We start from the raw sequence: 93231 nt of genomic DNA, 5'->3' as shown, positions 1-93231 counted from the left end.
TAAATTGGCTAATTGGATTCTCTTTGATAAACCGGAGACCAGCTTTTAAAAAAATTGTCCGGCACAAAGAAGAAATCTCAGGTCTGAAATTTGCTTAATAAATCCTTAAGTTTAATTTGTTAGACTATGTAGTGTCAGGATATTATTAGGGGTGCTCATGACAAGTACAAAATTAATTTTAGCGGGCCTGGAAGGTAAAGCAAATTCTGTGAATGGTACAGAAAAGGCTAATGCAGAGCCGCAATTTACAACTCAGGAAAACAGTGGTTTTTCCGATGAGATGATGGCTAATTTACTTGTAGAATGCAATACCAGACTAGATCGCAAAGATTTCACTCCTAATTCCTAATTATATTATACCCCCAACGTAGCCTTGATGCTGTCATCAAATGAGTGTTGTGCTTTACAGCATAACACTCAATCGGCAATAGGAATAAACATTATTACACTGAGCTGGATCAACGCGATATTTGTGAGCTCACTTCCCCGAAAAATATATTGTTTACTTTTTGAACATTTAGGGTTATAATAATTCATTTTTATTGTGGAGCAACGCTATGACTATCAAAGCTCGCCTGGCAAAAAGTTCAGAAAACCAGCAACTAGCTATTATTAATTCACAATTTGAGGAAATTTACAGTGATGATAAATATCTTGAATCTAAATTTCCTGAATTACTGACTAATTATGCAAACACTGTCTTTATTTTGAAAAGAGCCAGTTCTCCTGAAGTTGAACAACAAATTCTGAATTTTGTTGCACCAAAACTGAGGAATTGGCTAAATCCAGATAATTATGAACACTTTAGTCAATATTTATCAGAAAGGTCGCGTGGCAAGCTTGCTGAAATTATAGCGAAATCTATTATAGAGCAAATAAATAAGAAGCCCAGTTTTGGCGCCTATATTGCACCTTATCAAAAATGGATAAAAGCAGGGGCAGTTCAACGGTTATTATTAGATCACATGGTTGATTACTTTAAAAAATTTGTAGGCCAACCTGCGCTAATACCTGGCATATTTGCCATAACTGCACCAAGTGTATTGAGAGCTGCCATTTTGAAGTTTGGCCCGCTTATTAAAAAAAGAGCGTTATTTGACAGCTGCTTGAAAAAACTTCCTTCATTTGACTCTAAAGAATTTTTTTTATTTATAGTTCCAATAACATTATTTATAACGTCACTTTCTGAATTACAAGAGGTTGCCGACCAGTTCAAATCAGACAGACTTCGTACATTAATTTTTGTCCGATTTAATCACCAGAAACTTAATTGCACAGAGCAAGAGTTTGCATCATTAACAAAACCAAAATTTGAGATAGCCAGGTTTGGTGAGGCTGCTGCCCAGTTTAATCCAGCAGCGGTAACGCGACGATTAAAGGAGATTCATGAGGGTAGTTCGATTCTTCAAGACTTCCCCTTGCTAACTCGGTTTCAATCTAATCTGTTCTTCATGAGACTACTCCCACTCCCTGAAAAAATACAATTGATGGTAGGGAGCTTAATTAGTGATATGCAAAATGAAGAGTTAAGTCAGGAAGATAAAATTACCCGGCTTCTAAAGGCAAAAAGTAGCTTGGGAAATAAACCACCCACTACTAATTCAGTGTTATTTATCACTTGGTCAATTATAAACTACAGTCTGAGAGACATTAATCCGGTGCCGACCCCGGAGGACGAACCGGTTATAGCAAGTAGCGGAATGTAGCCTTAGTACACTCTATTTACACTACGCTGCATCAAGCAAACTTTGTTATTCTGGCCAGAGGTATGCCTGAATCTCGCCTTTAGGTGAGTTTTGGGTATATACTACTAGAGCATCGAATGAATGGAGGATGCCATGTCAGATAATTTTTCAGCTACATCCCATTGGCGGGATTCTGCCAGAAGCGCACGCTTTTTTATCGTAGATGCACGTGCGGCTTTCCCTATTTTTCTTTTTCTGATGCACATTCGATACTGGACGGCAATGCTGGTTGTGGTATCTGCTGTGTTTTTTGGCGTTATTGAGCATTATGGCTTTACGGTACCTGTATTTCTGCGCTGGTTGCGTAGTTTCTTTGCCGGGCGAGTTAAGTCATCTCAACCATGGTGGCGGTAAATGGATATTAATATTAGTAAATGTCTGGCAATGATCTCTGCGTCAATGAATGCCAAATTTTATTTAAATGATCGCTTTGTCAGCTATGAGGAAGTGTTTTCTGAAACAGGTCTGTTACCTGCCATAGCAAGAAGGGCGGATCAGTTATGTTCTTTGTGTCTGGGCTATGGCCTGGGGGCAACATTTGATGAGGCAGAAGGTTCGCTGTTAGGAACACGCGTGATTTTTGATGAGGTAACGCCTAATTCCCTACGCTTGTTGTGTATGACCGATGTGTTAAATGAATTGATTCAGGGCGGACCCAGTAAGGATTATACGCCGCTTGATGAGTTAATGTACGATTAAGCAAATTGTAGCCTGAGGAAACGTGATAAACCCCCGGGCTCCGGTTCTGCTATCTGCCTCCCAAATAAAAATGATAATCATTCTCATTTGTGCTATACTGAACATAAGCCAGTTCAGGAGAGCGCAGTATGATTATTAAAACCCTGAGTTTTGCCTGTGTTCATTTCAGCGTAGCGTTTACCATTGCCTGGCTGATGACCGGTAGTGTAATGATAGGCGGCGCAATTGCTTTAATTGAACCGTTCTGTAATACGGTTGCTTATCATTTTCATGAGATATTGTGGGGCAGAGCCGGCAAATCATAGAAGATATTTGTCTTTCAGCCGAATATAATGCTGGGCTGAATACTCAAGATTTTCAATTTCCCTTGCCGTTAACGCCCTGATTTGGCGGGCAGGGTTGCCAAGGTAGAGATAACCGCTTTGCAACCGTTTTCCAGGGGTAACAACACTGCCGGCAGCAACCATAACATGGTGTTCGACATGAACGCCATCCAGAATAAGAGCCCCCATACCAATCAGGCAATAATCATCAATCTGGCAAGCGTGTAATACCGCCTGATGCCCGATCGTGACGCCTTTGCCGATAATTAGCGGTATGCCGCCCGGTGTGAAGGGACCGTCATGCGTAACATGCAATACTGCTGCATCCTGAATATTGGTGCCTTGATCGATAGAAATGGTATTAACATCGCCACGGATAACCGCCATGGGCCAGACCGAGACATCATCAGCCAGAGATACTTCGCCAATAACACTTGCCTGCGGATCAACATAAACCCGTTCGCCAAGCGTTGGATAAATCGAATTAAATCCCCGGAGAGCCATAATTGCATGAAACCGAAATAAAAGAAATTAGTAACAAGCTTACTGAAACTGCATGGGTATTGCAATGTTTGCAAAACACCCTCTCTCGTACCGGGAAGGCATTGTTGAATAAATAGAGAGTAGCCTTGATGCAGCGAAGCGTAATCAAGGTTTTTTTTACCGCAATGATCTGCTCTGGTTTGATTAAGCCTATAAATTCAGCAGAAAATTACTGACCGTACTTTCTACCCGCTTATCAATTAACACATCGACATGATCGGCATCAGGAATTAACGCCAGCGAGGCATGCTGATATCGACGGCAAAATGTGATTGATTCGTTAGGATGAATGGAAACATCATTTGTACCATGAACGCAAAGTACGGGTACTTGGCCGTGGTTTACAAAATGGCGGAAATTCAAATGGGTGATATTGGTATTGGAGCGCTGCCGGATTGCATTGCGTAACAGCGAGTAGCTGCGGCCGCTTAGTTTAAACCAGCGGGCAAAACTGCTAACCGGGGTGCGCATGTTGGTTGGCGACGCAATCAGTACCGCACCGCCAGGCATATGGTCAAGCTGCCATTCCGGAAGCTGAAAAGACAGGTTTAACAGATTAAATAACATCGAGCCGCCAAAAGAATGCCCGATAACGCCATGAAAAGGGCCGAGATTATTGAGGATATCCCTTAAAATCAACACGGCATCAATCCAGGTGAGCTGCAGCCCTCTGGATTCGCCATGAGCAGGAAAATCGAGGGCATACACATCATACCCCTGCTGATGCAACGAGCGGATAAAGCGCACCATATAGGCAGCCCTGGACATCCAGCCATGAGTTATCAGGACTTTTTTAGCCTCCGGGTTATCCTGGGCAAAATGGTGAATAACATAATGGCGCGGATCGTTAAACTCAAGTTTCTCCGTCCGCTTCTCAATCATATATTCACAGGCCCGCTGGGCAAAATCCCGGTATTCATGCTCTAAAGGTATCGGTAACGGCGTAATAAATAATTGATAGCACAATTGGGCATGAACAAAATTTTTGACTTCAGTCAAGGTATTCGTAATCATAACGTCTCCTGGACTTTGTTCTTTTTATTTAAGGATAGATCATCCTTTAAACTTATGTAAACTTTTTTGATTATATAACATCCAATTAAGCCCACATTGATTTTGTCAGGTGAGAGTACTAGACTCAAAAATCTAAAAATCAGAAAGGATGTCCTATGCATACTGCAAATTATACTTATCGCCATGACAATCAGGAGCTGCACGGGTTTTTGGCCTATGAGCCTGGCCATGGCAAACCAAAGCCGGCTGTTCTGGTTGCACATGATTGGAGCGGACGCAACGATTTTGCCTGTCAGAAAGCTGAAATGCTTGCCAGACTGGGATATGTCGGGTTTGCAATTGATATGTACGGCAATGGCCGTACTGGTAATACCACCGAAGAGAAAATGGCGTTAATGAATCCATTGGGTTCTGATCGGGCGTTATTACGGGCACGTATTCTTGCCGCTTTTGACGCCGTTACCGCTATGCCGGAAGTGGATAAAAACCGGATTGCGGCTATCGGTTTCTGTTTTGGCGGTTTATGTGTGCTTGATTTGGCACGCAGCGGCGCTGATGTCAAAGGTGTGGTCAGTTTCCATGGTTTGCTGGCCAAACCTGATAATCTGCCTTCAAGGACGATTAAGTCCAAAGTGCTGGTGTTGCATGGGTATGATGATCCTATGGTCAAGCCGGAGCAAGTTAATCAATTCTGCCAGGAAATGACGGAGGCGAATGTCGATTGGCAGGTTCACCAGTATGGCCATACGCAGCATGCGTTTACCAATCCTCAGGCGCACGATAGTCAATTGGGAACGATCTATAATGCAACGGCAGAGCATCGTTCGATGCAGGCTATGCGGAATTTTCTGGAAGAGATTTTTGCAGGAGTATAGATCGGTTTGTTGGGTCAAACGACCGGTTTTGATGTAGGTTGGGTCGTTTGATCCAACAACAAATCTGGCAAATTTCCCGTTAATTGAGATTTGCCGCATTTTATGTAATCTTGGAACGTTATCAATTTAAGGAGACAATTATGTCGAAATACAATGATATTACCAAAGGAATCAGTACTCAATTGGCTAAATTGCGAAAAGACATGCCAGAAGTAATGGCTGGATTTTCCGCATTATCTCAGGCAGCCACTAAAGATGGCGCATTGGATAAGAAAACTAAAGAATTAATCGCTATGGCTCTGGCTGTTGCCAATCATTGCCCCGGTTGCATAGGTTTTCACGCTCAGGCATTGGTTAAATATGGTGCGACTCACGCCGAATTTATAGAAACATTGGGCATGGCAGTCTATATGGGCGGCGGACCTTCTTTAATGTATGCCGCAGAAGCGCTGGAAGCGTTTGAAGAGTTCAGTAAATAAGGTGTTATTATGCCGCGGCTTGTCCGCGGTATCCAGTAGATGGTCAAATCAAGTCATTGTATTCCTCCTGTATTTTTGTTAAAATATTAATCAGTTATTATGATTTTTGTCAAAGCCGGATAATTCGATAGGAAAAAACAATGACCGCGTCGCTGCAATACCTCTTTATCTCTGCATGGAATGAAAAAAACAGAAAAGCAATAACCAATGATCCAAAATTCAGAGTAATCAATCTTGATGAACAGGATGAGTCTATTCTTGCAGAGGCAGATCACCAGAATGTGGAAGAGTTGCATATAACAGGGAATAATATCAGCGCCACCGCATTGGCATCTATTAGCAAAATTAAATCCCTTAAGACGTTATCTCTATCTTCAAAGTCGACAAAAACTTTTAACCTCAAAACGCTTGGCGAGCTACTTGATTTTCAACAACTGAAAGAATTACAGATTACATTTATACCAGTTGAAAGGTCTTTTCTTGAGCTATTGGCAACCGCGGTTAATCTGAAGAAGTTAAGATTGTGTAATTGTTCTTTAAATAACCAAAATATGTTTTCAATTGCCAGAATTAAGCATTTGGAAGAATTGGATATTTCTTTAAATTTAAATATAGATATTAATGGTTTGCTCTTACTGAAACTCATGCCCAGATTAAAGTCGCTTGATGTTACTCATATTGCGTTGAAGGATAACGCGCAGTTTTTATTTGGCACATTGCCCCTGGAAAAACTTAAAATTGATTTTTGCGGCGTAGGGGATGAAACTCTGGCTGCAATTTGTCGCCGTGGTAGTGTGCAACATCTTTCTGCTCAAGGAAATCAGTTTACAGATTTGGGATATCGGGCAATAAAAACAACCCGTGCATTAGTTCATTTTGATGATTCTTATAGCGAAAAGGCAATATCAAAAAAGTTAATTGATAATGTACATAACACGCTAAAACAAAATAGAAATGCGGTTACAGATTTAAAAGAAGTAGCTGCTGTTATGATAGCAGTGGTTCTATGTAGCGGTAATCAACAACAAAACGCAAATTTCGGCAGATTACCGTTTGAGCTGTTATTCCATATCTTTCAGCATGCCATTTTAGTAGACAGGACAAAACGAAGTGATATCCAGATACACAACATGTTGAATCTGGTACTTTCTAATATTAAGGCCAGGAATGAGGGCAAAAAGGAGTTTTGGCAAGTACGGGATCAGAGCGGCAGACAAATATTCAAACGTGGGCCTTCATCGCATCTGCCGTTAATGTTTAAAGATACGGTTGTAAAAAGATTGCTAGAGGTCAAGCCAATGCAGGTTGAGGAAGAGCAGGATAAGGATAATACTCCGACTCAACAATGCTCTGTTATGTAAATATCGCCAGGGTGAAGGTCGAAATGACCGTAACCCGGGTTTTACTGTTTCCTTATTTTCAAATGATTTAAACCCGAAGGCATTTTATGGCATGGATATTTTTTAGTAACGCCAAGCCATGCAATCTGTGAAACCGTCATTTTATTTTTATCGCTTTGCTGGCTTGAAATCTGATTATAGGTTTCCTGAATGATGTTATTTAAGGTTACGCCATTTAACTGCATGCCGCCAGGCAGGCAAAACAACGGATGGCCTTGGGCCTTGGCGGTTTCATTGGCTTGTAATAACGTTTCAGCGATAGTTTCATCGGTGACGCCGAGTACATTGCGTGCGGAACGCGCCCAGGCTTGTGATTGCGCATCGGCCTTCATTTCCATTTTGGGAATATTATTTGCAATATTCATGTAGTTATTAATAGTATCGGCCTGGGCTGAAAACGCAGCAAAAGCAAGTAAAAACGGGTACAAACGCATAATGCACTTCCCTAATTGATCAATCGAATTTTTTGAATTTACTTATTCTTTAAATCCGGATCAAGGATTTTTTTCACCTTGGGTTTTGGCGGCGGTAATTTGAAAAACAGATCGAGATATTTATCCAGGTCTGTTTTATCCAAAGGCGTTTGAATATAAGCAATGTATTTATCGGGGCGAACTATCATCAATGTCGGGTGTTCAATCGCAAAGGCTTTATGAGTATCCCAATTACTATCCATCCAGCGCTTCACATTCGATTCCGGACTTAATACTTTATCAGGCATGACCAAATGAACGGTAATCATGCCCTGATAATTTTTTGCGACCGAATTTACAATATCAAGAATAATAACCCGATCAAATGATTCTCTGCCTATGAATAGAAACAGGTTATGCTGCATGTTATTAGTAATTTTGTAAGCTGAGCTGGCAACCTGATGCTCGGAATCCAGCGAGTAAAGGGTAAAATCTGGCAAGTATTCACCGGGTTTAAACAGGGTTTTACCGCCGTAATGACCAACAATAGCACTCTTGCTGTACGAAATATTCAACTCGGCCAGATCGCTGGTCAGGGTTTTTTTTACATAATCAAGGTTGGTTAAAAATTTAACGGCATGATTGCGCATTTTAATAAGGAAATCATTCTTTATCAAAATCATTTTGGTCATTAAATCTGTTTTGTGTAAAACTTTTTTCCCAACCGGGTAACGCTCATCATGATAAGTATCCAAAAGCTCATCGATGGCCTGATTACGCTGAACCAGGGCTAATTTCCAGACCAGGTTATAAATATCCTGAATACCGGTATTCAACCCCTGGCCGCCCATTGGGCTATGGATATGCGCGGCATCCCCGGCAAAAAACAATCGGTCATAGCGGTATTGCTGCATTTGCCGGTGGTGGATTGAAAAACCGGTTACCCAGACCGGATTCGAGAGTTCGGCCTTGTCTGCCGAGCGTAAATTAAATTCTTTTACAATGTCTTCAAATTGCGGCTGTTCCGTGCTCTTTCCGGGCGCAGTCATTACCAGACGATAACGTTTATTGCCCATTGGAAAGCATGCCATTGGACCATATTGGCTAATGTTGATTACCATACTGTCCTCAGGCTCTGCCCAATCAATGTGCAAATCAGCCAGCCACCAGAATTGATCATAAGCAGAACCTGCAAAATCGCCATTCACCAAATGCCTTAAGGTACTGTGAGCGCCATCACAGGCGATAATCCAGCTTGCCTCGACCTGGAGATTGTCTTGCTCCGGATTTTTAAGGGTGGCAATAATTGACTTTTCTTTTTGTTCCAGAGCAGTTAATTCAGTTTGCCATTCGACATTAATGCCTTTGCCGGCCAGATTGTCATGGAGGATTTTTTCCGTTTGATCCTGGGGTAAATCAATCAGGTAATGGCGTTTTGAGGCGACTTTGCTAAAATCGACACTGGCAATTAACGCACCATTAGATTTGAACAGAGCCTGAACAACTTTATGGCCGCGCTTCAGAAATTCATCAAGCAGTCCACAATCTTCCAGGACATCGAGAGTACGAATATGAAGGCCAAGCGCTTTTGATTTATCGCTTAACGCCTCTTTTTTATCAATAATTCGGCATTTCAGGCCGTAGCGGGTTAACTCATTCGCACAAAAAAGCCCTACTGGCCCTGCTCCTACAACTAACACATCAAGCATTTCAGCAGACATGATGTAACCATCCTGATTATTTTTTAATTAATTAAATAATAGCAATTTTTAGAGGTTTTTGTACAAAGAGAAAATTTGTCATCCCCGCGCAGGCGGGGATCTATCCATCAAACAAGATAAGAAGCCAGTGTGAGGGATGGATTCCCGCCTGCGCGGGAATGACGCCATTCAGTTAATGACATGGCCATTTGGTCTGGCTTACGATGGAAAATACCTCGTTATCGCCCACCACCAGATGATCAAGCAATTGCACGTCAACCAGATCCAGCGCGTTGCGTAAGCGATCAGTCACTTGTATATCCTGGACACTGGCATCTGATAAGCCAGAGGGGTGATTATGTGCTATAATAATCGCCGCAGCATTAAGCGCCAGTACGCGTTCGATGATGGGGCGGGTGTGGACGCTTGCTGAATTAATGGTGCCCTGAAACAGTTCTTCATAGCAAATGACCCGATATTGGCTGTCCAGAAACAGGGCGGCAAAGGTTTCATTTTTTTTATCGCGCAGCTGTCGTTTGATAAACGTATAGGTGTCGCGTGAGCTGGTCAGGCGGGTTTCTTTCTGCAGGGAAATAAAATCGCTGCGTTTACAGATTTCCCGGGCAGCCTGTAATTGCAGGTAGCGCACAACGCCAAGTCCCTGAATTTGGCAAAAAGCGGCTGTGTCGGCAGTTAACACGCCGCGCAGATCGCCCAAATGCCTTAATAGTTCATAAGCTAGCTGTAAGCAGGATTTTTTTCCGCTGCCTGAGCTGATAAAAATAGCCAGGAGTTCGGTATCAGACAGGTTCTTTACGCCTAGCGTCAATAATTTTTCGCGCAGGCGCAACGGCTGTGCTGGTTGGAAATTCGTCATAGTTATTCCTTTATGGCGAGGTTTGTGTTTTGATCGCGGTATTCTTATCAAAATTGGTTAGCCATGCAAGATTTTGTTAATAAAAAAATTGTTCTTGGGATCTGCGGCGGTATTGCTGCTTACAAGTCTGCCTATCTGGTACGTGAGTTGACTCGATTAGGCGCTGAAGTCAGAGTGGTCATGACGAAATCGGCTCAGGAATTTATTACGCCCTTAACTTTGCAGGCATTGAGCGGAAACGATGTGCGTTGCGAATCGTTTGATCGGCAGGCAGAGCGGGCAATGGGGCATATTGAACTTGCCCGTTGGGCTGATTATCTGGTGATTGCGCCGGCTACGGCAAACATGATGGCAAAAATGGCCCACGGTCTGGCTGATGATTTATTATCTACCTTATATCTGGTCAGTGAAACACCAGTGATTGTCTGTCCGGCAATGAATCGAAGCATGTGGCAACATCCTGCAACGCAAGCCAATAGCGAAACGCTCAGGCAAAATGGCGTTTTAATCGTTGGGCCCGAACAGGGTTCCCAAGCCTGTGGCGAAGAGGGCTTTGGCCGTTTGAGCGAAGCGGCAGCTATCCTTAATGCGTTGCGCCTGTTTGATATTCAGAACAGCTTGCAGGGGCAGCAGGTATTGATCACCGCAGGCCCCACTCGCGAGGCCATTGATCCGGTGCGCTATATTACTAACCACAGTTCAGGCAAAATGGGTTATGCCTTAGCGGAGGCTGCCCGGGTCGCTGGCGCCCAAGTCACTTTAATCAGCGGCGCTTCTGCCCTGCCGATTCCTGAAGGCATAACTTTCTGCCGCGTCAGCTCTAGCCGGGAAATGTATCAACAAGTGATGTCTCGCCTGCAGCAGGATATGATCGTCATCGGCTGCGCTGCGGTTGCAGATTATACGCCGGTTGCAGCGTCAACCAGTAAAATCAAAAAAGAAGGTACGGAAACAGTTGAACTCCAGTTAACAGTAAATCCTGATATTATTGCCGCAGTGGCTGAATCAGGAAAAGCGAAATATGTCGTGGGTTTTGCTGCCGAAACCGAAAACGTGGTGAATTACGCTGAAAAAAAATTGCATGCCAAAAAACTTGATATGGTAATAGCCAACCAGGTTGGCAGCGGCATGGGATTCGATATGGACTATAATAAAGTTATTATCTTAACCAAAGAAGGACAAACCGTTCTGCCAATGAACAATAAAGTACGTCTGGCAGGTCAAATTATTGCAATTATTGGTGCAACTATTCAAAATTGCGCAACCTGGTCACGATGAGATTGGCATGAAACAAAAAATTCAACTTAAAATTTTAAATTCACGTATTGGGAAAGATATTGCTTTGCCGGCTTATGCAACGGATGGATCAGCAGGGCTTGACTTGCGGGTCTGCATTGATGAGCCGTTGCAGATTGCACCGGGCGAAACAGTATTGCTGCCTACCGGTTTAGCGATTTATATTGCGGATCCTAATCTGGCGGCAGTGATATTGCCGCGTTCCGGCCTTGGACATAAGCACGGTATTGTATTGGGTAATCTGGTGGGATTGATTGATTCTGATTATCAGGGCGAATTGAAAATTTCCTGCTGGAACCGTAATGTTGAGCATTTTACAATTAACCCCGGCGAACGGATTGCGCAACTGGTATTTATTCCGGTGGTTCAGGCGGCGTTTGAGCTTGTTGACTCATTTAGTGAGACTGAACGCGGCGAAGGTGGTTTTGGCAGTTCAGGGAGAGAATAATGTCTTTTCAAATCGTAGCGGTCAAGAAAGAAATATTCCGCGCATATGATATTCGCGGTATTGTTGGCGAACAGATTGATGAAAACTGTTTTTACACAATTGGAAAGGCTATCAGTTACCAATTAAGCCAGTTAAACCGGAAGCAGATATTTCTTGCCCGTGATGGCCGTCTGTCAAGCAAGTCGTTGACGGCGGCGCTCAGACAAGGGCTTCTTGATAGTGGAATTGACGTAACCGATATTGGCGAAGCGGCCACGCCGGTTATGTATTACGCTACGTTTGAACATGGCATAGACAGCGGTCTGATGGTGACCGGCAGCCATAATCCTGGTAATTATAACGGCATTAAAATGATTCTGGCGGGCAAGACGCTGGTTCAAAGCGATATTGATAAGCTATATCACATTATTCAGGCTGGAACCTTCCAGCAAGGCCAAGGACAAATGAACCGGCTTGATATCCTGAATGATTATATGAACCGGCTAGTGCGTGATATCAAACTTGAACGGCCGCTGAAAGTGGTTATCGACTGCGGAAACGGTATCGCAGGACCGGTTGCGCCTGAAATATTTCGTCGCCTGGGTTGTCAGGTTATTCCGTTATTTTGCGAAGTCGATGGCCGTTTCCCCAATCACCATCCTGATCCGACCGTTGAGTCAAATCTGATTGATCTGAAAGCGGCGGTTGCAGAACATCAGGCTGATATTGGCCTGGGGTTTGACGGCGATGCGGATCGTCTGGGAGTTGTAACCAACACCGGTAAAGTGATCTGGCCTGACCGGTTAATGATGTTTTACGCCCTGGATATACTTAAACGTAATCCCGGAGCCACAATTGTTTATGATGTAAAATGTTCTTCACATCTGGCTGCTGTGATTAAAAATGCGGGTGGTCAGGCCTCCATGTGTCCGACAGGCCACTCCATTGTCAAAGCAGTCATGAAAGATTTAAATGCCGTACTAGCAGGCGAAATGAGCGGCCATCTGTTCTTTAAAGACGGCTGGTATGGTTTTGATGATGCCATGTACAGTGCTTGCCGTTTGCTGGAATTAATCAGCAAAAGCCATCAAACTGTTGAGCAACAGTTTGATGCGATTCCTGACAGCGTTAATACGCCCGAAATCAAAATCACTATTGACGAAACCCGGAAATTTCATTTTATGCAGCTTTTTAGCGAACTGGCGCAATTTGACGAGGCGAGCATCATCCGCATTGATGGTTTACGGGTTGAATTTGAACAAGGGTGGGGGCTGGTTCGGGCCTCAAATACGACACCATGCCTGGTAGCCCGCTTTGAGGCGAGCGATCAGGAGAATCTTGCCGACATTCAAAACCGGTTTAAAAACCAATTGTTGAAAGTCGACAATACACTGGATATCCCGTTTTAGGCATAACCCATGCTGAGAGGCTTGTCATCTGCCATCTCGGCAGCTGGCGACAAGCGTAGTGCAGTTCTAACGGATTTCTGGATGTTTTCATCTTGTTGATTACCAAGAGATTGTTGTATTGTGTTGATAACATTTTTGAGATCGTCAGATAGATCTTTTGACAGCATATAACGGGCTTTGCGCAGGAGAGTGTCTGCCAGAAGGCGCATGCGTCTCAAATCGCCATGGTTCACGCAATCATTAAGAAATCCAAGTGCCCGATTAATGTTGCCGATAGCATAATTTGATGGGGCACGGTTATTTTCCGTATCCTGTTTTACTAAAATTTTGGCATACAGGCAGCGAGCGGCATCACAGTCGGTAACATGCTGCAAGGTGTGATGCAGATCATGCGCTTTGAGACGGGCCTGATAGCTTGTTTCGCAACTTACTATGGCTGAAGACCAATGCTTTTGTCTGTAATGTCTGGCGGCGTCATCATAGCTGTTTTGGCCCAGCGCCCTAAACCGGCTGGCCAGCGTTTCCAGCCGTTGATTATCAAATTGATGCGCTTGCCGGTGTCTGTGATAAATCTCATAGGCTTCATTATAAGACTGAGCATTGTTTTTGGTGCAAAGCATGTTAAATACAGACACAGGGCTGCTATCCGCAATACGCTTATCAAGTTCATAAGCTAAAGAGGGATTGGACTCCAGATAATATTGAGCCATCAGCAGACTGGCACATGGGGTATTACGGGCAGCTTGCAAAAGCTCATTCGCCGGAAATTTTTCCAGGTATTGTCTGGCGATGCTAATATCATTGTTTGAAACCCGGTAAATCAGCTCCAATGCAGCAGAATATTTCTTGTGTGCCAAGTGATAGTCTAAAAAGAAGAGTTCATAGCGTATTGGGCATTCAGGATCGAACTGAAGCGCAAGGCCAAGATATTGTTTAATTAATTCTTGCTGCGAAAAATAGCTTGATAAAGGAATATTTTTTGCTTTTTCAACATAATAATCTGCCATGCTGCGTGCAAAAAAACTGTTCGGTAATACTTTTATTGAAAAAAGGGTTGGCAGACTGTGCTCTGAACGTTGTCGAATATCTTGCACAACAGCTAATGACTGGGGATCAAGTAAAATCGCTTCTTTCCAGCAATTATAAACAACTAATCGGCTGCCGAAATTGTAATCGAGGTTAATAGGAGGAATGCCAAGCTTCTTATAGTGCATTCTGGCGTAATTGATCAGATTTTGCTGCAATTGCCCTGAGAGAAAATTGTCCCGAGGGTTACGTAACAAGTCGAGATAGCTCGTGGGTAAATGATTACTTTCTACTCGCGGGTAGTCTTGCAGGTAACCAAAATAGGCATACTTACGCAAGGTTAGCTGAGTTAATACATTGTGGCAGCGATTGGTAAATCCCAATAATCCTCTGACATATTCATACGCAAAGCGAATAATCCCTACTGCTTTAATCGAATACCCGTTGGTGTATGCAAATTTGCCAAAACTATTTAATTCCCGCCATACTGCCAGATACTGTTCCTTTGTATGCTGGAATAAAATCATGTCCGGGTAAAAACCACTAAACTTTCGATGTTGCAGAGGAATGCGGTTGATTATATCCTGATTTACAAAATGCATAACTTAATTATCCTTAATCTTTTTTACAGCAAGTAACCTGACTGCGAGAGCATGACCATCCTGTTGCCGCGCAATCACTTGCTCATCAAATTCAATAGCCAGATTGTTCTGTTTACACAGGTTATTTAAATAATCCGGATGGTGGCTGAATCGAGCGCTTTCCTGTAATTTCCAAGGGTAATTATCGCTTATTTCTGTACTGAAAATAAAGTATTTTCCATTATTTAAATGCTGTTTTATTTCAGCAAACAATTGCTCAAGGTTTCCAATATAAGGCAGTACATCAGCAGCAATAATCAGATCATAAGTTTGATGGTACTGATTGAAAAAATCAAAAATATCAGCTTCAATCAGCTCATCGTAAATTTGTTTGGAGCGAGCCTGATCAAGCATTTTTTTTGCAATATCAACCCCAATAAGCTGATTTGAAATATCACGTAATACCTGACCAGTTAACCCGGTACCACAACCTAAATCGAGCGTTAAGCCGCTCTGTCCAGGGTTTAGTTCATCTAAAACTTTTACAAGATGATTGGGGAGTTTGTATTGCAGTTGATCGCGCATATGTTGATCATAATGCAGGGCATAATTGTTAAAGAGATTAGCCGCATATTCCGGACTGGTTTCTACGCCTTCAGTGTTATGGCTAATTGCATTCAGCATGTGGCGGCTTGATTGATCAGCCGGGTTAACCGCCACGGCCTGTTCCAGCAATTTTTTTGCTTTCACCCGATCTTGCAGGCGCAGATAAACCGCAGCCAGATTATTTAAAGCGGAAAAGTGGCCGGGATCGACTGTTAGCAGATGCTCAAAGAGGCTGATTGCTTCGTTCAAGTGGCCAAGCGCCATTTGGGCAACGCCGCTATTATACAGATATTCAATATTATCGGGATCATTCTGTAGCAGGACATCATAATGCATTAGGGCGTTTTCAAAGCGATCATGGTGTATGAAGGTCGCTGCCAGATTATTCCTGGCTTCGATGCTGTCATTATTGATAGCCAACGCTTTACTGAAATAGTCAATAGCCAGCTGATTTTGTTCTTTTTTGAGCGCTATGACGCCAAGGTTAATCAAGGCTTCAACATGGTTATTGTCTTGCGTAATTATTTGCTGGAATGCCTGTTCGGCCTGTTCAGGCTGATTATCGGCAAGTTCAAGCAGACCAAGGTAAAACAGGGCATCAATCTGACCTGGCTGCAGTTCAAGCACATTTTTAAACTGAATTTTTGCGGGTTCAAGCTGATTATTTTTAAGCAGTAACAGACCGAGGTTGTGATGAGCGGCAGTAAAATCAGGCGCAGCATGAACCGCTTCCCGATAATGATGAAGAGCCTGCTGATATAATCCCTGGCGAGCATAAAGCGCGGCCAGATTATTATGGGCCTGGGCGTATGTCGGTTCAAGTGCAAGCGCTTTCAGGTACTGCTCGATTGCCAGTTCTGGCTGATTATTGTTTTTATATGCATTAGCCAGATTATTATATAAAGCCGGATCCTCAGGCGTAAGCCTGATTGCCTGTTGAAAATAATTAATGGCCTCAGACAGGTTGCCAAGCTGGGCATGAATTAGAGCAAGTAAATGATAGGCGGGAGAGCAGTGCTCATTTTGAGCAATAACTGCCTCACAAAGCGTGATTGCCTGGGTAAAATCGCCTTGTTGCTGCAGCGCATAGGCTTGGGTTAATAATTCATTTTCTGCCATACTGATTTCTTACCATTGTAATATGCGGTATTCCTTCCAATTGATATAATTCACCCTGAATAATAAAGCCAAAATTTTCATAAAATTTCTGTAAATAATGCTGGGCGGAAATGGTAATTGGCTGGGGAGGATAATGGGTTTCTATATATTCCAGCACAGTCTGTACTATCAGCCTGCCCAATCCTTTTTTTCGATGTTGCGGTGCGGTAAGCACCCGACCAAAATTAAGGCCTTTTTTTTCATCAATAAGGATACGGGCATAGGCAGCCAGTTGCTCATCAGCATAGATTAAAACATGGATGGCGTTTTTATCGTGATAATCAGGATCCTGGTAGACACATTCTTGCCCCAAAACGAAAACTTCGCTTCGTAAGGCGAGAATATCATATAAGGTATCACAATCGAGTTCGCTAAAGGCCTTAATAACGGTTTTCATAACTGCACCAATTGTTGTTGCAATTGCTTCAATGCGTTAGCACGATGGCTTATGGCATTCTTGGTTTTAGCTGGTAATTGAGCAGCTGTACATCCCTGAGCCGGGATATAAAAGACTGGATCATAGCCAAAGCCATATTCGCCGGCAAGTTCGGTACTGATAATGCCATCCAATTGCCCGCAGGCAATTAGAGGTACGGGATCTTCTGCGTGCCTGACCAGGGCAATCGCGCAATAAAAATAAGCTGAGCGCTGATTGCCGGGAAAAGGTTCAAGCCGGGTCAGCAAATGTTTGATGTTATCGTTATCGCTTGCTCCCGAGCCCGCATAACGTGCTGAGTAGATGCCGGGTTCGCCGCCTAAAGCTGCAACAACTAATCCTGAGTCATCAGCAAGCGCGGGTTTTCCGCTTAGCCGGCTGGCATGCCGTGCCTTGATTAAGGCATTTTCGATAAAGCTTAAACCGGTTTCTTCTGCGCTTTCTATGTCCAGACTGCTTTGACTGATACAGGTTAGCGGCGACAGAATAGCTTTCAGCTCAGCAATTTTGCCGGCATTGCTGGTTGCTAATATGATTTCATTCATGCGGATATCCTGTTGTTTTTACCACATTACCACGAACTGAAGCCATATTAAAATAATTTTTTACTCTATTTGGTTTTTATATGAGGTATGTGATGAAAAAATGTAATAGAGCAATATAAGTTGCTTTAAATTTATTTGTATAAAAATTAATCTATGTGGTATAATTGTTGTTAATTAAATTAATTTTTAATCTTTGTGAGGTTAAAATGCCAGGTACTATACCTACAGTAGTTCCATATGCTCCTAAAAAAATAAAACGCGATACCGAGTTTACCTTTACTATTGCCTGTAAACCAAACAGTAATCCTCTCCAGAATCATACCTTTGTTTTTGTCGGATTTAAAAATGATGAGGGTAATTATGAATTATTAGGTAGTTGGGGGAAGCTGACTAATCACGAAAAATATAATTTTAACGATTTTCTCCTCTCGGAAACAGACGCATATATACGTAATGAACCTACATTCTATAAAAACGATAAAGAAACTCCTTTCGAAATGGATGTTGAATACATTTCTTATGGGATGACATATGAGCAATTAATAGGGTTCTATCAATATTTGAAACAATTAGAAAGCTCTTCTTCAAACCCTGAGTTGACAAACTCAAAGAAGGAGAAGGTAAAAATACATTATCAGGCCTTTATCCCTAATCCCATTACCCCGCAAACGGGCGATACGATAGAGTTTGTCTGGGATTATACTATGCGTTTGAAAGAAGGAGAAACGGCAGCTATTTCTGAAGAAGATGCCGCGAGCCATTTCAGAGTCGGAAGAATAAATACTTGTCGCGACGAAGCCTGCGTCTTGGCAAAGCAGGCGCTGCAGACTGATGATTTAGGTGTTGGTGTACCTAAAAACTTCATGAAGCAATTGCCGCTTAAAGCAAAAATATCCGGGGGGATGATCTTAAATAATCCGCATCCTTTTCTAGCGCTGCCGCTTCCTCCGAAATCATTTCCCGATATGGATAAGAGCTCTATGAAAATTGTAGAACAGCTCTATAAGAGAATGAACCGTATGATTCTTATTGCGCAGGAAAACCCCATAACCTATGAAAAATTTAATAAATATAAAGAACTGTATAATCAAATCACCCGGGATCAAAAAGCCGATTTGATAGTGATTAAAGAGATTATGAGCAGTTTTTTATCGAGTAATAAAGCATTAATCTCAACCCACCGCGGATTTCATTTCTGGGGACAGAAAACAGCCAGCGAAAAAATGTTTGATAATATATTAAAGACTGATCCCAAACCTTCTCTAAAATAATATCAAACCTTGAATCAGGCCTATATTCAAATAACGTGGCTGTAAAGCCTATATCCGTCAGGCCAAGCTCTACTGCCTACTGTTATTCCCGCGAAGGCGGGAATCCATTTCTCAAGTTGGCTCCTTACCTTGTTTGATGGATGGATCCCCGCCTTCGCGGGGACGGAAAATGAGCGATTTGATTATTTTGCATTCATTCAGACTTTCCCAAATGATTTAGTCAACAAAGCCGCCTTCTTGCGGATGAGGCTTAAAAATTATCTACCATTACCTAACAAAGGCGTTCTTTCAGAAGGTGATCCTTCATTTTGTTTCTTAAAAAGACCACCGATTTTAGAAGGGTAACTTTCTTGTTCAGCAGGAGGAGGGGGCAGTTCATTTTGTTTCTTAAAAAAAACACCGATTTTAGAAAGATAACTTTCTTGTTCAGCAGGAGGAGGAGGCAGTTCATTTTGTTTCTTAAAAAAACCAACGATTTTAGAAAGATAACCTTCTTGTTCAGCTGGAGGAGGGAGCAATTCATTGGGGTTGTAGTTCTGAATAGCTTTGTTTGTTTTTGGGAGATATTCCTCAATCGCACTAACAAGAACATTGCCGGAGAAATGAATAAGATATTCGTCCTCCTTCTTTTCAACCTGTATTTGTATCTGGTTTTTAAACTCAGCCGCCATTTGGATTTCGCGCGAAAAAATCCCATAAATTGGCTCAGGCATGGGTAATACAGGAGGAATAATCTCTTCTTGCTCAGCTTGTTCAATGAGTTTTCGGCTATAGCTTAATGTTTGTTCAAAAGTATTTTCAATCAATGACATGCCAATACCTGGTGGAAATACTATGATGTGCCAGCGAGAATTATCTACGGCAAGGGAATGTTTTTGAGATGGACTTGCAAACTCATAAGTTTGTGTGTCGAGTGAAATATCCTCATACTTAACAAGTAAATCCAAAAAAATTTTGCTGTAATTTTCTATTGTATGGCGTATTTCGTCCAGTGACTGATTTGGCTGTAACTCAACCCGGTTTAGTTCTGGAATTCGAAGTGAGTTTAACAGCTTCTGTAGCTTCGTTACTTGCATAGCAGGGGGGAGACTTTCAATTTCTTGTTGCTTCGCCATTATTCGTTCGTATACGGCGCGATAATTTTCATACTTACATTGAAGCTCTTCTCTTTCAACGCTGAATTTTTTTTGTCCTACTTCACTTATACAAATATGAATTTTGTATCCCTTGAATATTTGCGAGTTAAAATAAGCAATTAAATTGTTAAATTGTTTTTTAAAATTATTAACTTGAATCCGATTATTAAAAAATGCGCCTTGCGCTAAAGTAAATACACCATTGCCGCTTAAGCTCTGAATTGTAAGTAATTTTAATGTTACTGCTTCTTGACCTTCTATATCGACTTGTTCTAAATGGTTATTATCGCCACGTTTTAATTGAAGCGGCGTCTTAAAATATTGTTTGTTATCTCCATAAGCGCTTAAACGCATTGAAAAAGGATGATCAAATCTTAATTGTAAATAAAAAAGATTTTCTTTTTCAAAAGTTTGATAAGCAATAGGAAAGGGTTCGGCAGCACAATACTTGGATTCAGTAGAAAAGGCTTGTACTTGTTTAAGCAGAGGACCTGCATTTATTTCTTCATCATCATTGTGTAATAAATTCGCCTTCGTCATTTCTTGCTCAGAAAATGCTTTTTTATTGGTTGAATCAGCATCAAAAGAATAAATGACAGTATTTTCTTTCAACCATTTCGCCGATACAGTAGCTATATAATAAGGCACAATTTGCACTCCCAGTATTAAAAATATCTTATTGTAACATTTTTAATCATAAGATGGTAATTTTTTTATCAAATAGGAGGCGATTAAATGGTCAGATTTTTAGGCTTGAAGCGACCAGCCTGCAAGCTCGCATTTTCGGTTTTCTTGGGTATAATCGGTATACACTATCATCATTTATTCCAATTATTATGTCCATTACCCTTGATAACATTAAAAAATTTTTAGCTGAACGAGCTCCCCTGGAACGGAGTGAAGCGATACCGCTTAATCATACTGAACTGGTCTGGCAAATCACTGCCGATGAGTACAATGAAGAGCTGGCGCTCTTAAAAGACCTGGTTGAGCAGACGCCTGATATTGAAGAGTTCCTGGCGCAATTTAAACAACAATGCCAGCAACGTGCAGGACAAATAGCTAATTCTCATTTGAGTTTTATTGATTATCCGGAGAGTCCAGCCAATCAGCTGTACTGGAATCTGGCCAGATCAGCCGGGCTTGGTGAAACGCTGGGGCAATTGTTAGTCCTGATGTTGCCGGCTGAAACTAAAATTCTGGACGTAAAATTGGCAGAACAAGACGGTGAGGATACGCTGGATTCGCAGGAAATAATGCTTGCTGATGCCGTAGAGCAGGGTGCCTTGGCTGAAGAACCTGAGCTTGAGAGTTTGCATCATTTTATTCCCGATGGCACACTGCTTTTTGATGCTCGTACCGTTGCTGAATTCAATTTTACGCAGCATCAGTTATTACGGCCAAATTTAGCCGGTTATGGTGAACAACTGAGCGCTAAGTTCTATTGTCATAATGAATTTCTGGAAATACTATACGGGCATTTGCAAGCAGCCAATCGGGGTTTGGAGCTGAAGGCGCTTTTGCAGTGGTTTTTAGAGAATGCAGGGGATCTGAAGAATTTCCATTTTTATCTCGATGATTTACCGGAAGAAGTCAGAGAAGAAATGTTTGCTTTAAGCGAGGAGGATGAATCCGCGCGTACCTTTTATGACGCGCTATTACTACTCGAGGAGGGGAATGCTGAAGAAGCGCAGCAAATTATGGAAGCGGTAGCCAGGAATCCGGCCAACCAGGAATTTCTATGTTCGATACCGGAAATGGTTGATCATGAGGGCATCAGGCAGCTTTATAGCGGGATAAAATTGTCAACCCGTGGCACTCACGATGTTTATAACAAATTTGATGACAGCCGCTTTGAAAAATGCCTGGCGCATGTTGTAATTAATGATGTTCCAGGCCTAATTGAGTTACTGAGAAACGCAGCTCCGAGTTTTTATGAAACACTGCTTAAATTTATTACCATTGATGCTGATGATAATTTTTTCCACGAGTTGATTAATGCGATTGGCGATGAGTTGCCTCCCCAGCATCAACAATGCCTGATTGATGCCTTGACACTACATCAGGAAAAATTCCCTGCGTTTGAGCAGTTGATACTTGAGGCAAGCGAGATCGAATCAGCTGTTGATCCGGAAAAGGAAGCGCTCAGCGAGATTATTGATACGTTGATTTGCTCTATAGAATATGGAAAAGGTTCACGCTGGACCAGCGGTAAAGGTTCGGACAAAGTGGAAAAGCTGAGCAGTTTAAAAAATAACATTGCGGCCAAGGAAACAGATGCTATTATTGCGGAGCTTGCCACTATTTGCCAGATGCGCCGAAACCCGCTCCACTTCTGGGCTGCGCCAGACAGCGCTTTTGAATTGGAACTGTTACTTACGGCAAAGGGACTTGTACGCAGCGACAACACAGTAACCGCCTCTGTGTAGGTTGGGTCGTTTGACCCAACAGGAATTTACCCGGGAGCTCAAAGGCAGATTATGATTCAAATAGGATAATTTTGGGTCAAACGACCCAACCTACGGTCTTATTGATGGCTTGCGCTTGCACTGTTAGTTGGCGGTTTGAACTTTCCAACTTCAGCGTTAAAGTTAGTCAGTATGCAATGAAGCGTTTCATCATAGCCTTTTTGTCCCATCTGTGCACGGGGTGAAAACCGCTTTATGCCTTCTTGAATTTTGTATTGGATATCCGCAGTACTCATTTCTGGTTTGTTCACAGCCTTCTGAAGTTCTTTAATAAATTCACTGCGTTTAGCCTGCTCCGTTTTATAACCCAGACAACCTAATACGCAGGCCAGCTGTAAGCTCAATAAATCTCGCAGCCAAAAAGTGCCGGCTCGCTTACCAATATAATCATCAAGTTGTGTGCAATATTTTCTAGCTATACCCTCAAATGTCGATTCAGGAGCAGAGTTTGAAAAGAATAAAGGAGCATTAGCTGATGTACTTTTTTGAGCTTCTTTATAAGTCTGGAGAAAGCAGGTGTTACGTGAGGTATCAATTGGTTTTTCTGTAATTTCCGGCATGGCAGAGTCTAATACACCGCCCTTGACATAGCGATAACCTTTTTTATTCAGGAGGTTTTCATTTTTCAGGATAGATTCAACCTCTTCCTGAGAGTTAAATACGCTGTTTATTTTACCGGGAAATACGTAAATAACCCCATCTTTTTCAAAAGTAACCGCGCTGCGGAATTCTCTGTCTGTAACGATCTTGGCCAGAACATTGGTTTTATGGCCAACATATTTAAAACGCCCTTTCTGAAGTTCAGGCTGATTGGTCGTTTCGTTGGTAACGTATTTATCGGTCGTAAACTCACTCCAGAAGCTGGCCATATGTTGTTCCATAGGCCCTTTAAGTTCTCTCTCAACATATTGGTCGGTTATGGTGTCAGCCATGTGCTTGCGTGCTTGTTCAGGCGTGTCGAATGAGCCTCGGATGGTATGTTTTGCATGATAAAGAATATATTTATAATTTTTTTGCCCGTTTTCATTACTTGTGTCATCCACATAGGGCATTAAGCAGGGATACCAGCCATCCATAAGAGTGAAAGAAAAAGGTTTTTCTGCTTTTTGAGTATCTTCATATAATAAAACGGTACATACCTGATATCGGATATTCATATCAAAAGGTAAATCTTTTGGTAAGAGTGACTGATAGCTGGTCGCGTTAATTACATTATCGAATGACTGACTTGTTTCGCCATTATTAACAATCGTTTTATCGCCTTGCCGTTTAATTTCTTTGGCCTGGTAATTATAAACAATTTTAACGCCTGCCTCTTCCAGGCGCTTTTTCATATTTTCCCGTAAGCCTGCTCCCACTTGAATACTGGGCTCATGAACACTATGGGTTGAGTCTTTCTGGATATTATGATACTTCTTGGGGTCAAGATGAACGGGTTTGCATTCTGGCGCTTCTTTGCAAACTTTTTTAAATTCTTCAACCCCTACTTTGGGAGGTTTTTTATCGTAATCCAGCGTGCCTAATCCATAGATGGAAGACTCGTGGGGAACAACCAAATCGGGATAAGTTTTCTCAAACTCTTTCTGCCCATGCAAACAGCTTTTTCGTGTCTCCTCTGATCTTGGATAGTGAGGCCCAACATGCAATCTTACGCCGAAATTCCCCGATAATTCTGAGAAAATATCAGAATTTTTCTCAAAAATGGTCACTTCGTAGCCTTGTTTAGCCAGGGATAAGGCAAGATGGCAACCATACCAGCCGCCGCCAATAATGGCGATTTTCTTATTACTAGCAGCTTGGGCTTCATTTGTTTTCCAAACCATGTTGTGCTCCTTGGAGATCATCAGCCGAACTTGTATGGATAGTCAGCTAATTAACAACGGGTATATTGAATTCTAGTGTTTGAGCCTATAAGAATCAACATAGCCTGTTATTGAACTATTAAATACTTTAATTTTGCATTATATGAACACAATTGTCAATATTAAATCAATTGTTGCGTGGAATTATAAGTGATTGTTTCTAGAAAAAGATTTTTTTATGGCGGTTGGGTCAGTCCGACCCAACAAGATTTAATTACGATACAATACCAATATAGATTTCAACCTGGCCTGCACTGGTATAGGCTTCAAAATCACTGATAAAACTACGTTGGTAGTGCAGATTGGATGCAAAAAATTCCCAGATTTGCTTCCAGGCAGTAACTACGGCTTCTGGCATTGCGCCTGTGCCTTTAAAAACCAGGTAATTACCGTGAGCTATGGTAATCCGGCTAAAACCAGCTTGCTCACTGCTTTCCGATACACCGACAGTCAACGTATAAAAACCGTTTACATCTGATTCATAATCAGAATATACCCCATAGACACATGGGGCATTAGCTATGATGCTGGTGTTGAATTTTTGCCACAGTGACGGAATTTTTGCGGTTTCAGGATTAAATTCATCGCTGTTTTTCGTTCTGACGCTAAAACCTGCAACTGTAAACTGGCTAATATGACACACTATGGGTTCTATCGCTGACATCTTAATGCTCCTGATTTCCCTGGGCTACTACACGCAGCCGGTTATTATCCGGATCAAGCGCCACAAAGGTATAGCCATAAGGTAAAACTACAGGCTCCTGCGCAAAACATATGTTTTTACGCTTCCAATCTGAAAACAACGAATCAACTTCGCTGTCAGTGGTTACAGTAAATGCCAGTTCATAGCCGCCAAAGCCATTAATCTCAGGTTGTAGTGTATTTTTATCCTTTAAGCCGATTAACATTCCATTTGATAATTTGAATGTGATGAAAGCGGGGGAAAGAACTTCTGGACTGATGCCCAGTAAATCCTGATAAAATTGGCTGCTGATAGAAATATTGCTTACATAAACAATCACTGCACATGGTTCAAACATCATTGAATCTCCCTGGTTAGTAAATATTAGGCAACACTATCCTAAGGAGCAGGTGTGACAGTTTTTGTCAGTAGTCACTGTTCAGGGATGTTATGTAATTCACGCCATTGCTTTAAAAGCGCCTGACGCCGCTTATCAAATCGTGTTTCTGTCAGTGTAAGGTTAATAATCCGGTCCGTACGAAAATGCCTGAAATCCTGCCTTAATTCACACCAGGCCGCAATCATCCGGGTATCCTCAAAAAAACCAAGCGCTAACGGCCAGAGGAGGCGTTGTGATTGTTCTTCCTTGGCATCGATATAGTTAACCAAGATCTTGTATTCCTTGCGAATGGCATGACGGATGAGCGCCTCATGTTCTATAGTCCTCTGCGCAATTTTTGTTGGGCCTACCAGTAAACCGGAGGATTCAAGCTGATGTTTGAGATCCGCGGGAAGTACTGCCGATATCTTGGCTAATGCGCTGGCTGCTGCGAGCCTGAGCTTATTATCTGTTCTTTTTGCCACCCAGCGTGAGCCGAGCACCAACGCTTCAATTTCTTCTTCAGAAAACATTAAAGGCGGCAGCATAAATCCTGGCCGCAATACATATCCAAGACCTGGTTCACCTTCAATATCGGCACCTTGCGATTGCAGCGTAGCAATATCACGGTAAACCGTGCGCAGGCTGACGTGTAATTTTTCCGCTAGTGATTTACCACTAACAGGATAACGGTGCTGGCGTAATAATTGAATTAGATCCAAAAGGCGTTGCGTACGTGACAAAAGTATTTCCGGTAAGCTCAATGCTGCTATATTTTGGCAGTATCAAAATAAAATTTCCAGCAATGGCGAAGAAATCCAGCGCAAGCTGCATAATATTTTCTTAATTTATTTCAACTATAATAAAAAGAATTCAACTTAATCAGAGTCATATCATGGTAAAAGAATTTAATCCGCAACTCAATAATGAGGTTTTTCGGGGGCTTGGTTCTATCCAGATAACAGTCGATGAAACTATGCCTTTCTTTGAATTCAGGTTTAGTTTTTCTGCCACGGCCTCTCCTGAGGAGCGGGATAATATAAAAAAATTCCTGCAGGGGGCTGCCGATCAAGAGAATATAGCCAAATCAAAAGATTACGTGGTGGTTCACGTTGCCAGTATTGAAGAATTTAGCCGTGTTTTTAGTTTATTAAATGAGCGTAAAGTCTTCAATAAAGATGATAATAAAGACGAGGAACTGTCTTTATTAGCTCAGTTTGTTCTGGCTGCCGAGCTGGACAAACGTCCGGTTAACTTCGCTAACATAATGCAATGCCTCAATCAAGGGGCATCGATAAATACTCAAGGTGCAGAAAGTGGCTGGACAGTAGCACATGCGTTAGCGGCATACGGTTCCCTTGAAGATTTCAGACGTGTCCAAAGAGTCCGTAATCTCGACAAGATTGATTGGACGCTTAAGACAACAAAGAGCAGCGCTCTTGCATTTTCTCGTGCTAGAAGCGCTGATAAAGTTATTAAATTAATAGAAATGGGAGCGTTGGATAAAAAAAATTCAAAACATAATAAACTAATTGAAAAATTGATAACGGGAAAACTTATTTCTGTTGATATACACACTGAAACCGGATGGAATCTCGCCCATTATGCAGCAAAATCTGGCGACGATGAGCTGATGGATATCTTAATTTCAAATAAAATTGATATCAATAAAAAAACAAATAACAGCGGTAGAACTCCCATTGGCTCTGCTACCACCAAAACTGTCATAAAGAAGTTACTTGAAGCAGGGTCCGATTTATGGCAGGACACCAATGAACTGGATAAAAAAGGAACCCCGAAAAAAGTTTATCAGAGCATTCTTGAAAGAAAAATCGTTACTGCAGCTGAACTGCTTGAGATGATTAAGGGTACTCCTGCTGAAAATCCGGAAGTAAAGGCAGCGTTGGAAAAACTGGTGCCCGCTCCTGCCGCCCAGGCGGGTGTTAAGCCTGCTGCGGTAAATGCGCCTCCTGCAGCAGAGAGCAGACCTGTAGAACTTGCTAGTGATGGAAACAGATTACCTGCCAAAGATTTGAATTCTAAGAAACTACTTCAACCGCAAGAACGCCTGCAAGCTGAATTAGATAAAAAGTCAAAAGCTAATCCCGATGTCATTCTGGATCTGCTAAACAAGGATAATGTGGATATAGCCACAGTTGGTACAACAGGATGGACAGTTGCCCATGTGGCCGCATACCACGATAATAAAAAGCTGTTTGACAAAATTCCAGCGAATTCATCAATCCTTAACGCCAAAACGAAAAACAGCGAAATGACGCCGATTTGTTTAACCGGCGATACCGAATTGGTTCGAAAATTTATTGAGCGGGGTGCTGATTTAACTGCCGATGTTAAAGGGCCTGACGGTAAAAATTTAAAAGTATACCAATATATTACTGCAACAAAACCTAAATGCACACCTGAAACTGCCTTTGATGCGCTCTGGGCGGCAAAAAAACTGGATAGAACAGCGCTTGAGTTTCTGATAACGCGCGGCGTTGATCTTTTGCAACCTCAGGACAAACCGCGTTATCAGATTGCTATCGATAGTAAACTGATTACAGCAAGTGAACTAATAAAATTATTGCTGCAAAATCAAAATCCTCGTTATAACGATACCAGATATAAAACCATAAAAGCCATATACGATACGAACCCTACGCTCGCTCCTCAAGATCAGAAAGGAGAGGTGCTGCTCGCAGTTGCCAGAAACGACATGAAATTTTTAGAAAGGCTTCAAAGACGGGCCAAAGCAAACAACAGTACCATTTTAGACGCTAGAAACAACAAAAACCAGGGACCGCTATTTTCTGCTAAAAACCTGCCTGTTATTCAATATTTATTGGAAATCGGTGCAGATCTTAAACAAACAGATAATGAAGGTCGAAAAGCGCTAGACTCGCTTCTGACTTCTACACCGTATGATACTGTTGAAAAACTTCGTGATCTGTTATTTGAGGTTGATAGCAAAAGAACAACTTCGAGCCAGGAGGCGGACGCGGCGCTTCGTCAGCAACTGTCTGATTTGGCGGAAACTAAAAGTCAAAATGGCCAAAAAACAGAAATTTTGACGCAATGGCTGGGTGAAGCAAATAATGCCCGGAAAGCAATAAAATTGATAGAGGCTGGAGCAGATTACACTGCAGGATCTTCCAGAGAACCTCTTTATTCTAAACTTCAAAACCTACATCACGTGCCAGATATGAGGGATAGAAAAGAAATAAGATCATTCATTAAACAAAGAGAGATGGATAAAACATTTAACAGCCAACAACCAGAACAATTCGATATTCAAGTGTATAAAGACCTGGCTGACAATTCTACGCAGCAGGTTTTAGCTGCGTTATTTTGCCATGTACAGCAACAGGTTAATCATCTCCAAACCAGCAAGATTAAAGACGGAAAAGCGGACAAAATGAATTTATACCGGCAACTGCTGGTTGATTTGCATGGCGCATTAAAAACATTAAAAGCATCCGTTGAAGAGCCAAGGCTGGCGGCTAATTTTATTAATCGCACAGCAACGATATCACACCACCGTCGCCGGAGAACACGGGATCGCTTTTTTGGCCTGGGGCTTATTGAAGCTCAATCCTGGACTGAGTATAAGGCAATGGTTGATATTTTACGGCCTAAGATCCATAACGACCATTTGGATAAAGTGTTGAAAGATAGTAAAGAAGCCATTTCCTCTTGTATTATTAACAAAGATGGCAGAACTATTCAGGTCCAGGGTTACGAAGATTATCGTAAAGAGAATTTGCCGCCAAAGCCGTAAAACACTATACTTTGTCAAGTGGCCTGGGTGCATCCGCACTCAGACCGCCATTCTCTGCTAAGGGTTAATCCTGATATCTTCTAAGTGCTTCAATGTGCCATGGCCTGATTTGGGGCTAAACATACCACGCTGAACTCTAAAAAATTTACCTAAATTTGAAGATTTATCTAAACAATCAGCTCTCACTTGTTTCTTTATCTCTACTGGTAAGGTTTTTATGTGTTTTACAACCTCTTCTTTAAATACCGCAAGTGCCTTGAATTGTGAGGGAGCAATAAATTGTTGTGTTTGCAATAAGGATATTATGAGCTGAGCGTCAGCTTTGTTTTCAAGGATAGTTTGTATTTTGTTTCCCTGCATTATTTCAGTCGGGGGGAGCGTTTTAAGAAAACTAAACGGGTCGTTAATGTTATCAGGATTATACGTCTCCAGATTAGCGTCAGTAGCATTATGATAACTCCATTTACCAGGATGGCGAATGGAGCTATAGACTCCAATTTGCCTATCAGTTGGAAAAATGCCTCCTGGCCGGATTTTTGCCCGTAGTAAATTATCTTCTATTTCTTCCAAGGTATTTTGGCATTCCTTCTCAACCCCTGGCAACATATAGAGAGTAAATTGCATCCCCTCATAAAATCTTAAACTATTTGTTACCTTTTGTTTTCCCAAATCTATTAAACGCTCATAGATATTTTTAGTATGCGCAAATAAACTTTCTCTATTTAAGGTGTATTGGTAAAAAAAGCTCATTAATTTGATAAGATAATTTTGTACAAAAGAAATTAATCGCCATTTGCTAGATGTGGATGTTCCTAATTGTTGATATCGCCGTTGAAAAGTGTTTTTTAAAAGTCTTATATCTTGAGAGTCGGCGTTCTGTAAAAATTGGTTATACTCTTCAACCAGCCTGTTTAGCCTTTCCTGCCTGCCATTTTTAAATTTTTCTATTGCATTAAGATTAGCTACTTTAAAATGGATATCTTCTTTATAAAGGAAGGGGAGAATTATTTCCCAGGCTTTGTCCATATCTTCTGGATGAATGCTAAGACGCGCCTTCCAATTTCTGCTGATTTTTCTTTGTGAGCTTCTTTGTAATCGCAAGGAACTAAAATGTATAAAATACGATATGTCAGCAGAAGGCCTGGTTATGAAATATTTTTTATGAAATTCATTTTCAGGAGGCAATGTGTACTCGGGAGCGATTAGGTCAGTGTATTTCATTAGAGGCTACATCAAAAAATAACTTGAGCAATTCTAACAGGTTGATCAAAATAATTACAATATATTTAAATACGTAATCTCCTCGTATAGCATTTGAGTAGTTTATGCAGCGAAGCGAAATCAAGGCTTCAATCGCGCGTTCAGGCACTGATGCCTTGCAAGTTCAGAGCGGGTAATCCCTTTCCTTTAAAGGCTTTTTGCAAACACGCATGAAGTCATCCTGACGCTCCCAGATGCCATCCCTGGCATCTGAGGGTTTGCAAAAAGCCTTTAAAGGAAAGGGATTACTGGAGAATTTGTCATCCCTGCGGAGAATGTTTTAGTAGTTTGCTCAGGCTGGTTAGGGAAAAAACCGCCTGAAAACCGTCTCTTTGACTCTGCCAGTGCAATGGTCGGTGCCGTTGCGGACGTTACTGCTGTCGCCGGTGTAAAAAATTGTCCATGACGGGAATGTTTACAATTATAAGTCGCCGGTTCAACGATGCTGCCATCCAATTTCAAAATAGCAGGAGGAATTTTTCGGTTTAGCCAAAATGAAATGCCATAATGCCAATTTAACAGTGAGCCTGCGGCGACAGCTCCATCTGTTTTAAAGAAAATAAATGGAACATTATTAAATGTACTTACCCCATTATTATAACTGACATTGGCAACCGTTAACTGACGGTGCCAATCTGCCTGTGAAATGAGTGGATTAACGGGATGGAAGTCCTTTAAACAGGGTTCGTCAGGTCGCCAGAATAATGGGTTTTGTATTGGCATACCATGCGACATAAAAGCCAGATAATTTCTGTAGTTTTGAGCGCTTAGCGCATAGGTCAGATTAAATGCTAATCCATAATCATCTTGCAATGCTTCAATCTGTTTAAGCAGGGGTTTAATCCTTGCGTTGTCTCTGCATAAAAGGGATTGAACTTCAAAAGAGGGTTGTAACTCGGCATCAAACAAATGGAGTTGTTCAGCTGTAAAACCAGCCTCACTGACGGTTTCAGTGATACGGTTAAGGCAGAATAATTTACTTCCTTGCCGGACAAGAACATAAGGCGAAGAAAAAGACATGTTCTGCAAGCTTTCCAGCGGGCTTGTTTCTGAGAGCTTGACTATATCAAGCAACCTTGTATGAAATAATCCGGCATAAAAGCTGACTCTTGTGTCGGGAGCAAGATCTTCCAGTGCGATTACACCATATCCGACAACATCATTAACTTTGATAATGGCTAATTTTTGTCGGTTTGTTTGCACTTCATTAATCCAAGCCAGCAATTGTTGTTGATCAATTTCTGGAAGTGGAGGAGTTTGGGGAAATTTCTCATCTTCAGGAACCCAAACAGTTTCTGCCCAATGAAATGATTGTCCTGTGCGTTTTTGCAGCTCATCAAGTGATATTTTTTCAACCATCAAACCACCGCTGGGCTGCCGAAAGGCAAAATTCACGGTTTCTGGGGGCGGAATCTCAATAATGGGTTTTAATTTGAGTTTTAAGCCTGCTTCAAACAACATCATATCACCTATGATTTAAATATAACCATTTTGCGGACAAGAATAACATAAATTATTTTTGTTGAGTATTATTTGTTCTTTTGGGGTTGGATTTAGACTTGATGATGGCTGGACGACTTTCAAAATTGTCCGGTACAAAGCGCTCGCAAAAGGGCATTAGTAAAATTAATAAAACCTTAATATTAAATGAGTATACTGATCTGATATTTAGAGCCATATGGGGTAAGGCATGCCTGGCAGCCGGAAATCACAATGGAATGAAATTATAGGTCCTGTCACTTATAAAGTTCAGGAATGGGAAAATGTTTTTGATAAAGTAGATCCTGATAAATGTACTTGGGAGTCTATTTTTGTTATGTCCAAATTCGGTTATCAATCTGATGTTTTTTTTGCTCAACTTGACGGGGTATTGCACGAAAGAAGCAGGAAATTTCGATCAAATGCACCAAAACCCTATCTTATTTTATTTCAACCCAAAGATTATCAAGCGTATGAACGTCAATTAACTAAAAGATGGTTTGAAAGCTGTTTATCGGTTCAGGCAGGTGATTTTCCTGATGCATTTTTTAATGAGGTAAAACGTGGTAATGTGTACTTTCATGTTATGAAAGTAGGCGAACAGCCATCAAAATCTATTTTAACCATGAGTACTTATAGGGCAAATAAGATAGATCCAGGCCTTGCAAGATTTAGGGCAAATCAAGCGCAAAGTTTTAATATAAACTCTACAAACCCTCATGAAATTAAAGAAAATTCAGATAAATATTGGCTAGGTAAAGCTGCTTTTTTCTCCTGCACACCCTCTATGACGCTTGGCAGTATCTCTTTGCCTGATAACCCGGTTATGAGAGTTCCATGTTATGCCGCTATTGCAGCATTATTTTTACTAACCTTACCTTTTTGCGCTTTGCTTACTTTAATTACTATACCTGTTGCCCTGTTTCATGATTTCTTTGTTTTCGCTAATAACGCTATTTGTACTGGACAAGAAAGAGCGGCAACAGCTTAATCAGTCCCCTATGCGGATTTTATGATAATTAGTAGTGTTGGGGCGAAACGTCCCAACATTTTATTGGCGTATCAGACGGTGATTTTTCTGGTCAATATTTGCATTTTTTGTTGCGCGGCACGGGTTAATATCCAAACCGCCGCGTCTGGTATAACGACCGGTGACAGTTAAAAATTCTGGCTTACAATGATTCATAATATCGACAAAAATGCGCTCAATACATTGCTCATGAAATTCATTGTGATTGCGATAGGATACCAGATACTTCAACAAACCTTCGCGGTTAATTTTTTTTCCTTTATACGCGATTTGCACACTTCCCCAATCGGGCTGATTAGTAACCAGGCAATTTGATTTTAACAGATCAGAATATAATACTTCCTCTACTATTTCATCTTCAATGCTCAAAAAAGCAGGCTCAACCAGATAAACTGAACATTCGATATCAAGATGATCAATGCATTCGCCGCTGACTGCCTGTGCTGCCGCAAAGTTCCTGGTTTGTTCCAGGGGATAAATTTTAATAAAAACCGGTGCTTCAACCCGCTCTGACAAGTCTTTTTTTACAATATTTTCCAACTCTTCAACGGATTTTATTCGGGTATTATTAAAGGAATTAAAATAAAGTTTTAATGATTTGGATTCGATTAATTTGGGCGAATTACAATCGTAATAAATTTCTCCAATTCCCACCATCGGCTTTCCTTTTTCATTCAGCCATGAAACTTCATAATGATTCCAACAGTCATAACCAATGAAAGGCAGATGATCCGGATCAACTCCGATTTCCTGACGTTTGCCCATTCTGGAAAGAGGATAAAGCCTATCAGGATTATAAGTAGAATCATAATCCGATTTTTTACCTAACTCGGATTCATTTGCTGATTGGTGTTTTTTTAATACAAAATCACTCATGGTATTTAACTCCCCTATTCCATAATAACGATTGTACACGATCTCACAATGAAAACCTTAATAGAATAAACTAAGAAAATTAAAGTCAAGACTTACATTTAATTATTTATCTGATAAAATTCAGTTCCGAGAAGTTCTTTTCTAAATCCACTGCCTGTGGATAAGTTTTTTATCCAATCCATTTTATTTGTTGCCTGTTATGGGAAATTACCCTTAAATCCAAGCCAGCAAAGGCGATTTACAAGGTTCAGTTGGTTATTACCACCTCGAATTATCCACATTTTCTGTGGATAACACTGTGTATAGCCTTTAGATATCTCAGGATTAGGGCGGGTTTTGATTGGATGGCTGATCACTGTTCAAGGTGCTTCTGGAATTAGTAGTTTATTAAACCATCGATTTAGCGCTGGCAGGATGGATACAAGTTAAGGTAAAATAGATCTATTTTAGGGCATATATTTCGCTAGTTGGTTTAATTATGATAATAGTCAAAACACCGGAACAAATTGAAAAAATGCGAATAGCAGGGCGTTTGACTGCGCAGGTCTTGGAAGCGGTAACTGAATTTATTAAACCGGGTTTAACAACCATGGAAGTTAATGATTTTTGCGAGCGTTATATTGTCGATACGTTAAACGCAATTCCAGGCAGCAAAGGTCAATATAATTATCCTTATGCCGTGAATACTTCGCTTAACCATGTTATTTGTCATGGCATGCCTTCAGCAACTCAGGTATTAAAAAAAGGCGACATTATTAATGTTGATGTCACGGTTATTAAAGATGGCTATTACGGCGACAGCAGTAAAATGTTTTGCATAGGCGAAACACCGGCTCATGCCCAGCGTCTGGTTAAAGTAACGCAAGAATGCTTGTATAAAGGGATTTTGGCAGTTAAACCCAAAGCAACCTTAGGAGATATTGGCCACGCTATCCAGCAGCATGCCGAAAAAAATCATTATTCAGTAGTACGTGAATACTGCGGCCACGGTATTGGGCAAAAAATGCATGAAGACCCTCAGGTTATGCATTATGGCAAACCAGGTACGGGCGCCGTTTTGGAAGAGGGCATGACCTTTACTATTGAACCTATGATCAATCAGGGCAAAGCTACTGTTAAACACATTGAAAAGGATGGCTGGCCTATCGCGCTGACTAAAGATCGCATGCTTTCCGCACAATGGGAACACACCTTATTAGTCACCAAAACCGGAGTCGAAATTTTAACATTAAGGGAAGAGGAAAAAGGATTGCTGGAATCTCTTAAAGATTGATGCACGTTGGGTCGTCCAGACCCAACCAGGCTATTAAGTCAATAAGTAAGTTTCTTCACGGCGCAAGGTTAAAATTTCGAACCCGGTTTCAGTGACTAATACGGTATGCTCCCATTGCGCGGATAAACTATGGTCTTTGGTAATAACCGTCCATTGATCCCGTAAAAGCCTGGTATGCTGTTTCCCAAGGTTAATAATTGGCTCAATGGTAAAAGTCATTCCTGCTTCAAGAGTCATGCCTGTGTTTGGAATACCATAATGCAGGATTTGGGGTTCCTCATGAAAATCTCTACCAATACCATGACCACAATAATCACGTACTACCGAAAAGCTATGTCTTTCTGCATGCTTTTGGATAGCATAGCCCAGATCGCCTAAGCGAATGCCCGGTTTAACTAATAAAATTGCTTTGTAAAGACATTCCTGAGTTACCCGCACCAATTCCTCAGCTTGTGAAGAAGGTGTGCCAATAAAAAACATTTTGCTGGTATCGCCATGATAGCCATCTTTTAGCACCGTGACATCTATATTGATGATATCGCCATCTTTTAATGCCTCATCGTCAGGGATGCCATGACAGGCAACATGATTTACTGATGTGCAAATTGATTTCGGAAAGCCATTGTAATTAAGCGGTGCCGGTATTGCATGTTGTTGGTTAATAATGAAATTATGGCAAAGGGTATTTAATTCATCCGTTGTTATTCCGGCCCGGACATATGGCTCAATCATTTCCAAAACCTGCGCTGCAAGTTGGCCGGCAATACGCATTTTTCCAATTTCTTCCGCTGACTTAATAGTAACTGCCATACTTCATACCTCGCAATGCCGCAGATCCGTGAATAAGATAGCAAGCTACAATGCAGTTTTAATTATCACTAACTTCAATCCCGTTCATCTCGCACCATTCAAGGGCAAATTTTTTATATTGATCGTCTCGATATTTGTACCAACCATCAGCAATTCCAAGAAAATTAACCGTATCTTTAAACCTTCTGAATGCACCTTTGCCGCTTAACGCGATGAAAAGTTTATCCTGATTGTGTTTGTCTGTTATTGAATTAGCAAAATTCTCCATTATTCGATATTCATTAACCTCTTCTTGTAAGGGCAGTGCAATAAAATTTGAGTCATCCTCCAGGTAGGCTTTTGCTATCGCGATATTTTCTTCCATCCATCCCGGGTAATCATCATTGCCATCTTCCGCATAAGATAATTCCTCATCAGATATGACACAAACTTCATTTGTTCGCTTATCAATAAAGGAACTGCTTTCATCAAATTGAAACTCAAGCGCATTAATAATATCGGATAGTTTTACTTTATTCATATCTTATAACCACCTAGAATTGAACGTTTGCCAGATAAATACTTAGTATATACATTTAAAGTATTTTTTCATATGGTTAGGCAGGCGCCAGAAGATAAGAGCTTTGTTGAATAAATCATTTGGGAAAGTTTGATTGTATGTAAAATAATCAAGCCGGCCATTTGTCATCCCCGCGAAGGCGGGGATCCATCCATCAAACAAAGTTAGGAGCTAACTTGAGACATGGATTCCCGCCTTCGCGGGAATGACAGTACTATTTATACAACAAAGCCGAAGATAAGTGGAAGGAGTGAACATGACTGCTTTAGCACACAATGAATATTTGGAAGAGACAATCCAGCATTGGAAACATATTTCTCCCATTATTCATGATCCTCAAAATGATGATAAATAATATTATGGCAATTAATTGTTATCTGATAAGCTTTGGAAATCTGTATTGAACAGAGAAATATTAATGTCATCGCCAAATTATTGGGTATATATTTTACTTTGCGAAAATAATACCTATTACACCGGCTATACCAACAATTTGGAAAAACGCTATCGCTCACATGTTGATGGTACAGGTAAGTGCAAATATACGCGTAGTTTTAAACCGATAAAAATTGCACAAGCCTGGGAAATCCCGGAAGGTAAGATAACTGCTCTGAAAGTAGAGCGTTATATTAAAGGATTATCTCGATGTGAAAAAGAAAAAATAATAGCCGATCCGTTTCTTCTTCGTAGCATCGATGTAGCGCAAGGGTAATTATGGAATTAACTTGAGCATTATGTTATAATATTGCTTTATTGGTGTATAATTTGGGAGTTACTATGCTAAGCATTGATTTTAAATTACCTGAGACTGAGAATCATAACGGCAATAGTTTAAAAAGCGGCCGTGCACAATTTTCCTGTAGCATTAGGTTAATAGACAAGGAAAGAGATCAAGCTTTACAAGAATTTTTAATTGAACAATTCCAATGCGAAGTTCGTAACCCCGCAGCAGAATTTAATGATTCAGATGATTTAAGCGATGAAGAAAAAGCGCTGCTAACTACTACACCTGATACGTTATGGTTTGATGAGGAAAAATCAGCCAGGTTACTTAAAGCGATCATGCAAGCACCCGTCATTGAGCCTGGCAAGGAGGCATTGATGGGTTCTCAAAAAATAGTTTTAAATGGCCATCAGCTTAATTTATTATTAATGCACAGCACTATTCAGTTTGGTGAGCCGAGCACAACAGATTATAACGCATCCCATAAAGAGAGCATTATCCCTTCTGTTAAAAATATTTATCAAATTATCCCTGCCTTTATTGAGATTCTGGCTGTTGGCGATAATTTAACCAATAGAAGAGAGCTTAATGATTTTGTAAACGAATTAGTTGAACTAACGGACGAACGCAGAAGGTTGATTACATTAGTTACCAGTTTAATTAATAACATTGAAGCAGGTAATAAAGGCCGTAAAACCTCTGGTTCAGGCTCAGAAAAAGTTAAATCATTACACAATCTTCTTGATACGCTTAAAGATCAGAGTAACCAGATCAATAAAGATGATTACTTAAATCAGATTGAGAAAATCTGCAAACAAAAACGTCATCAGCTTCATTGGTGGGCGGCCCCGCATAGTGTGATTGAATATAATAATTTGGTTGAAGCCTTGCATCTTAAGGATTCCATCATCACTACAAATTCATATTCATCATAATGAACTCCGGCCTTGATTAAGCTTGTGCTGTATCAAGGCTACGATTACCTTATCCCATCTCTCGCATCAATAAATTTACTAATTCGCCCGCTGCTATATTTCTACATAGTGTCGATGACTGCCCTGCCCACAAGGACATGAATTCAATATTATCAATTTCTTTTGCTTTTTTCCGCATTGAGCCTGTTAAGGAATTTTGTACTGGATAATCAAGAATCAGGGCATTCATTTCCTGCATGCGTTCAGTAAATTGGTTTCTCACTTAATTTTGTAGGTTCCATTTTATGCAATTGAAGGTTGGATTAATTGAACATAGCAGTTGTGCCATCAAAATGAAACTTTGATCACAATGCGTAATCAAGGTTTATCAAAGGAATGTTGGGCTGCACGTCGTTTAGCCCAACCTATGCTTAATTAAATCAGTGTAAGTTGCGCTGTAAAGTCCAACACTCTGTTGCGCCTGATAGCTTAATAGGTATATTGCCTGGGCGCTCTCCCGGCTGACTCAATAAGTTTTATTTTCTTATTCTTAGAACTATTATCAATTTGTTCAAGCTGAACATTGAATCGCCAGCAATCACCGAAATCAAATAAAAACTCTAATGAATCACCTATAAAAATATCTATATCACCAATTTTTACTTCGTTGGGGGAGGCTGTTATCCAAAAATATTTATCGCCACTCTCGATAGTTTGTAAAGAGCCAAATTTATCCGTATAGGTAAATTGATACAGATGGTCTTCGTCAAATTTAAATACATGTAATATAAAACTGGCTAAAACATCCAATGTTTCTATACCTGGGATGCTGATCCTGCGCCATACATCTTTAGAAAGAGATACCTTAAAAAAGTGCATACCTTCTTCTGTTACCTTTTTTGGCGGTCTAAAAAGGGACTGCCATTGAGGAGCCATAGAACTTAGTTCTTGATAAAACTGCTTTGCAGATTTATCATCGTTTGATTCCCTATGTATACAAAAATCTGATTCATCTTCCAATCTCTTAAATTTATTCAACAGATTCGCCCAGGATTTCCCATAATTATTTACAGTGATGTTAGAAATCAGCCATGATTCGGTGTGTTGTTCATTATCAGTAATATCAATGAAACCAAACATTTCCATTAGAGCAATACTGTATGGTGGGGTAGCGTAAAATTCCCATTTTTGCTGGTTAGTGTTTTTAATCTTCCACTCTTGCTCCAAGCGTATCTTTAAAAAATAGCAAACAGTATCCAATATACTTGGAAAACTGGATTTTTTCCCTTTAGAGATTAGACGTTCGTCACAATAAAACAGCCAGGCTTGCATTAAATTAAGGTATTGTTCTATTTCGGTCAGGTTATTCCATACCGCTATCACCTCATTGTTAGCCGTCAAAAATCGGCTGTTTTTAATTTGTTCTATATGGATAAGGCCAAGATTTCTTGTTAATAAGTAAAGCGCATTAATATGAGGGTAAGATAGTTGCTGCTCCCGCTTCAGTGTTAACTTTAATGGATGACTCATATTTGAGTTGATTATAGGCAAACAATGATTTGGTAATAACCCTTTTTTACCAGTGGTCTTAAATCTATTTTCCTGCATAAAATGTAAAAAATAATTTAGATCCTTTAAGATAGTACCTGGTAAATTACCTGAATTGAAAAAATTTTTAAGACTCATACTGTTAGTATTTAAATTTATTGGCGTCCATTATAACAAAAAAATCATAATAATGTAATGAATCGGAGTTACGAGGCTTCTCTAGGCCGTTCGTCAATCAAATCCATTACCGGGGTTTTATATAAACAATTTCAACAATATAAATCGAGCAAAAATCGACAATATTAGTTGATATCGAGATTTTTTTATTATTTATTTCTGCCGTTAACTCTTGTTCATTAAGAAAAGTTAAATAATATAAAGAAGATTTATCGCCTTTAATAAAGCATAATGTTTGATTGAATTGATTTAAATCCTGTGTATTTGCTTCTCGAGTTAATAATATTGTGTTGGCAGGAATAAAGGGCGCATACTCATCGGTCGTAATATTAATGGGCAGTAATTGAGTTATTTTCTGCCTGATTACTTCCAAATCACTTGTTGTCTGGCCAATAAGTTCTTTTCTTGAGTTATCAATAGTTATATTACACGGATTATTTTGAGCCAAAAAAAGATTAACATCGCATATTATGCCCTCAAGATTTAATTTATGGATCAGCCTTTCAGCTATTTTAGGCCCAATTTTCATTCGTTCACTTTCAATGGATTTTAATGTTCCTGAGCGAACAATACCATCCTCACAAAAAGTCTGTTGATTTTGCTTAAGAAGTTTCTGTCTTATGTATTTTACTCGCTGAGCAGGGGACAGACCACTTAATACATTTGAGATTTCATTAGTATTCATATGCGATAAATTGACTTGTAGTAGGATTATATTGCCAAAATGTTATAGAGTAATTATCCTGCATAATTGCCATGTCGCCATTTTCATTAAGCGTTAAAAAGCAAAGCGGATTACTATTCTCTAATAGCGTTTTTCTATTTTGAATATACAGGCTAGATTCCAGATTACCTGTTTTGCCAAAAATATCAATGGGATCAATAGGGTATTTCATCTTTAGGCTATCAATATGTTTTGACAAATACAGGTAAAGATTATGAATGGCATCGGTATCCTTCTTGTCCACAAACAAATCGATATTGTGATTATTATGTAATTTTATTGCGGTATGATCCGGAACATTGCTTGTGAGCATACAAATAAAAGATGTTGGAAAATACTCCCTGATCGTTGCGCTCAGATCTATACCTGTTACATCCTCACCGCGAAGCTCCTGATCCAGAACCAGGATGCCCGGTAATACGGATAAATCCTTTAATGTTTTAATAATTTCGGTTTTATTAATGGGATTGGCATAAAAAGAGCCTAATATTTCAGTAGGTGTTTCTGGCAAATAACAGTTTTCCTCAATATAGGAAATGAAGTCATAGCTCTTTGAAAACGCCTCAACTTTGACCTCTGCCTGAAATTTTTCATTTAAATAATAATGAACGACATCTAACAATGAACGATCATCGTCTAATAAAACAATTTTAGGTTTTGTATAGGCTAACACATCTATCTCTTAGAAAAGCAGGTTTGTAGAAATTAAAGTCAATTCTACACTAAATTAAAATAAATAACAAAAAAATGGATATATAAGTGTAAATACACTATTGACTTTAAATAAAGTGTAATTATAATTCGCTCCATAAAGTTGTTACGGAGTAGTTTTTGAAGTAACAATTTTATTTAGGATTAAATAAAATGGATTACAAGTTCAACATTAGGAAAAGAAAATATTTTGACAGGGAAATAAATATTTTCTCGCAGGGAAAAAAGCAGTTAGCTTCGCAAATAAGGGAAAAATGTTTATAAGTTTGGAAGCTTATAATACAAGTTCAAACTCGCATTTTTTAAAATTAATAAGAAGGAGTGTAAAGGTAAGTTCAACAAAAAAGCCTCTAAGGAATTGACGGTGGTTCTATAATGGGAGCCACCTCATTATAAAAATTATCTTGAATAAATTTATTTAAAACCTCACAGAAATAGAGGTTTTCTTCAATATGAGGATAGTGTGAGGATTTATAAAATGTAATAATTTTTGAATTTAATTCCTCACTAGACTGATGACCATTCATAATAAAATCATGAAAACCATTTATCCATAATTTAGGAATGCCAAGCTTATCAATTTCTACTGGAAAATTTGATATATTGGAATAAAGTTCTTTTCTTACATTCATAAATACATTGTTATTAATGGGTAAATTTATTTTTTTCTGAACATCTTTAACTATGTTGTAGTATTTCAAATTTGACCAATAAAAAAAGTCTCTTTCGCTATTTTTTTGAAATAATGGTGCAAGATCTTCTGTAATTTCCCATAGCTTATCCAAATCAAATTCTTCCAGTTTATCATAAATTCTTTCATATGCGTTCGGATGATTTTTCTTTAAGTATGTCAGGTCAAGCATTAAATTATTTAATCTGGGCGTAAGTATTGTTCTACTGGTTGAGAGAAAAACCCCGGGAATTTGCGGCGAAAATTTTTTATAACTATCGTACAACAGCTTGGCGCCATAACTATGGCCCACTAATATACCTATTTGCAGATTACACGTATATGTTATAAATGATATTATTTCTTCCAGATCTGTTACATTATCCTGATGCAGTACAAGATCGGAGGTTTTTTTCGACCTTCCACAATTTCGCTGATCATACAGAATAATATTGTAATTAAAGGTTTCGAAAAGCTTATGATGCTCTATTAAATATTCTAATATCCCACAATGAAATCCTGGTCCACCGTGAATAAAAAGGATGCCAGGCCTAGCTAAATCCTTAATGAATGCAACGAGATAAAAGTCTGGATGCTTTAATACTTGTTTATTATAATTACTCATTAATGAGAATCCAACAGAACCTCAAGCCGCACTCTACCGAAGATTATTAATTATAGTTCGGAACGTTAAATTAATTCGGGGCGTGCACTCTCTTTTTGTTGGCGGCAAACGGTGAAGCCAGTGGCTCTGAGTTGAATCCTTCATCACTAATAAGCTGCCATGCTGAAGTATTGTTGAAACAATTTCTTTTGTATTTTTATGTTTAAATGAAAACTTACGCTCGGCACCAAAACTAAGTGAGCCTATCGCCCCATTTTTCTTCAAATCTTTTTCAGCATCACTATGCCATGCCATCCCTTCGTTGCCATCATGATAGAGATTAAGAAGGCATGAGTTATAAGTTTCTCCGCATTCCTTTTCCACCACACTTTTTAGTTCTTTGAGAATAGGGATCCAGGGTTCGGCTGTTTTAGTTATTTTTGAATAGGTATAGGAAAAAGGGTGCTCGGCATACCATGCAACTTTACGTTTCGTAATTATTTTTTTTCCATAAATAATTGCTTCATCATTTTTCCATTGAATGTCTTGCATTAAGGCATTGTAAAAATCATCAGCCATGAGTCGGGACATAATAGCTCCATAATAATGCACTGTGCCGTCATAAGGGAGTATATTATGCAGGGTCTTTTCTGCGCGTTTATGGTTGGTTTGCTTTAGCGTTGTCATTTGCTTTAACTCCTGGCTCGACCTTACTGTTGCTAATAATTTTGCCACTTAAATAATCAAAACTTTTGTTCCAGGATTAGCTTTTACCCAATTAGCTACATACTCAATATAATTATTTTTGCCAACAGCAATGCACCCACGTGTAGAATAGGGTAAGTTGTTTAACCAGCCAAACAAACCCGATGATTGCGTTGGTCCATGGATTCCGACATCTCTCCCTGTATACCCGGCAGCTAATTGTTTCGTAGTCGGATAGAGAATTGGTATAAAGACATCAAATTGACTGGATTTTCTCGGATAAGCTAGCCCATATAAACCAATTGGGGTTTTATTATCACCAGCTCTTTTTTTACCGACGCCATTATATCCCAGAGCTATTTTAAAAGTTTTAATAACAGTGCCGGATTTACAAATATTTAAAATTCGTTGGGTAGTGTCTACATTAATACCGCTTGGTAAAGAGCAGGCCGCTCCATTAGCAAATAAACTAACCGGAAAAAAAATAAAAATTAATAATTGAATTGTCTTTATTTTCATATATATAGCAAAATATTGATAAAATTGGCTTACAATTATTCCATAATATTGTATTTATTTATAGAGCTAGCTTATACACCAACAAGATTTACCAAGCGTGTTTTAGCATAGTCAGGGGGTAAGTTTAAGTAAGCCAATAAATTTATGCTATAGTTAATATAAGTGTAATTATAGTATTAAATATGCTTATACCCTCACAAAATAGCTCTCTTATGACGCACGGTTCTGCGGATGCTTCTCATTTAAGCGAGCCCACTAATGTTTTATTAGAGGTTGTTCAAAACTTATCATCAGCTTCAGATCTTGAAACGATAATGTTTATTGTTCGGAAAGCGGCTCGACGGTTAACAAACGCGGATGGCGCTACTTTTGTGTTAAGGGATAAAGAGAATTGTTATTACGCTGATGAGGATGCTATTGGTCCCTTATGGAAGGGAAAACGTTTTCCAATGGCGATGTGTATCAGCGGCTGGGTCATGCTCCATGGCGAATCGGTTGTCATTGAAGACATTTATTCCGATTCCAGAGTTCCTGCTGATGCTTACCGGCCTACTTTTGTAAAAAGTTTAGCTATGGTTCCAATTAGAAAAAACTCTCCAATAGGCGCTATCGGCACTTATTGGGCGGAAAATTATCATCCTACTGAACAGCAACTTAAATTTCTCTAGGCTTTAGCCGATAGTACTTCGTTAGCAATTAAGAATCTTGATTTATATTCAGAAATCGATCAAGGCCAGCAGAAAACGTCCGCACAAATTGAAATTACTAAAAAATTAACCGAGGCAAATCAAACGCTGGAATCTGCTTTACAAGCCCTAAATGCCCGTAATCATGAAATGCTGCTATTAAAAGAGCTAAGTTCTTCATTACAAACCTGTTTGTATATTGAAGAAGCGTATCAATTGATTCGTCAGTATACTGAGCAATTATTGCCTGGTGTCGGGGGTGTGCTCTACCTCATGCATCCATCCCGAAACTATTTAGAGGCAATGAGTACCTGGGGAGCTCTTCAATCTATTGAGAAAATAATCAAACCTGATGAGTGCTTTGCGTTAAGACGAGGAACTGTTTATAAAGTTTTTGGTTCTAATAGAGGTTTAATTTGTCACCATAAGTCCAAAGAGAACTGTCGGCCTTATATTTGCATGCCTCTGTATGCTCAAAGCGATATTCTTGGATTGCTCTATTTAGAGTTAGAAAACGACAATCCTGAACTATTAGAGTCGAAAAACGATCTCCTTTATGAAATGATTTCTGAGCAAATTGCACTTGGTCTATCCAATATCAGACTTCGAGAAGCCCTAAGCATACAATCATTTCGCGACGCGCTTACCGGATTATATAATCGCCGTTATTTAGGAGAGACATTAGAAAGGGAGTTAAGCCGCTGTGCACGCAATTCAGCTTCTTTGGCGCTATTAATGATTGATATCGATCATTTTAAATCATTTAACGATCGATTCGGTCATGAAGCAGGTGATATGGTTCTCCAGGCATTTGCTAATACCTTGAAAAATTTTATACGTAAAGCTGATATTGCCTGTCGTTATGGCGGAGAAGAATTTATCGTGATATTGCCTGAAATCGAGTTAGACGCGATAGAACGGCGTACTAATGAGCTTCATAAAGCAGTTAGTGAAATTCATGTTCGTTATGGAGGAAATGCATTGCCGACAATTACTATTTCAATTGGAGTGGTAATTTATCCTCAACATGGGAAAACTATAAATGAACTTATAAATGGCAGTGATTTAGCGCTTTACGAGGCTAAAAATACCGGCCGAAATAAAACAGTTGTTTATACCCCGCCTAACGATTAAAAGCGTAGATGCAGATCAATTAATAAAGCAACCATGAGACACCATTTTAAATGGCTGGTTAATCCATTCCCTGGCTATGATTCAGTTAACTGTTGATTGGCTAATTGCAATGTCCTTGGCTGTAACTGATATGCCTTGTCCTTTTCATGGCAAGTTAAAATAAGCCCGCATTGCTTTGCTTTATCTTTAAGACTGTTGAGCAGAACCAATTGCGAATGTTGATCCAGGCCATTCAGCGGCTCATCTAAAATGATAAAATCAGGGGTTCCCATTAGCGCTGTCGCTAAAATAAATTTCTTTTTAGTACCAAGCGACATCGCTGAAATTTTAGTATTCAAGTGTTGGTTTAATTGAAAATTGGTAATAATGGTTTCGATTTCATGGTTATTGCTTACCCGGGCTTTACCAATCCAGTTAATAAACTCAAGGCCCGTTAAAAAAGGATAGATCTCAAGGTCATCGGGAACATAATGGATATTCCTGGCCATTATATTCTGCGCGTTTACTGCCAAGCTATCATTAAGCATTACAGTGCCTGAATCAGGACATTCCAAGCCCGCTAAAAGACGCAAAAGTGTGGATTTGCCTGCCCCATTACTGCCAATGATATGATAAATATCTTTCGTAAATTGATAAGTAACCATGTGCAAAATTTGATTATGTCCGTAATTTTTGCAGACATTGGTTAAGCCTATATTACTGTTCAAAAATACCTCCTAATATCCAATATTGAGCGATTCCCCATGCCACGCAATTGATTAACGAAGCCAATAAACAAAAGCGAAGAGAATATTTATATAAACTTCTATTGATAGCGAGTGGGATGAAGCTAGTGAGAAAAACCATAAAAATGACCATAAACAGATTGGTTTGGTCTAGAGCTAAATAGATTAGAAACGGTAACGCAGAAATCATCAAAAGAGCAAAAGTCAGGATGATTTCTTTGGTATGCTTAAACTGATTTTGGTAGGGGAATAGGGTATGAAATAACTGATACTGATTTTCCGCTTGTTGAAAAACTGAGAACAATGTGGATAGGGTATAGGTATTTAACCCTGAAAGAGTGATAAAAAATCCTGACTTATCCCGGCTAAAATGCTCTACTGCGGTTAAGTAGATTAAAAAAGGGCTAATCAGTCCCGAGGTCAGTATTCTGGTAAGGAATATTCTTTTATGCTGCTTATACACTGCATATTGGATGATAAAATTACGTTTTAATGAATTACTCGATTGCTTTTTATATTGCTTTTTAGCCAATTGCACTGTTTTGGTAATTTTATCTGCAGGTTCCGTTTTCCAAAAAAGCATGACGCTAAACAAACTTGAAAGAACTGCGCCTGCAAAATGGATTAAAGTCATTGCTGATGAGGAAATAAACGCAATAGCCATTAAATTGAGAAGCAGCAGTAGCATGTTTTTTCTATTGCCGTATAAATTGTTTAGTAATAAGACTAAGTAATTAGCGATAAACGAGGCATATAAACAGGAAAGGGAAAGCCCCATCCAAGCATTGGTTGATGCAGTGTAGATAAAACCCGCTCCTAAAGCAATCGGAAGCCAAATTAAATTAATGGACAGCGCTAATACGATAAAATCGATTTTTTTATGGACGTCAATTGCGATATCAAAACTTGTTAAATAATCTCTTAATGGACCACCTTTAATAAAATTGGCTTGAGCATTGGTTAGCATCATTGAAACAACCAGGATGCTTCCTATATAGAACAATTTTAAGGGTATCGATGTTGTCGAATCTACAATGGCAAAAAAAGGCACGCCAATTTTAGGAAGATTCTCAATTCCTGGTACTAATAAACAAATAATAAAAGCCAATAATAATTTGTGTCTGGTTAAATAATCAGATGTTTTATTAACATAATTTTTTATTCGGTATTTACAGAATAAGTGGTTGAACTTATTAGATAATGCGTTTTCTAACATATTGCCTCTGGAACATCACTCGATAATGCCTTAACGATTATACAGAATTAATGAGTGCCTGCTAAGTCATGGTAACGGTTACATTTATACTATGGTATTAATCCAATTAAACGCATAGGTGCTTCAGTCCCTTGTTTGATTTTCAGTGGGAAGGCCATGATGAAACTGCCAGTGGACGGTAATTGCTCGCTATTTACAATGTTCTCCACGATGTATCGTCCCGAACCTAATAAGATGCGATGCACAGGATAACCATCATCTGGCCTGTCTGGCGATAAGGTATCTATGCCTAACCCTACAATGTTGCGTGATACCAGCATGGTGGCTGCTTCTGCGGAGACAGAGGGAAAATTAAGGTTGTTACGATATTGAGTCGGATCACTCCAAAAGCGTGACCAGCCTGTTTGGATGATGACAAATGAATCAGACTGAATGAGGCCATGCGTTTTTTCAAAATCAGCGATATCCTGGGGTGTCACGCTGTAGAGTTCATGCGCCTTTGGCGTTACATCAATAACCACGCATGAAGCAGCCAATTGCTCCAGTGGAATTTGATCTATAGATATCCCCTCAGGACAGCAATGCGAGGGGGCATCCATATGCGTACCCATTCCTGCTGGCAGGGTAATATGTTGCACGCGAAATGAGGCTGCGCTGGTACAATCTGCATAATCCAATACTATTGATGACGAAAAACCACAGTTTTCTTCCCAGGAAGCGCTGGTTTCATCTAATGTATGGGTTAATTCAATAAGGTGATAGGGAAATTTCATTTTATTATAATTCCTTATCAAGTCTCTTTCATTGCATTGAAATGATTATATAACCTTGCAAGTATTTCACTATGTAGCCAACCCCCAGCTTTTTTTAATTCCCAAAGCGCTGCTTCTGGAAACTTAAAGAAAATTTCTATTCTTTTTATGGTGTTTGCATCATGACTTGTACCCGCCTCTATACGTGCCAGTGTGGCGATGTTAATATCCAGGATCTTGGCCCTCTCAAAAATGCCAACTCCTATTAGCACTTTTAGTGAATTAATTATTTGGTTCGTTATCTAAAGCTGCATTATTAGGCTCTAATATCCACTCGTGATTTTCATCAGGAACAAACAATGTGGTTGTTGTGTACCAATATGAGGTTTGCACTAGCCACCCATGTGGTACTGGCATGCGGCACATTAACGCATCTTTAAAAGATGCGTTTATTTTTTCCCAAGGGGCAGAGCAAGTATTTGCGTAGTTAATAGCAGGCAGCAGGGCTAAAGCGAGAATAAATTTTTTCATAGTAAATCCCTATGCTCATAAGAAGCGTCAATTAAAAAGCACATAGTGCAAATTGTATAGCAATTGTCACTATACCTTTTTATTAGACAATTTCATAGGGATTCTATCAAGTAACGATTTAAATAATTTTCCTTTTTCTGAGCGGTGATGCAATTGAAACAAATCCAGCTCCGGTCCTATTGGAATAGCTGTATCTGAGGATGTAACAATAAACGCAAGATTTCTTCCATGTCCCATACTTTGCAATAAATATGCTTAAGTATAGTTTTAATATCATTTGATATTAATTAAATCTTAATATCAATTGATATTAAAATAATCATGATATCATTTGATATTAAAATGGTGTGATATTTAATAATGCTTTGCCTTGGAAAATTATTTGTGTTCGTATTCAACAAAGGGGGCCTGGCTCTCTATGAAATTCGCCATCTTTTATATGCCTGTTTTATGTTGACATGGCTTTTTATATGAGCATAATAGCGCTTATAAAATCATTACTGCATTATTTTGAAATGCACGTGGATAGCTGTTTAGTAGTGTTAGAAAAATAATAATAGTGTTGAGGATATTAATGGATTGTGCGGATCTTGCATCTGTAAAGAATAATAATGGAATCCAATCTGCAAGGGGTTGTTAAATAGTAATCATTCAATTTGCAGAGCATTTCCCTTGAAAGCGAGAGCAATTATCTTATGAATATACCGACCTATGTCTTTATATTGTTTGCCGTTCTTGTCTATATGGGAATCAAGCGCTGTTTTACCCGTGTAATCAAAGTACAACGGTTATTTATTTCACCAATATTTTTTTCCTTTTTTTCTATCAGGGGAATATCTGAACTATTTGACCTAACGATATTTAGCCTTTCATTATTGTTTGCAGGCTGTTTGATTGGTCTTTTTTTGGGGTTTAAGCAAGTAGGGAATAGAAATATAAGAGTTGATCGTAAGCAGAAACTTATTGAAGTGCCAGGCGATCTATCGATGCTTTTTTTAATATTTTCTGCGTTTAGTAGTGAATTTTTTATTCACTATCTGGTTGAATCGGAGTCTATGCTAGCTACCACGAGTACTTTCAAAATAATTTCTTTAATTATATCAGGTTTATTTACAGGTCTCTCAGCGGGAAGGGCATTTAATTATTTCTGGAGGTATCGTACTTCCCCGGATATGCCACTGGCCAGATAGTTTTTTGCATTATGATTATGTTCCACTGAGTAAGTATTTTTTACGGCATGGATCGCCATTTCATAGTCTGGATCTGAATATCTGGGTGGCTACTAAGAGATTTCTCCGCTATAAATACTGCCAAGTATTGAACGCCTCTGCATTGTTCCAGACATTGAAGTCGCCAATTTGTTGGAAGCCAAACCGTTTGTAAATGTTTAGACCATCAGGCGAGGCTTGCAAAACAGAAATTTGTTGGCCACAAAATTTAGCTTCCTCCAAGGCTCTGTAGAACAATGCAGTTCCATAGCCCTTTTGACGTTCTTCCGGACGTGTGGATATATCAAAAATACCCGCGCAGTCTGTTAAAAATAATCCTGCTGTACTAACGGCTTTACCATTAATATAACCAACAAACAGCTTTAGATCAGGGCGTTTTTGCGCAGGAACCAGATGAAGTTGTTGATAGTATCTTTTGATTTGAACTTCCTCAGGGTAGGGCACAAATATAGATGACAATACTTCACCAAAAGCATTAAAGTCTGCCTCGGTATCACATAGCTTGATTTCCAATTGATCAGGGTAGGTATATTCCGGTAAATATAATAAATTTGCAACCATGCCAACATCATACTCATCATGACAAAAACCAGCAGCCTGTAGACTTTCATCAGTGTATTCTGTTTGGCTGCCAGGTCCAACCCACCAGGCCATGGGGAGATTTTTTTCTCGATAATAATCAAAAACCCTTTTTGCTGTAAGACCGTCGATATATCCACCAAAAGCTGTATTAAATGTATCAGAAGGTAATGCAGAATTGACTATCAATGTGCTGCCTATTTCTGTGATATCCATTTTGGGGTGTCTGGCAGGAATATATGCAAGTTTTTCACGCATATTGTTTTCCATACGGATTTTGATAAGTTCATTATTGTTCAAATCGTTTGCAGTTAACATTAGCGTCTCCTGATGGGTGATTAATGGGCTGGGATCATCCATTAGCCATGCCTGTTAGATAAAATGGTTTCCGGGAAAGAGATGATATATGCTTTTAGATGAATTTAATTAAGGAATTTAATCATGCAGCCTAATCCCAATGAATTATATCCAATACAAGGAGTTGAGCGCACTGTATTTTTAAAAAATATCATTAAAAACCCAAACATTATTGTTGGGGATTATACTTATTATGATGATCCGGTTGATGTCCATAACTTTGAAAAAAATGTGCTCTACCATTTCGATTTTATTGGCGATAAACTCATCATTGGTAAGTTTTGCCAAATAGCTTCCAATGTCAAATTTGTAATGAATGGTGGAAGTCATCATTTAGGTGGGTTTTCTTCTTTTCCATTCATTATTTTCCAATCTTTTTGGCCTGAAGTACCTTTTATAGAGAATCGTAAGAAGGACACGGTGATTGGTAATGATGTCTGGATTGGGTATGATGCTACCATTATGCCAGGGGTGCACATTGGCGATGGTGCTGTCATTGGCACTCGCGCTGTAGTTACTAAAGACGTAGCACCCTATGGAATTGTAGGAGGTAATCCAGCACAAATCATTAGCAAACGTTTTGATGAAGAAACGATTGATTTTTTGCTGAAGCTGCAATGGTGGAATTGGCCAATTGAAAAAATTAAAACATACGTTTTAGCCATTATGAATGGGAATAAAAAGGCCTTAGAGCGTTTAATATTGTGACTTCACTTGATGCAATAGTTGGGTTGGATCATAAATTCATATGGTGCTTTCTTCCTGCTTTTCATAGCGGCGCTGCGCCAATTCAAGGCTATGCGCCGGTATTGGCTGTGCTGTGGCAAAAAAACCTAATTGGCTGGCAACTTGGCTATGAGGGTAAGGCGCTGGTACCGCGGCCAGCAGCTCGCGCTCTGCTTTTACCATCCTTGCCAATTCAAGGAGATGCTGCCACTGTTGTTCAAGTCTGCGCACAATCTCGGGATTCTTTTCTTCTTTACGCATTTCGCGAAGCAAGATTGTCATCAATGCTATTTCAGCGTGCTGCTGATGATTAAAAAAGAATTGATTACATTCTTCCTTATAGGCGCAATGACTGCGCCGCTTCATTTCTAAAGGATTGTCCTCACAAATAAAATCATAAACGGTAATTTCCTGATGCTCGCTATCGCGCCTGAAAGCGCGCGCAATAAATTGATCGATATCATCCTGGTTCCATTCTGGATAAGGAATAACGTGATTGGCACCACGCAACTGTACTCCTTCTTTACCTGCACTGGAAACTAAAATCGTCTCAGATTTAGCCGACTCATTAAACTGCCTGGCCATCGCTTGCCGTTGTTGCGGAGTAAGGCTGCCGTTAAACGTTAATGGGGTTTGATTCAATTTTTGCTTAAAAACATAGCTAATAATTTGCGCAAATGGTCTTGACTCCACACGAACCATCAATTTAGCGGGAACGCCATTAAGACTCGGTTGGGAAAAAATGGTTTGTGCAGTCTCCACTAATTGTTTAAGCCAGCCCGACTGGGCAATAAAATCATCAAGGTTGCCAGTGTGCTTGACCGCGATGTATTCACTAATCAGAGCGTCTTTATCGCTATCTTTCGCATAAAGTCTAGGGCCATACTCGCTGTCAAGCAGCATTGGGTGAAGAAATATTTTTTCCAAAACAGACAGATTAACGTTTATTTCATCAAGATCGGTTTGACTCTCATCTGCAAGCAGTTTGCGTTTACCTGTAACTGGTACTGATGTTTGGTCAGGGGAATAATTACGACAAAAAGAATTAATTTTATCCTGGTTATTGTTAATAAATGTGGTTTGCCATGCACTTAAGCAATACGGCACGTTGATCACTTTTTTGACAGGAATCACGTTGCGTGTACCATGTGTCAAGTCAGCGGAGGTCCGCCTGACTCGTTGATTATGGTAAACCGTAAACAGTTCATGTAATTCATTAAAAAATGCTTGTAATTTATTTTTAAGCTCGTGACAGGCCGCTTCCGTATTACTGACCAAATATTTTTTAATCGCGCTTTTGATTCCTCTATCGTAAGTCCGTTCGTAAAGAGCGCGAAACAGATGAGTAGGTAAGTGGTTTAACGGCGAGATTAAATGATATACCGTAGCCATCTCAAGCAAATCATTTTTAGAAGGGGTAGCGGTAATTCCGATAATGATATTATTTTTATCGCGGCAGCGCAGTTGGCGGCTTAGCGGTAACAAGGTTTTAGTGACTTTAGTCTCACTATGAAACGCTTTGGCGCATTCATCCATCGCCAACATTGCCAACATGAAGGAATTAAAGCGTGCGCTGAAATAATCAGCGACTTTTGCTAACGGAATGATTGTTTCCAAAGATGGGTTAGCTTTATAAATCGCTTGCAAAGCATTCAGCAGATTAGTGAGCTTATTACTTAACAGCGCTCGATTAGGGGCTAGTTGTTTCCTGGCAATTAGCGATTCATTTATAAGATTCCAGGCAATGATTAAAGCAACCTGAGCAACCGGCCGCTGTTGGCTCGCAGCCAATCTGGTTAATTCATCAGGATTTGGCAAGCGCCGCCAGTAAGTCTGATTAAAGGTTTTGCCATCAATACCGACAATTGTGCGGTTATAAATGAGCTTATTGCGGCCATAATAATTAAATTCTTTCCTGGCACAAAGCTCAGCCCAGTCAGTTAAGCTGGTCTCGCCAGGCAAGGTTTCGCCAAAAATAGGCTCAGGATAAGCGGGCAGATAGCCGGTCAGCAATTTCAGTTCGTTATCTTCACTTGACTCAAGCCTGGCAGCTAAGGTTTCATAAGAAATTAATACAATTTTTTTACCGGCTAAATTATTGTAGGCATTAGGATCTTTATAGCTGGCAATTGCACCGGCAGTAAATCCGCTTCTGATGAGTTTTGTGTACCAATCCTGGATTACCCCTTTAGTTGTCACAACTAATAATTTCATGTATTCAGGAATTTCTTTGGCACGTAAATGCAGTACTGCTATTGTTTGTTCTGTTTTACCCAAGCCCATTTGATCTGCTAATAAGCCGCCATGCTGTTGATATAATTGGCTAATCCCTTCAACCTGGTAAGGATCCAGTTTAAAAAATGGATTGGCATTACCAGGCTCCGCATATAAGGCTCTGCTAATCGCTTGCTCCATGTCATAAAGGGTTTTATTAAAATACAGAGGTAAACTTTTAATAGTTAGCTGGGCTTTAGGCTTTAAAGTAGTGGGTAAACTGGCTTTATTGGAGCCTAACCGTTCAGCCAAACGAATGCCGAAACCTGCAAATTGCTTTTGTAAGTAACTATTAAAATTGACAATAAAGCTCGGTTTTTCCTGCTCTGAGTCATCCTCTGACCCGATAATCACCGGCGCTGTTTGTTTTGGCTGTTTACCTTTTCGGGTTGGGCGATGAATTGATAACGAGCGCATTTCGAGGCCAAGAATCGGCGGTGCTTTATCGCTGCTGCTTTTCGGTTGAGAAAACTCAACTGCCATATCATCCTCAGTCTCTGCCTCCTTACCCTTATTACTTGCTGAATTTAGTTTTGCGCTGATTGAATGCGGTACTACTGGAATAATCAGCAATTGATGATTACTCTGGTTATATAAATCAATTTCCTCAAGTAGCGTGTTTATCTGCTCTTTGGTTTTCTCAAGCCTGGAAACTTCAATTGACATACCCAGCTGCGATTGCACCTCAAAATCCAATTCTTGAAACAGAGCTTGTGCATCAGAATGCAATTGTGAGTCTTTTTTCAAAGCAGTAACTGGAAAGAAAGCCTCAAAACCCTCTAGCCCAAGGCGAACTAATGACAAGCGCAGACTATATAAAATTTGCCCCGAACTCGGTGGCGTAATTAAAATTGCCAGATGGCTTCCAGTTTCTGTGTGCTTATTGCGAGTCTGGCTTAAATAATCGACTTGAGTAAAAATTAAGGCATTGGCTGTTTCTTGATCAATCTTAATGCGTCTATCAATAATCTTACTGCTTACTTCCAGATAATTAGTAATGAGCTGTTGTTCAAGCTCCTGTGACAACCAGCGGCAACTCTCATTATCGCCTAAGGTGAAATAAAAATCATTGCCTGGCAATTTGACAATCCTCAACTGGCGAAACCAGGTTATCAATTGAGTTTGCAATGCTTGCCCCTCATCCGGGTATTGCTGCAGAAAATTGCGAATGCATTCGTTAATCTCTACTAAATCATCGCTCAGCAGAGGTAAAATATAATAACCATGATAGCCTTGAACGTAATTCATTAATGGTACATATTCTGTTTGGCGATCTTTTTTCACCACATGGTTCAAGCGTTCGATAATGATTTGGTTTAAAGAAAGCAATAACTTCTCCACCAAATTCAGATCCCCGTTGTCTTGATCCTCATCCAGATTACTTTCTTCAATAGTGTCTTCAGGCAGCACTTCAGGTTCAATCTCACAAAGAACTGGCTGATAGTGACTTTCAAGTAGACCCGTATCCCCAAGCATTGAATGTACCAGTTCATCTAGCGAATCATTAGAGGCATCCTGGCCTGCCTGAGTTTGAGCTTCCTGATTAAACAGCTGGGCATACTCCTCTTGTGCTTCAGGGGATGCAAAGTTTATTGTCTCTGGCGCAGCGAGATTATGCCCGGCCTCGGGTGGTAACTGACTGGGCGTTTGAATCTGAGCATTTTGCATTGCTAACGCATTAATCATATTTTCATTTAACTGCTGCCCGACGATTTGCATTCCGGAAATTGAAGCGTTTGTTGCTTCTGTGCCGAACAAATTGCATACATCACATGATGTGCTTAAGGGATTGTCATGTAGAGCGTTGCTAATCAAAAAGTTCGGTTTTCTAATCCAATAGTTAAAATATTCACGAATCTGATTTTTATCATCTTCAGATACTTTCCAACGGGGGATTTTGCGAAGATCTATCTTTTGAATTTGAGAGTTCACATGTGTGGCCAGAGCTTTCGCTATTTTCAAAATACCCGTAAATGTGAAATTGTTACCGCTTAAATTGATTTCGTGCAACCAGTAACCATTCTTTTCAAGTGCTCGTATAAAGCCAACATCCATAACCAAATGGTTGTTAGATAAGTTAAGATAAGTTAGCTTAAACGTGCTTTCATTGCGGATCACTTTGCTAAAATATTTCAGAAACAAGAACGTATCATGATTGCAAATTACCGACTCTAAGTTTAATGATTTCAGCGCCGGATTTTGCAGTGCAACCATTAACTCTTGTAAGCCTGCTTCAGTTTGCGGATTGCTGCCCTTGCCGATAAGTTCTATTTGATATTTTTCTTTATAAAATAAATTATTATTGCTTAGATTAAGTTCAGCAAGCGTATGCTTGTTTGTTATTTGCTTAGCAATAAATTTTGTGCCGCCACTTCGAATCAAGTTATGAGACAGATTAAGACTTCTGATGCTGTTATTACTGCTCATTTGGCTTAATATAGTTTGAATATCCGCAGAATCAATTCCGTTATTGGATAAATCAAAATCAGTCAAATAAGGATACAAAGACGAGTTAAATAAAGTTGCAATCCACTGACATTGCCTTGTACGCGCAGTATTAGAATTGCAATCAAGCCCTTTTTTAATAATTATTTTTGTAATGCTTTGGCCTTTTTCTTTTAGTTTAAGCTTAACATTTTGCATCTCTGAAGCAGTAAGATACTCAGATTCAATTGCAAACCTGGTTGAGTCTTCTATAAGATAAGGCACTAATTTCATTGGTTAAACCGCTTTTGATCAACCTTATCTCATATTGTATTTATTTGTAACAGGTGAGTCAAATTTGATATTTAACAAGAATAACGGATTGGCAAGTAAACAGTCCTCACTAATTTAGTAGTTGAAGCCATTTTTTGAGTGAATATGAACAATATAATTGCTACTAAACCTGATTTTTCATTCTAACGGGCGGACCTGGTTCTGGAAAAACATCGATTTTAACTGCTGTGCTGCAGATATCAGTTAATCAAAAAAAATTTAATCGCTTGCACCGTTGCTCTAGCAATTCGAGATATTTTGCCTGCATCGGTTGAGATAAAAAACTGAAACCAATCAGCTCTTGCCATTTTGGTATTACCTGATGGAACTCATGTACGATCTCAGTGATGACGTTCTGATTTAATCCTAATTTTTCAATGGCAAAGTATTTAAGAAAATCACTCTTTGTTAAATTATTTTTTTTTCCTTTTAGCGGTAAAGCCAGTTCTTCTTTGGTGTTTTTTTGAGCGATGGTTGAGTTAAGTAGATCGTAGGCTGGAGATATGGAAATTTTTCTATCCTTAGTAATCAGAGAGAAATTTTTTAGATGCATGTCTTCATTGCCGACCAGAAAGTTAAACAACGTCAACTTAAATAACTTCACGAATTCAATTTTTGGGAATGTACAAAACTGCTCTATGACGGCAATTACTTTTTCCATAGAACTTTTATATTTTGTATGTCGATCTTCACCTGATAGCTGTGCAAAATCCTCTAAAGCTAACTTTTTATTATGACCTATTCGATCAAAGCGTTTAATGAAGTAGGTTAAACTGTTGTCTTTAGAATAAACTAAACCATGAACGGGAACTTCGAGGCCAATGGTCTTTGCAAGGGTCATAGTAATGGCTTCATTTTCAGGTAATTCTGGATAAATATCACTTTGTGGTTTTAAAATATACTGACCATATTGATCAACAATTTCAAAACATCCCTCTTTAATCTTTAGTTTGGCGCTTAGTTTCTTTTGGACGCCTTGAACAGACATCTTTCCTACTCGAGCAATTGCTTCCTGTCTCTGCTCATCAGCACTTAAATCTAATGGACTAAGATTTTTTAATTGAGGAGAAAGCAAATGCAATCCGCGTTGCGAATAGTTTTCCTGAACACTTATCTTTTCATAAGTAATAGGACAGTGCTTCATTTTAATTCCTCAATCGTCACTGCGCCTACGACATCTTGGCCAACTATTATCAATTGACCGAAATAATCATTTTTATCGATTTTATATTTACGTAATAATGCTTCAAGCATAATACCTTCAGGTAGTAATCCTTCAAAAAAAGGGGGAAATAAGTCAAAATAATAGATCTTATTTGTTAACGGCATGGTGAGAGAAACAGGTGCCCCCTGATAATCATTAAGGTAAGTAAATTGATATTTTTCACCTTCTAATTCTTCTAATATTCCAGCTCTAATGCCGTTCACTGATACGTATGCTTTTCTCATGTATTCTTATCCGTTGTTGGAGGAAAAGGCGTTTCAAATTTTATTTGGATATTTAAAACATCGAACACTTTTAGCAATGTATTTAGCCGCACCGATTCTTTTCCTTTTTCAATATCATAGATAACCGTCTTACCAACACCCGCTATCCGAGCTAATTCCTGTTGCGATAAACCGCTCTGTTTGCGGAAGTAATGGACTAAATTGGCAATTTCGTGTTTGGACATGGAACACCATGAATTATTCATATATTACTGTTATAGCAGTAAAAGCTGTAAAAATAAATTTATTATTGTATTGCCTTGCATTAATTCACCATAAATTACTGTTATAACGGTAAATTTGATTGATTTTATGATTTTTTCATATTTATTTATTATAAATTCCTAAAAATTACTGTTATCGCGGTAAATTAGGAGTTATTTGATGAGCCAATATGATATGCTAAAAATGGGCGAAACTCCTTTTTCAAGTAAAGAATTTTGATTGTCAACCTGAGAATCATTTTACTTAACCGCGAAGCGCTCTCAAGACGGTGTTCTTTGTGTTCGAGACTTTTAATCTATTTGCTTATTCATCTATTTGTCTACTATATCCCGAGTCTGCGTAGAGCGGAGCGGGGATATAGTAAGGAGCATGGCACCAGAGATGCAACTCATGAAAAAACAGGCGGCATTAAGTCAGCTATTAGAGCGCATTGGCAGGCAAATGATTGGTTGGCGGAATGCCTGCCAATAAAGCCAGAATCATGATGGCTACAGCGGCCATGGGTGAGCATGGTTTATGGGGCATCTGAGAGGCAGTTAGAAATAACAAATCTCAATATATGACAACAAAATACTGTTCATATCCATAAATTATTTTGTTATAATAATGATCATATTGATTATTAAAAATTGTTAATATGTTTAACTCTTTTCATTTAGAAGGTGTGGAAGCTTTCAACAAACATGAATATCAGACAGCAAAAACTTTATTTCTACAAGCTATTGATAAAAATCCTGAAGACTCTGAAAGTTACTTGTTTTTAGGGAAATCTTATTTTTTCTGCGATGAAAAAAGTGAAGCTATTGCTCACTTAAAAAAATATATTGAGTTGAATTAACATAACTCAGAAGAAGTTGCAAATGTATCTTACGCATTTGATTTACTTGGGCAATGTTATGAAGCTGTTAATAAAGACAGTGCAGCTATCACATGCTATACCAGCGCGACTGAAATTAATCCCTTGGCTGCATCGGCGTGGCATAATCTTGGATTGCTCTATATAAAATCAGCTCAACATTACTTAGAACAAGATCTTGCAAATAGCTTTAAACTGTTCCAAGGAGCGCAAACTTTTCTAAAAAATGCCTTAGTAATATGTAGCGATAATCCTATGTTTTTAAACAGCGTAGCTAGCTGGTATGAAAAATATATAGAAGCGCTTGAAAAAGTAACAGAAGAGGAAGAAGCTGTTCAAAAAAATATAGATAATAATTTTAAGTTGGCTATTCAATATTATCAAAAAGCATTAACAACATGTCAGGAAGATGATATTGCACTAAAAAATATTATTACATCAAATCTTACTGAATGCTTGGCACAATATGGGCACCATTTGTATAGAGCAGAAAATTTTGTAAGAGCCTTAGAGCTTTATACACAAGCTATTGAATTTGATCCGGATTATCTAGTCGCTATTAATCAAATAGGTATGTGCTTTTTCAAGCAGAACCTTTTTCCAGAAGCACGGAAGTATTTTTTAGATATTCTTGGAAAAACTGTAGACTCTCAAGAGTTAGCTGATGCCTGGCTAAATATTGCTTGCACTTATAGGTTGGAAAAATCATGGGTCAATGCCGAAAATGCTCTTAATAAGGCCAAGAAATTTGCTCCGGAAGATTCCTCAATCCATGATGAAGAACAAAAATTAATGGACTTAAGATCACAAGCTAGTTTGATAGAAGCCCCTCAAATTATGTTTAGTAATCCAAACACAGTTTCTAAGCTTCAATTATGTACAAAAACGGAAGAGCAGCAGCTTCAATTAAATTAAAATTTTTCCTTATATAGCTTTTGTATTAAATACGGGATATTTGTTAATAAGATTGAAAATTATGCCGGATCCAGTCCCTGATTCGCAATTCACAGCATACATCGCCCTTAAGCATGTATGCTTCAATCAGCAGCTTATCCCGATTGTAGGTTTCAAAACTATTGTCATCTATCTGTTTTAGCCAGGAGATGGCTTCTTCACTTCGAAATGCGCCATTTAAGCGTTTGGCTATTTTGCAGATTGCCTTGTCATTAACCCCTTCCAGTTTTACCAGTTCAATATAGCGATCCACGTTTTGTCGCTTATCAGCAATTTTTTTATGTAAGCCGATAACTCGAAGATTATGCATATAGGCGTTAAAATTTCAACTGGGGGTGATCGCGATTAAACTCAGGCGTGGTATCGGGGGATTTTATCTCAGGTAAGGCCGATTCCAACGCCATGGAAGGATAGGTCAATATTTATCAAGCCAGGGGACCAGGCTCATCACTACTGCCATTATATGTTGATGATATTATATGAACGCAATTGAATCATGAGCCACTTTAATGTATTAGATATAGAATATTTTTCAGAGGAAATAATGAACCAACATTACATATTAACTGGACCACCTGGTAGCGGTAAAACATCAATATTAACCGAATTATCAAAACGGGGCTTTCCCATTGTTGACGAACCTGCCAGGCGAGTTTTAGAACAGCAACGGCATATTGATGGTGAAGGAGTTTATGATAGGAATCCCTTTTTGTTTAAAGAGTTGATGTTATCAAGGATGCTTTATGATTATGAGAGTGCGCTTAAGTATGACTTGGTATTTTTTGATAGAGGTCTTCCTGATCTACTTGCTTATAGTAAATGTTTTAATTTAGAGATTGGTTCTGAGCTGAAGGCTTGCCACACATATCGATATAATTCAACAGTATTTTTTGCTCCTGCCTGGGAACAAATTTATACCAATGATGCAGAACGAAGACTTACTTTCGATGCAGCGCAGGTATTTGAAAATGATTTGAGACAGGCATATGCAGAATTGGGATACCAATTAATCGATATTCCTTTGGTAGGTATATGTGAGAGAGTGGATTTTCTCCTGAATCTTATTCAAAGTATTTGATGCGAATATCCAACCCTTGTCATGCTTGGTTTCTATAACGAATATTTGTCAGTTTAAGTAGTTTTTGGGAACTCTCTGTAGTAAATGGGGTTTTGATAATAATCATATAACCTATGGTATAGTTCGAGCTTAACTATAAATGAAATATGCTGGGTTTGGGTTGAGGTAAAATGAAAGAGCCTTTGTTGATAATTTTGGGTGGATTACCTGGTACTGGGAAAACAACCCTTGCAAAGGAACTGGCTAAACAGTTGCATGCAGTTTATCTGCGCGTTGATACGATAGAGCAAACGATAAAGCATTTCAACAACGGTCTTGTTGGACCTGAAGGCTATCTGATCAGTTATGCAGTTGCGAAAGAAAATTTACAATTAGGACTCAATGTCGTTGCGGACTCAGTAAACTCTATTGAAGTCACACGAAATGATTGGCGTGAGGTAGCTAATTCCATAGGCATTAAATTTCTGGAAATTGAGATTATTTGCTCGGATTTATTAGAACATCAAAAAAGAGTTGAAACAAGAGCACCGGATATTCATGGACATCTCTTGCCTACTTGGGATGAGGTTAAAACGCGCAATTATGAAAAATGGGATCCTATTTCATTATGTGTTGATACAGCGCAAAGTTCTATTGATGAAGCCGTGAAAAAGATAATGGTGCATATTAAACAGCTAACCTAAGTAAATCTTGGTAATACTGAGCCTCAAATGCCCTGGCTCTTAGCTAACCACAGACAATATTATCAGTATTATCATGGGATGTAGTGCAATTTGAGGTAATGCTAGTAAATTGGCTGATCCACTTAATAAAAAACGACCGGGCTGTCTACAGAAGCTTCTGGCAGGTCGGCAATATTGCATCATTGAAATCATTGAGTAAAATAATACAAATTTAATGAAATTATTTGAATTTATACTTAAACTAATAAGATAACTATCATCAATTGATTACTTATGAAAAAAGTATTTTGGGACAATCCTTACCAGCAACAATTAATTACGCATGTTTCTTCGGTAAATAATAATCGGGTTTTATTTGATGAAACCATTGCGTTCTCTTTTTCTGGCGGTCAAGAAAGTGATAAAGCGTATGTTAATGAGTTGCCCATTTTGACTTCTGAAATAGAGGGCAATCTTATTTATTATACGCTTCCCGACGGTCATAACTTAACACCACAGATGCAAGTAACGATGACAATTGATTGGCCCAGGCGCTACCGACTCATGCGTTTACATTTTGCAGCTGAACTCATTCTTGAGTTAGTGGTTCGTAAACTTAATGTTGAAAAAATTGGTGCGCACATTGCCGAGACAAAAGCACGAATTGATTTTGCTTATGATAAAAATATTGCACCTTTTTTGCAAGAATTAACTGCAGAATATAATGAAATAATTAAGCAAGATAAACCCATTTTTACCGGTTTTACTGATGTTGAAAATCAACGCCGCTTTTGGGAAATTGAGAATTTCTCCAAAGTATCCTGTGGAGGTACGCATGTTCGTTCAACAGCAGAAGTAGGGTTTGTTACTTTAAAGCGCGTTAATATTGGTAAATCGAAAGAGCGAATTGAAATAAATTTGCTCGATAGTAATTTAAATCTAGCTTTATAAATGTTTAAAATAGGCGTGTTGAGACGCTCATTGTATTCAAGTGGGAGAGTGACAAAAAAATGGATATTAAAAAGCTTCAGCAGTATGCGAGACAATTTGGACTTAATCTTGAGCTTTATATTTGACGGTGACAACATGAATGAACGAGTATTAAAAGTACGCTTAAAATATGTTGACAGAGACCATTGATATTGCTTTATTGACCAGCCAATCTGCTAAAAACAAATAATGCAAAAACAAAGAGTACAAGAATTAAAGTTGTGACTTTGTGTATTTGATTTACACGCTCAATCATTAAATATTTTCCTCACTCTAGTCTCAATCAAGAAATGAAAATGGTATTGCCCAGAGATTATCTCCAAATGACAAGCATTTATCGCCACTATATAGAACTATCCCGCTTATCCAATTTTTATCAGTTAAACTAGCCAGTTTTCTCAAACCACGGAAATCTTGATTAAGAATAGTTTGACTTGCTTTAACTTCAATACCAATAATCTTGCGTGTATGATTTTCAAGAATAAAATCCACTTCCACTTGGTCTTTGTCACGATAGTAATAAATATTCCATGGCTCATTAGCTAGAGTGCACATTTTCAGTAACTCGCTATATACCCAAGTTTCTAGTAAAGCTCCAAAAGAAGATTTATCTTTTTCAATGCTTTCCATGGTAACTCTGTTCAAGCATGCCAAAAGACCACTATCAATAAAATGAATTTTGGGTGTTTTAACTATTCTGCTTAAGGTATTGCCATGCCAAGGTCTTAATTGATGTACTAAAAATAGTGTTTCCAGTAACCCGACATACTTCTGCGCTGTTTTGGTATCTAAATTTAATTGCCCGCCAATTTGAGTAAAATTGGTTAATTTTCCTGATTGTTGAGCCAATACCTCTAGTAAACGAGGCATTTCCACTAATTTTTCTATTGATGAGATATCTTTTACGTCTCGTTCTACTATTGCTTTGATATAAGATTTAGCCCAAGCATTTCGCCTTTCAAACGCTGGCCTCGTTAACATTTCTGGATATCCGCCAGTCAAAGCCTGTGAAATAATGCCTGATTGTTCTGAGTGTGTTATGTGACTTGGCCAGGATTGGTCTAAGGCATATTTTATAAAGTGATTTTCTCTACGTTGGATTTCAGCCAGAGAAAGTGGAAATAAGGTTAATATTTCCATTCGACCAGCCAAGCTATCTCCAATTTGAGGTAATGCTAGTAAATTGGCTGAGCCAGTTAATAAAAAGCGACCTGGTTGTCTATTTTCGTCAATTGAACGTTTTATCGCACGTAGTAATTCTGGAGCGCGTTGAATTTCATCTATGATTGCTGTATCGATTCGATTAACAAAGCCTACAGGATCTTGTTTTACTGCATTAAGAATATTGTCATCATCCAATGTGTAGTAGGGTAAGGAGGGCGAGTATTCTTTGACTAAAGTGGTCTTCCCTGATTGCCGAGGCCCGTTAATTAAAACAACGGGTGTATCCTTCATGGCAATTTCCATTCGACTTTTAAGTTGTCTTGGAAAATTATTTTTTTTTGTATTCAAGAAGGTGTCCTAAGTTTCGTCTAATATGGATTATGAGTTCGTCCATTATGGATTATACGTCCGTCTAATATGGAATATAGCTTCGTCCAAAATGGAATGCAAATGAATTTTTTTCGATTTATTCACTACGAAATGCCGATCGAACCCCGCTAAAAAAAATCGCCGCCATATCCATGTCGCTTTCCGCGCATTACTTGAGCACATGAATGACTTACCCTCTTCAGGCGAACTGTCCGACAAAGCAAAAAAAGTGTTTGCTGAAGAAGCGGAAAATCTTTTGCTTTTGTATGGTTTGTTAGATACGCCCTTAAATCTAGATGAGCAATCGGTTAGTTAAAAATTATCAATACGCTTAAAGGGATTTTGATTGCATTTATTTCAATCGCATGAATAGCTTGAGCTTAATACGCAACCTATTTCAGGTTGCGTATTGATATGCCAAGTACCAATAAGAGATTTTTAAATAGAATAAATGAAAGTTTTCTAGTCGGTAGAGGTTAAAGGCATTACCTCTTTGTCAAAAAAATAATAATTAACGGTCGGTGTTTCTGACATAATATTTTCAACAATGTAGTATTGTATGAAAGTAGCGCCCTGTCCAGATTCTGACAGCGGATCAGAGATACATAAATAGGATTGATTATCAAAATTAATTAATGACCAATAAGCGATAGGTGATATTGATGAACCTGGTTTAATCGATGGATTAATCGAGTAATTTTGAGCCGTGCTTAATTTAATTCGTTGCTTGTTAATAATGAGATGGGCTTCATTATTACAAACAATTGAACCATAGGTAAGGTTATTTTCTGACCTTTGATAATGATCATCACAATCAGGTTCATCAGCAGCCCCGCCGGGATTTATTAATTTCGTCATCGTAACAGACGAGTTTACGGCCTTTTCATTTTTACAGGTGCCAATCACTTCAACTGGTGGCGTTGCTATAGCAAAAATAGGACTTATTCCTAATACAAAAATGGATAAGGCTTTTAATGACATTGTTTAACTCCTTGCGCTTTCATAAATTCGTTAGTGTATTTAGCAGGCAGGATTTGCATTGTGGTAGGAATAGTTTTCCACCTGTAACCATCTGGTTCTAATAGCTCACAAGCCTCCTGGTAATTCGCACCCACTACAACCTTGGATGCATTAATAATATAAGCTAAATCATTTTTGTAATTAGCGATTTGAATAGAGGGAATAGTCTCACTATTTACCGAATAACCTATAAATGAAAAAAATAATAAAATGGGAAATTGATTACATCTTAACATAAAATTTCCTTAAGGCTGGCTTGCAGAAAGAACTTGAAAAATACAGCTTCAAATCCAATCAAGCAGATTGTAAATTATTTCATCACCAATTAGAAGGCGATGTTTTTTTTCTATAGTCGCTTTATTTAGCCATCAACAATATTGACCACACTAAAACAAAAGTGCAGTCGCCACAAACAAATGGCATATGTGAACGCTTCCATAAAACAATTTTGCAAGAGTTTTATCAGGTCACCTTTCTCAAGAAGCTTTATGATAATATCGATGAATTGCAAAAAGATCTGGACGAATGGCTCCATTATTATAATAATGAGCGCACTCATCAGGGCAAAATGTGCTGCGGACGAACACCAATGCAAACATTAACTGATGGCAAACAAATCTGGATGGAAAAATTTATAAACTAAATTTGACCTGACAGACACTTCTAAAAAACCGGCAACTGTCAGATCAAGTTTGAACTACTACACTTTATGCGCTTAAGTTCAATGATATCCAAGTATGATGGATTCCATTTCTAATCTGACTGATACAAATATTCGTTACTTATTTACAGATAACGAATATTTGTATCACCATGCTGTTATAGATATTCTATTTTGTAGTATTATTAGAGGACGCAGCTAGCAATAAATTTAGCAAAAGGAAGGATATTCTGATGCACACTTGCCTGTTCCAATGCTTCCATATATTCACTTCTTCTCTCCACAGGAATAATAGTCCATGGATAATGGCCACTTGCTAACATAACATTCATCAGAAAACGCCCAATTCTGCCATTACCATCTGAATAAGGGTGGATATAAACAAAAAAGAAATGACCGAGAACAACTCTAACAGCAGGCTCCTTTTCCTGAATTATTAACTGAAAAAATTCTTCCATTAGCTCACTAACAATTTGCCAACGTGGAGGAATATGTTTTGATTGACGTATAAATACAGGGTTTCGTCTATATCCTGCCAGATCAGTTGGTTTTAAAAGACCTACAGCAACGCCAGGTTGAAATAATTCTCTATACCAATCTCCATGTTCTTTTTGTATTATTTTTCCAGGGTTGCCTCCATTCAATATTTCCATAAGGCTCTTTTTTACTGCTTGGAATGCTTGCCAGTATCCACGGGCAGCTAATGCACTACGGTGATTTCGATCTTGTTCTGTAGCATCAGGATTCCATTGTCCAGAACGAACTTTTTCAATTAAGTCAGGACTTACTTGATAACCTTCAATGGATAGAGAATGGTAAGCGTCTGAGATATAATTTTCGTCTACTTGCTCTATATATTTTTTAATATCAATTGTCGTAGGATGGGGGTTAGGGAAATTTTCTCGAACTATATCGCGCATATCATGCCACATAACTTCTAAACGACTTCGGTAGGCTGGCTTGTAAGTAGCGGAAAAATCTATCGGTGTATTTGTTAAAAATGGATCTTCTTCCCGTATTTGATAACCGGCACTCTCCATGGTTTTTTTGATCTCTTCCGCCACGTGAGATTTGCCGATATTTTGAAGTGCTCCACAAATCCTTCCTGCTATCCAAGAATGTCCTTCTTCTAATAAATAATGCAGAAGATCAGATGCACTATTACACATTGAAAGAACAGAGCGTGCCTCAGTAGGATATTGAGAAAAAAATTTAGGTGAACAAGAGATCAATGCTGGCACTATTGCATAAACTCGCATGCCCTGCTTAATTTCTATATCCTGAATAGCTGGCATTTTGTATTGTACTGAAAATAAAGAAGTATTATGAGGCAACGCCATATTACGGTTTGTTCCCTTGGGACTGCGTATCATGAGTTGTTTAGGCACAGTCCAATTTTCTGAATGAAGAAGTAAAGACTGTTCTGGGGAAAGGCACCATTCGTCACCAAATCGTTCATTTAAATATGAAGCACAAAAACTCCAGAACGAAGCATACCAAGCCGTACTTTCGCCTTTTTGTTCATCAGGTTTTATAGGTACATACCAACCCTTTACAACTTCTTCTAAAAATGCATTGTCTACAAGTCGTTCCCTATGGGTACGACTGATATCTTTTGATTGAATAGCGTATTTACCTTGTTTTTGTAGATTGTGTAAAACTTCTAGTGACTGTGCTAGCTTTTCTGAAGGTTTCATAATATTTCAATTTATACGTCCATGTGGAAATTATAGTATATTATGTTGTGGAAATCATAGTATTTGATGTTTTTGGAATTATAGTTTATTCGGTTTTGGAAATTATAGCTTATGGAGTAATGAATTTTTAAAAATATTAAACATGCGGTTACATTTATTATCAACTTTGACGAAACGGGCAAACAGCTTGTTAAAGAGGTTAGATTATGAATACAAGCGTGCTGGTGTAACCAGTATTTTCATGTTTTTTGATCGGCATTGTGGAAAAATGTGCTGCGGTAGAACTCCAATGCAAACATTAACTGATGGCAAACAAATCTGGATGGAAAAATTGATAAACTAAATTTGACCTGACAGACACTTCTAAAAAACCGGCAACTGTCAGATCAAGTTTGAACTACTACATATTAAACTAATTCATTTTAATCCTATACCCAATTTAAAGGAATTACTATGATGAAATGCATTTTTATTGGTAGATATAGAATGCAATAAGTCCCACATGCCCCACCTTAATTGCAAAGGATGGGGACGGCTAAAACCTAGTAGTGACGTGCCTGCCCCAAATGTCCCTTTTGTCCCGATTGTCCTGTGTAATTTTATATCTGCAAATTATTATATTATTTCCTATTAATAAAGTACTGAGGATCACCCTGATTTCGATTTAAGTGGAATTTACCGCCTTTTTTGAGGTGCTGAATTATATCACTTACTAAACTTTCAAGCTTAGACGTGTCCCAATAGGGATTACTGAATGAAATTACATCTTCAAGTACCTCCCATTCTCCATCAATTGTTGCATTGTTCTGTTTTAAGGTGATGGAAAAATCAAAAAGTAGATTATTCTTATCATGTTGCCCGAAACCTGAAGTAGCTAGAAAATTATTAGTATTTAGTGGTATTGAGTTCCGACTCTTAACTCTATCTTCTATCCAATTTTTTAATTCACTTTCCATATGAAACTACCCTGTATTTTTTAACAGCATTTTTTGCACCTACAATAGAAGTATGATTTCTATTTATCTAATTGATTTTCGTAAAATTATTTGGGCTTTAGTTGCAGATATTTCTCCATAAGTTCATTGCAGTGTGATTCTGATATTTTGGGAATTTGATCTTGGATTGAGTGTTGAGAATTGTACTTATCTACTTTGGAGATTTTATTCCCATTTTGACCTTCTTTATACTGATTATCACCGACCACAAAATAATCTGTGACTTTAAAATTTAAAGACTTTGTTTGACCATCACCTCTTATTTTACCCCCAAGGTTTTCAATTCTTTCTCCAAATTCCTTTTTGGTTTTACAGGATCTAAAATTGCCTAAGAGATGAAAAGTTTTTTCAGAGAACTCTAATGCATCGAGTGTATGATAAGGCTTTTGTGCAGGTAAATGGAATCCCATAATTCATCCTTGAAAGTCTTTACTTAATTATAGTCTATGCTTTAATCTTTGTGTTTTATTTATGCTCAATGAATTTGATGCATTAATTGAGGTAATTCAATCCCATATGAATAAGCTATAATATTAAAAACTTGGATATAATTAACTACTTAATTATAAGGTAGGGATGCCTAATATGAGTAAATCAAGGCCATTTTCCATTTTTTTATTGAAACAAAATTTTGATTATACAAATTGTTTAAAAGAGGAAAATAATTTAGAAGAACAAGATTGTGATTTTTTACCACCAGATGCTAAATTTTATCTTCTTGACAGCAAACCAACCCCTCCTTGGTGGCGGCAATATTTTGGAATTAACAAGGAACTTACACAGGTTTTAAAAGGGGCTATTGTATTCATACCTGTAGAAATGAGATGGTTTGCAATAACTTTCGGTCATGTATCACACAATTTAAAAGAAGAAAGTTATGAATATGATTTTGGGATCAGAATAACATTAAACTCTGTTGATTCATTAAAACTTAAAAGTTTAGATATGGTTGAACCAGCAAGTTCTAAGCGACAACGCATTCAGTTACCCTCAAACTCTGATCTTACATATTTTGATTTTGATCGGGATAATACAATACTGAAAAGCCTTACTGGTAATGTTAAGGATCAATTTAAACATTTATTTAAACATTCTACAGGATCTCACAATATCAGAATCAGCTCGGACCGGGGACCGCAAAGTTTACAATTTCTATGTAAAGAGCTTTTAACGTTATATCAAGATGACTCATATATTGAAGAGTTTCCCCAGATTAATAATATCGCTCCTATTAAAGATCCCACTATAATACATACATTAAATGAAAATCTTGTAGCTGAGATTAAAACTAAAAACCATGCCATTATTTTAGCATTTCCAGAGCTTATCGATTATAAAGAGGGTTTTTATACTACATTTTCTGGAGAGGGTGCCGGTCAAATTCATGATGATTTAGAAATAAATTTATACTATGAATATTTAAAAAGCAGAAATTTCGATTTTAATAATATGGACATTGATACCTTAAAAAAGCACCATTTATGTTTAACGAATGGGGAAGGAGTTGCTCGTGGTGTTCGTCTAAGTGTTTATAAATCTTTGCTTTTTGATATTAAGCTTGCAAATCAAACTTATCATTTGTGTGAGGGTAATTGGTATCTAGTTGATAGAAATTTTGTGACGGAACTTAATACATACTTAGATAAATTTTGTAAAGATACATTGTTACCTCCTTTCAATCATGAAGATGAGGGACATTACAATAAGGAATGTGCTCATCGGTTATCTTCTTCCTTTTTATGTTTAGACAAAGGCAACATTTCTCCCAGAGGGCAATCACAAATTGAGCCATGTGATATTCTTGAAATTAATGGAGAAATTATAATTTTGCATCATGTAAAAAGAAGTACTTCTTCTTCATCTCTTAGCCATTTATTTAACCAAGGATTAAACTCTATTCGATTAATACGAAGTGATGATGACGCGTATGATAATTTGAAGAAAAAAATTTTGGGTTCAAATTTGGAATCTAAAAATAATCTAAATTTATCCAGCGAACAAAAATTCAAAGTAAGCTTCCAAATTATCACCTCTAAAGAGCAGAATGGTTTAAGTCATAATTTACCCTTATTTTCACGAATAAGCCTTAAAAGAACAATCAAGGAATTGAGCTGTATGGGGATAGATGCAGAATTTTGTTTTGTAAAAGATGAAAAGCCAACTATGAGTGTGAAAAAACCAAGAAAGAAGAGAAGAACCAATCAAGAGGGTTGAGTATTCTTTCTGTCTACATTGCGTCTACATGACTTTTCGAGCTTTCTGAAAACTACCGTAACTACTTGATTTTATTGGTGGGCCCACTAGGACTTGAACCTAGGACCAACGGATTATGAGCCCCTCAATGTCCGAATAAGCAATTGATTTTATTATGATTTATATCGCAGGAATCCACTACAAATGTCCTACGGTGTAGAACAATGTCGTACTTAAATACGCAAAATCCCCACTATAGATTTTTAAGAAAATAATTTTAATATTGAAACCCGATTGGAGATTTTGGGTCTCAATATTAAAATTATGGTATGAAACCAACTAACAAACATACAGTAAAAAATCTGTTTGCTCCTAAGAGTCTTTTATTTGGCTGATAATAGTTTTATGAATTCTTGTGTATTTATAAAAATACCAGGAGGTATCTGTTTCCAAAAAAAATTATTGATAAATAATGCGTTAGCAATGACTAGCAAAATATGGATTAAGCCTAGAGTTCTACCGAATTGCTTTCCAATTCTATATAAGGGGAGAGCAAGTAACTTTATTTGAAGCATAAATATCAATATTATTGTTATTAGAAACATACGATTTATCGTTGTGCCTAATGCCTCGTGCGTAAATATACTACTATTAATCTCAATTAAAAAAGGGACTGTTATAAGAATATAAGAGAGAGATAAAACTCTAAAGACTCGCCAAAATATTTGAGCTTCATAAAAAGTATTAGTTTTTACTTTATAAAAATAACCAATAGATTTAGTTAGTCCCCAATGAGAAAGCATCATTACTGCAGCTATAAAAAATGTATTGGCTATTAATAAAAGCATGATGGGAATAATATTAAAAATTTTAAAAGGATCATATTTGAAATAAGAGGGAAATAGACTTATGCAAACAAAGGTTAAAATATTAATAAAACCTAGACTGTAGATAAAATCCAGGAAATCAGACTCATAAGCTGTTATGGGGTAATTGGTTAGCGCCGGTTCTTTGAAAACATCTAGGTGTCTTTTTATAAAAGCAAAATGTTCTAGTCGATCAATGGCTACTTTGAATGGTTTTGTAAAATCCATGATAATCTCCTATAAAATCTTTATCTAAAACTAAGATGTACTAAACATAGCTAGTAATAAAATTGCTGAAGCCTTTGCATTGGCTTTAAATGATAAACATATGCAACATTTCAATCGTGCAATTATATTGGATAATCATTAAAGATAATGTAATTAATTACGCTAATCTCATATGTAATGGTGGCTATTTTGAGAGTGTTCAATTTAAATTAAACCAGCTAGAGAAACGAAACTATTAACTAGCTGGTTTATTACATTAACTTTTTGCAGTAGCCCCGCATGAGCAGCTGCATGAACAGCCAAAAGAGCTTGAGCATGCACCTGGTGATACCATTTGCGTTTGTTGGTTTAACGCAAAAATTTGGCTAGGAATCTGGCTTACATTTTTAAATTCTGACGAAAGGTTGGTTGATAATTTAATCATAATGACTCCTTTATTATTGTAAAAAACGGTATGTCCTTCATTTTTTGCACTGTGAAGCGCTAATTTGTTTCAGGGTTTGGATTAAGCTGTTTAATCTCAGCCCCAATGACTTCGCCTTGAATTGCGCTCGTGTTATCGATATAGATAATCGCAGAGCCGCCTTCACAAGTAATATTTCCTTTAACAACGGTTTGATTCATTAAAAATACACTTTGTTGAATTTTGGCCTTTAAAATGGCTTTAATATTAATTGAGTTAAGCGTGCAATGATTAAATTCAGCTTTTGCCGAGCGTATGGATAATTGCTCACGACATTCGGTATTATTTATGCTTATACCACCACTTAACTCGGCCGTTTCAAGGCGGATGTCGTGCAAGTTTATAGTGCCGTTAGCGACTAACAAGGATTCAAAGCATGATTGTGAAGCCTGTAAAGAGCCATTAACTTGGACTCTATTTTTAAATACCGAGCCTGCTTCAATAACCGCTTCTCCATTTACTGTTATGGGAGTAGCGATTTCTTTATTGCTGACTTTAAATTGGCCATTAATGACATCACAATTGTTCTCGGCACCGCAATCGTTATAAAAATCATTATTAGCAAAATATGAAATCAATTTTTTAAGCATGCTGACTTCCTTGGACGGTTAAAGGAGTGAATGGTTTCTGGTGATGTTGTTGAATCCGTCGTAATAGTAATAAGCAACCCACTGCAATGCCGCAGAACATGCCTGCCCTTAATCCCCAGGCCCCTAGCTGTTCAGTAAATCCCAGAATAAGGGAAATCGGAAGTCCAATTACCCAGCAAGAGATTAAACCGGTCCACATGCTTGATTGGCTGTCGCCATAGCCACGCAGGATTCCAGCAGCGACATTGCGTATGGCATCAAAAAGTTGAGTAAAAGCCGCTAAAAATAACAATGATTTGGCTAAAGCAATCGTCGCGGCTAATGAACCATCATTAATATTTAAATAAAATGATATAAGCCAAGTAGGGAATAACCAATAGATACCGCTAATTAGTAACATTGTAATTGCAACGAGACGAATGCTGGTATGGGCAATTTTGACCAAGGTATCCGGTTGCGACATGGCAGAATATTGGCTTATTAAAATGGTTGCCGATTGCGATATGCCCATCACCACCATCAGGGGCAACATAGAGCATTGCAAGCTGATTTGTTGCGCCGCCAGTGCTGTTGCTCCGAGAGTTCCAATTAAATAAGTGATGGCAGAAAAAGCAAGTAATTCTAACGAATATTGAATTGAAATTGGCAAACCGATTTTTAACAGCAATTTAAAATAATGCAACTGCATCGAGCTTGTCTGAAATAAAGCAAAGGCTTTGTATTGGTTAGAAAACTGTAAATAAATAATGATAACCGCTAATAAGACAAATGCCGTGACTGAAGTCGCAAGCCCTGCGCCATAAATACCCATTCCAGGATAATCACTGAACCCGAAAATAAAGGCGTAGCTCAATACAGTATTTAAAATTAAGCCAAGTATCGTAATATTCAACATGATTTTTGATTTGGAAATTCCCATGAAAAACTGGGTGTATACGGCACCCATTAAACTGGGTATTAAGCCGTAAGTAATTCCTCGGAAATAGTCGCCTGCTAATTGGCTGACTTCCGGTGGTTGGTGCAGAAACTCTAAAATGGGCTGAATATTTAACAGAACACCAATTAGAAGCAAACCCGCAATGGCGGCGATTAGCAAACCTGAATACACAACTCTTCCAATCGCTTTATGGTTGCCTGCACCATAGTTTTGCCCAACTAAAACACTAACCGAATAGAGCATTGACACGGCAAACAGGATAACTAAACCATAAGTACTGGTAATCAAGGCGCCTGCGGCCAATGATGCAGGGTTGAGTTTCGCCATAAAATACATACTGACTAAACTGGACGATGCACTAATCACATTGGAAAATATGATTGGAAAAGCAAGCAACAATAGTTGTTTGGTAATTGTTTTTTGAGGTTTCATCTTAAAATAAATCCTTAACGTATCAATGGTAATACTTGAGTTACAAAAAGTTGTAAAGTTTGCATCATCGAATCAAATGGCTGCCCACCAAAATCAATTTGCCATAAAATTTGATCAACTGCGGTGGCTGATTGTATCTCTTTAATTTTCTCTGCAGCGTAGGCAGGTGTTCCAATGATGGCTTGGGTTGTGCTGCGCATATGATGGGGTGAATTCTGGCGCAAGGCATAGGACATTCCTGTATAACCTAAATAATTACTTGAGGTTTTGTTATTCCATGAGTCAGCTGCATCGGCCCATACTCGCATGTATTCAGCTAAATAATAATCGCCAACTTTCTCTGCATCATTCTGATTCTCAGTGATCAATAGCGGAAGACTAATCGCAATCCTGGGTTTTTTCATCACTACATTCGGAATGAATGAATCACGATAGATATCAATTTTATTGACTAACTCATCAAAGCTACTTAAGGGCGGTGTAGCCAGCAAACCAAACCCTTGCTCTCCTAACCAAGCAAAACTTTGTCTTGAATTAACTGCAGCTCCCCACAAAGGTGGATGTGGTAATTGGGTAGGAGCGGGCAGGGAACGTACATTGTGAAAGTTAAAAAAGGGTGTTTCACAAGTCGTTTTATCTTCAACCCATAATTTTTTTACTGCTGTAATAGTTTCTTGAAATTTTTCACGACTATTATCCATGTCAATTTCAAATGCTTCAAATTCATAAGGCAGATATGCCCTGGCAAAGCCTACATCTAGGCGGCCATTAGAAAGTGCATCAAGCATGGCTGTTTTAGCGGCAATTTGAATAGGGTGATGAAATACTGGCAATATACACCCTGTCATAAGTCTAATTGTGCTTGTTTGTGCAGCAACACTGGCTAAAAACATTAAGGGGTCAGGGCAATAACCACCATATGGATGAAGGTAGTGCTCAGTCATCTTGATAGTATTTAAGCCCGCTTGATCTGCATATACCGAGAGTTTTAAAACGTTTTTAAAATAGTCGGCTGCTGAATAATTTTTATTATCAATATCCGGTAAAAATGATAATCCATACTCCATGTCTTATCTCCTATTAAATAACTGTAAAAATAAAAAATGTGACATGAGATATCACTAACGGAATAATAGATGGATTATGTAAATACAATAATCCATGAGTTACCCCCATAACAGTAGCTCCTATAGCAGGAAACATTGCACTCATTTTTGATGGCATATGCAAAGTTTGCATATAAATAAATAAACCTGTTGCAATAATAAAAGCGGTTAAAATCCCGTAGGGCATAAATGCATTAAATAGAACCGCTCGAAAAATAATTTCCTCAGAGCCTACTTGCATGGTAATAACGATTAAAGTTGCATAAAGGGGTAATATTTTAACTGTATCGTTATGGTGTCTTATCCATCCTGCATTTGCTATTGCCATCCAGCCATCTAGTGTTTTAGGTACCTTTTCTACATTACAATATTCCATAATTTTCATTGCGATTGTACAAAGTAAAATTGATAAACCGATTGTTCCAATACCTATTAGACCACCGTATAGACAATCTAAAAAATTAATTTGGAAGATAGTTGAGCAATCAATTTTAAAAACAACAAGCAAAGTAAAACAAAAAATAATATGGCATATTGCAACCATTACAAGCTCAACTAAACCGGTCACTTGGCTTAAAGGATAGGTAGAAACAAGGGAAGTTCTTTGTGCAAGTACCGGAGCGAAATCAAATATAATTCCTTTTGCATAATGATAAAAACCAATAAGCACAATCAAAACTGATATAAAAAGAAGCAGGATATGATTGATAAAATCAAGCATTCAACCTCTCCTTTAGTTTTTTAACTGCTAGCAAATTAAAGACAGAGTGTATTGCTATGGGTGTCAAAACTGTTCCTGATAATAAGTAAGCAATTAAACAGGTCCAACCTAAAATGAATTTGGTAATGACATGAACAAAACCGATGTTGATATGACTTAGTGCGAAAATAAGATTGACTAAAACTAGGTAAACAATATTTAACCAGTTTAAGGGGAACTCCATGCAAAATGTTGTTAAAAATCCTCTGTAAATTATCTCCTCACTAACCGCAATGAAAAAAATACTAGTGAGAGAAAATTCATTTTTTTTCTTAAATGAGCGAGTAGAACTATTTAAAAGATTTTTAATATTTAATTTATTAATCTTAATTGAATTGTTTTCTCTAGGTAGTAATTTGTATTTTCCAGGTAGTATTTTTATAAACCATATTTCAAAGTTAAAATATACATAACCTAAAAATACCCCTATGATTAAATATTGAATTTGTAAGGACAATGTTCCAGAAACTAAGCTTTTTAAGGGTATAGTAAAAAAACCAATAGCGACAATAAAAAGCTTAACTAGTGCATTAGTATCCATAAGTGAAAGGGCGCTTTTGCTCAACCATCTATCATAGATATGGCTAGAGATGAAAAAGCTCCCTAGCGTAAGATTAACTATACTTGCTTCAGGGTATGTCATCATGCTAAGGATACGGGTGTGGGAATGAATGGGAAAAACCACCATACGCATTAAAACGTGGATGAAGCATCGGTGGCGCACTTGGGAAGCACAAACTTAAAGTATCCTTACACCATAATCTTGAGACAAAAAAACCTAGCTGTTGTGCTTCGAGATTGGTTAAATCTACAAAAGCCAAACTTTTGCCTGAGCTATAAAATGAATCTAAGAGTTTTATTAACTGCTCTTTTTTCGTTCCCTTGATATCTTCACTAATTTCACTAGCGGTAACTGCGTTCCTACAATTAAATTTTTTAAACATAATCTCAGAAAAATAGCCCTTACCGTACATTGCTACATTACTATCGATATCATAGATAGTGCGCGGATCAATATCAGATAAATTATTATAAATTTTATCTTTTAATATCAGGATATTTCCTAAGTTTGAGACACCAACAGCTTCCAAGTAAGCTTTATAAAGTGCATCATTTAAAGAGGTGCTAGCCCCAAGACCAACAGACACTCGCGGAATGCTATTTTCAGGTTTTTCTAAAACACATGCTATGCTGTGTCCTAACAAGTCGGGGCTTCGGAGCCAAAAAAATCGTACTGTATTCTGTTTTAAATTATCGTACTTGTGGAGTAATGCTTGCATTGGTGCAGTCCGAGAATCTAATATAATTTCAGGAGCTTCATAATCTGAATACCAATGTCCCATAGCTGAATCAACTTGAATAATTTCCAAAATTGAATTTAGCAATACTGAAGCCTGATCAGTATGAGCAGCAGTACCGGTAGTAACAGCAGTTGAATACCAAGGCTCATTAGAATGTTTTTTGACATGATAACCAACAAATAAAAACTGCGCTGGTATCCACATCGGTTGACCAGCATTTAGAATCGTTGTTTTAACCCATGTTAGTGGTAAGGTTTTATCAAATTTATTATACGGAAAACTGGTCTTGGCCAATTGCTCATTACTGTATAAATCGAGATATGCTGACGATAGAACATTATCATAATGCCCTATCATATGATCATAACTAGCAAATAGCTGTTCATTCTTTATATTTAATTCTGCAACCAGTTGTGAATATCGCTCTATCGTTTCGCCCAGTGATTTAATGATTGGTTCGTTTAAGTAAACACCAGTACCGCCTGTATGATAAGCTCCTCTCCCAGGATCTTCCCTGTTTAGTAGAGTATGGACACCAGTAATATCAGCGCCTGCAGTCATAATGCGTGGTCCGAATTTACTGCGTTTAATAAATCCAATTTCTTGCACAAGGCCACAGATAGGATTCAACATCCGCTCCATGAGATTTCTGGTGGTGGATTCTACATCAATTGATGAATAATTTTTGGCAACACTTATCATCTTTCTTCCTTAAGCAAGCCTTGGACATCAAAAAATAGTTGACTATCATCACGATGAGGTTGTGAGCCACAAGTTTGGCAATTTGATACCTTAAGAAATTCATTAAATGTAATTTCCATTGTTGGTAAAAAAATGGATAAAACTTTATTTTTCGTGAAACTGCACTCAGTTAATAAATAATTAAAGACTTCTAATATTAAATGGTTAATCATTAAAGAGGTCAGCATATTCCTCATTGGAAATTCGGCTTTTTTAATTATCTTACTTTCAATTATTGCAGCTTTATATTTTTGGTAAGAGTGATATTCACGTAAATTCATGCTTACGCGTGTCTCAAAACACTCATAACAGGCAGTATTATTTTTTTCAAACAGAGGGCCTATAAAAATAAAAGGCCCATCTATTGCAGACTGTATCCATGTAATATTTAAGGCAGTAGCAATCCGATTAAATTTTTTAGCAAAAATGGGATTAATATGTTCTAACGCTAGAATAACAAACCCATTCTCAAGAAATTTAAACTCCTGCAGTAACTCTTCAAATAGGATGGCATTATATAACCAAGACTGATCATTGCTTTCAAGAAACTTAAATGTACTGTGATTCTCTGAGATGAGTTCTGCATTATCAATAGATAATGATTTTGATAGTTGCTCCTGTATTTCTTCCCCTAATTTTTCATCAGAGATTATATAAACTTTTTTCTTAAGTAGTTCTTCCTGATTTATTTCTCGATTTTTAAAAGCAGGGGCATAGATGTCCGTATAATAATCAAAGGCTGTTGCAGGACCTGTATCAATTACATTAAGTTGATTCAGGTGATCAATGATAGCTTCAGCCTCTGAACGAGCCATATTCAATGAAGAGGTTATTTCTTTTAGCGAAGAAGTGCCATCCAACGCTTTAATAAAGCGATAAAGCATTCCACTATTGGTATCGTCTTGTAAGGTATAGCTTATATGATTCCAGACACCAGATCTTAACTCAATGAAATCAGGACTATGGCCAATTACAGAAAAATATGGTTTGATTCTAATATTGTTTTCTTTCATATATACAACCTGAAATATGTAGTTTAAAACTATCGGCCAACGCCAATAACAATTGCATGAAATAAATGCTTATAAATTCCATCAAATTTCATCAGATTATGGATTTCAGCATTGTAATAACTAGCGCAGTCAACACCAGCTAAACCTAGAGCAGTAATTGCCAAGTGAATGTTTTGTGAAATACTACCTATCTCATGCAAAGTAAAACCTAAACCACGATTTCCATATTTATACATTGATTTTGCAGCACTACCAGCCAATAAACATATGGCGCTTGCTCGGGAAAGAGATATCTGATCCTCCTGTACGGAAAAGCATTCTAATAATTTTAAGGTATCTTTTTCGTCAAATAATTGAACCAAACAATCTTCAACAGGGTTGTACTGATATATCCCTCTATCTAGTTTCTTGACATTCAAACACGCAATATATAATTCAGTTGGGTAAATACCGCCGGCACTAGGTTGAGTTCTTAAATTTATTGAAGTTGAAGACCCATCATTCAAATTAACTTCAGATGTTGAAGTTATTCCTAATGCGGCTCTAGCAACCGTTGCTAAGTATTCAAAGGAAATACTATCACCGGTATATTGCCTAATGCTCCTACGTGATTTAAGTACCGAGTCTAAACTCATTTTTAAAGGCACTGATTGAGGTAATGCAATTTTTCTCAAGTGATTGTTATCTTCTGTACAAGAGAACGATAACATAACTGAACCAACACTCTCCAGGTAAGTTTGCATAGAGCATTCGCTCTCAATATCATTCCGTGTAAAGCCTATGTTGGCCAAAAAATCTTCTGCAATGCTCGAAGATGAGTGTTTTTCTTGAAAACGTAAAGACTGAACTTTAAAACCAATAGAATTAGACCATGGGACAAAAGGAGAATAACCATTGGTGTATGTGGCATGTTCTAAAATTCTAGCGAGCCCAGTTATGTTTGTTTTATCTGAATTCATAGCGACAACTTAATAAAGAAATAACAACAAACAGTTTAACTATACGAAGGCTAAACTGTTAAAAGATAATTCTATTTAGATTTATTAGTTGCACCACATGAGCAGCTGCAAGAGCAACCTAAAGTACAGCAACAACCGCCAGGGGCCACCATTTTAATCTGGTTGTCAGCTTTGAAGGATTGAACTGGGATAACGCTGGTATTTTTGAATTCGCTGGAGACATTTGTTGAAATCTTCATATAAATATTCCTTATTTTTCCTATTATTAGACCGATTTTTTTTATAAATCCTGTGTTAATCTCTTATGATTAAATGCAAGTTAACTTAGCAGAAATTAAGAAATTTAGATTAAATTAATTGCCTAATCAAAATCGATAATATCAAAATAAATCAGACTGCTCAATAAAATAAATTTAATAAAGGGGCACAGTAGTTGAAAAGTGAGCATTTTGTTTTTGTTTATTTTTTATTCAATTGCCGTTGGAAATAATATAAATTGATCATATTTAAGATACTTTGCCTGAGCGCAGGTTACAGTCGTCATTAAAAAGTGCACGGGTAAAAAGCGGTATCGCGCATAGTGCCGAATGTTTTCTAAAAGCTTCAGCCTACTTCGTAGCCCCTATCTATCGATAATAATCAAGTATTCCTTTGATAGTGCTACTGTGAGTGTCCGTAAGATCTTTTCTTAAAATGCAACAATCACTTTGCGAGTAAATTAAAATTTCCAGCCGTTTTTTGAAGTCTGGGTGGTTAATAAAAATCTCTAAATCATTGGAATATTCTTTGGCATCTTGCGGAAGGTAAGTAAAGATGAGACTACATGTTCTTCCATCGGAAATAGATGAATATGTTATATACGGCATGTGAGGCATAAATTTTTTGGGTAAACTATCTCTGCTAAATTGGTGTAAAAATATTCCAGCTCTTCCAAAGAATATGGGGTTATCGATCCCCCCTTGAAAAACAATATAATTAATTTGAGGAGCGATAGCATTAAGCAGCTGTTCACAGATTTCTTTCCTTTCTAAATAATCTGTTTCAGCCATTTTTAACCTACGTAGAAAAAAACCATTTTTAATTTTTCTTGCTATTTCATTTGTTTTTTTTGATGCGCCTCCTACAAGTGCGGCATTTTTCAAAAATTCGTGTTGTTTTAATTGCAATTGAAGAATATCTAACCCATAACATATGATTCTGTAATGGGCAAGCAGGGCAATCTTGGGGGTTACAACACCATTAAAATTATCCAGTTCATGAAAAAGGCTGTGGTCATGTTTATTACAAAATCCTTTAAAGGTCGATATTTTATCAAGATCGCAAGGTTTATAGTACTTTCGTTTTTCTTTTGGTCTTATGTTTTCAAATGGCTCATAAACAAGGGTTTGTAGTTGAATTATCTGATTGTTCGCATATTTTTTAATGCATGATTTCGATAAAACATGAGATCCAATAGGTGGTTCCTTGCATCCTGGATACATACAAACCTTATTTTCATATTTAATGCTACTATAATCTGAAATTAAGCCATATGGTTTTGGAGGAATAAGTTCTATTTTAGTCTCTACAGTCATGAATTAAAATCCGGGCTAAATTACAAATAGAACGAAATATACACAGGATACAGCCAGTATTGACCCAAATAAGAACAACAAACTATAGTTCTTCGCTTGCTTTGCAATATTATTAATTTCTATTACTGAATTAGAAATTACTTTTTTAATTATTGATACAGATTCATTTGTGGCTTCTCGCACCGAACGAGTCATAGTTTCTTTACTACTGGCCAATGCCATATTAATCATTTTTTCGGCTTTTTCTCTGGCATCATCTCGCCATTGAGAGGAAATGACCTCCATTTCCTCTTTGAACTGTGCCAGCATAGCTACCTGTGCTTGTCGGGTTTCCTCAATTAATCTATTGTTCATGGTCTGCAGAATGAGAATTGGATCATCCTTACTTAAAATCACCCCATGCTTGATTGCAATCTCTTGAATAACGTCATCGAATTTATCAGCCATTAGATCACCCTGGCCTTGTTACATTGTCCAAACAGTTGATCGCGAACGATTTTTAAGCGTTGACGAGTCATAATGCTTTTTTCTGGCGTACCTAACACTTCATCAAAGGTCAGTTTTTGTTGAAGCATCTCGGTAAGATCACGGCCGTAGGTCTCTTTTTTCAGATCAGGAATTTGAATTAAGGCTGATATTCTGTCTTTATTATCTCGGTAGGCTTTCAATTGCTCAAAGGCTTTACCGTCATGCTCTATAGCTCCCCAATAGGGATTAAGCCAGACTACAAACTGTGCTTCATTTTCAAACTGGTCAATCAGCTGCGCAAAGCCATTAATAGTATCTAGTAAGGCCTGGCCGCCGGTTATGACAGTATGAATGACCATTTCATGGCCTAAGTCTTTTAACAAAGCTGGAACTTGGTTGCTGATGAGGTAATGAGATAGCGGCACAAAAGAACTGGCGCCGTTGTCAATGACTACATCATTAGTTGTTGAGGCAATTTTTCAATGAGGGTATCAAAAAGACGGGGGTTGATTTCATCACCGCTCATGACTTGAATATGGTCTACATTTAAAGCTTTAAAGCCATGGAAAGTTGAGTTGATGGGGTCAGTGTCAATGCACAATGGAGCTTGGCCTTTATGATATTTGTATTGTGCGGTTGTTGCTGAAATAAATGATTTGCCGACACCGCCTTTGCCCTGCAGTGTGATATGTATTTTTGCCATTACAAGAGATCCTCCAAGTTAGGTTTTGGATTAAAAGTAAAGCCACGAATTTCGCTTTTTGCTTTACTTTTAACTTTTTCATCTTCCTTGGTGTTTTCCTGCATAGACGGCTTTTTTTCTGTAGTAATCAAACGTGCTACATAGCCACAAAAAGTTTTATATGAAAATGAGATTTTGCCTTCCTCAACTAAGGTTTCCCAGACAAGCTTTATAGACCAGCCGTCAGCTAGAGCTATCGCGATATCTTTTTTTAACGCAAGAAAAGCGGCTTTATTTACAGATTTATCAGAAACATTTCTATTCATCTGCTTTGCTGCGATTCGTTCGCTGAGGGAGTTTCCCATATTATACTGTCAGTTAATTATTATTCTCTTTTGATGGTATGAAATATTGTGTTGCTCTGCAATAGATTATGTTATTTTCTTTCCTTTTGGCGTAATTAAACATCTTCTTAAGTGCATAAATATGTAATTTACAGTAAATATCAGTAATTATTCGTAATTAATATGGCTTTTCGAAAAATAACATTGAAATTACATAAAATTACCTGATAGTATGAAGTCAAATGAACTTAAAACGCAGGGCAAGATAGGTGAAGTTAGCTAACCAGCAAGCTGGCTACCAAACCTCACAAGTCTTATTCGCACCTTCGGTGCTCAACGAAAAACCGGTATTTTGAGGTCAAATCAATACCCAAAGGATTGCATAACCACTTAATAAAGAGGTCGGCATCCTTATGGACGAGAAACTTAAAAAACCCACCAGAAAAAATGGTCGTCATCTTCGCGTACCTGTTTTGCCTTCTGAAGAAATTCAAATTAAATCGAATGCAGCCACTGCTGGCCTTTCAATTGCCGAGTACTTAAGACGGGTTGGTCTCGGTTATCAAATTCAAAGTAGTGTTGATAAGGATTATGTACTGCAGCTAGCCAAAATTAATGGAGACTTAGGACGGCTTGGAGGATTATTAAAACTATGGCTGACTCAAGATAAACGGGTTGCACACTTTGACCTTCAAACAATAAGAACATTGTTAGCTCGTATTCAAACCACCCAGGATGCAATGTTTGAAGTGGTGAAAAAATTATGATTATTCGCCATATTCCTATGAAAAAAACGAGGCTCAGCAGCTTTTCAGGTCTTGTTCGGTATCTTTGTAATCAACAAAACAAACAGGAGCGCGTGGGCAAAGTGAGGCTATCAAATTGTAATAGTCTCGAACCTATATGGGCTGTTCAGGAGGTACTGGCAACACAGGCTAAAAACCAAAGAGCAACGGGTGATAAAACCTACCATATGCTCATTTCGTTTGCGTCAGGTGAAAATCCTTCAGAGCAAACCTTACAGAAAATAGAAGAGAGTGTGGTGTCTTCTATAGGATTTAAAGAGCATCAAAGAATCTCAGTTGTCCATCATGATACAGACAATCTTCATATTCATGTTGCGATTAATAAAATTCATCCCCAAACTTTTAATATGATTGAACCCTACAGGGCATATAAGACTTTTGCTGAAATTGCATCTAGGCTCGAAATTGAATTAGGTTTAAAAATAACCAATCATCAAACTCGTAAAAACCGTTCTGAAAATCTTGCTGACGATATGGAGCACCATTCAGGTATTGAAAGCTTGATTAATTGGATGAAGCGCCACTGCAAAGAAAAACTCGAGGCTGCCAATAGCTGGATGGAGATTCATGGTATTTTAGCAGAACATGGACTGATAATGCGTGTCAAAGCCAATGGCTTTGTGTTTTGCAATGCCCAAGGACTCACTACTAAAGCCAGTTCAATTTCCAGAACCTTCTCTAAAAAAAATCTCGAATCCAGGCTAGGTCCATTCGTACCATACTACTTAGAAGACAATGTGCCTGCATCAAATGTTTATCGTTATGAACCATTAAATAAACAAGTACTTGGTTCTGCGCTGTATGCCAAATACCAGTATGAAAAATCGCATAATAAGCATTTTATTACAGACAAACTTAAAAGGTTGCGCGAGGCTCGAGCCAAACTTGTTGAACAGGCAAAAAAGCGAGGTCGAATGAAACGTGCGGCTTTGAAATTAATGAACCTTTCTAAAACGCAGAAAAAATACCTATACCAGCATATCAACAAAACACTGCTTAATGAAATTGATAGCGTAAGGAAAAATTACGCAAAAGAACGTAGTCGGTTACTAGATTCTCATCAGAACAAAACCTGGGCTGATTGGCTGAAACAAAAAGCACAAAGTGGCGACCAGGATGCCTTAGTGGCAATGCGTTATCGCAATCGTAAAAATAATCATGCATATTCTATATTAGGTGCAGGCTCAGTTTTATCTACTTTAAATTTTGAACAAATCGACTCTATTACTAAAGAGGGCACTGAGATTTATAAAAAAGATAACAGTGTTATTAGAGACAATGGGAAAGAAATCATTATTTCTAAAGGTGGATCTATTCCTGCGCTTAAAAGAGCATTGGAAATGGCAAGACAGCGCTATGGTGACTGCATATGTGTGAATGGCTCCCCACTTTTTAAAAAGATAATCTTGCAAATTGTAATTCACTATCAAATGCCAATCACATTTGCTGATTTGGATATGGAAAATCAACGTCAAAAATTAAACATTGAACAGGAGAAATCCCATGAACAATCAAGACCAGACCGACAAAACCATAGAGAAAGAACTTCAGGAGGCTATGAGGCTATTGGAACAGCCACTGAAATTAGAAGGAACCGAGGCACAAAGCCCAACGCTTTCAGCATTAGACAAAGCTCGCCAGCCAAAGATCACAACAGCCTGGGAAACCTGTCCCAATGCGATCTGGTTCAGCTCACCAGAGGAGGTCAAGTGCTATTGCAGGATAATGCACATGATCAGCTGGAGCGGAAAGGATTCAAACCTGATAACGATGTGCGACGGAAAGTTTCTAGACTAATGAAGCAATTGAAAAATCATTAACAATAAATTTTTTAAAATAGCTTTTTACAGGCATAGCTTGTTAGTTAATTTGCGGATAGTCATTTTGACTGAGTATCCAGAGCTCCATCTACTAAGCAATAACAGTTCGTAGTTAAATTGTAACCAAGACATTTAGTAAGAAAATCATCCAAATAATTAATATTTATAATTGGGAAGGAAAGCATCATAGCATTTTCTTGCAAACACAAATCTATCGAAACAATTGCTTTGTGCAAAATCCATTTATGTTGATTTTACATTTGGTTGAGGCCCTGAAGCATAGTCAATAACGTAAATGTCTGAGTTGGTTATGATCATAGGGATAATATGTAGTAGGATTACCGAGGGAAAATGACGGATTAATTACCAAGCGATTATGTCGCGCTACTATATCAGCCCAAGAAGATCCAAACAATCCTCACTAAGCCATTTCAAGTGAGGATTTTGCTTTAAGGACTCTAAGGGCGGAGGTATTCATATTTTCACGAAGCCAGATATTCCTTACCCCAGCAGAGCTGATCTCAATATCATAGTTTGTTTTTAGTTGAGCAGATACTTGTGCTTGTCCAAGATGAGGGTTTATTAATGAGAAGTTAATGACAGCTTCTTCAACGTTCTTGGCAGTTCTATTTTTGTGGTGAATATCCGGTTGAAAGGTCCGCTTTAGAGCCAGTGGGCCTTTCTCCTTAAGCAGCCGCCTATTTTTATAAATTGTTTCACGAGAACAACCGCTGAGGCGAGCTGCTTCTGATACATTACCTAATTTTTCCGCCAACTCTATGGCATCAATTTTCTTCTGAATTTCTAAATCATAGATAGAAGGTTTCGTAGGCTCGATAACTTGAGAAACGGCGAGCTGGCGACCTGCAAAATAGGCGATAAAGCTCCCATTAGGCTGTTTTCTAATTTCCAGGTCTTGCTTGGCAATAGAGTATCTGAGAGGTGATTCTATTAAGTAGAACTTGTTGCCATAGCTGAACGTATGATCGTTGCGGATTTTACGATATTCCTTCTCAACACAGATATTGTCTAAGTCTAAATGCTCAGGGACAATGGCGAATTCAGGCAATATATTTTTGGCACTCACGACCAGAGTCTTTTGCCAGAAACAAGGAATGAAAATCTCTTGTAGATAACGATTGGCGTTTTGCATATCGTTGATATTTTGTAAGCGTAGTTCAGGGATGAGGCGGTCTTGGAGTGTATCGAATGAGCGTTCGATACGGCCTTTGCCTTGTGCGGAATTGGCGAAGATAATTTCAATACCCAGCTCTTCGCATGCTCTTTGCATTTGTGAGAAGTTACATCGTTTTGGTCCACCAAAAATACCGGCTCTGTCAACATAAAGGGTTTTAAAAATTCCTTTCTTTTCAATATAGTCCCGCATTACTTTTAAACAGCCTTGTGTGGTTTCTGATTTGAAAAACTCAGCATGGATTTCACTGGTAGCATCATCAATAATGGCAATGAGGCAGGATTTTTTATCTCCAAACCACTTATGAGTGCTGCCATCCATTTGCAATAATAAGCCTGAAGACTCCATTCGTTCTCTTTTTTTACGTACTTGGGAACGTCTGCGCTTAGCTCGTTTCACATGATGAATATCATGTGCCCAAGTACGCAAGGTCTCACGTTTGATAGAGATTCCTTCGTTTAGAGCTAACAGTTCAGCAAGATGTTGCAAATTCACGTCATAATATTTTTCTTTTATGAGAGCCTGAACTTTTAACTTCAAATCAGCAGGGATTTTATTGACTGGATTTTTACCCGTATTACCGTGAATAGCGAACATAATACCTAACTTTTGGTATCTATTAAGATAACGTTCGATCGTTCGCCTGGAACAAGCGAGTAGTTTGGCTGCGTTGTTAATAGTTATCTTACCTTCCGATACTTTAGTAATAACATCAACCGTAAGTTGAGTCTTCGAATCCATAATAATCATCCTTAGCAGCCTCTAAAAGTACCTTTAAATGCTTTCAGAAAATCACTGATTAATTAGAATCCGTCAATTTCGCTTGGTAATTAAGATACGACATAATCGCTTGGTGGTAACATGTGATAATGACTCTAATTCAAAATGACTCTAATTCAGAATTTATATCATTTTTCATACTTAGAAACAGTCTCTTCCCAGTAATAGAAATCACCATAGTCGCCATTGCTATACTGATATCTTTTCTTTGAGCCATTAATGCTTTGAAATTTAAAATTTGTCCGAAGGTAACCACTATGTCCTTTTCGATCTGCGCGAATAGGGCAATACCATTTCCAAAACAAGCTGTTTACAGCAAATATGCAATATAAAGCCCCTATCCCAAAAACTAAGTTACCAAGCGAATATATAAATGAACCCATATTTAACCTCATCAATAATGATCATAATTTAATCTTTTGCGCAATATTACATCATTTATAAAGTTAATGCCACTTATTGGGTGTGGAACTTATAAGGTGTAATCGATTTAATTTTCTTATGAAAGAAAAACACCAAAATCTTATAAAAATAGGGTATAAAATCAGAGAGCTTCGTTTAAGTAGAGGGTTTTCCCAAGAAGGGATTGCTGATGCCTCTCATATGGGGCGTACCTACATGGGGCGAGTTGAGAGAGGAGAGCAAAATATTTCTATACAAAATTTAATTCAGATTGCTTTTGCCCTGAATGTTAATGTAGGGGAACTAATTCCCCCAATAAATGAATTAATTAATCCCGGGTTTGATGATTCAACCACCACAACTTGAATATTCAACGACTCGAATTGGCTTTTGGTTAGGATGATTTAAATATTGTAAAGTCGCACTATTAAACCCAAATCCTAGCTTTCCCTCCCAATCACCATTCCTTTGTTTGTCACAACACCATATACAATCTGAATCGTCTAATTTTTTTAAATCTTTCTCACTAAGTGATGCCCCGCTTAATTGAATTTGCTTTAGTTGCTCCTTATTTTTATTTCTCCAAATAGTAAAACAATTATCTGCTAAATCACTAATAGCACCAGTACCTTTGTTATCAAGTTTTCCCGGGAGTAGTGATTCATCTGCTACTTTACGTGGGTGCACTACTATATGAATGTGGCAATTATATTGGTTTTTAAAATCACACAATTGCTCCATGAACGCTTTTTGAGCTTTGTAATCGTCCTCAGCAATATCTAACTTCATAAAGGAATCAATTACAAAAGTATCAACACCATATCGCTGACGTGCATAAAGAAACACTTCTAGGAGGCGTTTTGATTTTGCAGTGCCAACTAAATCAAAAAGCCATAATTTATCTTCATACCATTCATGGATAGCGTGGATATAATTAATACTTGGCGACTCTAAAGCACCTGCTTGGCGAGTTAATCGGGTTAATAAACGGCTGGGCTTTAACTCAAGGCTTGCAATGCACACGCGAGCCCCTTGTTTCATTGCGTGAAGAATTATTTGGCCTAAAAATTGACTTTTACCGTGGCCATTAATTCCAGTCCAAACGGAAAGTTCTCCCGGACGAAAAAGAATTTTTCCCTTAGCTTTATCCCAAGGCGCTTGATAGCCAAGGTTAGTCTCTGGTGTGGGATAAAAACTATTAATAACCTCGTTAACATATTGGTGTGCTGATTTTAATTCATCAGGGTCTAACGATCTCGCATTTATAAAACACTGCTGTATTTCTTGGTGGGAAACATTTTCTATTAAGCATTGATTGGCATCTTTAAATGGCAGTTCCACAATTCGACAACGATGCCGCCCTAATCGTTCAATTAATTCGTGGATGGCTTTTTTGCCCTCATCATCATTGTCAAAGCATAAGTAAATTTCATCAAAAATTGATAAGCGATCAAACTCATACTCAAGCCATTTGTGCTTATTACCACCACCTCCGCCAAAGGGAACAGATACAGTAGGGAAACCGTATTGGTGCAGTGTCATTGCATCAATTTCACCCTCACATATAGTTATTGTCCGAGCGTTAATAGGAATTAGATTCCAGCCAAATAAAGAGGGTTCACAATTTGGTTCAACAGCAATTTGCTTTTTACCTTCAATACGCTCTAATCCAATATACTTTACAAAAATAAGCTCATTTTCTCGCATGTAAGGGAACACAATATTTCTATTTTGCTGACTAATTTTATAGGCATGGATAGTCTCCGCAGTTAACTTTCGTTCGTTGGTAAGGTAATGCAGAACTGGAGAAGTAGAATTTATTGCAGAAACATTTTTTAATTCCGGCTTAATGAATTTTTGTGGCTTATGAGCAATGAATTGGGGCATGGTAATGCCAAGGTAGTGACATGCTTCCCTGATTGCCTCAGAGATCTTTAAATTCCGTTGTAAAGCCCATAGGTCTAATAAGTCTCCGCCTCTGCCATTAGCAAAATCGCACCATATACCAGCTTTTTCACCAGTCAAATGCACTCCAAGAGAGCGCCCAGTTTCACCATTAATATTTCCTACGCGCCATTCATTACCCTCTTTTTTTCCATTAGGCAGCAGATAGCGTGCAACATCTTCTACACGTTGTGATAGTTTTTGAGATATTTCTTTGGCTCTCATCTACAGTACTCCTGCCATTATGCTACTTGCCTGAACTTCATTAGCTGAATTGGTAGCATTATTCATGTAACGCTCAATGCGCTCTGCATCACGAAAAATAAGTCCAATATCATCATAAATGGTGTTAGTAGGATTTTTGCCCATGTTGTAGGGGTTACAAGCACAACCATCTATTGCTTGTTTTAAATCAGCTACGCTGTAGCCTAGCTTTAAAGCATTAGTGATTATGCGTTTTCTTTTATTATCAAATTTGGCACAGGGATGATTCATTACCGTTTTCCAATGCTCAAAGATTTCTATGCTGATATTAGAATCAGGATGAACAACATCCACAGGTGAAGTTTGTACTTCACATATATTGATATCCTCTCCAATCCTTTCCCTTCCATTCCTTTCCGTAGTGGAGGACTCATTGAGTAATTTGATAGCTATAGGGGATAGCTCTGCTAGTGCTCCATGAGTAATCGTCGAATTATCATCGATTTTTTTCAAAGCAGATTCTGGCATGGGATGGCGATATGTTGGTTTATCAATGCGTTGGTGCTTTTTCCAGCCAGTTACTAGCCAAAATTTTTCATCATCAACTACATATTCTCGTAAGAGATTGTTATGAATGAGCTCGTTTATCCAATTTTTAACATCATTAATTGTGCAATCATCAGCAGGAAACACCTCCGCTTTAATGCGAATATATGAAGCGGGATGTACTCCATGATCATCACAAAAGTTCCACATACCAATAAAAAGTAATCTGGCAGTAAGTGAGCAGCCTAAAACCTGCTCACTTGTCCAGAACTCGGGCTTAACAGTCCTAATCCGTGACATATTAATTACCCTCCTTGTACTTTAATGCTTTTTCCAGTTCCTCCAAGGTATCAATAATCATCTGCACCCATCTTTTAGATGAGTTAATAGCAGCTTTAGAGGGCTTTTTATTAAGGATAATAAACGATTCAAGAAGGCTTTTTGGCAACATAAATAAACGGTTTTTAATATCGTCTAACATTAGCTCTTTCTTACTCATGATGACCTCCATTTGCATTACCCTTGTAAATATAAAGACCCACTCTATGTAGTACGCCATTGCTATCTATTTCGATTACCCAGTGAGTTTCAATTTGGTGACCTCTTCTCCTGAGCTCCATTATTCGGCCGCAAGGATGTAATATTCCTAGGTGTTGGCGTGCATGAAGAGTAGATAATTGAGAATAAGCTTTTAAGTACTTTAACAATCTTGCACGTTGTGAAGATGAAGAGTTATCATGCAAGGGCCTTTTGGATTTATGATTGCCCAGTTGTGCGACTGGGTGATTTTTTTCGGTCATCATGATTATTTATCTCCGTGATTGGCTACCCATTCAAAAAAAGCAGCTTCATCAATGAGCACACGTTTACCTACTTTTTTAACAACTTTGGCAAAACCGTTTTTTTCTTTATTGAAGATAAGATTGCGTAATCCACCAATGGGTGGCCATTCATGGTGAATGTTCCAGTTAGGAACAGGAATATAACGAGTTGTCATTTGCTACCTCTTATTATTCAGCACTTTGCGGAATTGCTAGTGCTATAGAGGTAGTGTTTCATCATGCTTTCATCATTAACGTCATTTTATGAAAGTGATGACGCAAACGATGAGAATATTTTTGATTTGTCAGTGTTTAAGTTTATATTTTTGTTTTAAACGCCTAATCTTTATAAACATCATCATAGCTTTCTTTTGAAAGCTTTTCTTTTCCGGTGCTTAATGCACTTACATAATTTGAAAAAGCACCTTGTGAGAAAGATTTTGCACTTTTATCACCTGTTCCCCATTTGATTAGGGCTTCGCTTCGACCATCAGTCCATGGGGCGATTGATTCAATCCAAAAATAATGAGCTTTATTTTTTTTTATTTCTTTCCATATTGCTTCTGCGCAATTATCGTCTAAAGAGGTGTAAAATTTTTGAATTAATAGTTTTAGCCGATGCACTACTTTTTTCTTACCCTTGCCTTTAATTGTTTTATTGGTTACAGATAAAGATGGTTTTTCTGGTTTTTTGCATAAATTTGAAAAATTATCATCATCCAAAAGGAGGCGAATAACTGCGTTAGGGGATATCACGTAGCTGCATAGTTCTATATTACCAACTTCCCGAAGAGAAATTTTTTTTAATTCATCTTTAAATTGATACAATGGATTACAGACTATATTCATTAACTTATTATGTAAGTTTGTTTTAAATGCAAGTAAGGCTTCATTTGAAAAAGTTAGTTTTTTCAAAGAGCAAATTGCCAAAACCCATGATAAGTCAATTAGCTGAATAGAATTAGTTATTTTTGCCAAATCAATTTGAAATTGCTTCCCGATACAAATTTGAGCATAAAGAGCCATTATCTGCTCATGGCGTTGTTTATTGTTTGTTTTTATAATGAGCGTTTCCAGCGCTCTTATTCTGCTATTTAAGCCCATTGTCACTTACCCAAATATTTGTTCGTTCATTCGCGCTACCACCTTACTAGTACTATTTCCATTTAATTTTGACATGTAGCATTGTCTAATGTATTTACAGATTAAATTTATTTAAG

Annotated in this window: 93 protein-coding genes and 2 pseudogenes; 33 read left to right on the top strand and 62 right to left on the bottom strand. The window is 38.2% G+C overall.

What is annotated here, in order from left to right:
* The first annotated feature begins 157 nt into the window (after nt 1-157).
* The 5 genes from ACFORL_RS08395 (at nt 158) to ACFORL_RS08375 (ending at nt 2749) form a co-directional block, all read left to right on the top strand.
* Entirely contained in the window at nt 158-349 is a 192-nt protein-coding gene (locus tag ACFORL_RS08395; RefSeq protein ID WP_382342984.1) for a hypothetical protein, read from the top strand.
* Nucleotides 350-557: 208 nt separating this feature from the next.
* Nucleotides 558-1706, top strand: coding sequence for a hypothetical protein (locus tag ACFORL_RS08390; protein WP_382342982.1), 1149 nt, complete (start codon nt 558-560; stop codon nt 1704-1706).
* A 132-nt stretch (nt 1707-1838) separates the two neighbouring features.
* The gene (icmT, locus tag ACFORL_RS08385) at nt 1839-2099 is read left to right on the top strand and encodes an IcmT/TraK family protein (protein ID WP_382342981.1); all 261 of its coding nucleotides are present in this window, start codon (nt 1839-1841) and stop codon (nt 2097-2099) included.
* Nucleotides 2100-2444, top strand: a complete 345-nt coding sequence (locus ACFORL_RS08380; protein ID WP_382342979.1) for a type IV secretion IcmS family protein — start codon at nt 2100-2102, stop codon at nt 2442-2444.
* Nucleotides 2445-2572: 128 nt separating this feature from the next.
* Nucleotides 2573-2749 carry a DUF2061 domain-containing protein gene (locus ACFORL_RS08375; RefSeq protein WP_382342977.1) on the top strand — a complete coding sequence of 59 codons (177 nt, stop codon included), beginning with the start codon at nt 2573-2575 and terminating at the stop codon, nt 2747-2749.
* On the opposite strand, the gene ACFORL_RS08370 is transcribed toward ACFORL_RS08375, so the two are convergent.
* Complete coding sequence (locus ACFORL_RS08370; protein ID WP_382342975.1) at nt 2744-3271, bottom strand: gamma carbonic anhydrase family protein; 528 nt, start codon at nt 3269-3271, stop codon at nt 2744-2746. The two genes, ACFORL_RS08375 and ACFORL_RS08370, sit on opposite strands and share 6 nt — an antisense overlap.
* A 189-nt stretch (nt 3272-3460) precedes the next feature.
* Nucleotides 3461-4324, bottom strand: a complete 864-nt coding sequence (locus ACFORL_RS08365) for an alpha/beta hydrolase (protein ID WP_382342973.1) — start codon at nt 4322-4324, stop codon at nt 3461-3463.
* 155 nt (nt 4325-4479) lie between these two features.
* On the opposite strand from ACFORL_RS08365, the gene ACFORL_RS08360 reads away from it, so the two are divergent.
* From ACFORL_RS08360 to ACFORL_RS08350, 3 genes are all read left to right on the top strand, one after another.
* The gene (locus ACFORL_RS08360) at nt 4480-5199 is read left to right on the top strand and encodes a dienelactone hydrolase family protein (protein WP_382342972.1); all 720 of its coding nucleotides are present in this window, start codon (nt 4480-4482) and stop codon (nt 5197-5199) included.
* A gap of 140 nt (nt 5200-5339) precedes the next feature.
* Nucleotides 5340-5678, top strand: a complete 339-nt coding sequence (locus ACFORL_RS08355; RefSeq protein ID WP_382342970.1) for a carboxymuconolactone decarboxylase family protein — start codon at nt 5340-5342, stop codon at nt 5676-5678.
* 140 nt (nt 5679-5818) lie between these two features.
* Complete coding sequence (locus ACFORL_RS08350) at nt 5819-7039, top strand: hypothetical protein (RefSeq protein WP_382342968.1); 1221 nt, start codon at nt 5819-5821, stop codon at nt 7037-7039.
* A 41-nt stretch (nt 7040-7080) separates the two neighbouring features.
* Here the strand turns inward: ACFORL_RS08350 and ACFORL_RS08345 are convergent, their stop codons facing one another.
* The 3 genes from ACFORL_RS08345 to radC form a co-directional block, all read right to left on the bottom strand.
* Nucleotides 7081-7512 (bottom strand): phosphatase, encoded by a 432-nt coding sequence (locus ACFORL_RS08345; RefSeq protein WP_382342966.1) that lies wholly within the window; start codon nt 7510-7512, stop codon nt 7081-7083.
* 38 nt (nt 7513-7550) lie between these two features.
* Entirely contained in the window at nt 7551-9212 is a 1662-nt protein-coding gene (locus ACFORL_RS08340) for an FAD-dependent oxidoreductase (RefSeq protein ID WP_382342964.1), read from the bottom strand.
* Nucleotides 9213-9384: 172 nt separating this feature from the next.
* Nucleotides 9385-10068, bottom strand: a complete 684-nt coding sequence (radC, locus tag ACFORL_RS08335) for a RadC family protein (RefSeq protein WP_382342962.1) — start codon at nt 10066-10068, stop codon at nt 9385-9387.
* 63 nt (nt 10069-10131) lie between these two features.
* Between radC and coaBC the strand changes: the two genes are divergently transcribed.
* The 3 genes from coaBC to ACFORL_RS08320 are packed head-to-tail and all read left to right on the top strand — an operon-like array spanning nt 10132 to nt 13200.
* On the top strand, nt 10132-11346 hold the full coding sequence (coaBC, locus tag ACFORL_RS08330; RefSeq protein WP_382342960.1) for a bifunctional phosphopantothenoylcysteine decarboxylase/phosphopantothenate--cysteine ligase CoaBC: 1215 nt from the start codon (nt 10132-10134) through the stop codon (nt 11344-11346).
* Nucleotides 11347-11353: 7 nt separating this feature from the next.
* A complete protein-coding gene (gene dut, locus ACFORL_RS08325) occupies nt 11354-11812 on the top strand; it encodes a dUTP diphosphatase (protein WP_382342958.1) in 459 nt (152 codons plus the stop codon).
* Complete coding sequence (locus tag ACFORL_RS08320) at nt 11812-13200, top strand: phosphomannomutase/phosphoglucomutase (RefSeq protein ID WP_382342956.1); 1389 nt, start codon at nt 11812-11814, stop codon at nt 13198-13200. The genes dut and ACFORL_RS08320 overlap by 1 nt, the downstream gene beginning before the upstream one ends.
* Here the strand turns inward: ACFORL_RS08320 and ACFORL_RS08315 are convergent.
* From ACFORL_RS08315 to rdgB, 4 genes are read right to left on the bottom strand one after another with little or no spacing between them, the layout of a single operon-like run.
* On the bottom strand, nt 13197-14828 hold the full coding sequence (locus ACFORL_RS08315) for a hypothetical protein (RefSeq protein ID WP_382342954.1): 1632 nt from the start codon (nt 14826-14828) through the stop codon (nt 13197-13199). The genes ACFORL_RS08320 and ACFORL_RS08315 overlap by 4 nt on opposite strands.
* A gap of 3 nt (nt 14829-14831) precedes the next feature.
* Nucleotides 14832-16532 (bottom strand): tetratricopeptide repeat protein, encoded by a 1701-nt coding sequence (locus ACFORL_RS08310; protein ID WP_382342952.1) that lies wholly within the window; start codon nt 16530-16532, stop codon nt 14832-14834.
* Entirely contained in the window at nt 16519-16968 is a 450-nt protein-coding gene (locus ACFORL_RS08305) for a GNAT family N-acetyltransferase (protein ID WP_382342950.1), read from the bottom strand. Before ACFORL_RS08305 ends, ACFORL_RS08310 begins: the two co-directional genes overlap by 14 nt.
* On the bottom strand, nt 16965-17552 hold the full coding sequence (rdgB, locus tag ACFORL_RS08300) for an RdgB/HAM1 family non-canonical purine NTP pyrophosphatase (protein WP_382342948.1): 588 nt from the start codon (nt 17550-17552) through the stop codon (nt 16965-16967). Before rdgB ends, ACFORL_RS08305 begins: the two co-directional genes overlap by 4 nt.
* A 206-nt stretch (nt 17553-17758) precedes the next feature.
* On the opposite strand from rdgB, the gene ACFORL_RS08295 reads away from it, so the two are divergent.
* Nucleotides 17759-18823, top strand: coding sequence for a hypothetical protein (locus tag ACFORL_RS08295; RefSeq protein WP_382342946.1), 1065 nt, complete (start codon nt 17759-17761; stop codon nt 18821-18823).
* 257 nt (nt 18824-19080) lie between these two features.
* Here ACFORL_RS08295 and ACFORL_RS08290 read toward each other — a convergent pair whose 3' ends face one another.
* On the bottom strand, nt 19081-20607 hold the full coding sequence (locus ACFORL_RS08290; protein WP_382342944.1) for a hypothetical protein: 1527 nt from the start codon (nt 20605-20607) through the stop codon (nt 19081-19083).
* A gap of 188 nt (nt 20608-20795) precedes the next feature.
* Between ACFORL_RS08290 and ACFORL_RS08285 the strand changes: the two genes are divergently transcribed.
* A complete protein-coding gene (locus ACFORL_RS08285) occupies nt 20796-22388 on the top strand; it encodes a hypothetical protein (RefSeq protein ID WP_382342942.1) in 1593 nt (530 codons plus the stop codon).
* Between the two features lie 98 nt (nt 22389-22486).
* On the opposite strand, the gene ACFORL_RS08280 is transcribed toward ACFORL_RS08285, so the two are convergent.
* The 4 genes from ACFORL_RS08280 to ACFORL_RS08265 all read right to left on the bottom strand — a co-directional run bounded on the left by ACFORL_RS08280 (nt 22487) and on the right by ACFORL_RS08265 (nt 26093).
* Nucleotides 22487-24250, bottom strand: coding sequence for an FAD-dependent oxidoreductase (locus tag ACFORL_RS08280; protein ID WP_382342940.1), 1764 nt, complete (start codon nt 24248-24250; stop codon nt 22487-22489).
* 253 nt (nt 24251-24503) lie between these two features.
* The gene (locus tag ACFORL_RS08275; protein ID WP_382342938.1) at nt 24504-24953 is read right to left on the bottom strand and encodes a GyrI-like domain-containing protein; all 450 of its coding nucleotides are present in this window, start codon (nt 24951-24953) and stop codon (nt 24504-24506) included.
* Between the two features lies 1 nt (nt 24954).
* A complete protein-coding gene (locus ACFORL_RS08270) occupies nt 24955-25332 on the bottom strand; it encodes a VOC family protein (protein WP_382342936.1) in 378 nt (125 codons plus the stop codon).
* 71 nt (nt 25333-25403) lie between these two features.
* Entirely contained in the window at nt 25404-26093 is a 690-nt protein-coding gene (locus ACFORL_RS08265; RefSeq protein ID WP_382342934.1) for a helix-turn-helix transcriptional regulator, read from the bottom strand.
* A gap of 152 nt (nt 26094-26245) precedes the next feature.
* On the opposite strand from ACFORL_RS08265, the gene ACFORL_RS08260 reads away from it, so the two are divergent.
* Entirely contained in the window at nt 26246-29128 is a 2883-nt protein-coding gene (locus tag ACFORL_RS08260) for an ankyrin repeat domain-containing protein (RefSeq protein ID WP_382342932.1), read from the top strand.
* Between the two features lie 57 nt (nt 29129-29185).
* Here ACFORL_RS08260 and ACFORL_RS08255 read toward each other — a convergent pair whose 3' ends face one another.
* Together ACFORL_RS08255 and ACFORL_RS08250 are read right to left on the bottom strand one after the other, a co-directional pair.
* On the bottom strand, nt 29186-30349 hold the full coding sequence (locus ACFORL_RS08255; protein ID WP_382342930.1) for a hypothetical protein: 1164 nt from the start codon (nt 30347-30349) through the stop codon (nt 29186-29188).
* A gap of 270 nt (nt 30350-30619) precedes the next feature.
* Nucleotides 30620-31852 (bottom strand): hypothetical protein, encoded by a 1233-nt coding sequence (locus ACFORL_RS08250; protein WP_382342928.1) that lies wholly within the window; start codon nt 31850-31852, stop codon nt 30620-30622.
* Nucleotides 31853-32078: 226 nt separating this feature from the next.
* On the opposite strand from ACFORL_RS08250, the gene ACFORL_RS08245 reads away from it, so the two are divergent.
* The gene (locus ACFORL_RS08245) at nt 32079-32858 is read left to right on the top strand and encodes a hypothetical protein (protein WP_382342926.1); all 780 of its coding nucleotides are present in this window, start codon (nt 32079-32081) and stop codon (nt 32856-32858) included.
* Nucleotides 32859-32918: 60 nt separating this feature from the next.
* Here ACFORL_RS08245 and queF read toward each other — a convergent pair whose 3' ends face one another.
* Nucleotides 32919-33773, bottom strand: coding sequence for an NADPH-dependent 7-cyano-7-deazaguanine reductase QueF (queF, locus tag ACFORL_RS08240; protein ID WP_382342924.1), 855 nt, complete (start codon nt 33771-33773; stop codon nt 32919-32921).
* Between the two features lie 475 nt (nt 33774-34248).
* On the opposite strand from queF, the gene map (ACFORL_RS08235) reads away from it, so the two are divergent.
* A complete protein-coding gene (map, locus tag ACFORL_RS08235) occupies nt 34249-35046 on the top strand; it encodes a type I methionyl aminopeptidase (RefSeq protein WP_382342988.1) in 798 nt (265 codons plus the stop codon).
* Nucleotides 35047-35079: 33 nt separating this feature from the next.
* On the opposite strand, the gene map (ACFORL_RS08230) is transcribed toward map (ACFORL_RS08235), so the two are convergent.
* Both map (ACFORL_RS08230) and ACFORL_RS08225 read right to left on the bottom strand, forming a co-directional pair.
* Complete coding sequence (map, locus tag ACFORL_RS08230) at nt 35080-35856, bottom strand: type I methionyl aminopeptidase (protein WP_382342922.1); 777 nt, start codon at nt 35854-35856, stop codon at nt 35080-35082.
* 58 nt (nt 35857-35914) lie between these two features.
* Nucleotides 35915-36376 carry a UPF0158 family protein gene (locus ACFORL_RS08225; RefSeq protein WP_382342920.1) on the bottom strand — a complete coding sequence of 154 codons (462 nt, stop codon included), beginning with the start codon at nt 36374-36376 and terminating at the stop codon, nt 35915-35917.
* A 457-nt stretch (nt 36377-36833) separates the two neighbouring features.
* On the opposite strand from ACFORL_RS08225, the gene ACFORL_RS08220 reads away from it, so the two are divergent.
* Both ACFORL_RS08220 and ACFORL_RS08215 read left to right on the top strand, forming a co-directional pair.
* The gene (locus tag ACFORL_RS08220; protein ID WP_382342918.1) at nt 36834-37127 is read left to right on the top strand and encodes a GIY-YIG nuclease family protein; all 294 of its coding nucleotides are present in this window, start codon (nt 36834-36836) and stop codon (nt 37125-37127) included.
* 65 nt (nt 37128-37192) lie between these two features.
* A complete protein-coding gene (locus ACFORL_RS08215; RefSeq protein WP_382342917.1) occupies nt 37193-38074 on the top strand; it encodes a hypothetical protein in 882 nt (293 codons plus the stop codon).
* Nucleotides 38075-38123: 49 nt separating this feature from the next.
* On the opposite strand, the gene ACFORL_RS08210 is transcribed toward ACFORL_RS08215, so the two are convergent.
* The 7 genes from ACFORL_RS08210 to ACFORL_RS08180 form a co-directional block, all read right to left on the bottom strand.
* Nucleotides 38124-38336, bottom strand: a complete 213-nt coding sequence (locus tag ACFORL_RS08210) for a nitronate monooxygenase (RefSeq protein WP_382342915.1) — start codon at nt 38334-38336, stop codon at nt 38124-38126.
* A gap of 206 nt (nt 38337-38542) precedes the next feature.
* Nucleotides 38543-39739 carry an IS1096 element passenger TnpR family protein gene (locus ACFORL_RS08205; protein ID WP_382342914.1) on the bottom strand — a complete coding sequence of 399 codons (1197 nt, stop codon included), beginning with the start codon at nt 39737-39739 and terminating at the stop codon, nt 38543-38545.
* A gap of 106 nt (nt 39740-39845) precedes the next feature.
* Entirely contained in the window at nt 39846-40463 is a 618-nt protein-coding gene (locus ACFORL_RS08200; RefSeq protein ID WP_382342912.1) for a hypothetical protein, read from the bottom strand.
* Nucleotides 40453-41175, bottom strand: coding sequence for a hypothetical protein (locus tag ACFORL_RS08195; RefSeq protein ID WP_382342910.1), 723 nt, complete (start codon nt 41173-41175; stop codon nt 40453-40455). Before ACFORL_RS08195 ends, ACFORL_RS08200 begins: the two co-directional genes overlap by 11 nt.
* A gap of 388 nt (nt 41176-41563) precedes the next feature.
* Nucleotides 41564-42508 carry an alpha/beta fold hydrolase gene (locus tag ACFORL_RS08190; RefSeq protein WP_382342908.1) on the bottom strand — a complete coding sequence of 315 codons (945 nt, stop codon included), beginning with the start codon at nt 42506-42508 and terminating at the stop codon, nt 41564-41566.
* Nucleotides 42509-42541: 33 nt separating this feature from the next.
* Nucleotides 42542-43174: an alpha-ketoglutarate-dependent dioxygenase AlkB family protein gene (locus ACFORL_RS08185; RefSeq protein WP_382342906.1), complete on the bottom strand. Its 633-nt coding sequence runs from the start codon at nt 43172-43174 to the stop codon at nt 42542-42544.
* 48 nt (nt 43175-43222) lie between these two features.
* Nucleotides 43223-43711 (bottom strand): L,D-transpeptidase family protein, encoded by a 489-nt coding sequence (locus tag ACFORL_RS08180; protein ID WP_382342904.1) that lies wholly within the window; start codon nt 43709-43711, stop codon nt 43223-43225.
* Nucleotides 43712-43923: 212 nt separating this feature from the next.
* Between ACFORL_RS08180 and ACFORL_RS08175 the strand changes: the two genes are divergently transcribed.
* Entirely contained in the window at nt 43924-44379 is a 456-nt protein-coding gene (locus ACFORL_RS08175; protein WP_382342902.1) for a GAF domain-containing protein, read from the top strand.
* Between the two features lie 168 nt (nt 44380-44547).
* Nucleotides 44548-45531 (top strand): sensor domain-containing diguanylate cyclase, encoded by a 984-nt coding sequence (locus ACFORL_RS08170; protein ID WP_382342899.1) that lies wholly within the window; start codon nt 44548-44550, stop codon nt 45529-45531.
* 74 nt (nt 45532-45605) lie between these two features.
* Here the strand turns inward: ACFORL_RS08170 and ACFORL_RS08165 are convergent, their stop codons facing one another.
* The 4 genes from ACFORL_RS08165 to ACFORL_RS08150 form a co-directional block, all read right to left on the bottom strand.
* Nucleotides 45606-46238 (bottom strand): ATP-binding cassette domain-containing protein, encoded by a 633-nt coding sequence (locus tag ACFORL_RS08165; RefSeq protein ID WP_382342897.1) that lies wholly within the window; start codon nt 46236-46238, stop codon nt 45606-45608.
* Nucleotides 46228-47472, bottom strand: coding sequence for a hypothetical protein (locus tag ACFORL_RS08160; protein WP_382342895.1), 1245 nt, complete (start codon nt 47470-47472; stop codon nt 46228-46230). The genes ACFORL_RS08165 and ACFORL_RS08160 overlap by 11 nt, the downstream gene beginning before the upstream one ends.
* 89 nt (nt 47473-47561) lie before the next feature.
* The gene (locus ACFORL_RS08155; RefSeq protein WP_382342893.1) at nt 47562-48245 is read right to left on the bottom strand and encodes a cyclase family protein; all 684 of its coding nucleotides are present in this window, start codon (nt 48243-48245) and stop codon (nt 47562-47564) included.
* A gap of 261 nt (nt 48246-48506) precedes the next feature.
* Nucleotides 48507-48755, bottom strand: coding sequence for a hypothetical protein (locus ACFORL_RS08150; RefSeq protein WP_382342891.1), 249 nt, complete (start codon nt 48753-48755; stop codon nt 48507-48509).
* A gap of 695 nt (nt 48756-49450) precedes the next feature.
* On the opposite strand from ACFORL_RS08150, the gene ACFORL_RS08145 reads away from it, so the two are divergent.
* Nucleotides 49451-49945: a DUF6622 family protein gene (locus tag ACFORL_RS08145; protein WP_382342889.1), complete on the top strand. Its 495-nt coding sequence runs from the start codon at nt 49451-49453 to the stop codon at nt 49943-49945.
* Nucleotides 49946-50053: 108 nt separating this feature from the next.
* Here the strand turns inward: ACFORL_RS08145 and ACFORL_RS08140 are convergent, their stop codons facing one another.
* Nucleotides 50054-50881 (bottom strand): GNAT family N-acetyltransferase, encoded by an 828-nt coding sequence (locus ACFORL_RS08140; protein ID WP_382342887.1) that lies wholly within the window; start codon nt 50879-50881, stop codon nt 50054-50056.
* Nucleotides 50882-51004: 123 nt separating this feature from the next.
* Between ACFORL_RS08140 and ACFORL_RS08135 the strand changes: the two genes are divergently transcribed.
* Nucleotides 51005-51628, top strand: coding sequence for a CatB-related O-acetyltransferase (locus tag ACFORL_RS08135; RefSeq protein ID WP_382342885.1), 624 nt, complete (start codon nt 51005-51007; stop codon nt 51626-51628).
* A 36-nt stretch (nt 51629-51664) separates the two neighbouring features.
* Here the strand turns inward: ACFORL_RS08135 and ACFORL_RS08130 are convergent, their stop codons facing one another.
* From ACFORL_RS08130 to ACFORL_RS08115, 4 genes are all read right to left on the bottom strand, one after another.
* On the bottom strand, nt 51665-56638 hold the full coding sequence (locus tag ACFORL_RS08130; protein ID WP_382342883.1) for an SNF2-related protein: 4974 nt from the start codon (nt 56636-56638) through the stop codon (nt 51665-51667).
* Nucleotides 56639-56885: 247 nt separating this feature from the next.
* Nucleotides 56886-57821 carry a lpg2370 family Dot/Icm T4SS effector gene (locus tag ACFORL_RS08125; protein WP_382342882.1) on the bottom strand — a complete coding sequence of 312 codons (936 nt, stop codon included), beginning with the start codon at nt 57819-57821 and terminating at the stop codon, nt 56886-56888.
* A complete protein-coding gene (locus ACFORL_RS08120) occupies nt 57818-58126 on the bottom strand; it encodes a HipA N-terminal domain-containing protein (protein WP_382342880.1) in 309 nt (102 codons plus the stop codon). The genes ACFORL_RS08125 and ACFORL_RS08120 overlap by 4 nt, the downstream gene beginning before the upstream one ends.
* The gene (locus tag ACFORL_RS08115) at nt 58123-58350 is read right to left on the bottom strand and encodes a helix-turn-helix transcriptional regulator (RefSeq protein ID WP_382342878.1); all 228 of its coding nucleotides are present in this window, start codon (nt 58348-58350) and stop codon (nt 58123-58125) included. Before ACFORL_RS08115 ends, ACFORL_RS08120 begins: the two co-directional genes overlap by 4 nt.
* Nucleotides 58351-59027: 677 nt before the next feature.
* On the opposite strand from ACFORL_RS08115, the gene ACFORL_RS08110 reads away from it, so the two are divergent.
* Both ACFORL_RS08110 and ACFORL_RS08105 read left to right on the top strand, forming a co-directional pair.
* On the top strand, nt 59028-59228 hold the full coding sequence (locus tag ACFORL_RS08110) for a hypothetical protein (RefSeq protein WP_382342876.1): 201 nt from the start codon (nt 59028-59030) through the stop codon (nt 59226-59228).
* Nucleotides 59229-59351: 123 nt separating this feature from the next.
* Nucleotides 59352-60161: a tetratricopeptide repeat protein gene (locus ACFORL_RS08105; protein WP_382342875.1), complete on the top strand. Its 810-nt coding sequence runs from the start codon at nt 59352-59354 to the stop codon at nt 60159-60161.
* Between the two features lie 43 nt (nt 60162-60204).
* Here ACFORL_RS08105 and ACFORL_RS08100 read toward each other — a convergent pair whose 3' ends face one another.
* Nucleotides 60205-60510 carry a DUF6880 family protein gene (locus ACFORL_RS08100; RefSeq protein WP_382342873.1) on the bottom strand — a complete coding sequence of 102 codons (306 nt, stop codon included), beginning with the start codon at nt 60508-60510 and terminating at the stop codon, nt 60205-60207.
* A gap of 186 nt (nt 60511-60696) precedes the next feature.
* Here ACFORL_RS08100 and ACFORL_RS08095 point away from each other — a divergent pair, with 186 nt between their 5' ends.
* The 3 genes from ACFORL_RS08095 to ACFORL_RS08085 all read left to right on the top strand — a co-directional run bounded on the left by ACFORL_RS08095 (nt 60697) and on the right by ACFORL_RS08085 (nt 62891).
* Complete coding sequence (locus ACFORL_RS08095) at nt 60697-61278, top strand: AAA family ATPase (RefSeq protein ID WP_382342871.1); 582 nt, start codon at nt 60697-60699, stop codon at nt 61276-61278.
* A gap of 170 nt (nt 61279-61448) precedes the next feature.
* Nucleotides 61449-61961 (top strand): AAA family ATPase, encoded by a 513-nt coding sequence (locus ACFORL_RS08090; RefSeq protein WP_382342870.1) that lies wholly within the window; start codon nt 61449-61451, stop codon nt 61959-61961.
* A gap of 273 nt (nt 61962-62234) precedes the next feature.
* Entirely contained in the window at nt 62235-62891 is a 657-nt protein-coding gene (locus ACFORL_RS08085; protein ID WP_382342868.1) for an alanyl-tRNA editing protein, read from the top strand.
* A 318-nt stretch (nt 62892-63209) separates the two neighbouring features.
* On the opposite strand, the gene ACFORL_RS08080 is transcribed toward ACFORL_RS08085, so the two are convergent.
* The gene (locus tag ACFORL_RS08080) at nt 63210-64442 is read right to left on the bottom strand and encodes an ATP-binding protein (RefSeq protein WP_382342866.1); all 1233 of its coding nucleotides are present in this window, start codon (nt 64440-64442) and stop codon (nt 63210-63212) included.
* A 202-nt stretch (nt 64443-64644) separates the two neighbouring features.
* On the opposite strand from ACFORL_RS08080, the gene ACFORL_RS08075 reads away from it, so the two are divergent.
* A complete protein-coding gene (locus ACFORL_RS08075; protein ID WP_382342864.1) occupies nt 64645-64779 on the top strand; it encodes a hypothetical protein in 135 nt (44 codons plus the stop codon).
* A 146-nt stretch (nt 64780-64925) separates the two neighbouring features.
* On the opposite strand, the gene ACFORL_RS08070 is transcribed toward ACFORL_RS08075, so the two are convergent.
* A complete protein-coding gene (locus tag ACFORL_RS08070; protein ID WP_382342862.1) occupies nt 64926-65444 on the bottom strand; it encodes a hypothetical protein in 519 nt (172 codons plus the stop codon).
* A complete protein-coding gene (locus tag ACFORL_RS08065) occupies nt 65435-65719 on the bottom strand; it encodes a hypothetical protein (RefSeq protein WP_382342861.1) in 285 nt (94 codons plus the stop codon). Before ACFORL_RS08065 ends, ACFORL_RS08070 begins: the two co-directional genes overlap by 10 nt.
* 119 nt (nt 65720-65838) lie before the next feature.
* Here ACFORL_RS08065 and ACFORL_RS08060 point away from each other — a divergent pair.
* Nucleotides 65839-66126, top strand: a pseudogene (locus ACFORL_RS08060) (integrase core domain-containing protein); the annotation flags it as partial.
* A gap of 203 nt (nt 66127-66329) precedes the next feature.
* Here the strand turns inward: ACFORL_RS08060 and ACFORL_RS08055 are convergent.
* The 3 genes from ACFORL_RS08055 to ACFORL_RS08045 form a co-directional block, all read right to left on the bottom strand.
* A complete protein-coding gene (locus tag ACFORL_RS08055; protein ID WP_382342859.1) occupies nt 66330-67841 on the bottom strand; it encodes a Fic family protein in 1512 nt (503 codons plus the stop codon).
* Nucleotides 67842-68461: 620 nt separating this feature from the next.
* A complete protein-coding gene (locus tag ACFORL_RS08050) occupies nt 68462-68797 on the bottom strand; it encodes a hypothetical protein (RefSeq protein WP_382342858.1) in 336 nt (111 codons plus the stop codon).
* Nucleotides 68798-68883: 86 nt separating this feature from the next.
* A complete protein-coding gene (locus ACFORL_RS08045) occupies nt 68884-69246 on the bottom strand; it encodes a BRCT domain-containing protein (protein ID WP_382342856.1) in 363 nt (120 codons plus the stop codon).
* 175 nt (nt 69247-69421) lie between these two features.
* Between ACFORL_RS08045 and ACFORL_RS08040 the strand changes: the two genes are divergently transcribed.
* Nucleotides 69422-71050 carry a DUF6119 family protein gene (locus tag ACFORL_RS08040; RefSeq protein WP_382342854.1) on the top strand — a complete coding sequence of 543 codons (1629 nt, stop codon included), beginning with the start codon at nt 69422-69424 and terminating at the stop codon, nt 71048-71050.
* 362 nt (nt 71051-71412) lie between these two features.
* Here ACFORL_RS08040 and ACFORL_RS08035 read toward each other — a convergent pair whose 3' ends face one another.
* The 13 genes and pseudogenes from ACFORL_RS08035 to ACFORL_RS07975 all read right to left on the bottom strand — a co-directional run bounded on the left by ACFORL_RS08035 (nt 71413) and on the right by ACFORL_RS07975 (nt 83514).
* Nucleotides 71413-72123, bottom strand: a complete 711-nt coding sequence (locus tag ACFORL_RS08035) for a hypothetical protein (RefSeq protein ID WP_382342852.1) — start codon at nt 72121-72123, stop codon at nt 71413-71415.
* 483 nt (nt 72124-72606) lie between these two features.
* Nucleotides 72607-73176 (bottom strand): hypothetical protein, encoded by a 570-nt coding sequence (locus ACFORL_RS08030; protein ID WP_382342850.1) that lies wholly within the window; start codon nt 73174-73176, stop codon nt 72607-72609.
* A complete protein-coding gene (locus tag ACFORL_RS08025; protein WP_382342848.1) occupies nt 73169-74545 on the bottom strand; it encodes an MATE family efflux transporter in 1377 nt (458 codons plus the stop codon). Before ACFORL_RS08025 ends, ACFORL_RS08030 begins: the two co-directional genes overlap by 8 nt.
* Nucleotides 74546-74559: 14 nt before the next feature.
* Nucleotides 74560-75612 carry an LLM class flavin-dependent oxidoreductase gene (locus ACFORL_RS08020; RefSeq protein ID WP_382342846.1) on the bottom strand — a complete coding sequence of 351 codons (1053 nt, stop codon included), beginning with the start codon at nt 75610-75612 and terminating at the stop codon, nt 74560-74562.
* Between the two features lie 13 nt (nt 75613-75625).
* Nucleotides 75626-76372, bottom strand: a complete 747-nt coding sequence (locus ACFORL_RS08015; RefSeq protein WP_382342845.1) for a CPBP family intramembrane glutamic endopeptidase — start codon at nt 76370-76372, stop codon at nt 75626-75628.
* A complete protein-coding gene (locus ACFORL_RS08010) occupies nt 76365-77057 on the bottom strand; it encodes a CPBP family intramembrane glutamic endopeptidase (protein ID WP_382342843.1) in 693 nt (230 codons plus the stop codon). The genes ACFORL_RS08015 and ACFORL_RS08010 overlap by 8 nt, the downstream gene beginning before the upstream one ends.
* Before the next feature lies 1 nt (nt 77058).
* Nucleotides 77059-78414: a YcaO-like family protein gene (locus ACFORL_RS08005; protein ID WP_382342841.1), complete on the bottom strand. Its 1356-nt coding sequence runs from the start codon at nt 78412-78414 to the stop codon at nt 77059-77061.
* Nucleotides 78411-79466 (bottom strand): TOMM precursor leader peptide-binding protein, encoded by a 1056-nt coding sequence (locus ACFORL_RS08000; protein WP_382342839.1) that lies wholly within the window; start codon nt 79464-79466, stop codon nt 78411-78413. Before ACFORL_RS08000 ends, ACFORL_RS08005 begins: the two co-directional genes overlap by 4 nt.
* A gap of 29 nt (nt 79467-79495) precedes the next feature.
* Complete coding sequence (locus ACFORL_RS07995; RefSeq protein ID WP_382342838.1) at nt 79496-80425, bottom strand: SagB/ThcOx family dehydrogenase; 930 nt, start codon at nt 80423-80425, stop codon at nt 79496-79498.
* A 626-nt stretch (nt 80426-81051) separates the two neighbouring features.
* Nucleotides 81052-81999 (bottom strand): hypothetical protein, encoded by a 948-nt coding sequence (locus ACFORL_RS07990; protein WP_382342836.1) that lies wholly within the window; start codon nt 81997-81999, stop codon nt 81052-81054.
* A gap of 15 nt (nt 82000-82014) precedes the next feature.
* The gene (locus ACFORL_RS07985) at nt 82015-82446 is read right to left on the bottom strand and encodes a conjugal transfer protein TraM (RefSeq protein ID WP_382342834.1); all 432 of its coding nucleotides are present in this window, start codon (nt 82444-82446) and stop codon (nt 82015-82017) included.
* Nucleotides 82446-83170 (bottom strand): annotated as a pseudogene (locus tag ACFORL_RS07980) (PRK13886 family protein). Before ACFORL_RS07980 ends, ACFORL_RS07985 begins: the two are co-directional and overlap by 1 nt.
* Nucleotides 83170-83514: a TraK family protein gene (locus ACFORL_RS07975; protein ID WP_382342832.1), complete on the bottom strand. Its 345-nt coding sequence runs from the start codon at nt 83512-83514 to the stop codon at nt 83170-83172. The pseudogene ACFORL_RS07980 and the gene ACFORL_RS07975 overlap by 1 nt, the downstream one beginning before the upstream one ends.
* 392 nt (nt 83515-83906) lie before the next feature.
* On the opposite strand from ACFORL_RS07975, the gene traJ reads away from it, so the two are divergent.
* Both traJ and traI read left to right on the top strand, forming a co-directional pair.
* The gene (traJ, locus tag ACFORL_RS07970; protein ID WP_382342830.1) at nt 83907-84260 is read left to right on the top strand and encodes a conjugal transfer transcriptional regulator TraJ; all 354 of its coding nucleotides are present in this window, start codon (nt 83907-83909) and stop codon (nt 84258-84260) included.
* The gene (gene traI / locus ACFORL_RS07965; RefSeq protein ID WP_382342828.1) at nt 84257-86119 is read left to right on the top strand and encodes a TraI/MobA(P) family conjugative relaxase; all 1863 of its coding nucleotides are present in this window, start codon (nt 84257-84259) and stop codon (nt 86117-86119) included. The genes traJ and traI overlap by 4 nt, the downstream gene beginning before the upstream one ends.
* 421 nt (nt 86120-86540) lie before the next feature.
* On the opposite strand, the gene ACFORL_RS07960 is transcribed toward traI, so the two are convergent.
* Nucleotides 86541-88064, bottom strand: a complete 1524-nt coding sequence (locus ACFORL_RS07960) for an ISNCY family transposase (RefSeq protein ID WP_382342826.1) — start codon at nt 88062-88064, stop codon at nt 86541-86543.
* Between the two features lie 531 nt (nt 88065-88595).
* On the opposite strand from ACFORL_RS07960, the gene ACFORL_RS07955 reads away from it, so the two are divergent.
* Nucleotides 88596-88862, top strand: a complete 267-nt coding sequence (locus ACFORL_RS07955) for a helix-turn-helix domain-containing protein (RefSeq protein ID WP_382342825.1) — start codon at nt 88596-88598, stop codon at nt 88860-88862.
* On the opposite strand, the gene ACFORL_RS07950 is transcribed toward ACFORL_RS07955, so the two are convergent.
* From ACFORL_RS07950 to ACFORL_RS07925, 6 genes are all read right to left on the bottom strand, one after another.
* Complete coding sequence (locus ACFORL_RS07950) at nt 88845-90665, bottom strand: bifunctional DNA primase/helicase (protein ID WP_382342823.1); 1821 nt, start codon at nt 90663-90665, stop codon at nt 88845-88847. The genes ACFORL_RS07955 and ACFORL_RS07950 overlap by 18 nt on opposite strands.
* Nucleotides 90666-91490, bottom strand: coding sequence for a hypothetical protein (locus ACFORL_RS07945; protein WP_382342821.1), 825 nt, complete (start codon nt 91488-91490; stop codon nt 90666-90668).
* A gap of 1 nt (nt 91491) precedes the next feature.
* On the bottom strand, nt 91492-91689 hold the full coding sequence (locus ACFORL_RS07940; RefSeq protein WP_382342819.1) for a hypothetical protein: 198 nt from the start codon (nt 91687-91689) through the stop codon (nt 91492-91494).
* Entirely contained in the window at nt 91682-91990 is a 309-nt protein-coding gene (locus ACFORL_RS07935) for a helix-turn-helix domain-containing protein (RefSeq protein WP_382342986.1), read from the bottom strand. The genes ACFORL_RS07940 and ACFORL_RS07935 overlap by 8 nt, the downstream gene beginning before the upstream one ends.
* A gap of 5 nt (nt 91991-91995) precedes the next feature.
* The gene (locus tag ACFORL_RS07930) at nt 91996-92187 is read right to left on the bottom strand and encodes a hypothetical protein (protein WP_382342817.1); all 192 of its coding nucleotides are present in this window, start codon (nt 92185-92187) and stop codon (nt 91996-91998) included.
* A gap of 163 nt (nt 92188-92350) precedes the next feature.
* Nucleotides 92351-93115, bottom strand: a complete 765-nt coding sequence (locus ACFORL_RS07925) for a hypothetical protein (RefSeq protein ID WP_382342815.1) — start codon at nt 93113-93115, stop codon at nt 92351-92353.
* Nucleotides 93116-93231: the final 116 nt, after the last annotated feature.

Source organism: Legionella dresdenensis (assembly GCF_042649825.1).
Taxonomy (GTDB): Bacteria; Pseudomonadota; Gammaproteobacteria; order Legionellales; family Legionellaceae; genus Legionella_C; species Legionella_C dresdenensis.
This window is presented reverse-complemented; position numbering and strand designations above follow the sequence as displayed.

Bases quoted from the DNA above. Each gene is read 5' to 3' on its own strand.
- ACFORL_RS08395 (WP_382342984.1), top strand. From the start codon at position 158: ATGACAAGTACAAAATTAATTTTAGCGGGCCTGGAAGGTAAAGCAAAT.
- ACFORL_RS08390 (WP_382342982.1), top strand. From the start codon at position 558: ATGACTATCAAAGCTCGCCTGGCAAAAAGTTCAGAAAACCAGCAACTA.
- icmT (WP_382342981.1), top strand. From the start codon at position 1,839: ATGTCAGATAATTTTTCAGCTACATCCCATTGGCGGGATTCTGCCAGA.
- ACFORL_RS08380 (WP_382342979.1), top strand. From the start codon at position 2,100: ATGGATATTAATATTAGTAAATGTCTGGCAATGATCTCTGCGTCAATG.
- ACFORL_RS08375 (WP_382342977.1), top strand. From the start codon at position 2,573: ATGATTATTAAAACCCTGAGTTTTGCCTGTGTTCATTTCAGCGTAGCG.
- ACFORL_RS08370 (WP_382342975.1), bottom strand. From the start codon at position 3,271: ATGGCTCTCCGGGGATTTAATTCGATTTATCCAACGCTTGGCGAACGG.
- ACFORL_RS08365 (WP_382342973.1), bottom strand. From the start codon at position 4,324: ATGATTACGAATACCTTGACTGAAGTCAAAAATTTTGTTCATGCCCAA.
- ACFORL_RS08360 (WP_382342972.1), top strand. From the start codon at position 4,480: ATGCATACTGCAAATTATACTTATCGCCATGACAATCAGGAGCTGCAC.
- ACFORL_RS08355 (WP_382342970.1), top strand. From the start codon at position 5,340: ATGTCGAAATACAATGATATTACCAAAGGAATCAGTACTCAATTGGCT.
- ACFORL_RS08350 (WP_382342968.1), top strand. From the start codon at position 5,819: ATGACCGCGTCGCTGCAATACCTCTTTATCTCTGCATGGAATGAAAAA.
- ACFORL_RS08345 (WP_382342966.1), bottom strand. From the start codon at position 7,512: ATGCGTTTGTACCCGTTTTTACTTGCTTTTGCTGCGTTTTCAGCCCAG.
- ACFORL_RS08340 (WP_382342964.1), bottom strand. From the start codon at position 9,212: ATGTCTGCTGAAATGCTTGATGTGTTAGTTGTAGGAGCAGGGCCAGTA.
- radC (WP_382342962.1), bottom strand. From the start codon at position 10,068: ATGACGAATTTCCAACCAGCACAGCCGTTGCGCCTGCGCGAAAAATTA.
- coaBC (WP_382342960.1), top strand. From the start codon at position 10,132: ATGCAAGATTTTGTTAATAAAAAAATTGTTCTTGGGATCTGCGGCGGT.
- dut (WP_382342958.1), top strand. From the start codon at position 11,354: ATGAAACAAAAAATTCAACTTAAAATTTTAAATTCACGTATTGGGAAA.
- ACFORL_RS08320 (WP_382342956.1), top strand. From the start codon at position 11,812: ATGTCTTTTCAAATCGTAGCGGTCAAGAAAGAAATATTCCGCGCATAT.
- ACFORL_RS08315 (WP_382342954.1), bottom strand. From the start codon at position 14,828: ATGCATTTTGTAAATCAGGATATAATCAACCGCATTCCTCTGCAACAT.
- ACFORL_RS08310 (WP_382342952.1), bottom strand. From the start codon at position 16,532: ATGGCAGAAAATGAATTATTAACCCAAGCCTATGCGCTGCAGCAACAA.
- ACFORL_RS08305 (WP_382342950.1), bottom strand. From the start codon at position 16,968: ATGAAAACCGTTATTAAGGCCTTTAGCGAACTCGATTGTGATACCTTA.
- rdgB (WP_382342948.1), bottom strand. From the start codon at position 17,552: ATGAATGAAATCATATTAGCAACCAGCAATGCCGGCAAAATTGCTGAG.
- ACFORL_RS08295 (WP_382342946.1), top strand. From the start codon at position 17,759: ATGCCAGGTACTATACCTACAGTAGTTCCATATGCTCCTAAAAAAATA.
- ACFORL_RS08285 (WP_382342942.1), top strand. From the start codon at position 20,796: ATGTCCATTACCCTTGATAACATTAAAAAATTTTTAGCTGAACGAGCT.
- ACFORL_RS08280 (WP_382342940.1), bottom strand. From the start codon at position 24,250: ATGGTTTGGAAAACAAATGAAGCCCAAGCTGCTAGTAATAAGAAAATC.
- ACFORL_RS08275 (WP_382342938.1), bottom strand. From the start codon at position 24,953: ATGTCAGCGATAGAACCCATAGTGTGTCATATTAGCCAGTTTACAGTT.
- ACFORL_RS08270 (WP_382342936.1), bottom strand. From the start codon at position 25,332: ATGATGTTTGAACCATGTGCAGTGATTGTTTATGTAAGCAATATTTCT.
- ACFORL_RS08260 (WP_382342932.1), top strand. From the start codon at position 26,246: ATGGTAAAAGAATTTAATCCGCAACTCAATAATGAGGTTTTTCGGGGG.
- ACFORL_RS08255 (WP_382342930.1), bottom strand. From the start codon at position 30,349: ATGAAATACACTGACCTAATCGCTCCCGAGTACACATTGCCTCCTGAA.
- ACFORL_RS08250 (WP_382342928.1), bottom strand. From the start codon at position 31,852: ATGATGTTGTTTGAAGCAGGCTTAAAACTCAAATTAAAACCCATTATT.
- ACFORL_RS08245 (WP_382342926.1), top strand. From the start codon at position 32,079: ATGCCTGGCAGCCGGAAATCACAATGGAATGAAATTATAGGTCCTGTC.
- queF (WP_382342924.1), bottom strand. From the start codon at position 33,773: ATGAGTGATTTTGTATTAAAAAAACACCAATCAGCAAATGAATCCGAG.
- map (WP_382342922.1), bottom strand. From the start codon at position 35,856: ATGGCAGTTACTATTAAGTCAGCGGAAGAAATTGGAAAAATGCGTATT.
- ACFORL_RS08225 (WP_382342920.1), bottom strand. From the start codon at position 36,376: ATGAATAAAGTAAAACTATCCGATATTATTAATGCGCTTGAGTTTCAA.
- ACFORL_RS08220 (WP_382342918.1), top strand. From the start codon at position 36,834: ATGTCATCGCCAAATTATTGGGTATATATTTTACTTTGCGAAAATAAT.
- ACFORL_RS08215 (WP_382342917.1), top strand. From the start codon at position 37,193: ATGCTAAGCATTGATTTTAAATTACCTGAGACTGAGAATCATAACGGC.
- ACFORL_RS08205 (WP_382342914.1), bottom strand. From the start codon at position 39,739: ATGAGTCTTAAAAATTTTTTCAATTCAGGTAATTTACCAGGTACTATC.
- ACFORL_RS08200 (WP_382342912.1), bottom strand. From the start codon at position 40,463: ATGAATACTAATGAAATCTCAAATGTATTAAGTGGTCTGTCCCCTGCT.
- ACFORL_RS08190 (WP_382342908.1), bottom strand. From the start codon at position 42,508: ATGAGTAATTATAATAAACAAGTATTAAAGCATCCAGACTTTTATCTC.
- ACFORL_RS08185 (WP_382342906.1), bottom strand. From the start codon at position 43,174: ATGACAACGCTAAAGCAAACCAACCATAAACGCGCAGAAAAGACCCTG.
- ACFORL_RS08180 (WP_382342904.1), bottom strand. From the start codon at position 43,711: ATGAAAATAAAGACAATTCAATTATTAATTTTTATTTTTTTTCCGGTT.
- ACFORL_RS08175 (WP_382342902.1), top strand. From the start codon at position 43,924: ATGACGCACGGTTCTGCGGATGCTTCTCATTTAAGCGAGCCCACTAAT.
- ACFORL_RS08170 (WP_382342899.1), top strand. From the start codon at position 44,548: ATGCTGCTATTAAAAGAGCTAAGTTCTTCATTACAAACCTGTTTGTAT.
- ACFORL_RS08160 (WP_382342895.1), bottom strand. From the start codon at position 47,472: ATGTTAGAAAACGCATTATCTAATAAGTTCAACCACTTATTCTGTAAA.
- ACFORL_RS08155 (WP_382342893.1), bottom strand. From the start codon at position 48,245: ATGAAATTTCCCTATCACCTTATTGAATTAACCCATACATTAGATGAA.
- ACFORL_RS08150 (WP_382342891.1), bottom strand. From the start codon at position 48,755: ATGAAAAAATTTATTCTCGCTTTAGCCCTGCTGCCTGCTATTAACTAC.
- ACFORL_RS08145 (WP_382342889.1), top strand. From the start codon at position 49,451: ATGAATATACCGACCTATGTCTTTATATTGTTTGCCGTTCTTGTCTAT.
- ACFORL_RS08140 (WP_382342887.1), bottom strand. From the start codon at position 50,881: ATGTTAACTGCAAACGATTTGAACAATAATGAACTTATCAAAATCCGT.
- ACFORL_RS08135 (WP_382342885.1), top strand. From the start codon at position 51,005: ATGCAGCCTAATCCCAATGAATTATATCCAATACAAGGAGTTGAGCGC.
- ACFORL_RS08130 (WP_382342883.1), bottom strand. From the start codon at position 56,638: ATGAAATTAGTGCCTTATCTTATAGAAGACTCAACCAGGTTTGCAATT.
- ACFORL_RS08125 (WP_382342882.1), bottom strand. From the start codon at position 57,821: ATGAAGCACTGTCCTATTACTTATGAAAAGATAAGTGTTCAGGAAAAC.
- ACFORL_RS08120 (WP_382342880.1), bottom strand. From the start codon at position 58,126: ATGAGAAAAGCATACGTATCAGTGAACGGCATTAGAGCTGGAATATTA.
- ACFORL_RS08115 (WP_382342878.1), bottom strand. From the start codon at position 58,350: ATGTCCAAACACGAAATTGCCAATTTAGTCCATTACTTCCGCAAACAG.
- ACFORL_RS08110 (WP_382342876.1), top strand. From the start codon at position 59,028: ATGTTTAACTCTTTTCATTTAGAAGGTGTGGAAGCTTTCAACAAACAT.
- ACFORL_RS08100 (WP_382342873.1), bottom strand. From the start codon at position 60,510: ATGCATAATCTTCGAGTTATCGGCTTACATAAAAAAATTGCTGATAAG.
- ACFORL_RS08095 (WP_382342871.1), top strand. From the start codon at position 60,697: ATGAGCCACTTTAATGTATTAGATATAGAATATTTTTCAGAGGAAATA.
- ACFORL_RS08090 (WP_382342870.1), top strand. From the start codon at position 61,449: ATGAAAGAGCCTTTGTTGATAATTTTGGGTGGATTACCTGGTACTGGG.
- ACFORL_RS08085 (WP_382342868.1), top strand. From the start codon at position 62,235: ATGAAAAAAGTATTTTGGGACAATCCTTACCAGCAACAATTAATTACG.
- ACFORL_RS08075 (WP_382342864.1), top strand. From the start codon at position 64,645: ATGAATGACTTACCCTCTTCAGGCGAACTGTCCGACAAAGCAAAAAAA.
- ACFORL_RS08070 (WP_382342862.1), bottom strand. From the start codon at position 65,444: ATGTCATTAAAAGCCTTATCCATTTTTGTATTAGGAATAAGTCCTATT.
- ACFORL_RS08065 (WP_382342861.1), bottom strand. From the start codon at position 65,719: ATGTTAAGATGTAATCAATTTCCCATTTTATTATTTTTTTCATTTATA.
- ACFORL_RS08055 (WP_382342859.1), bottom strand. From the start codon at position 67,841: ATGAAACCTTCAGAAAAGCTAGCACAGTCACTAGAAGTTTTACACAAT.
- ACFORL_RS08050 (WP_382342858.1), bottom strand. From the start codon at position 68,797: ATGGAAAGTGAATTAAAAAATTGGATAGAAGATAGAGTTAAGAGTCGG.
- ACFORL_RS08045 (WP_382342856.1), bottom strand. From the start codon at position 69,246: ATGGGATTCCATTTACCTGCACAAAAGCCTTATCATACACTCGATGCA.
- ACFORL_RS08040 (WP_382342854.1), top strand. From the start codon at position 69,422: ATGAGTAAATCAAGGCCATTTTCCATTTTTTTATTGAAACAAAATTTT.
- ACFORL_RS08035 (WP_382342852.1), bottom strand. From the start codon at position 72,123: ATGGATTTTACAAAACCATTCAAAGTAGCCATTGATCGACTAGAACAT.
- ACFORL_RS08030 (WP_382342850.1), bottom strand. From the start codon at position 73,176: ATGCTTAAAAAATTGATTTCATATTTTGCTAATAATGATTTTTATAAC.
- ACFORL_RS08025 (WP_382342848.1), bottom strand. From the start codon at position 74,545: ATGAAACCTCAAAAAACAATTACCAAACAACTATTGTTGCTTGCTTTT.
- ACFORL_RS08020 (WP_382342846.1), bottom strand. From the start codon at position 75,612: ATGGAGTATGGATTATCATTTTTACCGGATATTGATAATAAAAATTAT.
- ACFORL_RS08015 (WP_382342845.1), bottom strand. From the start codon at position 76,372: ATGCTTGATTTTATCAATCATATCCTGCTTCTTTTTATATCAGTTTTG.
- ACFORL_RS08010 (WP_382342843.1), bottom strand. From the start codon at position 77,057: ATGATGACATACCCTGAAGCAAGTATAGTTAATCTTACGCTAGGGAGC.
- ACFORL_RS08005 (WP_382342841.1), bottom strand. From the start codon at position 78,414: ATGATAAGTGTTGCCAAAAATTATTCATCAATTGATGTAGAATCCACC.
- ACFORL_RS08000 (WP_382342839.1), bottom strand. From the start codon at position 79,466: ATGAAAGAAAACAATATTAGAATCAAACCATATTTTTCTGTAATTGGC.
- ACFORL_RS07995 (WP_382342838.1), bottom strand. From the start codon at position 80,425: ATGAATTCAGATAAAACAAACATAACTGGGCTCGCTAGAATTTTAGAA.
- ACFORL_RS07990 (WP_382342836.1), bottom strand. From the start codon at position 81,999: ATGACTGTAGAGACTAAAATAGAACTTATTCCTCCAAAACCATATGGC.
- ACFORL_RS07985 (WP_382342834.1), bottom strand. From the start codon at position 82,446: ATGGCTGATAAATTCGATGACGTTATTCAAGAGATTGCAATCAAGCAT.
- ACFORL_RS07975 (WP_382342832.1), bottom strand. From the start codon at position 83,514: ATGGGAAACTCCCTCAGCGAACGAATCGCAGCAAAGCAGATGAATAGA.
- traJ (WP_382342830.1), top strand. From the start codon at position 83,907: ATGGACGAGAAACTTAAAAAACCCACCAGAAAAAATGGTCGTCATCTT.
- traI (WP_382342828.1), top strand. From the start codon at position 84,257: ATGATTATTCGCCATATTCCTATGAAAAAAACGAGGCTCAGCAGCTTT.
- ACFORL_RS07960 (WP_382342826.1), bottom strand. From the start codon at position 88,064: ATGATTATTATGGATTCGAAGACTCAACTTACGGTTGATGTTATTACT.
- ACFORL_RS07955 (WP_382342825.1), top strand. From the start codon at position 88,596: ATGAAAGAAAAACACCAAAATCTTATAAAAATAGGGTATAAAATCAGA.
- ACFORL_RS07950 (WP_382342823.1), bottom strand. From the start codon at position 90,665: ATGAGAGCCAAAGAAATATCTCAAAAACTATCACAACGTGTAGAAGAT.
- ACFORL_RS07945 (WP_382342821.1), bottom strand. From the start codon at position 91,490: ATGTCACGGATTAGGACTGTTAAGCCCGAGTTCTGGACAAGTGAGCAG.
- ACFORL_RS07940 (WP_382342819.1), bottom strand. From the start codon at position 91,689: ATGAGTAAGAAAGAGCTAATGTTAGACGATATTAAAAACCGTTTATTT.
- ACFORL_RS07935 (WP_382342986.1), bottom strand. From the start codon at position 91,990: ATGACCGAAAAAAATCACCCAGTCGCACAACTGGGCAATCATAAATCC.
- ACFORL_RS07930 (WP_382342817.1), bottom strand. From the start codon at position 92,187: ATGACAACTCGTTATATTCCTGTTCCTAACTGGAACATTCACCATGAA.
- ACFORL_RS07925 (WP_382342815.1), bottom strand. From the start codon at position 93,115: ATGGGCTTAAATAGCAGAATAAGAGCGCTGGAAACGCTCATTATAAAA.